The 115,343-nt window shown below is 58.6% G+C and carries 99 protein-coding genes and 1 pseudogene (2 of these 100 running past the window's edge); 40 read left to right on the plus strand and 60 right to left on the minus strand.

The window, feature by feature from the left end; translation table 11 throughout:
- From WG29040_RS00735 to WG29040_RS00775, 9 genes are all read right to left on the minus strand, one after another.
- Positions 1-2,604: the 5' portion of a hypothetical protein gene (locus WG29040_RS00735; protein WP_127195379.1), read on the minus strand. 1,017 nt of this gene lie to the left of the window's left edge; only the first 2,604 of its 3,621 coding nucleotides appear in the window; the start codon lies at positions 2,602-2,604; its stop codon lies beyond the left edge, outside the window.
- A 28-nt stretch (positions 2,605-2,632) separates the two neighbouring features.
- The gene (locus WG29040_RS00740; protein ID WP_010657011.1) at positions 2,633-3,406 is read right to left on the minus strand and encodes a hypothetical protein; all 774 of its coding nucleotides are present in this window, start codon (positions 3,404-3,406) and stop codon (positions 2,633-2,635) included.
- A gap of 265 nt (positions 3,407-3,671) precedes the next feature.
- The gene (locus WG29040_RS00745) at positions 3,672-4,055 is read right to left on the minus strand and encodes a hypothetical protein (protein WP_010657010.1); all 384 of its coding nucleotides are present in this window, start codon (positions 4,053-4,055) and stop codon (positions 3,672-3,674) included.
- Between the two features lie 1,451 nt (positions 4,056-5,506).
- Positions 5,507-6,669 (minus strand): IS3 family transposase gene (locus WG29040_RS00750; protein ID WP_127195380.1). Its coding sequence is split into 2 segments (ribosomal slippage): positions 5,507-6,417 and positions 6,417-6,669, totalling 1,164 coding nucleotides; the frame shifts between segments, so codons are not numbered across the junction.
- A 398-nt stretch (positions 6,670-7,067) separates the two neighbouring features.
- Positions 7,068-7,853: a PhzF family phenazine biosynthesis protein gene (locus WG29040_RS00755; protein ID WP_010656480.1), complete on the minus strand. Its 786-nt coding sequence runs from the start codon at positions 7,851-7,853 to the stop codon at positions 7,068-7,070.
- A 5-nt stretch (positions 7,854-7,858) separates the two neighbouring features.
- Positions 7,859-8,560 carry a transcriptional regulator gene (locus tag WG29040_RS00760; protein WP_127195381.1) on the minus strand — a complete coding sequence of 234 codons (702 nt, stop codon included), beginning with the start codon at positions 8,558-8,560 and terminating at the stop codon, positions 7,859-7,861.
- 57 nt (positions 8,561-8,617) lie between these two features.
- Positions 8,618-9,034, minus strand: a complete 417-nt coding sequence (locus tag WG29040_RS00765) for an NUDIX domain-containing protein (protein WP_127195382.1) — start codon at positions 9,032-9,034, stop codon at positions 8,618-8,620.
- A 39-nt stretch (positions 9,035-9,073) separates the two neighbouring features.
- Positions 9,074-9,673, minus strand: coding sequence for an MliC family protein (locus WG29040_RS00770; protein ID WP_127195383.1), 600 nt, complete (start codon positions 9,671-9,673; stop codon positions 9,074-9,076).
- A gap of 115 nt (positions 9,674-9,788) precedes the next feature.
- On the minus strand, positions 9,789-10,709 hold the full coding sequence (locus WG29040_RS00775) for a LysR substrate-binding domain-containing protein (protein ID WP_010656484.1): 921 nt from the start codon (positions 10,707-10,709) through the stop codon (positions 9,789-9,791).
- A gap of 229 nt (positions 10,710-10,938) precedes the next feature.
- On the opposite strand from WG29040_RS00775, the gene WG29040_RS00780 reads away from it, so the two are divergent.
- Both WG29040_RS00780 and WG29040_RS00785 read left to right on the plus strand, forming a co-directional pair.
- Positions 10,939-12,258, plus strand: coding sequence for a dicarboxylate/amino acid:cation symporter (locus WG29040_RS00780; RefSeq protein WP_127195384.1), 1,320 nt, complete (start codon positions 10,939-10,941; stop codon positions 12,256-12,258).
- The gene (locus tag WG29040_RS00785) at positions 12,255-13,754 is read left to right on the plus strand and encodes an amino acid racemase (RefSeq protein ID WP_127195385.1); all 1,500 of its coding nucleotides are present in this window, start codon (positions 12,255-12,257) and stop codon (positions 13,752-13,754) included. The genes WG29040_RS00780 and WG29040_RS00785 overlap by 4 nt, the downstream gene beginning before the upstream one ends.
- A gap of 27 nt (positions 13,755-13,781) precedes the next feature.
- On the opposite strand, the gene WG29040_RS00790 is transcribed toward WG29040_RS00785, so the two are convergent.
- The 5 genes from WG29040_RS00790 to WG29040_RS00810 all read right to left on the minus strand — a co-directional run bounded on the left by WG29040_RS00790 (position 13,782) and on the right by WG29040_RS00810 (position 18,081).
- On the minus strand, positions 13,782-14,405 hold the full coding sequence (locus WG29040_RS00790; RefSeq protein ID WP_003445590.1) for a dTMP kinase: 624 nt from the start codon (positions 14,403-14,405) through the stop codon (positions 13,782-13,784).
- 167 nt (positions 14,406-14,572) lie between these two features.
- Positions 14,573-15,583, minus strand: a complete 1,011-nt coding sequence (locus WG29040_RS00795) for an aldo/keto reductase (protein WP_127195386.1) — start codon at positions 15,581-15,583, stop codon at positions 14,573-14,575.
- A 166-nt stretch (positions 15,584-15,749) separates the two neighbouring features.
- A complete protein-coding gene (locus WG29040_RS00800; RefSeq protein WP_003445586.1) occupies positions 15,750-16,418 on the minus strand; it encodes a TetR/AcrR family transcriptional regulator in 669 nt (222 codons plus the stop codon).
- Between the two features lie 77 nt (positions 16,419-16,495).
- On the minus strand, positions 16,496-16,933 hold the full coding sequence (locus WG29040_RS00805; RefSeq protein ID WP_010656489.1) for a thioesterase family protein: 438 nt from the start codon (positions 16,931-16,933) through the stop codon (positions 16,496-16,498).
- Positions 16,930-18,081, minus strand: coding sequence for an iron-containing alcohol dehydrogenase (locus WG29040_RS00810; RefSeq protein WP_127195387.1), 1,152 nt, complete (start codon positions 18,079-18,081; stop codon positions 16,930-16,932). Before WG29040_RS00810 ends, WG29040_RS00805 begins: the two co-directional genes overlap by 4 nt.
- A gap of 331 nt (positions 18,082-18,412) precedes the next feature.
- On the opposite strand from WG29040_RS00810, the gene WG29040_RS00815 reads away from it, so the two are divergent.
- Genes WG29040_RS00815 through WG29040_RS00830 form a run of 4 tightly spaced genes read left to right on the plus strand, consistent with a single transcriptional unit; the run spans position 18,413 to position 24,561 of the window.
- Entirely contained in the window at positions 18,413-19,852 is a 1,440-nt protein-coding gene (locus WG29040_RS00815; RefSeq protein WP_127195388.1) for a hypothetical protein, read from the plus strand.
- Between the two features lie 4 nt (positions 19,853-19,856).
- On the plus strand, positions 19,857-21,314 hold the full coding sequence (locus WG29040_RS00820) for an acyl-CoA reductase (RefSeq protein ID WP_127195389.1): 1,458 nt from the start codon (positions 19,857-19,859) through the stop codon (positions 21,312-21,314).
- 59 nt (positions 21,315-21,373) lie between these two features.
- Positions 21,374-22,453 carry an NAD(P)-dependent alcohol dehydrogenase gene (locus WG29040_RS00825; protein WP_127195390.1) on the plus strand — a complete coding sequence of 360 codons (1,080 nt, stop codon included), beginning with the start codon at positions 21,374-21,376 and terminating at the stop codon, positions 22,451-22,453.
- Positions 22,450-24,561 carry a 3-hydroxyacyl-CoA dehydrogenase NAD-binding domain-containing protein gene (locus tag WG29040_RS00830; protein WP_127195391.1) on the plus strand — a complete coding sequence of 704 codons (2,112 nt, stop codon included), beginning with the start codon at positions 22,450-22,452 and terminating at the stop codon, positions 24,559-24,561. Before WG29040_RS00825 ends, WG29040_RS00830 begins: the two co-directional genes overlap by 4 nt.
- 104 nt (positions 24,562-24,665) lie before the next feature.
- Here WG29040_RS00830 and WG29040_RS00835 read toward each other — a convergent pair whose 3' ends face one another.
- From WG29040_RS00835 to WG29040_RS00865, 7 genes are all read right to left on the minus strand, one after another.
- Positions 24,666-26,309 carry a fatty acid--CoA ligase gene (locus WG29040_RS00835; RefSeq protein WP_010656494.1) on the minus strand — a complete coding sequence of 548 codons (1,644 nt, stop codon included), beginning with the start codon at positions 26,307-26,309 and terminating at the stop codon, positions 24,666-24,668.
- 34 nt (positions 26,310-26,343) lie between these two features.
- On the minus strand, positions 26,344-28,122 hold the full coding sequence (locus tag WG29040_RS00840) for an acyl-CoA dehydrogenase C-terminal domain-containing protein (protein ID WP_127195392.1): 1,779 nt from the start codon (positions 28,120-28,122) through the stop codon (positions 26,344-26,346).
- Positions 28,123-28,129: 7 nt separating this feature from the next.
- A complete protein-coding gene (locus tag WG29040_RS00845; protein WP_127195393.1) occupies positions 28,130-30,664 on the minus strand; it encodes an RND family transporter in 2,535 nt (844 codons plus the stop codon).
- Between the two features lie 31 nt (positions 30,665-30,695).
- Positions 30,696-31,769, minus strand: a complete 1,074-nt coding sequence (locus WG29040_RS00850) for a YCF48-related protein (protein ID WP_127195394.1) — start codon at positions 31,767-31,769, stop codon at positions 30,696-30,698.
- A 141-nt stretch (positions 31,770-31,910) separates the two neighbouring features.
- Complete coding sequence (locus tag WG29040_RS00855) at positions 31,911-33,269, minus strand: DUF1329 domain-containing protein (RefSeq protein ID WP_003445560.1); 1,359 nt, start codon at positions 33,267-33,269, stop codon at positions 31,911-31,913.
- A gap of 39 nt (positions 33,270-33,308) precedes the next feature.
- Positions 33,309-35,186 (minus strand): DUF1302 domain-containing protein, encoded by a 1,878-nt coding sequence (locus WG29040_RS00860; RefSeq protein ID WP_003445558.1) that lies wholly within the window; start codon positions 35,184-35,186, stop codon positions 33,309-33,311.
- A gap of 108 nt (positions 35,187-35,294) precedes the next feature.
- The gene (locus WG29040_RS00865; protein ID WP_010656499.1) at positions 35,295-35,849 is read right to left on the minus strand and encodes an alpha/beta hydrolase; all 555 of its coding nucleotides are present in this window, start codon (positions 35,847-35,849) and stop codon (positions 35,295-35,297) included.
- A gap of 254 nt (positions 35,850-36,103) precedes the next feature.
- Between WG29040_RS00865 and WG29040_RS00870 the strand changes: the two genes are divergently transcribed.
- Positions 36,104-37,123, plus strand: a complete 1,020-nt coding sequence (locus WG29040_RS00870; RefSeq protein ID WP_003445555.1) for an AraC family transcriptional regulator — start codon at positions 36,104-36,106, stop codon at positions 37,121-37,123.
- Between the two features lie 100 nt (positions 37,124-37,223).
- Here the strand turns inward: WG29040_RS00870 and WG29040_RS00875 are convergent, their stop codons facing one another.
- From WG29040_RS00875 to WG29040_RS00915, 9 genes are all read right to left on the minus strand, one after another.
- Positions 37,224-38,234, minus strand: a complete 1,011-nt coding sequence (locus WG29040_RS00875; RefSeq protein ID WP_127195395.1) for a YeiH family protein — start codon at positions 38,232-38,234, stop codon at positions 37,224-37,226.
- Entirely contained in the window at positions 38,231-38,554 is a 324-nt protein-coding gene (locus tag WG29040_RS00880) for a Rieske 2Fe-2S domain-containing protein (protein WP_003445551.1), read from the minus strand. The genes WG29040_RS00875 and WG29040_RS00880 overlap by 4 nt, the downstream gene beginning before the upstream one ends.
- On the minus strand, positions 38,551-39,213 hold the full coding sequence (locus WG29040_RS00885) for a DsbA family protein (protein ID WP_127195396.1): 663 nt from the start codon (positions 39,211-39,213) through the stop codon (positions 38,551-38,553). The genes WG29040_RS00880 and WG29040_RS00885 overlap by 4 nt, the downstream gene beginning before the upstream one ends.
- Positions 39,210-40,541 (minus strand): MFS transporter, encoded by a 1,332-nt coding sequence (locus WG29040_RS00890; protein ID WP_003445548.1) that lies wholly within the window; start codon positions 40,539-40,541, stop codon positions 39,210-39,212. Before WG29040_RS00890 ends, WG29040_RS00885 begins: the two co-directional genes overlap by 4 nt.
- A 113-nt stretch (positions 40,542-40,654) precedes the next feature.
- A complete protein-coding gene (locus tag WG29040_RS00895) occupies positions 40,655-41,707 on the minus strand; it encodes a 3-keto-5-aminohexanoate cleavage protein (protein WP_003445546.1) in 1,053 nt (350 codons plus the stop codon).
- A gap of 77 nt (positions 41,708-41,784) precedes the next feature.
- The gene (locus WG29040_RS00900; RefSeq protein ID WP_003445545.1) at positions 41,785-42,633 is read right to left on the minus strand and encodes a TauD/TfdA family dioxygenase; all 849 of its coding nucleotides are present in this window, start codon (positions 42,631-42,633) and stop codon (positions 41,785-41,787) included.
- 14 nt (positions 42,634-42,647) lie between these two features.
- Entirely contained in the window at positions 42,648-43,628 is a 981-nt protein-coding gene (locus tag WG29040_RS00905) for a quinone oxidoreductase (protein WP_127195397.1), read from the minus strand.
- Positions 43,629-43,809: 181 nt separating this feature from the next.
- On the minus strand, positions 43,810-45,174 hold the full coding sequence (locus WG29040_RS00910; protein WP_003445543.1) for an ATP-binding protein: 1,365 nt from the start codon (positions 45,172-45,174) through the stop codon (positions 43,810-43,812).
- Positions 45,174-45,884: a response regulator gene (locus tag WG29040_RS00915; RefSeq protein ID WP_003445542.1), complete on the minus strand. Its 711-nt coding sequence runs from the start codon at positions 45,882-45,884 to the stop codon at positions 45,174-45,176. The genes WG29040_RS00910 and WG29040_RS00915 overlap by 1 nt, the downstream gene beginning before the upstream one ends.
- A 164-nt stretch (positions 45,885-46,048) precedes the next feature.
- Here WG29040_RS00915 and WG29040_RS00920 point away from each other — a divergent pair, with 164 nt between their 5' ends.
- Entirely contained in the window at positions 46,049-46,333 is a 285-nt protein-coding gene (locus WG29040_RS00920; protein WP_010656504.1) for a hypothetical protein, read from the plus strand.
- Positions 46,334-46,383: 50 nt separating this feature from the next.
- Positions 46,384-47,079, plus strand: a complete 696-nt coding sequence (locus WG29040_RS00925; RefSeq protein ID WP_050949475.1) for a DUF3313 domain-containing protein — start codon at positions 46,384-46,386, stop codon at positions 47,077-47,079.
- Positions 47,080-47,255: 176 nt separating this feature from the next.
- Here WG29040_RS00925 and WG29040_RS00930 read toward each other — a convergent pair whose 3' ends face one another.
- From WG29040_RS00930 to WG29040_RS00940, 3 genes are read right to left on the minus strand one after another with little or no spacing between them, the layout of a single operon-like run.
- Positions 47,256-48,635, minus strand: a complete 1,380-nt coding sequence (locus WG29040_RS00930) for an LLM class flavin-dependent oxidoreductase (protein WP_003445535.1) — start codon at positions 48,633-48,635, stop codon at positions 47,256-47,258.
- A 38-nt stretch (positions 48,636-48,673) separates the two neighbouring features.
- A complete protein-coding gene (locus WG29040_RS00935; RefSeq protein WP_127195398.1) occupies positions 48,674-49,519 on the minus strand; it encodes an amino acid ABC transporter permease in 846 nt (281 codons plus the stop codon).
- Entirely contained in the window at positions 49,516-50,337 is an 822-nt protein-coding gene (locus WG29040_RS00940) for an ABC transporter substrate-binding protein (RefSeq protein ID WP_127195399.1), read from the minus strand. Before WG29040_RS00940 ends, WG29040_RS00935 begins: the two co-directional genes overlap by 4 nt.
- A 596-nt stretch (positions 50,338-50,933) precedes the next feature.
- On the opposite strand from WG29040_RS00940, the gene WG29040_RS00945 reads away from it, so the two are divergent.
- Complete coding sequence (locus WG29040_RS00945; protein ID WP_127195400.1) at positions 50,934-51,494, plus strand: hypothetical protein; 561 nt, start codon at positions 50,934-50,936, stop codon at positions 51,492-51,494.
- A 97-nt stretch (positions 51,495-51,591) separates the two neighbouring features.
- Here the strand turns inward: WG29040_RS00945 and WG29040_RS00950 are convergent, their stop codons facing one another.
- From WG29040_RS00950 to WG29040_RS00960, 3 genes are all read right to left on the minus strand, one after another.
- Positions 51,592-51,810: a hypothetical protein gene (locus tag WG29040_RS00950; protein WP_127195401.1), complete on the minus strand. Its 219-nt coding sequence runs from the start codon at positions 51,808-51,810 to the stop codon at positions 51,592-51,594.
- A gap of 168 nt (positions 51,811-51,978) precedes the next feature.
- A complete protein-coding gene (locus WG29040_RS00955; RefSeq protein WP_003445529.1) occupies positions 51,979-52,962 on the minus strand; it encodes a c-type cytochrome in 984 nt (327 codons plus the stop codon).
- Positions 52,959-53,624 (minus strand): c-type cytochrome, encoded by a 666-nt coding sequence (locus WG29040_RS00960; protein WP_003445527.1) that lies wholly within the window; start codon positions 53,622-53,624, stop codon positions 52,959-52,961. Before WG29040_RS00960 ends, WG29040_RS00955 begins: the two co-directional genes overlap by 4 nt.
- A gap of 384 nt (positions 53,625-54,008) precedes the next feature.
- Here WG29040_RS00960 and WG29040_RS00965 point away from each other — a divergent pair, with 384 nt between their 5' ends.
- The 4 genes from WG29040_RS00965 to WG29040_RS00980 all read left to right on the plus strand — a co-directional run bounded on the left by WG29040_RS00965 (position 54,009) and on the right by WG29040_RS00980 (position 59,179).
- Positions 54,009-55,394, plus strand: coding sequence for a GntP family permease (locus WG29040_RS00965; protein WP_003445524.1), 1,386 nt, complete (start codon positions 54,009-54,011; stop codon positions 55,392-55,394).
- 29 nt (positions 55,395-55,423) lie between these two features.
- Positions 55,424-57,061 (plus strand): AMP-binding protein, encoded by a 1,638-nt coding sequence (locus WG29040_RS00970; protein WP_010656509.1) that lies wholly within the window; start codon positions 55,424-55,426, stop codon positions 57,059-57,061.
- The gene (locus WG29040_RS00975; protein WP_003445520.1) at positions 57,058-57,513 is read left to right on the plus strand and encodes a MaoC/PaaZ C-terminal domain-containing protein; all 456 of its coding nucleotides are present in this window, start codon (positions 57,058-57,060) and stop codon (positions 57,511-57,513) included. Before WG29040_RS00970 ends, WG29040_RS00975 begins: the two co-directional genes overlap by 4 nt.
- Positions 57,514-58,309: 796 nt before the next feature.
- Positions 58,310-59,179: an oxaloacetate decarboxylase gene (locus tag WG29040_RS00980; protein WP_003445517.1), complete on the plus strand. Its 870-nt coding sequence runs from the start codon at positions 58,310-58,312 to the stop codon at positions 59,177-59,179.
- 80 nt (positions 59,180-59,259) lie between these two features.
- Here the strand turns inward: WG29040_RS00980 and WG29040_RS00985 are convergent, their stop codons facing one another.
- The 8 genes from WG29040_RS00985 to WG29040_RS01020 form a co-directional block, all read right to left on the minus strand.
- Positions 59,260-59,895, minus strand: a complete 636-nt coding sequence (locus WG29040_RS00985; protein ID WP_127195402.1) for a DUF1120 domain-containing protein — start codon at positions 59,893-59,895, stop codon at positions 59,260-59,262.
- A gap of 52 nt (positions 59,896-59,947) precedes the next feature.
- Positions 59,948-60,508, minus strand: coding sequence for a hypothetical protein (locus tag WG29040_RS00990; protein WP_010656510.1), 561 nt, complete (start codon positions 60,506-60,508; stop codon positions 59,948-59,950).
- Positions 60,509-63,079, minus strand: coding sequence for a fimbria/pilus outer membrane usher protein (locus WG29040_RS00995; RefSeq protein WP_127195403.1), 2,571 nt, complete (start codon positions 63,077-63,079; stop codon positions 60,509-60,511).
- 33 nt (positions 63,080-63,112) lie between these two features.
- On the minus strand, positions 63,113-63,793 hold the full coding sequence (locus tag WG29040_RS01000) for a fimbria/pilus chaperone family protein (RefSeq protein WP_003445510.1): 681 nt from the start codon (positions 63,791-63,793) through the stop codon (positions 63,113-63,115).
- Positions 63,794-64,094: 301 nt separating this feature from the next.
- The gene (locus tag WG29040_RS01005) at positions 64,095-64,751 is read right to left on the minus strand and encodes a DUF1120 domain-containing protein (RefSeq protein ID WP_127195404.1); all 657 of its coding nucleotides are present in this window, start codon (positions 64,749-64,751) and stop codon (positions 64,095-64,097) included.
- A 163-nt stretch (positions 64,752-64,914) separates the two neighbouring features.
- Complete coding sequence (locus tag WG29040_RS01010; protein WP_127195405.1) at positions 64,915-65,568, minus strand: DUF1120 domain-containing protein; 654 nt, start codon at positions 65,566-65,568, stop codon at positions 64,915-64,917.
- A gap of 467 nt (positions 65,569-66,035) precedes the next feature.
- Positions 66,036-66,692, minus strand: coding sequence for a DUF1120 domain-containing protein (locus WG29040_RS01015; RefSeq protein ID WP_127195406.1), 657 nt, complete (start codon positions 66,690-66,692; stop codon positions 66,036-66,038).
- Positions 66,693-67,075: 383 nt separating this feature from the next.
- Positions 67,076-67,975: a LysR family transcriptional regulator gene (locus tag WG29040_RS01020; RefSeq protein ID WP_127195407.1), complete on the minus strand. Its 900-nt coding sequence runs from the start codon at positions 67,973-67,975 to the stop codon at positions 67,076-67,078.
- A gap of 134 nt (positions 67,976-68,109) precedes the next feature.
- On the opposite strand from WG29040_RS01020, the gene WG29040_RS01025 reads away from it, so the two are divergent.
- From WG29040_RS01025 to WG29040_RS01040, 4 genes are all read left to right on the plus strand, one after another.
- Positions 68,110-68,808: a CoA transferase subunit A gene (locus WG29040_RS01025; RefSeq protein ID WP_003445501.1), complete on the plus strand. Its 699-nt coding sequence runs from the start codon at positions 68,110-68,112 to the stop codon at positions 68,806-68,808.
- Positions 68,809-68,844: 36 nt separating this feature from the next.
- Positions 68,845-69,504 (plus strand): CoA transferase subunit B, encoded by a 660-nt coding sequence (locus WG29040_RS01030; protein ID WP_003445499.1) that lies wholly within the window; start codon positions 68,845-68,847, stop codon positions 69,502-69,504.
- 25 nt (positions 69,505-69,529) lie between these two features.
- Positions 69,530-70,711, plus strand: coding sequence for an acetyl-CoA C-acetyltransferase (locus WG29040_RS01035; RefSeq protein WP_127195408.1), 1,182 nt, complete (start codon positions 69,530-69,532; stop codon positions 70,709-70,711).
- 204 nt (positions 70,712-70,915) lie between these two features.
- Entirely contained in the window at positions 70,916-71,416 is a 501-nt protein-coding gene (locus WG29040_RS01040; RefSeq protein ID WP_010656517.1) for a PaaI family thioesterase, read from the plus strand.
- 111 nt (positions 71,417-71,527) lie between these two features.
- Here WG29040_RS01040 and WG29040_RS01045 read toward each other — a convergent pair whose 3' ends face one another.
- From WG29040_RS01045 to WG29040_RS01065, 5 genes and pseudogenes are all read right to left on the minus strand, one after another.
- Positions 71,528-72,763 (minus strand): M20/M25/M40 family metallo-hydrolase, encoded by a 1,236-nt coding sequence (locus tag WG29040_RS01045; RefSeq protein WP_127195409.1) that lies wholly within the window; start codon positions 72,761-72,763, stop codon positions 71,528-71,530.
- A gap of 141 nt (positions 72,764-72,904) precedes the next feature.
- Complete coding sequence (locus tag WG29040_RS01050) at positions 72,905-73,240, minus strand: RcnB family protein (RefSeq protein WP_003445489.1); 336 nt, start codon at positions 73,238-73,240, stop codon at positions 72,905-72,907.
- A 95-nt stretch (positions 73,241-73,335) separates the two neighbouring features.
- Positions 73,336-73,914, minus strand: a pseudogene (locus tag WG29040_RS01055) (DNA polymerase ligase N-terminal domain-containing protein); the annotation flags it as partial.
- 76 nt (positions 73,915-73,990) lie between these two features.
- The gene (locus WG29040_RS01060) at positions 73,991-75,016 is read right to left on the minus strand and encodes a DNA topoisomerase IB (RefSeq protein ID WP_177412907.1); all 1,026 of its coding nucleotides are present in this window, start codon (positions 75,014-75,016) and stop codon (positions 73,991-73,993) included.
- A 116-nt stretch (positions 75,017-75,132) separates the two neighbouring features.
- Positions 75,133-76,008: a LysR family transcriptional regulator gene (locus WG29040_RS01065; RefSeq protein WP_127195412.1), complete on the minus strand. Its 876-nt coding sequence runs from the start codon at positions 76,006-76,008 to the stop codon at positions 75,133-75,135.
- 146 nt (positions 76,009-76,154) lie between these two features.
- Between WG29040_RS01065 and WG29040_RS01070 the strand changes: the two genes are divergently transcribed.
- From WG29040_RS01070 to WG29040_RS01085, 4 genes are all read left to right on the plus strand, one after another.
- Positions 76,155-76,928 (plus strand): glucose 1-dehydrogenase, encoded by a 774-nt coding sequence (locus WG29040_RS01070; RefSeq protein ID WP_003445481.1) that lies wholly within the window; start codon positions 76,155-76,157, stop codon positions 76,926-76,928.
- A 115-nt stretch (positions 76,929-77,043) separates the two neighbouring features.
- The gene (locus WG29040_RS01075; RefSeq protein WP_127195413.1) at positions 77,044-78,207 is read left to right on the plus strand and encodes a DUF1624 domain-containing protein; all 1,164 of its coding nucleotides are present in this window, start codon (positions 77,044-77,046) and stop codon (positions 78,205-78,207) included.
- A gap of 99 nt (positions 78,208-78,306) precedes the next feature.
- The gene (locus WG29040_RS01080; RefSeq protein WP_003445478.1) at positions 78,307-78,747 is read left to right on the plus strand and encodes a pseudoazurin; all 441 of its coding nucleotides are present in this window, start codon (positions 78,307-78,309) and stop codon (positions 78,745-78,747) included.
- A 23-nt stretch (positions 78,748-78,770) separates the two neighbouring features.
- Positions 78,771-80,090 carry an OprD family porin gene (locus tag WG29040_RS01085; RefSeq protein WP_127195414.1) on the plus strand — a complete coding sequence of 440 codons (1,320 nt, stop codon included), beginning with the start codon at positions 78,771-78,773 and terminating at the stop codon, positions 80,088-80,090.
- Positions 80,091-80,615: 525 nt separating this feature from the next.
- Here the strand turns inward: WG29040_RS01085 and WG29040_RS01090 are convergent.
- The 5 genes from WG29040_RS01090 to WG29040_RS01110 form a co-directional block, all read right to left on the minus strand.
- Positions 80,616-81,086: a copper chaperone PCu(A)C gene (locus WG29040_RS01090; RefSeq protein ID WP_003445475.1), complete on the minus strand. Its 471-nt coding sequence runs from the start codon at positions 81,084-81,086 to the stop codon at positions 80,616-80,618.
- A 29-nt stretch (positions 81,087-81,115) separates the two neighbouring features.
- Complete coding sequence (locus tag WG29040_RS01095) at positions 81,116-81,721, minus strand: SCO family protein (protein ID WP_003445473.1); 606 nt, start codon at positions 81,719-81,721, stop codon at positions 81,116-81,118.
- Between the two features lie 626 nt (positions 81,722-82,347).
- Positions 82,348-83,691 carry a CDP-diacylglycerol--serine O-phosphatidyltransferase gene (gene pssA, locus WG29040_RS01100; RefSeq protein ID WP_127195415.1) on the minus strand — a complete coding sequence of 448 codons (1,344 nt, stop codon included), beginning with the start codon at positions 83,689-83,691 and terminating at the stop codon, positions 82,348-82,350.
- Between the two features lie 266 nt (positions 83,692-83,957).
- Positions 83,958-85,100 carry a glycerate kinase gene (locus WG29040_RS01105; RefSeq protein WP_003445465.1) on the minus strand — a complete coding sequence of 381 codons (1,143 nt, stop codon included), beginning with the start codon at positions 85,098-85,100 and terminating at the stop codon, positions 83,958-83,960.
- Between the two features lie 118 nt (positions 85,101-85,218).
- Positions 85,219-86,319 carry a sugar diacid recognition domain-containing protein gene (locus WG29040_RS01110; protein ID WP_003445464.1) on the minus strand — a complete coding sequence of 367 codons (1,101 nt, stop codon included), beginning with the start codon at positions 86,317-86,319 and terminating at the stop codon, positions 85,219-85,221.
- Between the two features lie 158 nt (positions 86,320-86,477).
- Between WG29040_RS01110 and WG29040_RS01115 the strand changes: the two genes are divergently transcribed.
- The 3 genes from WG29040_RS01115 to rarD (WG29040_RS01125) all read left to right on the plus strand — a co-directional run bounded on the left by WG29040_RS01115 (position 86,478) and on the right by rarD (WG29040_RS01125) (position 89,971).
- Positions 86,478-87,791 carry an MFS transporter gene (locus tag WG29040_RS01115; protein ID WP_127195416.1) on the plus strand — a complete coding sequence of 438 codons (1,314 nt, stop codon included), beginning with the start codon at positions 86,478-86,480 and terminating at the stop codon, positions 87,789-87,791.
- 132 nt (positions 87,792-87,923) lie between these two features.
- Positions 87,924-88,808, plus strand: coding sequence for an EamA family transporter RarD (gene rarD, locus WG29040_RS01120; RefSeq protein WP_127195417.1), 885 nt, complete (start codon positions 87,924-87,926; stop codon positions 88,806-88,808).
- 281 nt (positions 88,809-89,089) lie between these two features.
- Positions 89,090-89,971 carry an EamA family transporter RarD gene (gene rarD, locus WG29040_RS01125; protein ID WP_003445453.1) on the plus strand — a complete coding sequence of 294 codons (882 nt, stop codon included), beginning with the start codon at positions 89,090-89,092 and terminating at the stop codon, positions 89,969-89,971.
- Positions 89,972-89,977: 6 nt separating this feature from the next.
- Here the strand turns inward: rarD (WG29040_RS01125) and WG29040_RS01130 are convergent, their stop codons facing one another.
- Together WG29040_RS01130 and WG29040_RS01135 are read right to left on the minus strand one after the other, a co-directional pair.
- Positions 89,978-91,273 carry an ATP-binding protein gene (locus WG29040_RS01130; RefSeq protein WP_003445451.1) on the minus strand — a complete coding sequence of 432 codons (1,296 nt, stop codon included), beginning with the start codon at positions 91,271-91,273 and terminating at the stop codon, positions 89,978-89,980.
- A gap of 4 nt (positions 91,274-91,277) precedes the next feature.
- A complete protein-coding gene (locus WG29040_RS01135; protein WP_003445448.1) occupies positions 91,278-91,979 on the minus strand; it encodes a response regulator transcription factor in 702 nt (233 codons plus the stop codon).
- A 178-nt stretch (positions 91,980-92,157) separates the two neighbouring features.
- Here WG29040_RS01135 and WG29040_RS01140 point away from each other — a divergent pair, with 178 nt between their 5' ends.
- From WG29040_RS01140 to WG29040_RS01150, 3 genes are read left to right on the plus strand one after another with little or no spacing between them, the layout of a single operon-like run.
- Complete coding sequence (locus tag WG29040_RS01140) at positions 92,158-93,312, plus strand: efflux RND transporter periplasmic adaptor subunit (RefSeq protein WP_003445446.1); 1,155 nt, start codon at positions 92,158-92,160, stop codon at positions 93,310-93,312.
- Between the two features lie 2 nt (positions 93,313-93,314).
- Positions 93,315-96,416 (plus strand): efflux RND transporter permease subunit, encoded by a 3,102-nt coding sequence (locus WG29040_RS01145; protein ID WP_003445445.1) that lies wholly within the window; start codon positions 93,315-93,317, stop codon positions 96,414-96,416.
- Positions 96,417-96,472: 56 nt separating this feature from the next.
- The gene (locus WG29040_RS01150; RefSeq protein ID WP_003445443.1) at positions 96,473-97,111 is read left to right on the plus strand and encodes a DUF1345 domain-containing protein; all 639 of its coding nucleotides are present in this window, start codon (positions 96,473-96,475) and stop codon (positions 97,109-97,111) included.
- A 102-nt stretch (positions 97,112-97,213) separates the two neighbouring features.
- On the opposite strand, the gene hppD is transcribed toward WG29040_RS01150, so the two are convergent.
- Positions 97,214-98,290, minus strand: coding sequence for a 4-hydroxyphenylpyruvate dioxygenase (gene hppD, locus WG29040_RS01155; protein WP_003445442.1), 1,077 nt, complete (start codon positions 98,288-98,290; stop codon positions 97,214-97,216).
- A 298-nt stretch (positions 98,291-98,588) separates the two neighbouring features.
- On the opposite strand from hppD, the gene WG29040_RS01160 reads away from it, so the two are divergent.
- The 3 genes from WG29040_RS01160 (at position 98,589) to gloA (ending at position 101,697) form a co-directional block, all read left to right on the plus strand.
- Entirely contained in the window at positions 98,589-100,139 is a 1,551-nt protein-coding gene (locus tag WG29040_RS01160) for an EAL domain-containing protein (protein ID WP_003445441.1), read from the plus strand.
- 251 nt (positions 100,140-100,390) lie between these two features.
- Positions 100,391-100,750 carry a histone-like nucleoid-structuring protein, MvaT/MvaU family gene (locus WG29040_RS01165; protein WP_003445439.1) on the plus strand — a complete coding sequence of 120 codons (360 nt, stop codon included), beginning with the start codon at positions 100,391-100,393 and terminating at the stop codon, positions 100,748-100,750.
- A gap of 425 nt (positions 100,751-101,175) precedes the next feature.
- On the plus strand, positions 101,176-101,697 hold the full coding sequence (gene gloA / locus WG29040_RS01170) for a lactoylglutathione lyase (protein WP_003445437.1): 522 nt from the start codon (positions 101,176-101,178) through the stop codon (positions 101,695-101,697).
- A 54-nt stretch (positions 101,698-101,751) separates the two neighbouring features.
- Here the strand turns inward: gloA and ahpF are convergent, their stop codons facing one another.
- The 3 genes from ahpF to WG29040_RS01185 form a co-directional block, all read right to left on the minus strand.
- The gene (gene ahpF, locus WG29040_RS01175; protein WP_127195418.1) at positions 101,752-103,305 is read right to left on the minus strand and encodes an alkyl hydroperoxide reductase subunit F; all 1,554 of its coding nucleotides are present in this window, start codon (positions 103,303-103,305) and stop codon (positions 101,752-101,754) included.
- A gap of 128 nt (positions 103,306-103,433) precedes the next feature.
- On the minus strand, positions 103,434-103,997 hold the full coding sequence (gene ahpC, locus WG29040_RS01180) for an alkyl hydroperoxide reductase subunit C (RefSeq protein WP_003445433.1): 564 nt from the start codon (positions 103,995-103,997) through the stop codon (positions 103,434-103,436).
- 167 nt (positions 103,998-104,164) lie between these two features.
- Positions 104,165-105,103: a site-specific integrase gene (locus WG29040_RS01185; RefSeq protein WP_127195419.1), complete on the minus strand. Its 939-nt coding sequence runs from the start codon at positions 105,101-105,103 to the stop codon at positions 104,165-104,167.
- A gap of 178 nt (positions 105,104-105,281) precedes the next feature.
- On the opposite strand from WG29040_RS01185, the gene WG29040_RS01190 reads away from it, so the two are divergent.
- The 9 genes from WG29040_RS01190 to arnT all read left to right on the plus strand — a co-directional run.
- On the plus strand, positions 105,282-106,280 hold the full coding sequence (locus WG29040_RS01190; RefSeq protein WP_127195420.1) for a DNA-binding protein: 999 nt from the start codon (positions 105,282-105,284) through the stop codon (positions 106,278-106,280).
- A 231-nt stretch (positions 106,281-106,511) separates the two neighbouring features.
- The gene (gene efeU / locus WG29040_RS01195; RefSeq protein WP_127195421.1) at positions 106,512-107,339 is read left to right on the plus strand and encodes an iron uptake transporter permease EfeU; all 828 of its coding nucleotides are present in this window, start codon (positions 106,512-106,514) and stop codon (positions 107,337-107,339) included.
- A gap of 22 nt (positions 107,340-107,361) precedes the next feature.
- Complete coding sequence (efeO, locus tag WG29040_RS01200; protein WP_165878338.1) at positions 107,362-108,546, plus strand: iron uptake system protein EfeO; 1,185 nt, start codon at positions 107,362-107,364, stop codon at positions 108,544-108,546.
- A 26-nt stretch (positions 108,547-108,572) separates the two neighbouring features.
- Complete coding sequence (gene efeB / locus WG29040_RS01205; RefSeq protein ID WP_127195422.1) at positions 108,573-109,892, plus strand: iron uptake transporter deferrochelatase/peroxidase subunit; 1,320 nt, start codon at positions 108,573-108,575, stop codon at positions 109,890-109,892.
- Between the two features lie 32 nt (positions 109,893-109,924).
- Positions 109,925-110,749, plus strand: coding sequence for an iron uptake system protein EfeO (efeO, locus tag WG29040_RS01210; RefSeq protein ID WP_127195423.1), 825 nt, complete (start codon positions 109,925-109,927; stop codon positions 110,747-110,749).
- Positions 110,750-111,209: 460 nt separating this feature from the next.
- A complete protein-coding gene (arnC, locus tag WG29040_RS01215; protein WP_003445413.1) occupies positions 111,210-112,223 on the plus strand; it encodes an undecaprenyl-phosphate 4-deoxy-4-formamido-L-arabinose transferase in 1,014 nt (337 codons plus the stop codon).
- A complete protein-coding gene (arnA, locus tag WG29040_RS01220; RefSeq protein ID WP_029612633.1) occupies positions 112,220-114,211 on the plus strand; it encodes a bifunctional UDP-4-amino-4-deoxy-L-arabinose formyltransferase/UDP-glucuronic acid oxidase ArnA in 1,992 nt (663 codons plus the stop codon). The genes arnC and arnA overlap by 4 nt, the downstream gene beginning before the upstream one ends.
- Positions 114,211-115,095: a 4-deoxy-4-formamido-L-arabinose-phosphoundecaprenol deformylase gene (gene arnD, locus WG29040_RS01225; RefSeq protein ID WP_003445409.1), complete on the plus strand. Its 885-nt coding sequence runs from the start codon at positions 114,211-114,213 to the stop codon at positions 115,093-115,095. The genes arnA and arnD overlap by 1 nt, the downstream gene beginning before the upstream one ends.
- On the plus strand, positions 115,092-115,343 hold the beginning of the coding sequence (arnT, locus tag WG29040_RS01230; protein WP_010656535.1) for a lipid IV(A) 4-amino-4-deoxy-L-arabinosyltransferase. The gene runs 1,398 nt beyond the window's last position; 252 of the gene's 1,650 nt are visible here — the first part of the coding sequence; the start codon lies at positions 115,092-115,094; its stop codon lies beyond the right edge, outside the window. Before arnD ends, arnT begins: the two co-directional genes overlap by 4 nt.

Raw genomic sequence — 115,343 nt, forward strand, 5'->3', positions numbered from 1 at the left:
CTGGCGCTGATAGCTGCCATTGAGCACCACCGCCGTGGCCGGCAGCTTGCCGATGGCACCATATGCCGCAATTACCGGCGACAGGAACAACTGATTGATCGACAACTGTACATGGCTGCGGAAGTCGACCATGGCGGCGTTGCGGAACAGGGTTTGCAGCTGAAGAACCTGGAAGCCGAAATCGCCATTATCGGGAAGCGGTACCGGCATGTCGGGGTTGCCGCCGGCCGCGACGTTGGCCTTGTACACCGGCAGTTCGTAATCGATCAGACCGAACAGGCTGCTGGGCGTCTGCAGCGTCACGCTCGTACCGCTGACCTGCACACGGCTGGCGGTCGCGCCAAAATGATGGGCGCGAAACTGGGTGAAGTCGATGCCTGCGATCAACCCCTTGATCTGATCGGGAAAACCGGAGGGGTCGACGTCGGCGGCCAGCACGATAAAGCCTTGCCAGTTCGGGTCCTGCACGATCCTGGCAAAATCGTCGTACAGGTCATTGCCATCAGCCGCCGCCTTGATGCCTGCAGTCAGGTAGCTCTGCAGGTAGCTCGACAACCCGGTAAGCGCCACCGAGGTGTCGGTGCTGCTACCAGCCGATACCGAGAAGCTGTCCACCTCCACCCATTTGTTCGGATTGCACACCCGCTCCAGCAGCGTACCGTCGCAATACTTCATGATCAGGATGTTGTTGTAGGACGTGCTGTTGAGCGAGTCACCAACCGCTGCGGTCATCCGCCAGTCCGCGATCACCACGTCACGCTCGAACGTGGCCACGTCGCCCGCTAGCGCCGGGCCAGGCACTCCAAGCCTGGCCGGATTGACGATCACGGCCATCAACTGATTGGTCTGGAACAGGTTCTGCAGCTCGGGCGTCAACGCGTTGAACGCGAAGTCCACGCTGCCGCTGGCCGGCAACTTGGCGATCGAGCGCGCCACGACCACTCTCTGGTAGAGGCTTTCTGGCGATGCCGCGGAAGGGGTCTCGACCTCGGCATACAAGCCTTGGGGGGTTGTCGCCTGATGCGTATCGGCCGCGCCGGCTATTGCATGCAAACGGCTTTTGCGGGTGTTCTTCAATGCCGCCAGCCGTGCTATGCCCAGGGCGCCGAGACGACCTTTGCGGGCCGCCGAGAGAATCTGGCTCTCGAAGGCTGCAAGGTTGTCGATCGGCGTCGTCCTCACCCCGGCATAGGGTACGAACGGCAGTAGTAGCAAAGCCGCGTTCGCATCGCTCTGCGGGATGGGCGACGGGGTCGGCAGCGGCCTCAGCAGCGCCAAGCTATCGTTGCCGGCCCCGGCAGCCGGCGCATACAGCGGGCTGCCTTCGGGCTGCGCCAGGTAGCAGGCACTGCCGTCAGCGCCATTGAGCACCGCGGCCCAGGCGGTGACGTAGGTGGTGTCGAGCCGTGGTTTGGGCTTGCCGATCTGCGCTTCATTCATATCGGCCGGTTTATAGGGGAATGCGGGGGCGTAGGCCGCTTGCCCGGGCACAAAACGCAAGCAGTCGAAGGTGCCTGCGGTTTGCCATGGCGCCATCGATATCCGCTCGCTGCCATACAGCCCAGGCATCAGCTCGAAGACCGAGGCGCCCTTCCCTGCCTCTGCCAAGGCGTAATCACCCGCCAGGGTCAGATAGACCGAGCGCACCGGTTGCCCGGCGGGTGTCTTGGGCTGCAGCACCAGGGCACCGCACCAGGGCAATGGCTGCTGGTTGTCGTCGAGGCCATGCAAGGAAATCAGCTCAATGGCCCGGCCCGTCGGCGTGCGATACCAACTGGCAAGCGGGTCGGTGCCGGTCAAGGCAAACTGGGTGCGCAGGATGCCTGCCGGCAATGCCGCGTCGGTGCTGTTGTACAGATTGAGCGGGTCGATGGTGCCACTGTAGGGCAGCACGGCGGCGGCTGGCCCAGAAACGATCGCCGGGTAGATCTGCCGCACCGGACTACCGGCTACCGTATGCAAGTAATGAAAGCCGGTTTGCAAACCGTCGAGGGTGCTTTGCTCACCTGAGCGCAGCAGCGTTCCGACAACGGTGAAGGCCCCTGCATAGGGGCCAACGAATGGCAATCCGGATTCGCCCACCACCGTGGGGGGGCTGGTGTCGTCGAGCATGTTGAACTGCAAACGACCGATTCCGGATCGGAAGAACACCAAGCCCTGCTCGCCGATGCCCATCAGAGTCTGGCCCGGAACCGCAAAGCCCAGCTGTCCGGCCGCCAGGTTGAAGTTATTGGCCGTGGCCACGCTTCCGCCGCCGCCCTCGAAGAAGGTGATCGCGCTCTGAGCAGGTTTACCGAAAGTGGGGCCGTTGGCATCGGGCAACCAGATGCAGGCACAACCACCGAACGGGTCATTGAAGCTTTTCGCCAACCAGTTCCCGATGGCCGCGACGAATTTTGCAATGGCTTCCTCGTCGCTCAAGGTCGGGGCCGCAGGCGCAAAAAGGTAGTGGCCCTTCTTGAAGCTCTCGGCGAACGACAGCGTTGCCGGTGGGTCACCGCCCAACCAGACGAAACCGACCCACCCCGGCGCTTGTTCCGGGTCGTTGAGCGTGTAGAGCTTACTTGCGAAATAGCGGCGGAAAAGCGGCGCGTTGGCGTTCATCGCAAGCTCCAGATTCCGGCCAGGACCGTCAGCCAGAGGGCAGCGACCAATTGGCGACGAGTGAAGAAATACGCGTTGGCGGGGTGTTGCGAGAAGAGAAATCCGCCTGCAGGAACAGGCTGCCAGGGCTGAGCTGCGTGGGGATGGACAAGGTGATCTGAGCCCCGGCCTGAATCCGGATATCGCCTGAGCTGATCAGTTCGGGGAACACCTGTATCGGTGCAAACTGCGTGGTTTCGGCAAACGCCAGCAAGGTGTCGCCGGCGTAGAAGCCAAACTGCGCGATATTCGCCACGGCGCTGCGAACCGTGGTCAACGTGCTCAGCTCGCTGGTCAGCTGCGCACGATACTCGCCAACCACCGGGTCGGCCGTTGCCGGCCAACTGTACAGCATCCCCCTCAGCGGGTAGCTGGCCTGGCCGTCGGTTGCCACCACGTCCGCGTTCACCGAGGCGTAGCCACGGGTGTCTTGCAGGTTCAGGGTGATTAGGCCTTTGGCGGTACACGCTGCCAAGGCGATATCCAACGCCAGCTTCGGCTCGGTGAGGCACAAGAGCTGCCTGGCCAATTGCGTACCCGACAATGAGGCGATTACCACTGCCTGCCCGCGGGAGGCATCGGCCTGGACGCTGAGCCGCAACGGGCCGATATCGATCGGCACAGGTGGGATATCGGCGAATTTCCCGAGTACTTCCTCGGCCCCCAGCGACTTGCCCACAACGGCCACCAGCGGCAGCGCCAACGGCGAGGCTCTGGCAACGCCAGGGCCGGGGGTATCGGGCGACGACGGAGGGGTGAGCATGCACGTGGCTCCCTGGCCTTGAAGCAGAATCCTGCATTGTGTTTCTCCCTGTCATCCTTGATTCCCTGGGGCCAACACTGCTTGCCGCGAGGAACGACGTGGATCATGTTCATGCCGCTGCGCAAGGTGCTCTCTCCGGAGCGAGTTGTGCGCAGCACATGCACCTGATGCTCCGCAGGTCCATGAGGCCGGTGCCGCGGGCGATCAGGCGGCATGCATCCGCCCAATCAGGGCCATCGAGGCGGTGATTAGGCAGTTCTGCGCATCAGGAGCTCAGTGGCCAGGAGGCTACAGTCGCGTTGAAAGGTATGCCTGCTGGGTTATTGGGGGTTACCAACGTCAGGCTTGCGGTAATGCCGCCCGGTTGTATGGTGGTCGGAATCTGCAGGTTGAATGTGCCACCTTTCTTGATGGTCAAGCTTCCCAGGATGATGTCGGACGGCAGGGTCGCAGTCGGTTCGGCTTGTGTCAGGGTTGCACTCCACACCATCCAGCTGCCGTTCCAGATTGCGACAGTCGCGTACTGGCGGGCATCTCCACTTACCGTGGTGACGATGGAAACGGTGGAAGACAGGACATAGGAGATGACCAGAGGTGCCGCAGCAAAGCTGGAGGGCGCATAGTTTTCATCCAACTTAAATAAAGTCATTGCAGTTACCTTTGCGTTCGATTGGCAAGTGGTGGGTTAAGGATGCCCCCGAGGCTTACCGCGCTGATCGACTTGCAAATGGGTGGAGAATCCGCCCTCGCCGACATCCTTATCTTACGAGGGGTGATCCTCGAATGCTGAGCCTAGCCACGGTTTGAAAATCCACAAGGGGGGGGAAACAAAATTAATTGAACCTTTTTCCGGGCCAGGCACAGGGGCCGAAAATCTCCGTTCTTGACGGGCCTGCAATGAGGAGGGAATCAGTAATGCGTGGTCGGGAAATGGCCATTCACTGGGGCGATCGCAGCGGGCCCCTGAACGCCGAGCCGAAGGTCTGAATCAGGGTACATAGCCAAACAGGCTCACCTCTGGAAAACCAGATCGCCGCATACAGTTCACTGTTTCGCCGTCCACGGCCTTCCGTGTAATTACCGGCCTTGATCTGAGGCTGGATTGACTTCCAGAGTTTCACTGCCGAGCACCGGACTTGCTCTTTTTGCAAGAGTCTGTTGCAGACATGTGATCGTCCTGTCAGGAAGTTTCAGGCAGGCCATGCCGGGAACGGACAGTATGTGTAATAGGTTCTCTATGAGGCGGGAGGGGGAAGGCGAAGGTTACTAGGGTAGCGACGGTTTCAAGCTAGGCGCTTGTTTGAGTGTGTTTGGAGGCCGGTGGGTGCTGCCTGGACTGCAGCGCCCTCGAAGACTCATCGAGCGGACGGGATTTTCTTGATGACATGAAAGCAATTTGCTATTACACCCATCTACACCAGCTAACCACGATAGGGACGTATAGATGAAACCAATATCGATAAACGCCCATCAACTAGCAGCTGCACTACCTAGGGTGCAGCCTGGCCTGGAGAAATACAATGCAATCCAAGTGTTGGTAAAGGGGGACACCACAGGATTCAAAGACCCGCTATTGAGACGATCCTACAATGGTTTCTATCGAGTACGACGTGGCCAGCCATGGCAGTCGGCGTACTTCGACCTCATGCTCCAGACTCAAATACATGGGCATGGTTTCTCTCAGATTCTCACAGCCTTGCATAACTCGACAGGCAGATATGAGGCTTCATTCTCAAGCAAGTTGTTAGCAACACTGGATACCTCTCAGCCCGTCATCGATTCAGTGGTTCTGAAAAATCTTGGCTGCAAGCTCCCAAATGTAACGTCGCCACACCGTTTGAGAGATATTGTGGCCATCCATAGCGACCTGCAGCAGAATCTTCAAAACTTCCTCTCAACGGTTGAAGGCCGCACGTTGGTTGCGCAATTCAAAGTCGCATACCCTCGTCATAGAATCTCTGAGGAAAAGATGGTAGACCTCGTGCTATGGCAGATGCGCTAGATAGATTTGAGTAGACTTTCGAGGTTAGTGCGAGATTTTCGAAATAATGGGACTAAGGTTGGCTCCTTGCGAAAGTTATGTAGCGCGTTCTGTAGTGGTCAACTAATCCCGGACACGACGTTAAGTTTTTTCTCGGCCTGAGCCGGTGGCAGCCCACCATTAAATTGGTGCGGTCGAATCCAGTTGTACCGGCACATCAAAAAATAGCTGATATCCCGCTGAGCTTGTTGGACTGTCGCGTAGCCCATGGACGGTATCCACTCAGTTTTCAGGCTCCTGAACACCCGCTCCATCGGCGCATTATCCCAACAATTTCCTCGCCGGCTCATGCTCTGACGCATGGGATATCGCCAAAGGCGCTGGCGAAAACTCCGGCTTCCATATTGCGAGCCCTGGTCGGAGTGGAACAGCAAAACCTGAGGCTTCCCTCGCTGCTCGTAAGCCATGTCCAAGGCCTTGATGACCAAGTCGGCATCCGGCTTTCCCGACAACGCCCAACCCACAACACGGCGGGCAAAAAGATCTAGCACAACCGCCAGATACTGCCATTTCCCTTGAGCCCAGATGTAAGTGATATCGCCACACCAGACGTGGTCAGGAGCGAGCACATCAAACTCTCGGTTCAAAATATTAGGGATGTCGGGCCGCTCGACCGTCGCCTTTTTGTAAGCATGCGATCCCGGTTGTTTGCTGACCAACTCCAGCTCGCGCATCAGGCTGCGTACCTTGAATCGCCCGATCTGCTCGCCGTCGTCCTGCATCATGGCCATGATGCTACGGCTACCGGGAGCACTGCGGCCTTGGGTGAACAACTCGCTCACCCGACTGCGCAATCGAAGGCGTTCTACATCCGGTGTGCGGCGCCTGAGACGCCGAGCGTAGTAGCACGAGCGGGTCACTTCAAACACCTTGCACAGCCAATCAACCGGCTCGTGGATGCTCAACTGGTCAATCAGCGCGAACGCTCGAGATCTTCCGACATCAAGAGCGCGGTGGCCTTTTTTAAGATCGATTTTTCCCGCTCAAGGCGAGTAATTCGGGCTTCCAGCTCTTGGATTTTCTGCTGCTCCGGGGTCAGCGCTTTGCTCTGCGGGGTGACGCCCGTGCGTTCTTGCTGCACCTGGTCGACCCATCGGCGCAAAGCCGACTCGCCGACACCAAGCGAGCGGCTGGCCTCAATGAAGCTGTAATCCTGCTTGAGAACGAGGTCGGCAGCCTCACGTTTGAATTCAGGGGAAAAGTTACGGCGTTGTTTGGTCATCTGACACCTCGTTCTGGCGAGCATTCTCGCCTAAATGGGTGTCCGGTTTCATTAGACCACTACATACCAGGCCTGTGCCACCTATGACTCTCCCTACTAAAACTCACTTTCACAGCCTAGTCCGCGACATGCGTGTGGTGATGCAAAAGGCGAAGCTAGAGCCGGACTTGATCCTGGGCCGCGCATTAGCAAAATGGTGCAGTAACTGTTTTCCGGGATTGCCACCCTCCCCCGGTATCAGAACCAGGTCTACGATGACCTTGAAACTGAATCAGAGTGTCTGGAAAACTCTGATTCAGTACGGCGCCCATCCATTATCTGAGTGTTCCGACGGGATGCTCGACCGTACGATTGCGGACTGCGGTTTCATTGAGCAACCCCGCCTGAGTGATCCGGCCTTAGATAAAAATAGTACCGCGCAGGTACAGCGCGCCGTGGCCACTGATAATGACTCGGTCGTTGTCCAGGACTTCACAGTGCAGTTGGCCCTTGCGCGCCCCGCCTTGCTCGGCACTCAGGCTGCACTTGCCCAGGCGCTTGGCCCAATAGGGTGCCAGAGAGGTGTGGGCCGAGCCGGTGACCGGGTCTTCATTCACGCCCACCCGAGGGCCGAACCAGCGCGAAACAAAGTCAAAGTGACGACTCGGTGCGGTAACCGCAACACCGCGCACGTCGAACGCGGCCAGCGCGGCAAAGTCGGGATTGAGGCCAGCGATGATGGCTTCATCCTCGACCACTACCACGTAATCATCTGTGCGATAAAGCGCATCGATCTGCTCCAGGCCCAAGGCTTGCAAAAGGCCTGGTGGGACCGCTACGAGTTCAGGCTGCCTGGCCGGGAAGTCCATGGCCAGGCGTGCGCCTTCACGGCGTACACGCAACTCGCCACTGCGAGTGGCAAAGCGCAGTATGTCGCGGTTTTCACCCAGCTGTTCGAACAGCACCCAGGCCGCTGCCAAGGTGGCATGGCCACACAGGTCGACTTCCACCGTGGGAGTAAACCAGCGCAACTCGAACACCTCACCGTTGCGCACAACATAGGCTGTTTCGGACAAGTTGTTTTCTGCGGCGATTTGTTGGAGCGTGGCATCAGGCAACCAAGTCTGCAGCGGACAAACCGCCGCCGGGTTACCGCCGAAAGTCTCAGAAGTAAAAGCGTCTACCTGGAAAATATCGAGTTGCATTTTTATCATTCCTGCCCGCTTGGGTTTTCTGTAGCCCGGATCTGCTCCAGGTAGTTGTAGATGGTGTATCGGGTTACGCCGAGCGCGGCGGCAGCTTTTTCAATCCCGCCTTTGACGATGAATATCCCGCGATCCTGCATCTGCCGAACAGCTTCAACCTTTTGCGGTTTTTTCATCCCTGCGACACCGCCGGGACAAGCGCCCTGAATGATCTCCGCCATCAACTGTTCCATATCTCTCGGCTCATCGACGCGGGGCTCTGGCGCGCCTTCAAGGCCCAGGATTCCAGCGAGTACAGCGTGGGCGGCGGCAATACCGCTCAAGTCGGCATTGATACACAGACTGGCGAATGGTTGCCCGCTACTGTCGCGATATACCACGGTGGAACTGCGCAGCGGGCGACCGTCAGGTGCGAGTGTCGAATAGTTCTCCACCATTATGGGATCAGAGCTTGAGTGATCTTCCATGGCGCGCCTGACGGCGATGAAGCCTGAATCCTGGCGTGGGCCGCCCAATACTGACCCGCCTACCCTTCTGCCAGTGATATGACCATTGGCGATGGCAAGGATGGATCTATCCGGATTGGCCAGATCATGTAACACGATCTCCGTATGAGGGCCTACGGCATTGCTGAGCATCTTGAGGGTGCTGTGAAGCACATTGAGTATCAGCTTGCGCTCGGCGGGTAATACTTCAGAAACCTTCATTGGTGCCTGCAGTGATTAATCGAATGGCAGGAAAAATATCAACAATAAGTTTAATTATCAATTTTTTGTTGAATCAAGGGTCGAGCGGAGAAAGCTCAAGGCATCCCTGAAAACCTGATGCCATCTATCAGAAGGGTCACTCATCAGTGGGTGCCAGAAAAATCTGAATTCATGACCTCCATCATCTTCTGCAAAATGCACCCAGGTTTCGGGAAGGTCCTGGGCAACGTCGCACTCATGAAATGCCCATGTGTGCCCCGTTACAATGGAACGCCACTCACCCAGATCTCGCCTTGCCGTGGATTGAATCCCGGCTTCTTCCATCAACTCTCGCACAGCCGCCAAGGCGGTTGATTCACCTGGTTCGACACTGCCTTTGACTAATTGCAGGCCTGCCAATGGATGCTCAAATGCCAGGATCTCCAACGTTTCGCGGGCACGGAGAACCACAGGACAAGATTTATCTGCTGCCATACCGCCACACCTTTTCAGTTAACCGGGCGTCCTGATGCTTCACCCAGTTTTTTTGCAGGTCATTTCCTTGGCGCCGTAGCCCCAGGTTACAAGCGCTTCACCCTGGTGTTCCCAAAAACTCTCATTACGGCCCTGGTAATGTGCGCCGCTGCCCGAAGGCACGGCCAACATCAATGATTGCTGATTCTTGTAGGTCGCGTTGATGGACGGCGGGTCCGTCTGGAAGAAAGTCGCTACGACACTGCCATCACTGGCGCAATCAAACTTCACCGGGCCTGTGGAGGGAACCAGGCCATAGGCTGTCTGGATTTCGACGATACGCAGGGTGTAGCTGTCGCGCAGGCAGGTCTGCTTGTCGTCGGCTTTCCAGCACTCGTCACGGTCCTTGATCCAGCCACGTTGCTCGGCTTTGAGGGTTTTGGCCGCGTTTGCGGCCTTCTTCACGGCCGTGTCATAGACACCGGCCAGCTTGCGGTCCAGGGTCGACAGCTGTTCACTCTGGCAAATCAGCGTCTCGGCAGCGCTGGACATCCCGGGGCTGCACTTGAACGAAGGTTCAGTCCTGGCCTGGGCGGCGCTGGCGAACCCTGCAGCCAGCAATGCGAGGGGCAAGAAGGCTACTGAGGGATTGAAAGACATTTTGGTGCTCCTGATGATTCAAAACTTGATAAAACCAATGCAGCCCTTCAGGCCAATGGCAGCGCCCGGCATTCGCCGGGTAATGCACTGGCGGGAGCAACCATGGGAGTTTGCCCTATTCGTCCGCTAAATTGAGTGAAGCACCTTCAAGCGTCTTCCAGAGGTTACGCATGGTGGGGTTCTGATTGCTGATTGAGCAGCAGGAACGTATTTCCAGTCGTGTACTCCATTCATCACCCCCCGCTTTCACCAACTGTCCCCGCTGCAGTTGATCGATGACCGCGCTTTGGGGCAGCCACGCTACTCCGTAACCCTCGACGGCCATGCGCATCAGCAGCATCGTCATATCCGCCTCGTAGCACCGCTCCAACCTGCATGCTGTGGGGCCATTCTTTATGACGATCTCGGCCACACGCCCGAGAAAAGTCGTGGCCGTGTAGGCGAGATGAGGAACGGGTTTGCTGGAGCTGCCCGGCAAGGGATACAGCGCATTTCCCCGGCGGTCAGGTGCGCACACCGGAATAAACGCGTCATGCCCCAGGGTCAGACTGCCGAATTTTTCCGAATCGAGAACAATGGGCGCCAGGGGGTGGTGATAGACGAGCATCAGGTCGCAACTCCCCTCCTCCAGAGCTATGACGGCGTCGTGGATGTTGGCGGCAACGACCCGCACATTGAATTGCTCGTTGTGCTGCTGAAATTGCTTCAGCCATTTGGGCAGGAATGTCATCGACAGGCTGTGGCCGGCAGTGACCTGGATGGATCGCCCCGGCATCCGCTCTACCTCGCGCAGGCTGGAGCGCAACCTCATCAGCCCCGCCAATGCCTCGCGGCTCTCTTCACTGAATGCACGCCCGGCAGGCGTGAGCTGGACCGGATAGGTGCCGCGATCCACCAACTCTGCACCCACCCATTCTTCAAGTGACTTTATACGCCGCGACAAAGCCGACTGGGTCACACAGCGAACCTCAGCCGCCCGAGAAAAGTTCTTCCACTCTGCGACCGCCAGAAGATCATCCAGCCATTTGATTTGCATAGCCTCACCCCATGCTGCGAACAGCCAGTGTATAGCGCCCCGGCAGTGCCCAGGCAGCTCCTGGAGAAACTATTCCAAAAGCGCATAGGGCCATCCTGATTACTCATCAAGACCTGCGGGGCCTGTCTCTAGAATCTCGAACCTGAGATCGCCGCCATAGCGTCACGGCAGCAACACACTTGTCTGCAGCCAAGTAGAAAAAGCACAAAAACAACTTGAGGAAAGCGCTGTGAAGAAAAATAAGCTTGGGCGTCGAATTGCGATTGGCATTGCCTTGGGCGTGCTTGTTGGTTGGGCATGTCACCATTTCGCAGGCAGCGAACAGAGAGCCGAAGAGATAGCGTCTTACTTCTCGCTGGTCACCGACATTTTCTTGCGCATGATCAAAATGATCATTGCCCCTCTGGTGTTCGCCACCCTGGTCGGCGGCATTGCCAGCATGGGCAACTCTCGTTCCGTCGGGCGCATAGGCTTGAGAGCCATGACCTGGTTCGTCACGGCGTCGGTGGTATCCCTGGCTATCGGGATGGGCCTGGTCAACCTGTTTCAACCCGGTGCCGGCCTGAACATGGAGGTGGTCCAGCATGCCGCGAGTCCGGCAATGGTCAATACCGCAGATTTCAGCCTCAAAGTGTTCATCAGCCACGTGTTCCCTCGCAGCATTGCCGAGGCGATGGCCAATAACGAGATCCTGCAAATTGTGGTGTTCTCGCTGTTCTTCGGTTTTGCCCTGGCGGGAGTCAAGCGCGCCGGTTACACCAGGATCGTCGACAGCATTGAAGAGCTGGCCAAAGTGATGTTCAAGATCACCGACTTCGTCATGGCCTTTGCACCCATCGGGGTTTTTGCAGCCATTGCGTCGGCGATTACTACCCAGGGCGTGGGGCTGCTGGTCGATTACGGTAAGCTGATTGCCGAGTTTTATCTGGCAATCCTCATCCTCTGGGCAGTGTTGTTCGGCGCCGGCTACTTTTTTCTCGGCCGCTCGGTATTTACCCTGGGCAAGCTCATTCGTGAACCCGTGCTCCTCGCGTTTTCCACCGCCAGCAGCGAATCCGCGTACCCGAAAACCATGGAGGCACTGGAGAAATTCGGCGCACCGAAGCGCGTATCCAGCTTCGTACTGCCATTGGGATACTCGTTCAACCTCGATGGTTCGATGATGTATCAAGCGTTCGCCATCATGTTCATTGCTCAGGCCTACAACATTGACTTGAGCTTCACACAGCAACTTCTCATCTTGCTGACGCTGATGGTTACCAGCAAGGGCATGGCGGGTGTAGCCCGGGCATCAGTGGTGGTGGTAGCGGCAACCTTGCCCATGTTCAATCTTCCCGAAGCCGGAATTTTGCTGATCCTTGGCATTGATCAGTTTCTGGATATGGCTCGCACCGCCACCAACGTTGTGGGCAACAGCATTGCCACCGCTGTGGTTGCGAAGTCCGAACCCTGTGATGAATCGGCAGAGGAAGCTGACGATGCACAACGCTCACCGGTAAATCCTCAATCCGTATGTCCTGTCCCGGCGGCTTATGGTGTTGCGTCATGAAGAGCAAATCAGCGCCATCCGGGGACGCAGCCACTGTTCGAAAACTTGGCATTGTGGGTGGCCTCGGCTCCCTGGCCGGGGGGGATCTGTTCTACAAGCTGGTCAAGTCCAGGGCCGTGCTTGAGGACCAGGGCCGCTATCACTTCCTGTTCGAGCAGCATCCGTTCAAGGACGTGCTACTGCCCCTGGACAAGGGCGCGAATATGACATCGCGCAAGTTTTACGTGTTCCAGGTCTGTAAAACTTTTGAAGAAAGTGGCGTAGATGCGGTGATGCTTCCGTGCTTCGCCAGCCATACATTCCGGGCTGAAATTCAGGAAGAACTGAGTATTCCCGTACTCGACATGATGGCTGCCCTGCGCAGTCACATTGACCATATCGCCAAACCTGGCGTCACCCTGGGTATCGTCGCCTCTGACTACGTGCGCCATTGCGGTTTGTTTGAGCGCTATTTTGGCACTGACTTCAAGCTGGTTTATCCCAGCGATGAAGTGCAGTCAGGGCTGATGGCAGCGATGTATGGCGTCAATGGCATCAAGGATGGCTATCTGCACGGGGTTCCTCTGGAGTCTGCTTATCAGGCTTGCCTTTCGCTACAGGAACAAGGGGCAAGCATTGTCTTGCCTGGCATGACTGAACTCTCGCTGGTCTGTGGTGATCTGCAGCGACGGGGTATTGCAGTGCTGGATATCAACGAGCTTTATGCCGGTTTCGCGACCCTGAACAAAGGTCAATCGAGTCGCCCCCCCTTCAAACTGGGGATAGTGGGGGGGGTGGGCCCGGCAGCGACGGTCGACTTCATGGCCAAGGTCGTTACACATACACCGGCAGGCCGTGATCAGGAACATATCAAAATGGTGGTCGAGCAAAACCCGCAGATTCCTGATCGCACGGCCAACCTGCTGCATGACGCAACGGATCCGACCATGGCGATGTACGCAACGTGCAAGCGCCTGGAAAGTGCAGGCGCCAATGCGATTGCGATTCCCTGCAATACCGCCCACGCCTTTGTTGAACGTATTCAGGCATACCTGCGGGTCCCCATTGTCAACATGCTGACTGAGACAGTGGACGCCATTGTCCGGCAGTACGGCGCTGGCAAAACAGTCGGCTTGCTGGCGACCTCGGGCACCATAAAAAGCCAGGTCTACCAGGACGCTGCCCGGCGCACCGGACTGCAAATAATTGTCCCCGGCGTCGACTACCAGGCGCTGGTCATGGATTCGATTTATGGCGCGCGCGGGATTAAAGCCGGGTTCACTGAGGGCATCTGTAAAGATCAGCTACTGCTCGCTGCAGAACACTTGTGTGAATCGGGTGCCGAAGTGCTCATCCTCGGCTGTACGGAGCTGCCTCTGGTGCTGGAGCACAGCAAGGCTTACATGATCAACGGCCATCAAGTGGCCTTGATAGACCCGACAACCCTCCTGGCAATCAAGTGCATTCAGCTTTCCCGGGAAAACCTGATCCAACGGCAGAGTGTTCCTGCCGGTTAGAGGCCCATGCAGTTTGCAGGGGTTGATTCAATTCATGAGGCATGGAAAGCCTCTATAAATCTCGGAAACCACCTGCATCGTTGCCTCTTCAAGGGTTCCTTCATTACGGCATAACACCCAGCCGTGATCTGCAACCCCTTGCTCGAATCCCAGGGTGCAGGCGACATGTTCTTCCAGGTCATGCAGCACGGTGCTGCCCAGCCCCCGGGAACGTGCCGCTGCCCTCGCCCATGAAATTTCAGGGGCGGTGACCACCCCTACATGCAGGTCTGGCACTCGCACGTTGCGATCAAGGTTCAACTGCACAATTTCTGCAAACGGGACTATCCGGCGAAACGCGGCATCGGACGGGTACCAGCGATCGATCAGGATGATGCTGTCCGCGGGCTGTTTAGTCAGTACGTGCCGGGAAATCCAGGCCCGGCTGTCAGCAAGGCGCTGACAAACCTGCCACTCCAGATCCCGGCCCGGATTTCTGGCGAGTGTGTTCACCAGGGCCATCGTTTCAGCCCTGAAGGGATCGCTTTTTTTCTCGCAAAGGCGGATCACCTTCTGGTTGTCGGCCCGCAACACTTTGGTAATGGCCTCCAGCAGTGTGGTTTTACCGGCCCCCTTGGGGCCATCCAGTGAAACAAACAGCGGACGATTCATTCTTCACATATCGATTGAAAGACGGTTTGTTTTTCGCCCTGAGCGCAGCTGGAGCTGCCAGCTGCCAGCTGCGAACAGGGTTGAGGGCCCGATAAACAGGCATTGATGAACACTCTAACCCGATTTGTGGCCAGCGCCCGAAGGTAAACCTGCGGCGTTGTTCAAGCTCAGCTCACTTTGCGCCCTTCAACCGGGTAGGCCGGATCGGTAAAGCCGTGGGTCGAGGCATGACCCGGCACCACCAGGTTATCCACCAGTTTCTCGTCATCCGGCCCCAGTTCCAGCCCTAGAGCCTGCATATAGCCGTCCCAGTGCGCCTCTGTCCGGGGGCCTGCAATCGCTGCGCTGATCAATGTGTTTTTCAGCACCCAGGCAATAGCAAAGGCGACTGAAGTAGTGCCGCGATCGGCCGCATGCCGGGCAATGGTCTGGGCAATTTTCAACGACTCGGGACGCCATTCAGTCTGCTGGATACGCTTGTCACCGCGCCCTGCCCTGGTATCCGCCGGTGGCGGCGCGTCCACCGGGTATTTACCGCTGAGCACGCCCCGTGCAAGGGGGCTGTAAGGCACAACCCCGATGCCGTAATTGCCTGCAACAGGCAGTTGTTCAACCTCGGCAATACGATTGACGATGTTGTACAACGGCTGGCTGACGCTCGGCCGCTGGATGCCCAACGAATCAGCGAGGCGAACCATCTCGGCGATTTTCCAGCCGTGGAAATTGGAAACCCCGTAATAGCGGATCTTGCCCTGGCGAATCAGATCGTCGATTGCGCGCAATCCCTCTTCCATCGGCGCATCACTCAAGGTGCGGTGGAAATACAGAATGTCGACATAGTCGGTGCCCAGGCGTTTGAGGCTGGCCTCGACACTCTGCATGATCCATTTGCGCGACTGCCCCTGTTGATTCGGGCCCGCGTCAGCCGACGACGGGTAACCGAACTTGGTGGCCACCACCCAGTTGTCGCGCTGCGCTGCAATGGAACGGCCGACCACTTCTTCGGAACGCCCGGCGTGATAAGCATCCGCGGTATCGATGAAGTTGATGCCTGCGGCGCCCGCCTTGTCGATGATGCGCTTGCTGGTAGCCTCATCGGTCTCGCCGCCGAACATCATGGCGCCCAGGCACAAAGGCGATACTTTCAGGGCGCTGCGGCCCAGATAACGGTAATTCATCGTCGATCCTCAAAGGCGTTTGCAAGAGCAGTTGATCCTAGACCAGTTCCTGTTACTGATTGAGGTGCAAAAAAGGGATGCGGCTGTGCCGGTGGCACAGCCCTGAGGATCGATACCTGGTCGCTGCCGGTCACTGGCTCAGAAGCCCTGAGCCAGGCGCATCGATTCAGGTCTGCCCATGGGTCAACAGAGCATGCAGCATGCTTGCAATCAATTCGGGGGAGTCTTCCTCCACCAGGTAGCCCGGTCTTTCCAGCAGCATGGCTCTGGGCAGTGCAGACAGCGTCTGATAAACCAGGAACTCAGCCTTTTGCGGGTCCTTGACCCGGATCTCGCTGGCAAACCGTTGCATCAACGCCGAACTTGCGGTGCTGGTCCACAACGGTTTGTCCTTGACCACATCCAGTCGCACCAGTTCTTCGTAATGGGTTGAGCGCACGCTGAACGCCGGGTCGAACTGGTTTTTCTTGACGTGGGCGGCCATCACGACTCGCAAGGCCAGCAAAATGCCGTCGAGCAATGTGCTTTGCGCTGGCAGCGCCATGATGTCGCTGAACAGCGCAGTGCGCGCCTCAGACCGGTAATCGTCAAAAATCGCTGCGATCAGTGCATCGATCGTCGGGAAGTACTCATAGATAGAGCTGATTGCCACGCCCGAATCCGCTGCGAGACGCATAGCACTCAAGGCTTCGCGGCCTTCGTTTTCAAGAATCTGGCGCCCGGTCTGTTTTACCGCACTCACCAGTGCAATAGAACGGGGCTGGCGCGGTTCCTTGCGTGGCTGCGCCGGTATTTCTACCTGTATGCCCTGACCGTTTCGGCTTGGTTTGATCATGCGCTGTTTCTCCGGAATGCTGCCTGGCGGGTCAGTCCCGCCAGGCAGCAAGCTGGAGTATGTACGAGCCGGCTCCTTTAGTCAGTGAGTCGTGCGAGTACTGCACGTACCGTCGGTGGAATGGTTACAGGGGTATTGCTGGCCCGATCGACGTAGACATAGACGATATGGGCTGCTGCACAGGCCAGCGGTTCGTCGTTGCGAAACAGGCCCAGTTCGTATCGCGCACTGCTGTTGCCCAGCCGCGATATTTTCATTCCGACACTGATCCGGTCGGGAAAACACAGGGATGAGAAGTACGTGCAGCCTGAATTGACAATCAGCCCGACGACGGGACTGTGGGCGATGTCCAGAGTGCCTTGCTCCACCAGATAGGCCGTGATTGCCGACTCACAGTAAGAGTAATAGACCACGTTGTTTACATGTCCATAGGAGTCATGGTCGCCCCAGCGTGTAGGCATCTGGGTAAACCGGCGAAACTCTTCGCGGTGCGCACGTTCGACCTTGTTGTTCACAGAATGCCCCTGTAAATCGCGCGTACGTCTTGCTCGCTGACGGGCCGGGGATTATTGCCCAGCAGGCGGGTCTGCTTCATGGCATCAGTCACTAGCAACTCGATATCAGACTCGGTAATGCCCAGGTCGCGCAGGCGGGTCGCCAGCCCCAACTCACCGGCCAACGCCCCCAGGTAGTCGGCCAATGCCATGGCTTTTTCCCTGTCACTGCCATTGAGGCCGGGCAGCACAATATCGGCCAGTTGCGCATACAAAGGTGCGACCGCCTCAAGGTTGAAGCGCATCACCGGCCCCAGCACCAGCGCATTGGAAAGCCCGTGGGGCACATGAAAATGTGCGCCAAGGGGATAGGCCAGGGCGTGCACTGCCGCCACCGGTGAGTTGGCGAACGCCATGCCTGCCAGGCATGCGCCGAGCAGCATATTTTCCCGCGCTTGCAGATTGCTGCCGTCCTGGCAGGCCTTGAACAGGCTGGTGGACAACAAACGCAGGGCTTCGCGAGCCAGGCAGTCGGAGATCGGGTTTTTCAGATCCTTGCTGGTGTAGGCCTCGACGGCGTGGACCATGGCATCAATGCCGGTGGCGGCAGTGACATGGGGCGGCAGGCCAAGGGTCAGTTCGGCGTCCAGTATCGCCAGGTCAGGCAGCAGCAGCGGCGAATACACCACGTTTTTCTGACCTTCGCCGGTGGTCACCACCGATACCGGGGTCACCTCCGAGCCCGTCCCTGCCGTGGTGGGCACCAGAATCAACGGCAAGCGCGGGCCTTTGGCCTGGTTAATGCCATAGACCTGGGCCAGGTGCTCACCGCTGCAGGCCAGCAGTGCCACCAGCTTGGCGACATCCAGCGAACTCCCTCCCCCCAGCCCCAGCACACAATCAGCAGCACAGGCTTTGGCCACGTCTACAGCAATCTGAATCACCGACTCCGGCGGGTCGGCCTGTACCTGGGAAAATACCCTGACGGCGACGGGGCTGTTCTCGAAGCTGGCGAGCACTGCATCCAGCAAGCGTGCCGCGATAACCCCGGCATCGGTCACCACCAGTACCGATGTGCAGCCCATGGCCTGTACATGCTCGGCGAGCCGAGTTGCGGCGCCCCGCTCGATGATCATTGATGCGGTGGTCTGAAATACCATTTTCAACATAAAGGCCTCACAAATAGGTGTGTAGCGTCCAGTTTTTGTTGTTGCTTGCAAAGCACATCACTCAGGGGCAAATGCCCTCACCCGAGCGTGGGGAAAACCCAGTGTATTGCAGCCGGGCCACTGCACAGCGGGCAAAAACAGTCTTCGCCGGGAATCCGGAATCAGTCCTGGAAAGCACCTCGATGAATAGTTTTTTCATGTTTTATATCAGCTAGTTAGGTCGATATATCGATCGCCTGTATACGGAACAAAAGCCCATCCAGTCTGCCCATACTTGAGCCACATCCTCCTCCGGCATTGCCGGTTTACGAGTCGAGTAGCGAGCCAGACCATGCCTACTTCACAGCTGTCGATAGAACAAAAAACCCGGCTATTGCTTAACAGTCCGGCAGAGTTGACCGCCTATTCCCAACAGGCCTGGGACATGCTCCCCCGCACCGAAATCGACGCGATTCAGCTGTGCGGGTTAAAGCAGCGCTTTGCAATGCTTCGCGACCGGATACCGGTCCTCAAGAAGCTCGCCGATGGCGAAGGCGTGAATCATGTCTTGCACATCAATGACGTGGTTCCTCTGTTGTTCGAGCACACCGTGTACAAGTCGTACCCGCCGTCGCTCCTGGAAAAACGTAACTTTGGCCAAATCAACAAGTGGCTGGGCAAGCTCGTCACCTCAGAGCTTGCCCAGGCCATTGCGGCGGTCAACGTCAGTGGCTGTGAGGGGCTGGACGACTGGTTCGAAGTCATGGACGAGGCCGTGCCGCAACTGCGCATCAGCCACACTTCCGGTACGTCCGGGACCCTCTCGTTCCTGCCCCACGCCGTGCGTGAATGGGAGAAATTTGCCCAGCTACGCAAAATGAATGTGCACAACATGCAGGGGCCGGATACGCCCCTGCCCGACCTGCACACCATTTACCCGTACTACCGCAAGGGCTACCTGAGCCATGTGCGGGTCCACGAAGCGATGATTCCAGCGTTGCTGGGGCACGAATCAAGGTTTCATGCGGCATACCCGGCCACCCTCAGTAGCGATGTGCTTCATCTTGGCGCCAGGCTGCGTGCAGCACAGTCCAAGGGCACCCTTGATCGTCTGGAAATCAGCCCGCAACTGCAGGCCAAGAAGCAGGCCTTTGACCAGTTGCAGGCCGAAATGCCGCAGCACCTGGCGGCTTTTTTTGATCAGATGTCCACTGAACTCCGGGGCAAGCGGGTATACATCGCTGCAACCTGGAACCTGTTGCACAGCATGGCCAAAGCAGGCCTGGAGCGTGGCCTTGAAGCTGTGTTCGACCCTGATTCATTTATCCATACCTCGGGGGGTGGCAAGGGCGTGGTGCAACCCGAAGGGTGGCGCGATGACGTGCTGCGGTTCACCGGGGCCCGGCGGATCAATGAGTCCTATGCAATGTCCGAAGTCGTCGGCGGCGCCCACCCGCGCTGTGAAGCCGGGCACTTCCACTTTGCCCCCACGGTCATCCCTTACCTGCTTGACCCGCAAACCAGCCGGCCACTGCCCCGCCATGGCCGAGTAACCGGCCGCGCGGCGTTCTTTGACCTCGGCGCGGAGATCCGCTGGGGCGGTTTTATCACCGGCGACGAGATCACCATCGAGTGGGACCAACCCTGCGCGTGCGGCCGACCCAGCTACTACGTGGTCGGGGCCATTCAGCGTTACAGCGAACTGACTGGCGGCGACGACAAGATCACCTGTGCCGCCACAGAAGACTCTCATCGCCAGGCGATGGACTTTCTCAATACCCTGGAGGGCTAACCCCATGAACAAGCCTGTTGCGCCAATGATCATTCGCGGTCAGATCATCACCGACAACCTGATCGACGTGGGTGGCCGGGGCGGTGATCTGATCTTTCGCACCCCTGATGCACACTGCTACATCGACCAGTTGCCGCTGGGCAATCCGGCCAGACTGGCCGACCTGTACAGCCTCACATTCGAAGATATCCTGGAGTACACCCAGGCCCTCGGTGAACGCCTGGAGTTCGACACCAATCCCTACCTGCAGGAAGCCTGCGAGCTGTCTTACCTGACCGCCCCGGTGACCCCGACAATGGTCAAAAGCAGCTATATGGGACTGCGCCATATGCTCACTCGAGAAGCGATCACCGAGCAGGTCGAGCTGTCCGTGGGCATCAAATACCTTGAAGGCTGGGTCAGGCAGCGCTTGATCGACGGCACCGAGCTGGAAGTACGCTGCTTCGGCGCCCGCACCCTGCATATCGTCGCGGGCAATGCGACCGGGCTATCGCTGCTGACCATCATCCGCAATATGGTGTTGCGCAGCGATGCGATCATCAAAGCGCCTTCCAATGATCCGTTCACGGCATTGGCCATCGCCCGCACCATGGTCGACATGGCGCCTGACCATCCGCTGACCCGGCACTTGAGTGTCGCGTACTGGAAAGGTGGCGATCAGGCTTTTGAGGAGCGTCTTTACCAGCCTCAGAACCTGGAAAAAATCGTCGCGTGGGGCGGTTTTGCCTCAATGAAGCATGTCACGCGCTATATCCAGCCGGGTCTTGAACTGATTTCCCTGGATCCCAAACGCAGCGCCAGCATCATCGGCAAGGCCACTTTCGACAGTGAGCAAAGCATGCGTGAGGCCGCCGTGCGCCTGGCCTGCGACATTGGCGCGCTAAACCAGAAGGCCTGTGTGTGCGCCCGCGTGGTCTATGTACAGAGCGGTACCGATGAGGCCGGCCTGGCGCAGTTGAACACCTTCGGCCGCTATGTTTACGACGCCATGCAGACCCTGCCCAATACCATCAGTACCGCGCCCAAAAGTTACGACCCGGGCCTCAAGGCCGAAGTCGATGCACTGCGCCTGAGTGATGACTGGTATCAAGTGATTGGCGGAAAGGACGGCGAAGGTTCGGTGATCTGTTCCCAGCTGGCGGAGCCGGTGTCCTTTGCTGCACGTCTGGACGATCGCACAGCCAATCTGGTGCCCGTTGACGAGCTGAGCGAAATGCTCGAAGCGGTGGATGCCTATACCCAGACAGTTGGCGTCTACCCGGAAAGTATCAAGGAGGAGCTCAAGGACATATTGCCCTTGTATGGTGCCCAGCGAATTGTCTCGCTGGGCTACGCCGCAGGGCTCAAATGGGCCGGTCCCCAGGATGCCATCGAGCCGCTGCGGCGGATGGGCAAGTGGATCGTCAACCAGATTGCTTCACCGCAAACCAGCCCGGCTCCCTGGCTACGCCCCTCGATCTAACCACCACAGCCTCCACAGTCAAGGCTGTGGGGGCCTGTCGATTTTCACAGGACATTGCCATGACTACTTGCCTGGGTTTTGCTGCTCTGGATGCACATTGCGCTCTTACCCCGTTTCGCTTCCAGCGGCGGGCCTTGCGCGATGATGACATTGCCATCGCGATCGCTTTTTGCGGTGTGTGCCACTCCGATGCTCATCAGGTTCACAACGACTGGAACAACACGGTTTATCCCTGCGTGCCGGGCCACGAAATTGTGGGTTATGTCACAGACACAGGCCTCAAGGTGAGCCGCTTCAAAGTCGGTGACCGGGTGGCTGTCGGTTGTCAGGTTGACAGTTGCCTGCAGTGCGCACCCTGCGCCGAGCATCAAGAACAACTCTGTGTCCACGGCCCTACGACCACCTATAACGGCAAAGACCGGCAGACCGGCGAGATCACCTATGGCGGCTATGCCGAACATATTGTGGTTCGTGAGCCGTTTGTGCTGCGCATGCCGGAAAATCTTGATCCGCGCTACGCAGCCCCTTTGTTGTGCGCGGGCATCACCGTCTGGAACCCTATGCGCCGCTACGGCGTGGGCAAAGGGTCGAAGGTTGCGGTGGTCGGGCTTGGCGGGCTGGGGCATATGGCCGTAAAACTGGCCACAGCCCTGGGCGCCGATGTCACCGTGATTACCACCTCGGCCGGCAAGGCGGATGACGCCCGCGCCCTGGGCGCCAGGCAGGTGCTGCTCTCCAGTGATACGCCAGGGATGGCCAAAGCGGCCAATTCATTTGAATTCATCATCGACACCATTCCTCGCCGGCACGACGTCAACCCCTACCTGATGCTGCTGGGACGCAACGGGGTGCTGGTGCTGGTGGGCGCCATAGAACCGCTGGAGCCCATTCATGGCGGCTTGCTGATACGCAATAACCGCAGTCTGGTGGGCTCGCTGATCGGCGGAATTCAGGCGATTCAGGAATTGCTGGATTTCTGCGCCGAACATCAGGTCCTGCCCGACTGCGAAATGATTGCCATGCAGGACATCAACAGCGCTTTTGAGCGCCTGCAGAGCAACGATGTGAAATACCGTTTCGTGATCGATATGAGCACCTTGCATGACGTTGCCTCTTTGTCTTCAAAGGAGGCGCCATGAGTGCCCTGATCCACTTTCAGGTAGACCGGCAACTGGCCCTGATCGGCCTGGCCCATGCCCCCGTCAATGCCCTAGGCCAGAGGCTGCGCAGCGAACTGCTGCAGGCCATCGAGCGTGCAGTGGCCGACGGGGAGGTACGGGCAATCATTGTCTACGGTCACGGCGTGCCCTTTGGTGCGGGGGCGGATATCAATGAGTCCGGTACTCTGGCGCCATTCGCCAGCCCCTCCCTGGGCGATGTACTGCTGCGCATGACGCAATTGAACAAGCCACTGATTGCCGCAATCAGTGGCATGGCGCTGGGGGGCAGCCTGGAACTGGCACTTGCCTGTGGCTATCGCATCAGTGAGCCGGGTGCCCGTTTCGCCCTGCCGCAGATCAACCTGGGGTTGATTCCCGGTGCCGGTGGTACTCAGCGTTTGCCGCGCCTGGTAGGCGCTGCGCAAGCTCTGGAAATGATCCTCTACGGGCGGCCCGTCAATGCTCGGCATGCACTGCAAGCCGGTCTGCTCGATCGCCTGGCCCAAAGCCCCGAGACCTTGCTCGCTGAGGCCAGTGAGTGGGCCCATGAACTGCTTGCGGCCCAGGCACCTGCCCAACCGTCACCGCCATGGCCCGACCCGGCCAGCGAACTGCCTGCGCATTATTTCCAGCAATACCGCAGCGCCAATAAACATCGCTGGCAAGGTCAGCCAGCCCCGCAACAGGCGCTGGCGGCCCTTGAAGCCGCCTGCAATTTACCGCTGGCCGAAGGGTTGGCGTTCGAGGCCGGGCTGTTCCGGCAGCTCGAGGGATCAAGCCAGTCCGAGGCTTTGCGCCACGTTCATGCTGCCGAGGGCGACCTCGGCACACAGCCCGGGGTAAACCTGCAGACGCCGATTCGTCCCGTTCACCGGGTAGCGATCATTGGCGCAGGTACCATGGGCGGCGGGATTGCCATGTGTTTTGCCAACGCCGGAATTCCGGTTGCTTTGCTGGAGCTCAAGGCTGAGGCGCTGGACCGCGGCTTACGGCAGATTCGCACTAATTATCAGACTGGCGTCAAACGCGGAAAACTGACCGAGGCGCAACTGGAACAGCGCATGGAACTGCTGCACGGCACCCTCGACTATGCCGAGATCAGTGATGCTGACCTGGTCATCGAAGCGGTATTCGAAAGCCTGGCCATCAAGCAGCAGGTCTTCCGCACCCTGGACGAAGTGTGCAAACCGGGGGCAATCCTGGCCAGTAACACCTCGACCCTGGACGTGGATGCCATCGCTGCGGTCACTCGACGCCCGCAAGACGTGATTGGCCTGCACTTCTTCAGCCCGGCGAATGTCATGCGTCTGCTTGAAGTGGTTCGCGGGCAAGCCACCGCAGCCGATACCCTGGCAACCACGCTAAGCATCGCCGCCCGTATCGGCAAAATCCCGGTGGTGTCCGGGGTGTGCTTTGGCTTTATTGGCAACCGCATGCTCGAGCCCTACTCCCGGGAAGCCCATCGCCTGCTGCTGGAAGGCGCAACCGTAGCCCAGATAGACAAGGTGCTGACTGATCTGGGGCTGGCCATGGGGGTGCTGGCCATGCATGACCTGGCCGGGATCGACGTCAGCTACCTGATCCGCGAGTCGCGGCGCGAGCAGATCCGGCAGGACCCGGGCTACTGCAAAATCGCCGACGCGCTGTATGACCTGGGGCACTACGGGCAAAAAACCGCCAGTGGCTTCTACCACTATCAGGGCCGAGAACCTGTGGAGAATCCGGAGTTGACTGCTCTGGCTGAAAATATCGCCTGGGGCCTGGGGATCACCCGGCGTGTCATCAGCAATCAGGAAATCCATGATCGCTGCATGTTCATGCTTATCAACGAAGGGATTGCGCTGCTGGATGAAGGTATCGCGCAACGCAGCGGTGATATCGATCTGGTATGGATCAACGGCTATGGCTTTCCGGCCTGGCGAGGCGGCCCCTTGCACTATGCACGGACCCTTGGTCTGGATGTGGTGCTTGAGGGAATCCGCCACTATCGCCAGAGCCTGGGCGCTTATGGGCAGATGTGGTTCCAGCCGGCGCCGCTGTTGGAGCGTCTGGTTGCCGCGGGTAAAACCCGGATTGAAGTGATCTGAGCCAAACTGCAACAAGGAGCCGGGGGCGGTGATTGCCGTAGATGGCGAGCATCAGCCCCCCGCCAAGGTAACGCCCCTGCGCCGTGGCACAGGGGCTTTTTGCGTCAGGTCAACAGGCTTTCGCGGATCAGCTTTTTGTTGATCTTGCCCACACTGGTCTTGGGAATTTCAACCACAAAGTCGAACTGTTTGGGTATCGCCCATTTGTTGATGCGGCCACAGGCCACGAACTGCTGCAGGTGGACCTCAAGCATGGGTTGATCGACGTACTGCCCGGGCTCGCATACCACCAGGGCCATCGGCCGTTCGCCCCACTGCTCATCCGCTACACCCACCACGGCCACCGCTATCACCGACGCGTGTTCACTGATCAGGTTCTCCAGATCCAGGGAACTGATCCACTCGCCGCCGGTTTTAATCACATCCTTGATCCGGTCTTTGATTTCCACCCGGCCCTGGGGGTCGATGGAGGCCAGGTCGCCGGTGTGCAGCCAGCCGTCCTGCCACAGTTCGGCGCCTTTTTCAGGTTCCTTCAAATAGCCCTGGGTCAGCCAGGGTGCACGCACCACTATTTCGCCCAAAGACTCTCCATTGTGGGCAACGGCATGGCCGCTGCCATCGATGATCTTCAGGTCGACCATCGGTATCGGCATTCCGGTTTTAATGCGCTGGCTGAGTCGGGTTTGCGTGGAGTGCTCAATTTCTGCTGCGTTCAGGTAGCTGGTGCAGAGCATCGGGCAGGTTTCTGACATACCGTACCCGCTGTGTACCTGAATGCCTTTGGCGCTCGCCTGGCTGGCGATTGCCAGGGTCAGGGCGCTGCCCCCCAGAAGCATTTTCCAGCTGTCAAAGCGGGTATTAACCGCCTCCTCGCAACTCAGGATCATTTGTAAAACAGTGGGTACGCAATGGGAGAACGTGACCTTTTCTTCCCGGAACAGCCTGACCAGACTGTTGGGTTCGTAACGGCCGGGGTACACCTGCTTGATACCCATCAGCGTCGCCACATAAGGCACCCCCCAGGCATGAACGTGGAACATCGGCGTGATCGGCATATAAACGTCATCGGAACGTACCAGCGGCAAGCTCTGGTAACTGCCCATGGCTCCCACGGCATTCAAGGTATGCAGCACCAACTGACGATGGGTGAAATACACACCTTTAGGGGCACCTGTGGTGCCCGTGGTGTAGAAAATCGTCGCCACCGAATTTTCGTCAAAGTCGGGGAAATCGTAATCGGTAGCCGCCTGCGCCAGCAGGCTTTCATATTCGCCCAACAGCGGCAGGTCGGTGCGCCGAGGCTGGTCGTCAGTGAGGCGGATAAAGCCTTTGACCCTGGTCAGAGCGGGTTGGATCTGCTCAATCAAGGGCAAGAAATCATCATGCACCAGCACCAGGTCGTCCTCGGCGTGATTCATGGTGTAGAGCACCTGATCCGGAGAAAGGCGAATGTTGACCGTGTGCAGCACTGCGCCAATCATGGGCACCGCAAAAAAACATTCCAGGTAGCGGTGGCTATCCCAGTCAAGCATGGCGACCGTATCCCCGGCCTTGACTCCGGCAGCGGTCAGGGCGTTGGCCAGTCGGTGGATACGCTGGTTCAGGGTCTTGTAGCTGTAACGCAGTTTGTCGGCGTAGACGATTTCATTGCCCGGCTCATAGCGAGCGCCCGACAGTAGCAGGCGCTTGATCAATAGCGGGTAGGTATAGGCGCCATCTGCTGGTGGAATTATTTTTGTTTTAAGCATTATGGAAATTCCTGATTCTTTATTTAGACGTGCCTCAGAACTGCACGGCATCCAGCAGATAGAGACTTTCGCTGCCCGACTTGACCGATGAACTCAGTGATTCAATGCGTGGCAGCAGGCGGGCAAAGTAAAAACGTGCGGTGCCCAGCTTGCTGGCGTAAAAATCATCTTCGGTGTGTTTTTCCAGGGCCACCTGGGCCATACGCGCCCACAGGTAGGCGTAGGCGGTGTAGCCGAACACTTGCAGGTATTCGACTGAAGCCGCGCCCACTTCATTCGGGTTGTTCCTGGCCCGGTCCAGTAACCAGGCGGTCAGCTCGTCGAGGTTGTCCACGGCCGCGTTGAGCGGCTTGGTGAACTCGGCCAGGTCAGCACTGGCGGTTGCGCTGAACTGGCGAATTTCATCGGCAAACAGCCGGTACAGTGCCCCGCCACTGCCGACAATCTTGCGCCCTGTCAGGTCCAGCGCCTGAATGCCATTGGTGCCTTCGTAGATCTGGGTGATCCGCACGTCACGTACAAGTTGCTCCTGGCCCCACTCGCGGATATAGCCATGGCCGCCGAAAATCATCTGCCCGTGCAGAGTGGCTTCCAGGCCCATGTCGGTGAGAAACGCCTTGGCAACCGGAGTCAGCAATGACACCAGTTGTTCTGCTCGCAGCCGGGCGGGCGGGTCCTGACTGTATTTGGCGGTGTCCAGTTGCAGGGCCACATAACTGGAGAATGCTCGTCCGCCTTCGTTCAGGGCCTTCATGGTCAGCAGCATGCGCCGCACATCCGGGTGCACGATAATTGGATCGGCGGTCTTTTCGCTATTCTGTGCGCCCGTCGGGGCGCGGCTTTGCAGGCGCTCACGGGCATAGTCGATGGCACTTTGATAAGAGCGTTCGCCCTGCGCCAGGCCTTGAATGCCGACACCCAGCCGCTCGTAATTCATCATGGTGAACATCGCTGCCAGCCCTTTGTTGGGCGCATCGACCAGCCAGCCGGTCGCCTGGTCGAAGTTCATCACGCAGGTCGCGGACGCCTTGATGCCCATCTTGTGTTCGATGGAGCCGCAAGACAGTGAGTTGCGCTCGCCCAGCGTCCCGTCGGCATTGACCAGTATCTTGGGCACCAGAAACAGTGAAATGCCTTTTGGCCCGGCGGGTGCATCCGCCAGTCTGGCCAGTACCAGGTGAATGATGTTCTCGGTCAGGTCGTGCTCACCGCCGGTGATGAAAATCTTGCTGCCGCTGATGGCATAACTGCCATCGTCCCGGGGCTCGGCTCTGGTACGCAACAGGCCCAGATCGGTGCCGGCATGGGCCTCGGTCAAGCACATGGAGCCGCTCCAGAGGCCGGCATACATGTTGGGCAGGTACTTTTCTTTCAGCGCTTCGCTGGCATGGGCATTGAGCGACAGGCAGGCGCCGGCGGTGAGCATCGGGTAGAGACCGAACGACAGGTTGGCCGCGTTGACCATTTCTTCAACCTGGGCACTGATGGCCTTGGGCATGCCCATCCCGCCGTAACGCGGGTCGCCGCCCAGACCGACCCAGCCACCTTCAGCGAAAGTCTGATAGGCCGCCTGAAACCCCTCGGGCGCCTGTACTGCGCCATTGTTCCAGGCGCAGCCTTGCTCATCCCCTTTCTGGCGCAGCGGGGCGATGATCCCGGCGCTGATCTTACCCGCCTCTTCCAGGATGGCGGCAGCGGTCTCTTCATCCACGACCCCGGACATGCCGGGCAGTCGGTCCCACAACCGGGACACCTGGAAAACCTCATTGAGCACGAAGCGCATGTCGCGCAGGGGAGCTTTGTAGTCAGACATGGTTGGCTTACTCAGTCAGTGACAGGGCACGACGCATGCCCTGTTTTTTGGGGTTGTCGGTCTCGCTGAGGTGTACCGCCGGCTCGTCGGGGGCAGTGCGACGACTCAGCGCAGGACCGCGCAACAGGAAGTACGACAGGGCAGGAATGAGAATCAGCGCGCCAAGCATGTTCCACAGGAACATGAAGGTCAGCAGGATGCCCATGTCTGCCTGGAATTTGATCGGTGACCAGACCCAGCTCACCACCCCTGCCGCCAGGGTGATGCCCACCAGTCCCACGACCCGGCCGGTGAATGACACCGCTTTACGGTAGGCATCGGACAGTGACAGGCCCTGACGCTGGTGATGCAGCTGCACGCTGAGCAAGTACAGCGCGTAATCCACGCCGATCCCCACACCCAGGGCAATCACCGGCAAGGTGGCAACCTTCACCCCGATGCCCATGACCACCATCAACGCTTCGCAGAGGATTGAGGTCAGCACCAGCGGCAGCAAGGCCACCAGCGTGGCCCGCCAACTGCGGAAGGTAATCAGGCAGAACAGGGTTACCGCGGCGTAGACATAAAGCAGCATGGTGCGGTTGGCTTCGCGCACCACGATATTGGTCGCCGCTTCTATGCCGGCAGTACCGGCTGCCAGCAGGAACTGACGCTGCGGGGTGCTGTTTTCCCTGGCGAATTTGTCGGCAATGGCCACGACGGCGTCCAGGGTCTCGGCCTTGTGGTCTTTGAGAAAAGCGATCACGGGCATCAGCGAACAATCGGTGTTGAACAACTCCGGGGAATTCACCGAAGCCTGCTGGGCGGCATAGTTGAGCACGTCCTGGTTGCGCTGGATGCTGTTGAGCTTGGGATTGCCTTCATAGGAACCGGCAGTGATCTGGCGTACCGCGTTTACCAGCGAAGAAGTGGCCTGCACCCCAGGGGACTGCTGCAGCTCCCATGCCAGACGATCGGCAAGAATCAGTGTCTGGTAGTTCAGGCAACCTTCCGGGGCGGTTTTTATCATGACCGCAAACAGATCGCTGGACAGCGCGTAATGGCGGGTGATGTAGGCGTTGTCGAGGTTGTAGCGCGAGTCTGCGCGCAGCTCCGGGGCACCGCTGTCAAGGTCGCCTATTTTCAGTTGCAGGCTGACCACAAAACCAATGCCCCCCATAAGCAGCGCCACCAGCACCGCACCGGTTGCCCACTTGCCAGTGGTGAAGCGGTCCAGCAGGTCCCACATTTTGCCGAAGCCTTTATGGCCGGTGGCCCGGGTTTCGATTTCAAGGGCCCGCTCGGCGGCTTTACGGCCCACACCGATATAAGACAGCGCGACGGGCATTAACAGCAAAGAAGTAAATATCAGGACTGCGACCCCGATACTGGCAGTGATTGCCAGGTCCTGTATCACCGGAATATCGATCAGCATCAGCACGGCGAAGCCCACTGCATCGGCCAGCAGGGCTGTAACACCGGCAATGAACAGACGGCGAAAGGTATAGCGGGCGGCAATCAATTTGTGTGTGCCGCGGGCGATGTCCTGCATGATGCCGTTCATTTTCTGTGCCGCATGGGACACGCCGATGGCGAAAATCAGGAAAGGCACCAGCACCGAGTAGGGATCAATGGCATAGCCCAGCCAGGCAATAATGCCCAGCTGCCAGACCACTGCAATCAGCGAGCAGCCCACCACCAGCAAGGTGCTGCGAACACAGCGGGTGTAGAGGTAGATGATGATCAGGGAAGTGACCACCGCCAGCCCGAAAAACATCATGACCTGAATCAAGCCGTCGATCAGATCGCCCATCAGCTTGGCGAAACCTATGACCCGCACCTTGTACTGGCCTTTGCCCTCCTCCCCGGCCTTGCGTGCAGCGCTGTCACCGGCGAATTCGATCTTGTCCCGCAGTTGTTCTTCAAGCAAACGCGAGAATTGCTGATAGTTGACGCCCTTGCCCGTGGCGGAGGTCTTGTCCAGCAGCGGTACGATCAACATGCTGGATTTGTAGTCACTGGCCACCAGACTGCCGACGATCCCGGCCCGGCTGATGTTCTGGCGCAGTTGTGCGATGTCTGCGGGCGAGCCTTGATAAGTGCCGGGCATCACCGGGCCACCCTGAAAGCCTTCCTCGGTGACTTCGGTCCAGCGTACACCGGGGCTCCATAACGACTTCATCCAGGCCCGGTCAACACCTTCAGTGATGAACAGCTGGTCGTTGACCTGTTTGAGGACTTCAAGGTAACCGGGATCGAAAATGTCGCCCCGGGTGTTCTCCACCACCACCCGTACCGAGTTCCCCAGCCCGCGTAACGACTGGCGGTTTGCCAGGTAGTTCTGGATGTACGGCTGGCTCTGAGGAATCATTTTTTCGAAACTGGGTCGCAGTTCCAGGCGCGTCAACGCCATATAACCCAGGAGCACGGTGACCAGTGCCATCAGTAGCATGAACAGTGGGCGGTAGTTGAACACCAGCCGCTCCAACAGGTTGCCGGAGTGGCGGTCGAAGTCCCGCAGATCGCGGATCACCGGCATGGTGTCTTGCTTGATATTGCCCATGTCTGGGTACTCGCTCTAATTGTTCTATGGCTTATTCGCCGGCCAGTGCCTGTGCACCACGGCTACCCACTACCACCAGCGAGCCATTGGCAGCCAGGGTGGCTCCGGCCACGGGGGCTATATCCTGCTGCGCCAACAGGCGTAACCGCGGGCTGTCGGCCTGACTGAGCAACGCGTGCCCGGCCTGGGTGAACAGTTCGTACTGCCCCTGGGGATTGACGACGGCGGCTGTAATGCTGACTTGCAGGCCACTGCTGAGCGGACTCCAGTGCGCGCCGCCATCGCTGCTGCGCAACACATTGCCCCGCAGGCCGTAGACGATGACCTCGCCGGGTTTGCCGATAACCCCGAAAAAACTGCCCTGATAGGGTGTGTGGATGGCCGCGAAACGCTGCGCGGTTTCATCCCATTTCAACACCAGCCCCTGCTCACCGGCGATGTACAGCGCGTCGCCGGTGGACGCTATGGCGTTGAGGTGAAAGCCTTGGGGGTTGTCGGTGCGGTCCTGAAAAGGGGTCCAGCTGCGGCCTCCGTCTTCGGTACGCAGGATCAGGTTGAACACGCCGACCACATAACCCAGCCTGTCGTTGGCGAACCACACATCGAGCAGCGGTTTGTCGGCGCCTTCTGCCGCCAGACGCTGACCTTCTGCAACCAGTAATGGCCATTGCTCATTGCCGGGCTCGGCTATGGCCAGCGCGGTGTAATGCTTGATCAGCAAGTCACCGATCTGGTGCCCGTCCAATTGCTTGCGCCAGGTGACCCCAGCGTCACTGCTGTGCAGCACGACACCATCGTTACCCACCGCCCAGCCCTGTGTCGCAGATGGAAAATACACCGCACTCAGATCACTGCTCAGGGGCACGCTGGCCTGGGTCCATTGCTTGCCAGCATCATCGGAATAAAGAATATGGCCACGCTGTCCCACGCTCACCAGACGCTCACCTGCACGGGTGATACCCACCAGCGGGCTGCGTACGGATAACGCGCTGGGTGCCGATGGCAGGTCCAGAACATCCACATAACTGGCGGCATGCGCGCCACCGGGCACCAGCGCCAGCAGTGGCAACAGCAGCGCCAGTTCGAACTTTTTAAGCAAACCCATACCGCACCTTCCATGAAAACAACAGCGCGAGCACCTGGGTGCCTGCGCTGTCGGAGCCGGAAACTCAAGATACACAGCGTTCTTGAAGTCACTCTGGCGGGGCACTACAGCCTTGGGCCCCGGATTTCTTTGAGCGGCTGCCTAGCGAATCCCGGCCCCGGCCAGGGCGTCCGGCGCCCACTGCACTTTCGAGAGCGGGTTGGTGTACTTGATGCCGCCGTACGGGCCGACGATACCGTTGATGTTGTAGTTGCCCCCGACCAGGTCATAAATCATGAAAGGCGAGGTATCCGGGGTCTGTTTGTCGTAGCTCTGGCTGAGGAAGGTGAAGGCACCCCGGTAGAGCTTGCCGCTGGAGTCATATTGGTCGGAGGCCAAAGCGATCCAGCTGTCTTCATCCAGGTAAAAGCGGCGTTTGTGATAGATGTGGCGGGCGCCGGGCTTGAGCGTGGCTTCCACCACCCAGACCCGGTGTTTCTCCCAGCGCACATAGTCCGGGGCAATGTGGTTGGCGGTCGTGAGCGGCCCGGCTTCCTTGGCATAGGTCAGCTTGTAGGTGTTATAGGGCACGATCAGTTCCTGCTTGCCCACCAGCTTCCAGTCGTAACGGTCCAGGGCGCCCATAAAGACGAAGGTATCGTCGTAGGTGTTGGCGCCGGCGGTGCCGGGGTTCGGCGTGTCATAGGCAAGGTCAGGGGCCAGCTTTACCCGCCGCTGACCCGGCAGGTACTGCCAGGCCTTGCGTGGCTGGGTCAACGGGTCGGCAGAATCCCTGAGCATGATGGCTTCACCCGCACGACGCGCAGGGCCGGTGTAATACAGCTTCATCTGGTAAAAAATGTCGGTACTGGCAACCGGCTTTGACATGTTTTCGTAGATCGGATAGTTCATGAATGCCAGCGCCGTGGTGGACAGTGTCGGCACCCCCGCAGCGTCAACGTTCCAGGAGTCATACTTGGTGTTCAGATTGGTACCCAGGTAGCGCAACAGGTGGTTCCACATGGCCTCGCTGCCCGAATGCGGAATCGGGAACGGTACCCCGGGCAGCACGTTATCAATGGCCAGGCCGTCGTTGAGGCTCTTGGCATCGGTGGCGTTTTTCAGGGTATTGGCCAGCACCGGCGCAGGCAGCGATACGGTACGGTGGGTCGGATACACATCGATCCGGTACGTCGGGTAGCGCCTGGCCAGCTCCACAGTGGTAGCGGTCAGCATTCCCTTGTACTGATCCACGTTTTTGCCATCGATGACCAGCAGCGGTTTCTCATCGGCAAAGGGGTCCGGGCGCATGCTGTCACCGGCTTTGAAGCTGGCAGGGGGGACGGTCAGACCGCCCTTGTAGGCCGGGATCGAACCATCGGCATTGCCTGCCATTTCGCCGCCCACTCCCGTCAGGCTGGTGCCCAGTTTTGCGGCCTCTTGCGCCGATACGCCGGCTTGAGCCTGGCCGGCAATGATGGCGGCCAGAGAAGCTGCGAGCACAGTACTTAGAAATTTCATCTGAATTCTCTCCACTTGTTTTTATAATTCGAGCGTCAGTCAGAATGTGGCTTTGAACGAGGCAGTGACCATCCCGCGATCCTTGAGCAAAGGCGACAGGCCAGCTTGAGAGGTGATCTGTCCGGGGATGCACTGGTACAGACCGTTGGCCCCCGGGGTGTTGTTATCAAACCCGCTTTCGCAGGTATCGAAAGGGCCAAAGGAATCGACGTATTTCAGGTCGAGTTTGTACTTCTGGTAGATGTCTGCCGCGACGCCGATCGAGTAGCTGCCAGCATCTTCGTTGCCACCCAACTGCACCGCAGAGTTGCCTTTGAGGCCCACGTTGTAGGAAACCGGCATGGACATATCGACACCCGGGAAGACCTGGAACCAGGTCGGGGCGAAGTTGGCCGCAATGGTGTAAGCGTTGGTGTCAACCTTGTCGACGCCCCTGTAGCTGGAGTCGCCCTTGAATGTCTGCTTGCCTTTGTCGACGCTGACCAGGTGGGTCAAGGAACCTTCAACTGCCAGTGAGGAGGCATCCCAGAGCGCTGTCTTGCCAAAAGTCACCAGGCCATTGAGTACCACGTGGAAGGTCTTGCCTCGGGCCAGCCCGGTTTCGCCATTGCCCGGCATGGCGCCGATAATGTTGGCGCCGTTGATCAGGCCCTCACCTGCCTGGGTATCCAGGGTTGAGTTGACCGTGCTGAAGTTACTCACCAGGGGCATGTTTTCGCGGTAGTTCAAGTCAAGGCCGACGCTGACCGGCCCTACACTTTTCGACAGGCTGATGCCGTAGATATCAATGTCATCGGCATAGGCTGTCATGTACTCGACGCCTTGCAGGCCCGCCAAACCCGGCTGGTGCAGGTTGGGTGCATTGATCAGCACCGCCGGCATCGGGTCCGAGGTGTTGCGGTAGTAAAAGCCCAGGGTGCCGTCCAGCCATTGCGGGCTCCACTTGGCCATCAGACCGAAGTCGCCGGAATTTCGCGGTTTTACATCATGCCCGCGTGGCGCCGCGTAATAGGCCCCGGAGCCGTCCAGCAGGGTCGGCAAGGGCAGCCAGAATACATCCGCGCCCTCCCCCAGCATGTCGTAGCCGCCCATGTAGGTGCCGCCTTCGGGCAGGCGGGAGTTCTGGAATTCGAGGAAGTATTGGGCGCCCAGGGTCAGCTCCGGGTTGACCGTAAACGACACTGACAACTGGTTGCGCGGCAGGAACAATTCTTTGGTTTCAGTGCCCGGCACGTTATACAGCTTGGCGATGTCCAGTGCCGACTGGCCGTAGTTGATGCCGTTGGCCGCGTTGAACAGGGTCTCGCCCCAGTACACGTTGTGTTTGCCAAGCTTGGCGCTGAGCATCGATTCGTCGCCGATTTCAGTGCTGTAGAACACAAAGGCATCGAGGATTTCCCCCGAGGGGCCGTTGTAATAACGATCGGTATAGTTGCTTAGCCCGTGTCTGCTGGCCGAATGTCCATTGAGCGAGTCACCCGGCTGAATCAGGCCACCGTTTGCAGCGCGGGCCGCTACCAGATTGCCTGCGTTGCCCGCTTGTCCCGGGAAAGGGTTGGAGTTTGAACCGACATGGTCGTAAGCATGGTCATACCAGCTTGCGGCGCTGACCCTAAAGCCCATTTTTCCCTGGTAGACCACATCCAGTTCACTTAGCAGATCGACTCGCTGACTCACCGCACTGCCGACGCCAAAGTTCTTGTCGCCGTCGTTGAGGTTGGAGGTGCCGGCAATCTTCGAGTTCTGACCTTCGACGCGCTGGCCATAGCTGGCTTTGAGGGTGTTGTCGAAGCGCACGGCCCAGTCTTCGCTACCATCGGTGAGTTCGAAAGCATAGGCACAAGGCATTGAGGCAAGCAGGATGGCAGTGGTCAGTACGCTGCGACTCGGGCGGCTTTGACCTGTGGTGTTGTGCATTACGTTGTCTCCGTTTTTTTTTGTTTTTGTTTTTGGTTTTAACAACGGCTCACACCCCGGTCCTGGCGGTGATGGGAGCAGACTTCAGGCGGTTTTGCGGTAACTCGATCAGCGGTCCAGCGTGCGGATAAACTCTTCGGCCTGTGGCCACAGGCCGTAACCGGAAGCTGGATTGAGATGGCCGACAGCCCCGAGATTGACCAGCTCGCTGCCCCACTGTCGGGCCATGCGGGTCACGGCCGGCAGACTTGCAAGGTGATCATTGGTGCTGCCAACAACAATCGAGGGGAACCCCAACCGGCCTTTTGGCAGAGGGTCCCAGCCATTGGCCCGCAGGCTTTGCGAGGTTGGATAGCCCAGTGGCCAGACGGCCTCAAGGTCTGGCGGTGCGGCCAGCAATGCGCCCTTGATCGGGCGCTTACTGAGGGCCGCCCAATGCGCGACCATCAGTACACCGGCGCTGTGGGCGACCAGGATCACCGGGCCGCTGATCGCCTCAAGCTCACGCTCAATCGCATCTACACGAGCCGCCAGACTGAGCTTGTTGTCTTCCAGAGGCGGTACTGAACGGACCTTGTCCAGTCGCGCAGCCAGTAACGTCTGCCAGTGCTGGGGCACGTGATCACGCAAGCCCGGAACAATCAGAATCGTGGTTTCACTCATGGTTCTTTTCACCCTTGAACAAGCCATCGGACAGTTCGCCAACGCGTCGAACCCTTGCCAGAAGCACAGTAAATTTCGCCTTCTGCCAACGCTTCACATTTGGCGTCAGTCACTTCTCTTTTGATGACAGGGCCCGGAATCAAACCCGGAGTTTTACCCGCAGGCGCTTTTCATTCCACGACCAAACCTCTATAAATGGCAGCCAGTCGTTGTAGCGAGACCTCATTTGTCAGCAAATGGAAGCCAGACACCCCATGACCGTTCTAGCCCGATCCGCAGCACTGACCAACTATCTGGAAGTGACCCGTCATCTGCGCTTGAACGTCAATGCGCTGCTGGCCCAAGCCGGATTGAGCCCTTCGATTCTCAACGATCCCAAGCAACGCATCCCGGCAAGTTCGGTGGTCAGTCTGCTGGAGCACTCAGCGCAAATGAGTGGTTGCCAAACCCTTGGCCTGCGCATGGCCGAGTTACGGCAGCTGTCGGATTTTGGTGAAGTGAGCCTGCTGCTCAATCTTCAGAACAGTCTGCGCGACGCCTTGAAAGTGATTGTGCAGTACCGGCACCTGCTCAATGACTCACTGGCAATTTTCATTGAGGAAAGCGGCAAGACGGTGATCATTCGCGAGGAACTGATCACCGAGGTGGCTGCCGGTAACCGTCAGTCCATCGAACTGGCCATCGCTGTGATGTATCGTTTTTGCGCGGCCCTGCTTGGCGCGCACTGGCACCCGATAAATGTCTGCTTCACCCATGAAGCCCCCGAAGATCTGACCGTGCACCGGCGTATCTTCGGCTGCAAAGTGGAGTTCGGTTGTGAGTTCAACGGCATCATTTGCCCCGCCACCGACCTTGACACTGCCAACCCTCTGGCCAATGAGGCCATGGCTCGCCACGCGCAGCGCTACCTGGACTCGCTACAGGGCAAAAGCAATCACTCGCTGGCATTTGACGTCCGCAAATCCATCTACCTGCTGCTGCCCATGGGCCGCGCCACCATTGAGCAAATTGCTCAAAGCCAGGGTATGAACGTACGCACCCTGCAACGCCGCCTGGAAGAAGACGGCGCCAGTTTCAGCGAGCTGATCAATATCGTGCGTCGCGACCTGGTGATTCGCTACCTGGAGAACCCCGGCTATTCCCTGGGACGCATTACCGACATGCTCGGTTACTCCATGCCCAGTTCATTCACCCGCTGGTTCATTTCGCAGTTCGGCCAGCCGCCGGCCGTCTGGCGCAGTGAACGCATGATTGCGCCGCGCAAAGATCACTGAGGGCCCGCCAGCGACGGGTTTGCTGCCAACACCGCCATGCAATAAAAAAACGGCCGCCGGTAATTAGCCGCGACCGTAAAAGGAGCAATTGCGTAACGGTTTACATGCCCCAGTGCATCAGTACCAGCACCAGGATGACGAGGAATATGGTTTCCCCCAGCATAAGTAAAATGGGTTTGATCCCCACTGCGGCCAGTTCCTTGAGTTGAGTTTTCATACCCAGGGCACTGATGGCCACCACCAGACACCAACGGGACAACTCGTTGGTGAAGTTCTGCACTGCGGGGACCACCCAGCCGGTACTGTTGATACAGGCCAGTATCAGGAAGCCCACGGCAAACCAGGGCAGCAGTGGCGGCCGTTTGCCGGTGGGATCGGCTCCCTGCATGCGGGTAATCATGGCTGCGCACACAATCACCGGCAGCAGCATGGCTACGCGCATCAGCTTGACCACGGTGGCGGTATCGCCGGTCTCGGTCGACATGCTGTAGCCGGCACCCACCACTTGAGCCACATCGTGAATGGTGGCGCCAAGGAAAACACCGGCCATCTGGGGCGACAGTTCAAGCCAGTTGGCAATCATCGGATAGACGATCATGGCCATGGTCGACAGGGCTGACACACCAATTACAGTGAACAGCGTTGCCCGCTCCTTCTGCGGATGGTTAGGCAAAGCCGCGGCCAGCGCCAGTGCTGCCGAAGCCCCGCAAATCGCAGTGGCCCCGCCGGTGAGCATGCCGAACAAGCGTTGAAAGCCCATGGCTTTGGCGGCGACTACCGACACCAGGATGGTCACCACCACCAGGGTCACCACCAGCGCCACCGGTTTCCAGCCCATGGCGACGATCTGCTCCAGCGTAATGCGCATCCCTAACAGCGCTACGCCTATGCGCAACACCGTCCGCGCGGTGAACTCGATACCAGGCTTGCAGATGCTGTCCGCCGCTAGAAAATTCAACGCCATACCCAGCAACAGTGCGAACAGCATCACCGGGGCACCGTAGTGTTCGGAGAGAAAACTTGCTGCTGCAGCCACAATCAGGCTGACGATAAAACCGGGGGCCAGTTCACGCACGCGGCTGTGCGCCGCAGTGAGGGCAACCACACTCATGCTGCGCCCTCCCCGGCCACCAACACATATACCTGGCCGTTAACCACTTCCACCGGGTAGTTGGGGACTTTCAGGCCGGTGGTATTGAGCAGGTAGCCGCTGCTCAGATCAAAGCGCAGGCCATGGGCACAACACTGAATGACTCGGCCCTCCAGGCGGCCGGCACACAGAGATGCCCCCTGGTGCGGACAACTGTCGTCTATGGCATAGAGCTGGCCCGCGACATTGAACAACGCCAGGCTGTTGCCTTCGGCCTCGAACAGCGCCCGCTTATCAAGTGCCGGGACCTTTTGCGCAGGTACCGCTATGCGCCGGCTCATAGGCTTGAGCTCCTGTTTGTGTCCTGCTCAAGGGCTTGCTCCATGGCCTGCAACAATAGCTGCGGCGGCTGCGCACCACTGACCTCGATGCGCCGGTTGAAGATGAAGTACGGCACACCTCTGGCAGGCATGCCGTTATCGTCCAGGGGCGTCGCATCAGCGCTCAGGCAGTCGGCCAAAGCGTCTTGCGGATAGCCACACTCCTGCGCCATGGCCAGCAGGACGGCCGGGTCTGCGAGGTTTTTGCCGTCATGGAAATAGGCATCGAAGAGTTTTTCCAGCAAGGCATTGCGCCGGGCAGCTCCGCCCAGTGCCGAGGCGTGCTGCAACAGGCGATGGGCAGTGGCTGTATTGGGCATGACGTCGATGCCGCTCAGATCAAGGCTCAGCCCGGCATCGGCCGCAGCCTGTTGTACCTGTGCCTGACGCATGCGTACAGCTTCGGCGCTGCCCAGGCGCTGGCGGTAAAACTCGGCAAATGGCACGCCCTGTGGCGGCAGGTGCGGCAATAACTGCACGCCATGCCAGGCAAGCTCCTGCTGCACATCCGGATGCCTGATTCGCAGCAGGTCAAGGGCGCGCTCCAGATGACGCTTGCCAATCAGGCACCAGGGGCAAATAAAGTCGAAGAACACATCGATACGCAAAGTGGCGCTCACGATAAGACCTCACACGGGGATTTGCCGGGCGCTTGAGCGACCTGCTCCTCCTTTGAACGGGCGACATCATTGAGATAGTGATGGCGGGTGTAGAAGAAGACTGCCGCTGCCGCAACACTCATCAGTGGTACCCACTGCAAGGCTGCATGCAGGCCGATAATGTCCGAGACCCGGCCGGTGATCAGTGGCCCCGGGGCCAGGCCCAGCAGGTTGTTGACCAGCGTCAGAGTGGCGAATGCGGTGCCGTGTACCGAGTAATGGGTCAGGTTCGCCACCATGGCTGCGGCTGTACCGTTGGTACCCGCAACCACCAGCATGCCCATACCGATCAACAGTAATTGCACGGGGCCTGGAGGTAGCAACAATGCCACCGAGAGCAACAGGCAACTGCTCAGGCAGTAAACAATGGATATTTCGATTTTGCGCAGCGGTGACTGACGGCACAGGCGATCACTGAGCATCCCGCACATGACGGCTCCGGCTCCGCAACACAGCACCATGATCGCTGCCACACTGCCTGCCCGGGCCTCGCCCATTGCGTAATAACGGTTGAGGTAGCTGGGCATCCACACGATCAGGGTGCCGGAAACAAAAATCTGCAAGCCACTGCCAATGTAAGCGCCAATCACAGAGCGGGTGCTGTACAAGGTGCGTAACGAATTTTTGAGCGCCGTCGGGGTCTTGCTGCGTGTGCGGTTCAGACGTTGCGGGGAAATCCGCGACTCCTTGACGATGAGCGGATATAGCGCCGCCAGTATCAGGCCAAATAACGCCATGCTGGCGAATGACCAGCGCCAGCCCAGTTTCGCGGCAATCGCCCCGCCCAGGGCAATGCCCAGTACGGATCCAAACAGCCCGCCTGCCATAAAGGCGCTGGCCAGGGTTGCACGCATGGTTTTGGGAAACACCGATACCACCACGGCGATACCGACGCTGCCGTAGGCCGCCTCCCCGACACCCACCATGAAGCGCGCAATCAGCATGTGCTGATAGTTTTCTGCCAGGGCGCAACCCAGGGTGGCGAGGCTCCACAGCAAGGCCATCAGCGCCAGACTTCTAACGCGACCGAAGCGGTCGGCCATCAATGACAGGGGGAACGTCAGCAGACCGACCATCAAGGCGACAATGCCACTGAGCAGACCCAGTTGCCCGTCACTCAATGCCCACTCCTGTTTCAAGGTCGGGAATACCGCGTTGAGTACCTGGCGTGACATGTAATCGGAAATCAACAAGCCAAACGTCAGAGCAAACACTATCCAGGCGTACCGGCGTGGAATACCGGCGGACGTATCTTCTTCATCGCCCACAGCACTGTGGTGATAGGCCATGCTGCCTCCTCGGTGTCTTGCACCTGTTTTGTTATTATTTTTTGGTATTGCGTAACGCTTGAAACTGAGCGGGGGCAAGACCCAAAGTGGTCCTGCCCCCCGTTTTCTGACAATTAACCGCGTTGAGGTACACCTTTTTGCCCGGGCTTGCGGTTCGGTGCCATACCGTTGGCCAGCAGGGTCTGTTCAATGCTGTCGTACTGCACACCGATGCGATAAATCTCGCGCGCTTGCTTCCCGGTGGCAATTTCACGCCCCAGCTCGTGGGCGATACGCACGGTTTGCTGGATCTGCTGCACCGAGGTAAAGCGCTTTCCATGCTGGTCAATGATGGTGTCTTCAGTGCCCACTCGCGCATGCAAACCCATGGCCAGAGCCATGGTGTTGAGGGGCAGCATATTCTTCATCAGCGACTCGGACGTCAAGGTGCAGCCATCAGGTACGCGATTGATAAAGTTGAACATATTGAACGGGTTGGGACCGTCGAAGCCGCCACCGATACCGATCCACGTCAGGTTCAGCGGGCCTTTATACAGACCTTTGCGCACCATTCGCTCAAGGGTTTCGTAAGAGTGAATTCCGGTCAGCTGGAAGTGCGGTTGAATGTTGTTGGCTTGTAGACGCTTGAGGTGCTCGGTCACCCAGGCCGGACCTGCCGGCACGGTCATTTCACTGTAGGCCGCTTCGATGATGGGGTCGGCCAGTGAGGTGCCTTCCCGATATTCGGGGTACAGCAACTCCATGATATTCATCTGAATGGTATTGATTGCCACGGTGACCTGGTCGGGCTTGGGCGACAGCTCCGCGAGCATGTGCCGGGTATCGTCGGACAGCCACAGGGCCGCCTCGCCATCGCTTTCCGGCGCAAAGGAAATCGAGCCCCCAACCTGAATGATCATGTCCGGAACAGCTTCGCGCACCCCGCCAATCAGTTCATTGAACTTGGACAAGCGCTTGGAACCTTTCCCGTCCAGCTCACGGACATGCAAGTGCAGCACGGTGGCGCCTGCTTCATAGCAGTCCACGGCTATTTGTACCTGCTCATCCATGGTCACCGGGATGTCCTGGGGGAAGTCTTCGGGCATCCATTCCGGGGCATAAGGGGCGACGGTAATGACCACCTTTTCCATGTTTTCCGGATGCAGGGAATCGTCGAAAAATTGCATGTTCGTCTCCTTGTTTTTATTTTTGCCTGCCCAACGGACGGTGCTGGTACGGGCGTTTACCTGATTACAGGGGGGGCTCAGTAGGTCTTTTCGCCGATGATGCCGGCGCGTTCCATTTTTCGATGGCAGGCGGGGTAGTCCATCACTGCATAGTGCTGGGTACTGCGGTTATCCCAGATCGCGATGCTGTTGGGCTTCCAGCGCCAGCGCACCTGGTACTCGGGAATACTGGCCTGGCTTATCAGGTAGCGCAGGAGTTCGGGTGCGCCCTGGCTGAAGTCCTGGCCATAACGCACACGCGCAGCGGTGTGATAGTTGCTGAAGTGGGTCGTGAAACCATTGACGAACAACACCTTCTCACCGGTCTCTGGATGTGTACGCACCACTGGATGTTCTGCGTCCGGGTACTGGGCCTTGAGTGCCAGGCGTTTTTCGATGGGCATGGCGGCGCCGAAGGTCGCTTCGATGCTATGCCGTGCACGCAGGCCTTCAAGCTTGGCTTTGACATCGTCCGGCAGGCGCTCGTAAGCCACCACCATGTTGGCCCACATGGTGTCGCCCCCTACTGGAGGACACTCCACACAGCGCAGCACGCAGCCCATCGGCGGCGCCTCGCGCCAGGTGGCATCGGTGTGCCAGGAGTTCTCGTAACGGTCAACCGGGCTGTCGGGGTTTTTGTAGACTTGCACGAGCCCCGGGTGGTCCGGATGACTGCCAATCACGGGGTGGTCTTCCAGCTCGCCGAAGCGTCGGGCAAAGGCCACATGCTCGGCGCGGCTGATGTCCTGGTCCCTCAGGAACAGCACCCGATGCTTGAGCAGCTGGGCACGGATCTCTGCGAACAGACCCGCGTCATGTATGGCCTCGGCCAGGTTTACACCAAAGAGTTCTGCGCCGATATTGCAGCTAAGTTGCTCAACTTGCATGACTGACGCCCCCCTTAGATCACGAAGATTGAAGAGCCCGTGGTCTTGCGCGATTCCAGATCCCGGTGTGCCTGCACCGCGTCCTGCAAACTGTAATGCTGATTGATCTCGATCTTGATTTGACCGCTTCCAACCAGATCAAACAGTTCGCCGGCCAGATCGGCCTTTTCTGCCGGGTCGGCAATGTAATCGGCAAGTGCCGGGCGAGTCAGGTGCAGCGAGCCTTTGATTGCCAGCAATACCGGGTCCAAAGGCGGGATAGGGCCGGATGCAGTGCCAACACAGACCATCAAGCCACGGCGCTTGAGGGAGTCCAGCGAGCCCGCGAAGGTTTTTTTGCCGACACTGTCAAACACCACGTTTACGCCAACGCCGCCGGTCAACTCACGTACCCGTTTGGCGACGTCTTCGTGGCTGTAATTGATCACATGGTCGCAACCATGGGCACGGGCTACCTCGCCTTTGGCATCGCTGGACACAGTGCCTATGACTTTGAGCCCCAGCAGTTTTGCCCACTGCGAAACAATCAGGCCGACGCCTCCGGCTGCGGCGTGCAGCAAGATACTGTCGCCAGCCTTGAAGTCATAGATACGGCGCATCAAATAGGCAGAAGTGAGCCCGCGCATGGTCATTGCGGCGGCGGTCTCAAATGAAATGCTTTCGGGCAGTTTGATCAGGGGCGCTGCCGAGATCAGGCGTTCTGTACTGTAGGCACCCAGGGTGTTGAGAAAGCCGGTGTAGGTGACACGATCGCCTACAGCTACATTGCTCACGCCCTCACCCACTGCCACTACGATGCCGGCAGCTTCCACGCCCATGCCATTGGGCATCGGGATCGGGTAAGTGCCGTTGCGAAAATAGGTATCGGCATAGTTCAGACCGACAGCGACCTGGCGCAGCCGAACTTCACCCGGACCCGGGTCGCCCACTTCGGCCTCTTCAAGGCGAAGAACCTCGGGACCTCCGGTTTCATAAAAACGTACTACTTGGGCCATGCTTATTTTTCTCCAATCAACGTTCTGGATGCGCTACGGCGATTTACGTTGATTGGAATGTAAGCTGCGGGTTGTCGGCGTGCTTCTCATCAGACGACAGCCTCTTTTCATTTCATGACAGGGATCCAAACCTGTCAGCTGTCTTGCTCCGGCTTTTAAGCGGCCCTGCAGTGATTTGGCTTCATGCTCCCTCAGCCGAACCGGTGCGTTTGATGGCGCCATGGGGCAACTCAACCTGCGCGATGAGTCCACCGCCCATACGGTTTCGCAACAGTAGCTCGCCACCGTGCTGGCGCGCCATTGCCCGGGCCGAGGACAGACCAAGCCCTACGCCACCGGAGTCGCGATTGCGCGAGGGCTCAAGCCGGAAGAACGGAACGAATACGTTCTCCAGTTCCGAATCGGCAATCCCCGGTCCTTCATCGCTTACCTCGATACACACCGAAGTCTGGCCATTGATCAGTTCGATGCGTGGATGCCGGGCATACTTCACGGCGTTTTCCAGCAAGTTGGCGGTCATTCGCTTGATGCCCACCGGGCGGCCGAAATACACCAGGTGGGCAGGCCCTGAAAAAACCACGTCGATACCCTGATCGCTGTAGTCATCGATGACCGTCTGCAGCAGTTCGGAGAGGTCAAAACTGGTGGCTTGCTCGCGCAGGGTCTCGTCGCGGAAAAAGCCCAGGGCGGAGTTGATCATCGATTGCATTTCATCGGTGTCGCGGATCAATTTGCGTTGCTGGTCAATATCTTCAATGAACTCACAACGCAGCCGTATGCGGGTCAATGGCGCACGCAAGTCGTGGGAAATTGACGCCAGCATGAGGGTGCGCTCGGCAATGAATTGCTGGATTTTCGCCTGCATGGTGTTGTAGGCCATGATCGCCTGGCGTATTTCACGGGGGCCTTCGATGTCAATGGCGGGGGCATCAAGGTCGGTACCGAAGCGTTGTACGGCACTGGTAAAACGCTGCAGCGGGTCAGCCAGCTGGCGTGTGGCGAACCGCGCTACCAGCCAGGCGGCAAGAAGCCCCAGGGCAATAACCACGGCAAAACGCAACGCTGCACTCATTCCCCAACTGCGTTGCGGCGGGGTAAACGACAACCAGCTGCCGTCGTTCAATTGCACCAGCATGGCATAACGCGCTTGCGGGCTTTCGCTAGGCCAGTTGGCGGGCTGGAAGACTTCTATCCTGTGTTCGGTATTGTCCAGCAATCGATGCAGAACCGGCGACTGGTTCTGGTCGATGGCGGTGCCGGTTGCCGGAAGTCCGAAGCTGCTCCGGTGTTCGCTCCATAGCACCCCGAGTGATGGATTGCTCGCCGCAGCCGACAGCTGCTCCCGCAGTTGTGGCGGAGCCGCCTGGATGATGCGGGTAGTGGTCGCGACCTGATCCAGCAAGCCGATTTGATCCACTGGCGGTTTGGCCCAGACCCCGGCGACCTGCACAAACAGGGCATAGAGCACCAGCGAAGCGAGCATCGCCGCGACAATGGTCAGGGCAATCCGGCGTCTGAGGGTGTCAGCGTGGGCAATCAGACTCATCACGTGCGCGTCACCTTTGCGTTGAACAGGTAGCCGCCGTTACGCACGGTACGAATCAGGTCAGGACGCTTGCTGTCCGGTTCTATTTTGCGTCTCAGGCGGCTTACCTGCACGTCAATGCTGCGGTCAAAGGCTTCGTGATTATTGCCCCGCGTCAGGTCGATCAATTGTTCGCGGGAGAGGATGCGTTCAGGGTGTTCGAGAAAGACCACCAGTAAATCGAACTCACCGCCCGAGAGCGGAATCATGACATCGGCAGACGAACGCAACTCGCGGCGTGTTACGTCCAGGTGCCAGCCCGCAAAGCTGATCACCAGCCGTGTGTCTTCATTACGGGCTCTTACCGGATCACTGGCGCGACGTAGAACTGCCCGCAGGCGGGCCAGCAACTCGCGAGGATCAAAAGGCTTGGTCAGGTAATCATCGGCACCCAGTTCCAGGCCAACAATGCGGTCACTCAGCTCGCCCATGGCAGTCAGCATCACAATTGGAATGCCGGTGTTCAGGCGTAATTTTTGACAGAGGCTGAGCCCGCCTTCACCGGGAAGCATCAGATCGAGAATGATGAGGTCCGGCCGCTGGCGCCCGATGGCCGCCCACATGGCTTCTCCGTGGGTGACCAGTTCCACTTCATAAGCATGCAAGAGAAAGAACTTCTCCAGCAGTAATAGGATTTCCACATCGTCGTCGACGATCAGCAGCCTGCTCACATTAGCGATCCATGGGTAAATAAGGGGGGGCTATCTAAAACCATTCTGGCGTCAGGGTCATATATTTCAATCGTGAAACATTGCGCCTGTATGCGCATAAACCAGACATCTCCCGGCAAAACCCCTCAGGCAAACTGCGGGCAATTCATTCCGGGATGCCCTCGATGCCGACCTTGAGCAGCAAGGCCCAAAGCGCCAACGCTTTGATTCTGAACCAGCGCACCAGCAAAGTCTGGCGCACCGATCCAGTGCTTTTCCAGGAGTCTCGCCTGACGCTGTCCAGCGACCAGAAATCCATCGTTCTGGTCCGCTATATCGAGACTTACAGCCCGCAGTGCAGCCAGTGGGTGGAGTACTGCCACTCAATACCTGTTGCCGAGCTTACCCAATGGGTCATGGCCCATGGCGAACTGCATATAAATGGTTGCGAAAGCGGCACAGACGCTTGAGCACGACGTACATCCTTCATGAAAACACTCGCCCCGGGAACACCGATCCAATGCCAAGAAGTCTCTCGCTGCCGTTACTGGTAGCCCTGTGCATGTCACTCGCCGCTTGCGCCGGCAAAACCGTCTCTCCTGACGAATATTCTGGGTTTTTACAGGACTACAGCCAACTCACGGAAAAAAAATTGCCCTCTGGCCAACGGGTATTGTCCTGGGTAAACCCGCAGCGTGATCTCAAACATTACACCCGGGTGTATATCGAGCCTAGCCAGTACTACCTACCGCTGGTGCCGACCGACCGACGTTCACAGGCAATGCTCTCGGACCTGAGCCATTACTACGATGCTGCTCTGAAACAGGAGCTGGGCAAGGTCATGACCGTTGTCACGACTCCGGGCCCGGACACACTGATCGTCAGGCCCGCCATCATCACCGTGTCGGCCTCAACCCAGGGTTTGCGCTTTTATGAGTGGCTCCCCGTGACGCTGCTTGCCGCCGGCGTGAGTACGGCTATGGGCATCCGTGACCAGGACACACAAATCACCACTGAAGTCGCAGTTCTGGATGCCTGGGATCATGAGGTTGTGGCGCAGGTGGTCAGCAAAGGGGCCGGGCTGACGCTGAAGAATGACAAGCAGGCAATGAGCGTCGATGATTTCAAACCGGCACTCGATGGATCGGCCCTGGATATGCGCCAGGCCTATTTAGCCCACGCGCCCGATCTTGAGCCCTCGCCTTTATCGAAGTAGATGAACCATTGAAGCCAGGCTCCCACAGGTGTTGCTGCGCCGGGAGTCGTGTGGAGCTCCTGTGGGAGCTGGCTTGCCTGCGATGGCCGCTCCAGGTTTTACCTGATACACCGCGGTGCGTGCATCGCAAGCCAGCTCGCTCCTGCAGGGGGCGTGGATGACAATGGATCCGTTGCCTAACCCCGGTCGAAACGAAACGACGCGCCATATGCACTGGCCGGCAAATGACTGGCGCCGTCTGCCCGCAGTCGCGAACGCAAGGTACCCCGCTGGGGTTCGGTGCGATACAGGCCGCGCTTTTGCAACTCGGGAATAATCAGCTCGACAAAGTCTTCAAGGCTGCCGGGGCTGATCAGCGGGTTGAGCATGTAGCCCGTGGTCCCGCTGATCCGTGCGTGCTCTTCAATCTGCTCTGCAACCTGTTGCGGTGTACCCACCAGAATCAAGTCACTGCCCCGGGTGACGTTGGCAAAGCGCTGTTTGACGTCACCCGCAGTCAAGGGCTTGGCGCTGCCATCCGCTCGCATCACATAGGAGGTCATGCCTTCGGTGTGGGTGGACAGCGCATCACTGTCGGCGTAGCGACTGATGTCGATACCGGTATCACCGGCATAACTGACCAGTTGTGCCTGCAAGTGGTAATTGCTCTGCAGCTGGTCGTATTTGCGCCGGGCTTCAATTTCAGTTTTGGCGGTGACAATGCGCAACACGGTCAGTGACTTGACGTCCTGTGCCGGGCGGCCGAGGGCCAGGGCCTGGGCCCGGATTTCTTCCAGCCCCTGGCGGATCTCGTGGGGGTTGGACTTGGCCACGAAGATCAGTTCGGCGTGCTTGGCCGCGAAGGCCCTGCCCCGCCCTGACCAGCCGGCCTGGATCAGCAGCGGTGTACGTTGCGGCGATGGCGAGGTCAGATGCGGCCCGGCTACCCGATAGTGTTCGCCGGCATGGTTGATAGGGCGCACGCGATCACCCCGGGCATACAGTTGGCGTGCCTTGTCGGCAACCACGGCATCATCGGCCCAGCTGCCTTCCCAAAGCTTGTAGGCCACGTCCATGAATTCTTCGGCACGCTCATAGCGATCATCGTGTTTGATCATCTGCTCCAGACCGAAATTGCGTGCGGCACTGGACAGGTACGAGGTCACGATGTTCCAGCCGATCCGGCCATTGGTCATGTGATCCAGGGTGCTGAAGCGCCGGGCATGGGTAAACGGATGCTCGTAACTGGTGGTCACGGTCACACCGAAAGCCAGATTTTCGGTGATGGCTGCCAGTGCCGGAATGATCATCAGCGGATCATTGGCCGGGGCTTCCACGGCCCATTTCATGGCGGCATCGGCATTGCCGGCAAACACATCGTAGAAGCCCAGCACATCGCCGAAAAACAGCATGTCCAGGTGAGCCTGATCGGCGATCCGGGCCAGGTTCGACCAATAGCCCAGAGAGTTGATGCTCAGTCGCTCGTCTGCCGGGTGGGTCCACAGGCTTGGCGCACCACCACAGCCGACACTCGCTTGCTCGTAGAGGGCAAACAACAGAGGTTTGGGATCGGACATCATGATTCCTGAAAAAATGGATTAAACAAGGGACTGCCTCAGCGCTGATTTTTGAAACCTTTGCCGTAGTGGCGCTCCAGGCGGTGCTGGAGCAGTTCGAGTCCGATCGACAGCAGCCAGTAGATAACGGCTGCGGTGGTGAGCATTTCGATATAGCGATAAGTGGAGCGGCCGTAGGACTGCGCCAGGAACATCACTTCCCAGACCCCCATCACCGAAATCAGCGATGAATCCTTGAGCATGGAAATGAACTGGCTGGTGGTCGGCGGGATAATCGTGCGCATGGCCTGGGGCAGGATGATGTGCACGAATGTCGCCGTCGGCGAAAGCCCCAGGGCCATGGCCGCTTCGCGCTGGCCGGGCGCCACAGTCATGATGCCGGCGCGAAAGATCTCGCTCAGGTAGGCCCCGTAGTTGAGCGACAGGGCAATGATCCCGGCGCTGATTGCACCTGGAACCACGCCGATCTGGGGCAAGCCCAGATAGATCAGCAGGATCTGGATCAGCAGCGGCGTGCCGCGGAAAAAAGAGGCATAGAAGCTGGCGATACCGAAGGCCACAGCGCTGCGTGACAGGCGCGCGAGGGCGGTGACAAAACCCAGCAGCAACGACAGCCAGATCGAACACAAACACAGAAACAAGGTGAGCGCGGCGCCTTGCAGGAAACCGTTGGGCCCCAGATGCAGGCCCAACAGGTTGGGCAATTTATCAACAATGATCGAGAACTTCAGATCGAAGCTCATGAAGAACATCACGCACAAACCGAGCAAGGCCGCCCAGGTCAGATACAGCCGGGTGCGAAAGCCAAACAGCTGGCTCAGGCGCGACGCTGCGGTTTCGGGTAGTACCCCGGTCTTGGCGGGGTGTGGGTTGTGGGCTGTCATTGGCTGATATCGGCACCGATCCACTTCTGCGAAATTTTGCTCAGTGTGCCGTCGGCTTTCAGTTCACTAATGACTTCAGTGACCTTGGCACTCCACTGAGGATCGCCCTTTTCAATCGCCACCACATTGGGCTCTGCATACAGCGGGTCGCCGGCAATTTTGAAGCGAGGGTCATGGGCAATGCGTTCACGGGCGGTGATGAGGTTGGTGACCATCGCATCCAGGCGTACTCCGCTGCCCAGTGCCAGGTCCTGGAATGCCACTGTTTCATTATCGTACGGGGCGATCTGCACATTCTCGAACGGGTATTGCAGCGGTTTGTCCGTTGCCCCCTCGATCACCAGATCCTTGTTCAAATAGGCTTCATAGGTGGACGCGCTGCCCACGCCGACCTTCTTTGCGGACAAATCCTTGCCTGAAGCGATAGTGGTGTCCTGGGCATTGACCACGATCACCGCGGGCGACTGGTAGTACTCCACCGGAAAATCGAACACTTCGGCGCGAGCCTTGCTCGGCGTCATGGAGCACACGCAGATGTCGTAGCGCCCGCTCCAGCGGCCGGCTGCGATCACATCCCAGGAAGGCGTTTGCAGCTTGAGTTTCACCCCGAGCCGTTGCGCTACGGCCTTGGCGACATCAACATCAAAGCCGTCCAGCTGGTTCTGCTCGTTGAGAAAAGAGAACGGCGGATAGCTCTCCATCAATACCCCTCTAAGCTCACCTTTTTCGGTGACGCGATCCAGAGTGGAGCCGGCAAAAGCGGTGGTGCAGGTTGCGAGCAAAGCGAGGCTAAAAGGTAAGAGCGCTGCGGTTTTCAAAGACAAATACTCCAATCTGTTCAGAATGACCTGGATAGATTAAAACGCACTATAAATCGCGCTTGTACTTGTTTTATGGAATAAAAAGCTCGCTTCCAGCTATATCGCGTGACGGCTCGAAGCAGGCTTTGACCGGCCATACGACTAAACTCTCGCTCAAAGGCAGCGGCCAGTCACTGCAACTTCGGGCACATCTCCACACAACGCAATGCCTGGCGAATTAGTTGAAACTTCACAACCGCTTAAACCGCTGCCTCCTTGTTAAGTGGGTGCCGATATTTAGTCTTCACAGGATCAAGCACCTGTTGCCCACAGACTTACCCGTGCTTTCGAGTCCAGCAAAGATAGCCGCCCCGCCTTAAAAAGTTGTAATTGTGCAGCAGAAACATTTTATTATCTTTCATAACTTGTTCGTTTTGCGCGACAAAAAGTAACATTGTCCCGGACAAATAAATGTCCTGTATTGGCAGCATTTTTCTTGCTGTCAGGCATTTGTTTAACATTTGGAAATTATTATGAATGGCCACAATCTGACTTTTAGGAGTGATCCGATATGGTATATCACTCAGCGCGCAATAAACAATGTGTCGTGGTTCATGAAAGATCAGGCAAACAACATCAACCAACAGCGAAACAGAATCCTTAACGGCTCCAAAACCGGCGCGTTTGACCTGCTGGGTGAAGGGCAGGCGAAACAAGTCGCGCTGGCCCCGACCGGCAACCCGCAGCATAGTGATCCACTGATTACGGCCTACTGGTGCCCCTTCGTTCAAGGTAATGTATTGCCTGGCTTTGTCGATATACCCATGCATAATCCTGAGCATCAATTTGTATTTACAGCGGCAATGAATGGCTGTGCTCTGGTCACTACCACCTCTCCGCTGGGCAGCAACATGCTCAGGGTCTACCACCACCAACATCCAGACAGCCCCCATATCAATAACCTTATCAAGGCTCAGGGACAGACTATTATTTCCAGCATTAATGCCAATGACTATTGCCACCGCGACCAGAAGATTCCGGCACCTAATGCGTTCAACTTTTTACTTTATAAAGAAGGCAGGTGGAAATATGCCGTGCAACCGCAAACTTTCAACATGCTGACCCATGACGTGACCTTGAATCCAAGTATGCCCTCCAAGATCCTGGACATCTAAATATCACGCATTGACCCAACTCGTTACCCGTTATCGGGATATGTGCGGCCCTACGCTATTTTGCCGAAGCTCTAAAGTGCCAGGCGCACGAACCTCTTTATTGCAAAAATTGTGCGCCTGTTTTTACCTGATCCTGGAGCGTCGTAACTGCGGCCTTTCGTATGCCCGCCCTAAACAGTGTGTAGTTCTCTGGCGTGACCAGTCGATACGAAATCATGATGTTGCCGGCAGGTTGCTTGCCGATCATCTTGAGGGCCACCTCTGGTGACTTTTCCGCCTGCGCCCGTACATTCTGGAACACCGTGACCGAGATCATTGGCCGTTTCATTGCGCTGGGTGCGTCGACTGTCCAGGGCGCACCGCCGAGTCCCGCAGCCGATAACCGGTCTGCGGCTCAACAATTTTTATTCCCGGATAGCTGGGCAACACCTGTTTGATGCGCGACGCCGCGCTGATGCTTGGCGTCGCTAGGGGATTGAGCCGCTTACTTGATACCCTGGCCCAGGATCACGCCATTGACCGACTCGCCGTACAGGTTAACGCCGTCGCCCTCATGGTATTTCTTGCGGGTTTTTTCAACCGAGTTGTCCACCAGACGCGGATCCTGAGGCCGCTCCTGGCTATTGATGTAGGCGGCTACATCCCAGGCTTGAGCATCGGTCAGCGAACCGCCCTTGCCCAGCGGCATGTTTTGTTTGATAAACCCGGCGGCCGTATTGATACGGTGCATCCCCGCACCCCAGTTGTAAGAATCCTTACCCCACAGTGGTGGAAACACGTAGGTATCAGCAGACTTTTGCCCCTGCCCTTCTGCGCCATGGCAGATAGCACATTGATCGGCATAAATCTGTTTGCCTTTGACCAGGTCATAGCCTTTTTCCGGTGCAGGAATGACCGGGTACAGGCGCCCGGGCAGATCCACGCCCACAGGCGCCGTGGTCGCCAGCCAGTAGGCATAGGTGCTCAAGGCCTTGATCACATGACTGTCACTGGCGGGTGCCTTGCCATTCATGCTGAATTCAAAGCAACCCTGCATGCGCTCGGCAAAGGTATTGACCTTGTTGTTCTTTTTTCGATACGCCGGGTACATGCCATAAGCTCCCCAAAGCGGAGCGGACCCTGCCTTGCGACCTTGATCCAGGTGGCAATTGGTGCAGTTGAGGCCGTTGCCGACATAGTCAGCGGCATTTTTCTGGGTATTGACGAAAATATCTCGCCCTTCGCGCACCAGCACGCCAAAGGCGTTATCCGGCAACTCCGACTCCTGGGGCGGGGTAAATACCAGTGGGCCGGAAGGCTTGGCCGGCGCAGCCGCCACGCCAGCGTCAGGGTGCGCATCAGCCACCCCGGCAGCGGCGCTCGGGGCCTTGGCCACGGGTGTCATGCCGCGCTCTTCGTACCAGGTTTTGGCAGCCAGAAGCGGTACGGCGACGACAACGGCGATCAGTACTTTGGCAGGAAAGTTCATTGTTTGGCTCCCCCGCTCAGGCTGGCGAAATAGGTGGACAGATCTTTGATTTCGGCATCGGTCAGGGAGCGCGCGATATGGCCCATCAGGTCATTGGGGTCATTCTTGCGGGTACCACTGCGCCACGCGTTCAACTGGGCTGCGATGTAAGTCGCGGACTGCCCCAGCAGCGGAGGGAAACTCTGGCCAACGCCAGTGTCACTCACGCCGTGACACGCGACACAGGCCGGAATATTGCGACTCCAGTCGCCCTGCTTGACCAGTTTTTCCGCTGCCCCGCCAACACTGCCGGTGGCGGCTAAATCAACCGCCGGGGCCGGGACAGCCATGGTGCTCAGGTAGCTGGCAACTGCCTGTTCTTCGCTTTCGCTGAGGGCTGATGCGATGGGTTGCATCACCGCGTTGGCCCGTTTGCCGGAGCCAAAGTCCTCAAGCTGCTTGACCAGATAACCCTGGGGCAGCCCCGCCAGACGCGGGAAACCTGCGCTATCGGTACCCAGGCCATTGGCGCCATGACAGGTGGTGCAGGCCATGGCTAGCGGGGACTCGCCCCCCTGGGTGTAGATTTTTTGTCCTTGTGGATCGGCATTTGCCGCGGTCGCCAGCATAAAAACACAGGCGCTTACGCTGGTCTTGAGGCGGACTCTCGTTGCAAGACTCATGGTTCTGGACTCCTTCTTATTGGCTAATTCACGGCGTCAACCCACCTCGTGCAAGGTGTGTGAATTGAAAGCGACTGATTGCGCCGTAATATTTTTTAGGAATATCTTTATACCTAAAAGTAATACTGTCAATTTGCCCTGCTCTCCAGACCACGTGTTCAGCTGCTCTCACTCCACAGAACCTGCCGCCCATGGGTCAAATAAACCCCTACTGAGTAGGTATATACGACTCTGGGCGCCGCACATTTGCAGTCGTCGTTTATGAGTGAACACGACCCGGGGGCCCGGGCCGGTTGACAGGCCATTGCCCCTGCACTAGGTTGACGCAAACGTAAACGTCAGGCAGCAACGCACGCCAAAACAATAATTATAAGAGAGCCACCCATGAGCACGATGGCGATACTGATATCCCTTCTGTTGTTGATGTTTCTCGCCTACCGGGGCGTGACCGTACTGATCCTGGCACCGCTGATGGCAGCTCTGGCGGTACTGCTCAGCGGTGGCGCGACGCACATCATGCCCACTTACACCCAGCTGTTCATGAAAGAGCTGGGCCTGTACCTGATCAAGTTCTTCCCTCTGTTCATCCTCGGCTCGCTGTTTGGCAAGCTGGTGGCTGACTCAGGGGCCGCGCATACCATTGCCGACTGGTTCATGCGGCGCCTGGGCCGGCGCCATGTGATTCTCACGGTAGTGCTGGCCTGCGCTCTGCTGACATACGGAGGCGTGTCGCTGTTTGTGGTTGCTTTCGCCGTGTATCCGATCGGAGCGGTGATTTTTCGCGAGTCCGGCACTCCCAAACGCTACATGCCTGCCGCCATCGCCCTGGGTGCCTTCACTTTCACCATGACCGCCCTGCCCGGCGCGCCGTCGATCCAGAACGCCATTCCCACGGCCTACCTCGGCACCACCACCTTTGCCGCACCGGGCCTGGGCATCATCGCTTCGGTAGTGATGTTGTGGCTGGGCACCTGGATCTTGCAGTCACGGGCGCGCAAGGCGATGGCCAACGGTGAAGGCTACGGTGACCATGACATTGAAATCCCGTCGAACGACGCAGTACCCAGGCCCGGACTGCTGGTAGCGCTGCTGCCCATCATTGTGGTGATCGGCCTGAATGCGGCCTTCAGCTACTGGATTTTGCCTTCGCTGGACCTCAGTGTTCTGCGCGAGGAGCGCTTTGGCAGCATCGATCCTGCCAGCGTGGTGGGACTCTGGTCGGTATTGTTGGCACTGATGTGCGCCATCGTGTTCGTGATCGTGCTCAACTGGAAGCGCTGGGACAACCTGACGACCACCATCAACAAGGGCAGCCTTGGCGCAATGCTGCCCATCTTCAACACCGCCTCGGAAGTGGCCTATGGCGCGGTGATCGCCGGCCTGGCCGGTTTTGCGGTGATCAAGGCTGCCATTCTCAATTTTTCGCCGGAGCACCCGCTGATATCCACCGTCCTCAGCATGAACGTGCTGGCGGGAATCACCGGTTCCTCATCCGGCGGCCTGAGCATCGCCTTCCGCACCCTGGGCAGTGATTATCTGCGCATGATCGAGGCCGCCGGTATCAGCCCGGAACTGTTTCACCGGGTGGCCACCATTGCTGCCGGCGGCCTGGATACCCTGCCCCACTCGGGAGCAGTAATCACCCTGCTGGCAATCTGCGGCCTCAGCCACCGCCAGTCATACCCGCAAATTTTCATGATGACGACCGTGGTACCACTCACTGCCTTGCTGGTGGTGCTGGTACTGGGCTCGACGTTCGGCAGTTTCTGATCCAGGCCTACCACCAGAAGGATTTGACCATGACTACCCCGCACGCCGCTGTCAGACACCCGCAGTGGGAGACGGCCCCGCGTTTCAACATCGCCCGGGCCTGTTGCGACCGCTGGGCCGCCGAACCCGGGCGCATTGCGATTATTCAGAAAAACGCCGATGGCTCGGTACAGCAGCACAGTTTCCTGACCTTGCAACAGCAAGCCAACCGCCTGGCCAACAGCTTGCGCGAACAAGGTGTGCAGCCCGGCGACCGGGTCGGGATCATGCTGCCCCAGGGGCTGGAGGCCGGAACCGCACACATTGCCCTGTACAAGCTGGGGGCAATTGCGGTTCCGCTGTTCAAGCTGTTCGGCAGCGATGCCATCGAGCATCGCGCCTCGAACTGTTCAATGGGTGTGCTTATCACTGATAACAGCGGCCTGCAAAAGATTGAAAAGGTATGGGCCCGTCTCCCCGATTTGAAGCTGTGCTATGTCATCGACCCGGTCACGCAGCGGGCCGGGGTGCTGGATTATCATGCCCGGCTCAAGGACCAGAGTGACCAGTTCGAGACCCTCGACACCGGCGCTGAAGACCCGGCCCTGATCATCTATACCTCCGGCACTACCGGTCACCCCAAAGGTGCACTGCATGCCCATCGCGTATTGCTCGGCCACTTGCCGGGGGTCCGCAGCTCCCACGACGACTTCCCCCAGCCCGGCGACCGGATGTGGACCCCGGCTGACTGGGCATGGATTGGCGGCCTGCTGGACGTACTGTTGCCTGCCTGGTACCACGGCGTACCGGTGGTGGCCTACCGTGCCGAAAAGTTCGTCGCTGAAGAGGTGTTCGAGCTGATTGAAGAACTGCAGATCAAAAATGTCTTTTTCCCGCCGACCGCACTCAAGCTATTACGTCCTGTAGAAAACCCGCAGCAACGCTGGCAGCTGGCACTGCGCTCGGTTGCCAGCGGCGGCGAGTCGCTGGGCGACGAATTGCTGGCCTGGGGCGATCAGGCACTGGGGGTGCGGATCAACGAATTCTATGGCCAGACCGAATGCAACCTGGTGGTGTCCTCCTGCGCCTCCCTGGGTGTCTGCCGGCCACATGCAATAGGTCGGGCCGTCGAAGGTTTCAACGTTGCCATCATCGACGACTACGGGGTGGTCGTACCGACCGGGGACTCGGGGCATATTGCCGTGGCGACGCCCAACGGCAGCCAGATGCTGCGCTATTGGCAGAACACTGCGGCCACTGAAGAGAAATACCTCAACGGCTGGCTGGTGACCGGCGACAAAGGCTCGATGGATGAAGACGGCTATATCTTCTTTCTCGGGCGCAACGATGACGTCATCACCAGCGCCGGCTATCGCATCGGCCCGACGCCGATCGAAGACTGCCTGATCAAGCATCCGGCGGTAAAAATGGCTGCGGCTATCGGCAAGAAAGACCCGATTCGCACTGAAGTGGTGAAGGCATTTGTGGTCCTCAATGCCGGCTATGCCGCCAGCGCCGAGACCGTAGGGCAACTGCAGGCCCATGTCCGGGCCCAGCTGGCTGCCCACGAATACCCCCGGGAAATCGAGTTCCTCGACGAACTGCCGATGACCACCACCGGCAAAATCATTCGCAAGGCCCTGCGCGAACGCGAAGAGCACCGAACAGCCATGGAGCTTGATGTATGAACTTTGTAGGAAAAGCATTCGACGAAATCACCGAGGGTGAGACCTTTGGCCAGTCGCTGACCATCGACGCCTCCCATATCAGTCGTGCCTGCGGCATGTTTGGCGACTTCAACCCGTTGCACAGCGATGCCGAATTCTGCGCCGCCAGCCGTTTCGGCCGGCCAATCCTGCACGGGCCCATGACCGGCGCCTTTATGTCGGCCTCCATCGGCATGTACTTCTACGGCACAGCCGTGGCTTACCTTGAACATAATTGCCGGTTCGTCGCCCCGGTGTTTGCCGGGGACACTCTGAGGGTGCAATGGACCATCACCGAAACCCTGAACAAACCCAGGAGCAACGGCGGCATTGCCGTACTCACCGGCCTGTGCAGCAACCAGCGCGGCGAGCAGATCGCCGAGGCCAGCGGCAAGATCCTGCTCAGTAACCGGGCAGTGATGGATGCACGCTGACACTACAGATCAATGGCCGATATGCCGCTTAAACCCTGTGGGAGCTGGCTTGCCAGCGATGGCGGTGTGTCAGTCATACATCCGGCGAGGACATTGCACCATCGCGAGGCAAGCTCGCCCCCACAAATGCCGCTTACACCCTGTGGGAGCTGGCTTGCCAGCGATGGCGGTGTGTCAGTCATTACATCCGGCAATGACATTGCGCCATCGCGAGGGAAGCTCGCTCCCACAAATGCCGCTATCACCCTGTGGGAGCTGGCTTGCCAGCGATGGCGGTGTGTCAGTCATTACATCCGGCAAGGACATTGCGCCATCGCGAGGCAAGCTCGCTCCTACAAATGCCGCTACACCCTGTGGGAGCTGGCTTGCCAGCGATGGCGGTGTGTCATTTATTTCATCCGGCAAGGACATTGCGCCATCGCGAGGCAAGCTCGCTCCTACAAATGCCGCTTACACCCTGTGGGAGCTGGCTTGCCAGCGATGGCGGTGTGTCATTTATTTCATCCGGCAAGGACATTGCGCCATCGCGAGGCAAGCTCGCTCCTACAAATGCCGCTTACACCCTGTGGGAGCTGGCTTGCCAGCGATGGCGGTGAGTCAGTCCTTACATCCGACAAGGACATTGCGCCATCGCGAGGCAAGCTCGCTCCTACACTTGCCAGGAGCAAAGCCAGCGCCTGGCGCATACCCCATGCTTAAACGTCATGATCCCCGGTTTTCTTGCGTGATAGTCTTGCCGCACTATGAACAGCGGGCATTGATCGTATTTTGACGATGGCCAGAACCAGGAAAGAACATGTCCAAAATTTCCCACTCAGATCTTCGTCGCAATTTTCGTGAACTGCTGGCCACGCCAATGTGCGTCGAAACTGCTTCTGTTTTCGACCCCATGTCCGCCCGCATCGCTGCCGATCTTGGCTTTGAGGTCGGCATCCTGGGCGGCTCGGTAGCGTCGCTGCAGGTACTGGCAGCCCCCGATTTTGCGTTGATCACCCTGAGTGAGTTCGTTGAACAGGCCACCCGCATCGGCCGCGTGGCCCAGCTGCCCTTCATAGCCGATGCCGACCACGGCTATGGCAATGCCCTGAATGTGATGCGCACCGTCGAAGAACTGGAGCGCGCCGGGGTTGCGGCACTGACCATTGAAGACACCCTGCTGCCCGCCCAGTTCGCGCGCAAATCCACTGACCTGATTTCCATCGAGGAAGGCATTGGCAAGGTCAAGGCCGCCCTGGAAGCCCGTGTCGATCCCGGTCTCTCAATCATTGCCCGGACCAATGCCGGGGTGTTGCCAACCAGTGCCATCATCGAACGCACCCTGGCCTACGAGAAAGCCGGTGCCGATGGTATCTGCATCGTCGGCATCAAGGACTTCGAGCACCTTGAGCAGATCTCGGAAAAACTCAGCGTGCCCTTGATGCTGGTGACTTACGGCAACCCCGAACTCAATGACAGCCAGCGCCTGGCAAGTCTGGGCGTGCGCGTGGTGGTGGCCGGACATGCAGCCTACTTTGCCGCCATCAAGGCCACCTACGACAGCCTGCGGGCCCAGCGCCAGCTGACCCACAGCACCTCCAATCTGAGCGCCACAGAATTGACCCACACCTATACGCTGCCGGAAAACTATGTGGCCTGGGCCAAGGAGTTCATGGATGTACAAGAGTGATCAGTGCTCGCCTCGCTACGCCAACCAGTAACCACCCGCACACGCTTCGGCCGGTCTTGTACTGCTGACCGGCCAATGGCCTACAGGTAGATGATCTCCACCGTTGCGCTGGCGTCCAGCTGGATCACCCGGGTCTGGTCCAGAGTATCGAGCGGCGCAATGCGCGTGCTCAGCAGCAACTGTCCGGAGTAACTGGCAAATGCCCCGAGGGTGCCGGTTCCGGGAGCGGCAAATGCCAGTACGAAACGGTTGTCGACGATACCGGTGAGGTTGGGTATCCAGGTGGCACTTCCTGTCTGCCTGGAGATGGCTGCTACGGTTTGCCCGTCAGCGACAGTGGCATCCCCGTAGAGGATCTCCAGGCTGCCAATCGGCGCACCCCGGCCATCCTTGCCCATGCTGAAATACTGCGTGCCCACAGGCAGGCTGCCATAGGCGGCATGGTTGTCGGTCCATTGCAGGCCAACCGGCACCGCATACCCGCAACTGATCGACCAGCCCAGGTTCCTGGCCGGCAACAGGGTTTCACGGCTGCTATCGGCGTTCAGGTCACTGCGCTGCAGCACCCCGTAGTCAACGTGACCGCCATTCTCCAGACGGATATCACAGGCCGCCGGGTGAGTGGTGGCGCTAATACTCAGGTCTACGCTGGAGGCACTCTGTGCAGTGCCCGCAACAACCAACAACAGCAGGAGCAAGCTAGTTAAGGGACGCATAAAATCACCTGTTGCAAAATTTGATGAGGCCAAGGGGCATAAGCATGGCGGCTCATGTTGCGCTGACGTCGATGCGCAACTGCCCCTCGTGGGTTTTGGCATCCCGCGAGCGCATGTCACTCAACGGCAGCTCCGGCACAATTTCCAGGCTCAGCACCAGGCTCTTGCCGCGTGCCGGAAGGCCGCCTTCGACCGGAACGATGATATCGCCCGGTGCGCTCGCCAGACTCTCCAGACCGACCCCCGTAGCCCCCAGATCACTCAGCCTGGCCAGGCCGACCGGGCGGCCATCCAGTTGCGCCCGGCTCATTTGAATGCTGACCTGGCCTTGATCACTGAACTTCATCCGGTTCGATTGCACGGGCCCGTGCAGGCTCAACTCGATGGCCGAATCTGCCAGGCAATTGGCGTTCAGGCGCACCTCGCGCCGGTCCAGAAGGTGCCTGGCCTGCGGTGTTACGGCACCGGACGGGTGTTGCTGAGGGCCGTAATCGAGATGCTGGCTGCTCAAGGTGATTTCGCAATCGCTGGCCAGCAAGTGCGGGCTGCACCCCAACAGGAGCAACAGTAATGAGACCGGGAGCAGCTTGCGGCGAGGGTCCGGAATAGTCATTTACAGGGTTCTCCCATTGGCGGCCAGCATGGCTTTTGGCTCAGAGGTACAGCTGGCATTGAGGGTTTCGAAATAGCTTTCCAGGTCTTGCTCCTCGGGGACCTCGAAGCTCAACTCGCAGGACTGATCGTCGCTGTGCTCAATGCGCAGCGGTGTGGCATGTTCCAGGTGGTTCAGGTACACCTGGCCGTCATCGATGACGCTGGTGACAAAGCCGCCATTGGCATCCACGACACTGGCGCCCTTGGCCGGAACACCGCCCTTGGCATCCATTACCGTCAACAGCACCCGCCGGCTCTTGAGCACTTCAAAATCCATCCGGTGTACCGAACCACGGGCCGCAGAGAGCATCTGGTGGCCATTGCGGATATCGATGTTGCGTGGCAGATCCTTGGTTTCCACTTCCACCCTGGTCGAGCTGTACGGGTTAAGGCTGGCGATCACCGCACGCCCCGCGCCATCGGTCCACACCGGACCGCTCGGGGTCTGCAACTTGATCCCCGCAACATCCCCTACCGAGGCAATGGCAAAGCTGTCGCGCACCGGATACGGCGACAGCGTCACACCCTGCTCATGCACCACTACCCCGCCGCTGGCCCGCAAGTTGTAGCTGCGGCTGTCGTCGCTGGTGGAAACCCCGGCTGAGGTCTGGGCATAAGGGGTCAGCAGGCTGGCGTTGGCAGATAACTGCTGGCTGACGTTTTCCACTTCGCGCTCCACTGCCAGGTTGTAATTGAACCGTTCAAAACTGCTGTCATTGAAGCTGGCACCGTAGCGGGTGCGATCCGAACGCTGGCTGGCGTAGGCCCGGGTGCTGCGGCCGCTGCCCAGGGGCACGCTGACCGACAAGTAGAGTGCCGTTTGTGGCCCTTCATTGCGTGAGCGCCGGGTCTGCTCCTTGCGGTTCAGGTTGCGGGTGGTCTTTTCCACACTGGCGTTAACGCTGAAACGCGGGAATGACTTGCTCCAGCTGGCGCTCAGGTACTCGGAGCTGTGCCCGGCAAACGTGCGGGAGGTCGACCAGGTGCTGCTGAAACTGCCCAGCACCGGATCGCTCCAGGCGGCCGATACGCCGTACTGGGAGCGGGCCAGCCCGCTGGAGTCGTACTCGTTATACCGGTTAGTGGTGTCCAGCAGGTCACGGTAGCCCTGGCTTTGCTGGGTGGTGTTGAGGTTGACGCTGATTTTTTCGCTGACACGGGTACTGAGGCTGGCACTGACCTGCCCGCCTGCGCCCTTGACCTTCGGCGCCTTGGACGCCACGGTGCGCACCGTCAGTGCCGTGGTGGGGCTGAGCACTGAATCCAGCTCCAGTGCCAGGGCCTGATAATTGTTGTCAGCCAACATGGCGCCGGCAGAAATTTTGTTGCTGGAACCCAGCAGCCAGCCGTCGCTGGCCGTGGCAATCAGGGGTTTGGCCCCGCCGCTGCTGCTGTCGAAGGTACGCAGCTTGCCCACGGCAAGGGACATTCCCGGGGTCGACAACGAGGTGCGAATCAGCGATGCGGCGGCCACCGTAAAGCGCTGCTCCTGACCATCGGCTTCGATCACCCGCACATCAAGATCCGTGTTGCTGTTGAGCAAACGGATATCCGACAGCCTGAACGGCCCGGCCGGCACTACCGTGGTGTAGAGCAATGCACCGGCCTGGCGCACTTCGACCCGGGCCTGGCTTTGCGCGATGCCGTCAACCGTGGCGCCCTGGCTACCGCTTTTCAGGGCCGACTCGGGCACCAGTTGCAAGCCGGTGATGGGCGCACCGGCCACCACCGAATCACTGATATTGATCTCCCCCACTTGCAGAGTGCGGGCCTGTTCGACAAAGGTGGTCTGGCCGTAGGTGTAGAGGGTCTGGAAGTCATTGCCGTTATCATTGGCGGTAAACGACTGGCTGCTGCGCACTATCCAGTCACCCAGGTTAAAACCCAGCTCGGTATTGGCCGAATGATAATTGCTGGAGTAACTGCCGGACTGCGAGGTAAAGGTCTGCAGTTCGTAATTGATCAGTGCCCCGGCACCGCCGCTCTGGTAGATGCCACGGTCCACCGCCTCCGGGCGCAGGGCATCGTGACTCACCACCAGCCGCACTTGCTGGCTGTTGGGTAACAATTCGACTTCGGTTTGCGGCCAGGCGCCGGCAAAGTCGTAGCAAATAGCCTGGATATCCGGACTTTGCCCCGGGTTTAGCTGCCATTGCGCCTTGGGGATTTTCAATCCCGCCTGATCCAGCAACCCACGGTTGAAGCACAACTGGCCTTCATCATCGAAACGGGCTTCGACCTGGCCGCGGGGGTTACCGTTGACCCATAACTCTACCCGTCGATTGCCAGAGCCGAATCGCGGTGCGGCGGCAAAATACTGTGCCACAGCCGGGTCGATGCCCCGGTGCTTGAGCATTTGCACATCAAATTGCGCCAGCAGCTCGGCAGGCTCAAGACGGGTATGGGCACTGTCGGTTTGCTTGGCAAGTGCCTCAACACTCAGCAAGGCCAAAGGGGCCAGCAGGCTCGAAGGTCTCAGGTGGCGAAACAGCGCGCCACAGACACGCGCTGCCATGGGCTTCAAAATCATCCAGGACATCCTTGACATACTAAAAACAGAGGATCAGTTCAGGGGGGCGGTAAATGCGTTGACGGCAAATCCGTAAATACTGGCCGGGGTGAATTGCACCGAAGTCAGCGATTCAGGGCTCTGGTCGGGGAGTTTCACGCTGAGGGTCTGGCCCGGCAAAATGTAGTTATTGGGCAGTTCAGCCGCGGTCTTGCCTGGCAGCAGGGTCAGTTGCTTGGTCAGGCGCACCACGTACGGGCTGTCGTTATTCACCGTCAGGGTATTGCCGGAGCGGGTCCACTTGAGCAGTACCCAGGGATCGTTTTTCATGGGCAGACCTTCGGGATGGATAATCACCGGCAGGTTCTGGCGTACGTTCATGGTGACCGTGGATTTGGCGTCGGTTTTCTTTTGCGGGATGCCTTCGAATATCACGCGCTTCAGACGCTGGGTGGTGACCGGCGTGCGCGCCTGCAGGATAAAACGCACCAGCTGTTTTTGCCCCGGTTCGACGCGGGTCAGGGGCGGCGTTACCACCAGCAGGGTTTCCTTGTCTTCGGCAATGTTTTGCAGAGAGCTATGCAGCAGTGCGGCCTGGGCATCGGTATTGGTGACATTGATCCGGCCTTCGCCGTCAGCCACCTGGACAATCACGACGGTGGTGTCGGGGACCATGCCGGCGGCCTGGACTGGCGGCAACCAACTGGCCAGGGCCAGGATAAAAAAGCTGAGCAAGCATCTGGGGCTCTGTAGGCGAAATAAAAACATGGGCACGACCTTTGGCGAACTGCAAGGAGTCCGGGAAATGTTTAAGGGTTCAGTCACTCGCGCTCTTGCGCCGTTGGGCCCGGGATAAAGATCCGCAGAAAAGCGTGAGGACGACTATTGGCGATTCGGCAACAATGAAAAGGTGCCCCGCCCGGAGGCACCTTGTTGAGCGCTGTTACACGGCAATGAGCTCAGGTGGCCTGCATGGCCTACGCCGAACGTACATTGCGTCTGCCTGCACCGGGGCGAATCCGGTGCGGGGCAACAGTTACAGGTAGTTCAGCTCCATGGTGGCGTTGGCATTGATGTTCAGCGAAGTACTCAGGTCCAGCGTGTCGACAGGGGCAATTTGCGGCTTGAGTGTGAAGGTGCCGCTATAGGTGGTGTAGGCCGCGGGCGTTGTTGCCCCCGCTGGAGCAAAGGAGTTCATGTGGATTTTGCTGGCCTGACCGTACTGTGAGTCAACCCAGGTAATACCGTCGGGACTGGCAAGGACATTGGCATGGGTTTCCGTACCATTACCCGTCACTACAACGCTTGCGCCACCACCGTGCTGGATCCAAAGGTGGCCAATAGGGGCGTCAGCCGCATCTTTGCCCAGGCTGAACAGGTTGTTGCCAGCCGCAGGGTAGGTACCGTCGGCTTCCTGGTTATCAACCCAGCTGGTGCTGATGGCGACCGGTCCGGTACAGGTGATGTTGTATGGAAGAGTAGCGTTGGGCATTGGGGTTGGCTTGGTAGGGTCGCTTTCGAGTGCGCTGACCTGAATGTCACCCAGATCCAGGGGGGCTCCGGTGCCGATGGTCACGTCGCAGCTGGCAGGCACCACCTTACCGGTAACTTTCAGGTCGGCAGTGGTCGCGGCCAATGCATTGGCAGAGGCAGCCAGAAGACAGGTTGCAAGCAAAGTTTGTTTAATATTCATAATGGTTCCTCTATGTCTTGATGGGTAAAACTGCTCGATTCAATGGTTTCAGCACCACTGCCGGTTACCGCTACGCTTGCGCCACCGCCGTGCTGTATCCACAAGTAACCGAACGAGCATTGCGTCTGTATGCACCGGAGTGGATCCGGTGCACGGTCAACCATTACAGGTAGCTGAGTTCCATGGTGGCGTTGGCATTGATGTTCAGCGAGGTACTCAGGTCCAGATCGTTCACGGGGGCTATCGTCGGCTTGAGTGTGAAGCGGCCGCTATAGGTGGTGTAGGCCTCGGGCGTAGATGCCCCCACTGGAGCAAAGGAGTTCATTTGGGTTTTGCTGGCCTGACCGTAGGATGAGTTAGTCCAGGTAGTGCCGTTGGTACTGGTAATGACATTGGCATGGGTCTCTGTGCCATTACCCGTCACTGCAACGCTTGCGCCACCACCGTGCTGGATCCAAAGGTAGCCAATAGGGGTGTCAGACGCATCTTTGCCCAGGCTGAAATAGTTGGCACTCGGTGCTGAGGTACCGTCGGCTTCCTGGTTATCAACCCAGATGGTGCTGATGGCGACCGGTCCGGTACAGGTGATGTTGTAAGGAACCGAAGGTTGGGGCAGTGCGGTTGGCTTGTCATGGTCGCTTTCGAGTGCGCTGACCTGAATGTCACCCAGATCCAGGGGGGCTCCGGTGCCGATGGTCACGTCGCAGCTGGCAGGTACCACCTTACCGGTAACTTTCAGGTCGGCAGTGGTCGCGGCCAATGCATTTGCCGAAGCAGCCAGAAGACAGGTTGCAAGCAAAGTTTTTTTAATATTCATAATGGTTTGTCTATGTCTTGATGAATAAAACTGCTCGAATCAATGCTTCAGAGCAGGCCAATTACGGCGGCCAGCATTCTGACGACCTGCAGTAAAACTTAAATAGGAATACTCCTAGGGCGCAAGCAATTAGGAGTATTCCTATTTTCAGCTCATATTCAGTTGTAGGTGTGGATTTAAACTCACCTTGTTTATCAGGCGTTTTCTCTGGCAGAAAATCGGGGGGGGCGAAGCAATACATAGTTCACGGCAGTGCCAGCCTTTAGATAGTGGATTTTTATGTGGCGCATACTTGCGGCGTTATAAGTCAATCATGGGTTCGGCAGTTATGAATAGGCCCACCCCTTTCTAAAAAGTACCACCCTGAGTTTGGTCACTACTGTTCCCCGGCGCTCATGCATATTGCCCGCAGTATAATCGTACTGTCACGCCGAATAATATTCGGCGTGACAGAGGCAAAACTACAGTTACAGGTAAGTCACTTCCATGGTGGCACTGGCATCAATGGTCAGCGCATTGTTAAGGTCCAGGGTACTGGTCGGCGCAATTTGCGGCTTGAGTGTGAATCTTCCGCTATAGGTGGTGTAGGCCGCGGGTGTCATTTCCCCCACTGGCGCAAAGGAGTTGACCTGACGTTTGCTGGCCTGACCGTAGGTCGCATCATTCCAGACAATACCGTCGACGCTGGTGATGACATTGGCACGGGTCTCAGCGCCATTACCGGTTACCGCGACGCTTGCGCCACCACCGTGCTGGATCCAAAGGTTGCCAATAGGGGCGTCAGACGCATCTTTGCCCAGACTGAAGAGGTTATGGCTCACTGGGACGGTGCCGTGGGCTTCATTGTTGTCGAGCCAGCTGGTGCTGATGGCCACCGGGCCGGTGCAGGTGAGGCTATAAGGAACGCTGCGGTTGGCCAGTGAAGTTGGTTTATCAGGATCGGGGTTCAGATCGGCGACATGGATATCGCCCAGGTCCAGAGGTGCACCCGTGCCGATGGTTACGTTACAGCCGGCGGGAACGATCTTGCCGATCACAAGCAGGTCGGCCTTGTTGGCGGCCAGTGCACTTCCAGAAACTGCCAACAGGCAAGTAACGAGCAAGGTTTTTTTCAAAGACAACATATAAGTAACTTCCATAGTAAGCGCCGCGGGAGCGCAGTTTATTGAGTGCAGCGGCGGCATCTTACTCAATCACTTTATTAAATAATACAGGCGGTACGTTCGGCGGCCGACTCAAACAAGGCATATGGGTATTCGATGTGTCACAAGTTAGGACTGTTCTTAATAATGGTCCGAGGTATCTGTAGGAGTCCTAGGGTCAAGTTGCGCGCAATGCGTTAGTTGTCAGATGCGACAGGTTAAGTTTTTTGCCACTATCACTGAGGCATTCAAGTTCATGCGCTGAATCAGAGCTGCAAGATGTTTAGGAATGGCTGGCAATGACTAAGAGTATCTTAATGATGTAACCAAAGATTACACGGCCGCTGCCAGGGGCCATCCGGACCTTAGTCGCAAAACCGTTCGCCAAGTTTCTCTGCGAGCAAACTGTCAAACATCGCCTGGGCCGCTGCCGACAACTCATGGCCGGGTTTGGTCAGGATGCCCATGGCCCGTTCTATCACGGGTTCATGCAAGGTGATGCAACGGGCGCCGAGCTCGCGCATCTGTTCGGCGCACAGTGCCGGAACTGCGCTGACTCCCAGCCCGCTGGCGACCATGCGTCCGACCGTAGCCAGTTGATGACTTTCAAATTCCACCGGCAATTTCATCTGCCGGGCCTGCAAATGCTCTTCGAGCATCACCCGTACGGCAGAGGGTCGCTGCAGTGTGATGAAGGGTTGTTCCAGCAGGGTTTGCCAATCAATCAGCAAACGCCCGGCCCACTGCGAGTCACTGGGCACTATTGCGACAAACCGGTCCATATACAGCGGGGTAAAGGTCAGCGCTGACCCCGGGCCCGGCTTGAAAGCCACCCCCAGCTCCACCTGACGGTCACGCACCATCTCCAGCACCTGTTCGTTGATCACGTCGTTGACCGTGACGTTGAGCCGGGGGTGGCGGGTACGAAAGTTCTTGAGGATACGCGGCAGCAGATTGCCCGAAAACGAAGGTATCGCTGCCAGGGTTACCCGCCCCCGCTGCAGGGTGAAGCGCTGGCGCATCTCGTCCTCGGCATTGTCCCACTCGGCAATCAGCCGTCGGGCCAGCGGCAACAGCGACTCACCTTCGGGGGTCAGGGCCACATGCCGTGTGGTACGGCTGAACAGGCGCCCTCCCAGCCCTTCCTCCAGCGCCTTGATGGTCAGGCTCAGCGCCGACTGCGACAAATGCAGGCGTTCACAGGCCACGGCGAAGCTCAGGCTCTGGGCCACGGCGAGGAAGGCACGCATCTGTTTTACGGTCATGGGCTGCACTCCGGAGTCATTGATTTACTTTGCCAATTAATAAACCTTAAAAAACAATTTAACAAATCAATTGCCCGGAGTGACACTCGCTGCCATTGGCTAACCACCCACCACTAACAATAAAAGAGGTGTCTATGGCAGGTTTCGACAAACGTGTGGCGTCCTACGAGGAAGCCCTGGCCGGGCTCGAAGATGGCATGACCGTGATCGCCGGGGGCTTTGGCCTGTGCGGTATTCCGGAAAACCTGATCAACGAGATCAAGCGCAAGGGCACTCGCGACCTGACGGTGGTCTCGAACAACTGCGGGGTTGACGGGTTTGGTCTGGGGGTATTGCTGCAAGACCGCCAGGTGAGCAAAGTGATCGCCTCCTACGTGGGGGAAAACGCCCTGTTCGAGAAGCAGCTGCTGGACGGCGAAATCGAAGTGGTACTGACCCCCCAGGGCACTCTTGCCGAGAAGATGCGTGCCGGTGGCGCCGGTATTCCTGCGTTCTTTACCGCTACCGGTGTAGGCACGCCAGTGGCTGACGGCAAGGAAATCCGCGAATTCAAGGGTCGCGCCTACCTGATGGAAGAGTCGATCACCGGCGACTTCGCCATTGTCAAAGGCTGGAAGGCTGACCATTTTGGCAACGTGATCTACCGCCACACCGCGCAAAACTTCAATCCGCTGGCCGCCACCGCGGGCAAGATCACCGTGGTCGAAGTTGAAGAGATCGTCGAGCCCGGCGAGCTGGACCCGACACAGATCCATACCCCTGGCATCTACGTCGACCGGATCATTTGCGGCACGTTCGAGAAACGCATCGAGCAACTCACCGAACGTTCCTGATCCCCTGCCCTCAGCCCTGCTCCACGGAGAACAATAATGGCTCTTACCCGCGAACAAATGGCCCAGCGCGTCGCCCGCGAAATGCAGGACGGCTTCTATGTGAACCTCGGCATCGGCATTCCGACCCTGGTGGCCAACTACATCCCCGAAGGCATGGAAGTCATGCTGCAATCAGAAAACGGCCTGCTCGGCATGGGTGCATTCCCGCAAAAAGGGCAAGCTGACGCCGACATGATCAATGCCGGCAAACAGACAGTTACTGCCCGCACCGGGGCTTCGATTTTCTCTTCGGCAGAATCCTTCGCCATGATTCGCGGCGGTCACATCGACCTGACCGTGCTCGGCGCCTTTGAAGTGGACGTGCAGGGCAATATCGCCTCCTGGATGATCCCCGGCAAAATGGTCAAGGGCATGGGCGGCGCGATGGACCTGGTGGCGGGGGCCGACAATATCATTGTCACCATGACCCATGCGTCCAAGGACGGCGAGTCGAAACTGCTGTCCCGTTGCAGCCTGCCGTTGACCGGTGCCGGCTGCATCAAGCGGGTTCTGACCGACCTCGCCTACCTGGAAATCGCTGACGGTGCGTTCATCCTCAAGGAGCGTGCCCCCGGGGTCAGCGTGGAAGAAATTGTGCGCAAGACCGCCGGCAAGTTGATCGTGCCCGAGCATGTACCAGAAATGCAGTTCGCCTGACCTGGCTTTTTCAAGGAGCAATGTGATGCAAGAAGTCGTCATTGTCGCGGCCACGCGCACAGCCATAGGCAGTTTTCAGGGGGCCCTGGCCACTATTCCGGCAGTCGAACTGGGCGCTGCGGTAATTCGCCAGTTGCTGGTCAAAACCGGTCTGGACGCTGATCAGGTGGATGAAGTGATTCTCGGCCAGGTGCTGAGCGCCGGTTGCGGGCAAAACCCCGCACGTCAGGCGTCGATATTCGCCGGCCTGCCCCACAGCGTTCCCGCCATGACCCTGAACAAGCTCTGCGGCTCCGGTCTCAAGGCGGTCCAGCTGGCGGCCCAGGCGATCCGCTGCGGCGATGCAGAGGTCATTATTGCCGGTGGCATGGAGAACATGAGCCTGGCCCCCTACGTGCTGCCTGCTGCCCGCACCGGCTTGCGCATGGGCCATGCCAGGATGATCGACAGCCTGCTCCACGACGGCTTGATGGACGCTTTTAACGACTACCACATGGGCATCACTGCCGAGAATCTGGTGGACAAGTACCAGCTCGGCCGTGAACAGCAGGATGCCTTTGCTGTCGCGTCCCAGCAAAAGGCTTGTGCGGCCATCGAGTGCGGCCGTTTCGCCGACGAGATCACGCCGATCCTGATCCCCCAGCGCAAGGGCGACCCGCTGTCGTTTGCGGTGGACGAGCAACCCCGTCAAGGCATCACTCTGCAGTCCCTTGGCCTGCTCAAGCCGGCGTTCAAGAAAGACGGCAGCGTCACCGCCGGCAACTCTTCGACCATCAATGACGGGGCCGCCGCCGTGATGTTGATGAGTGCCGACAAAGCCAGGGCGCTGGGCCTGCCGGTACTGGCGCGGATCTCGGGTTACGCCGGTGCCGGGGTTGATCCGGCCATCATGGGTATCGGCCCGGTAGCGGCCACCCGGCGCTGCCTGGCCAAGGCTGGCTGGAGCCTCGACCAGCTGGATCTGATCGAAGCCAACGAAGCCTTCGCAGCCCAGGCATTGGCGGTGGGTAAAGAGCTGGAATGGGACATGGACAAGGTCAATGTCAACGGCGGAGCCATTGCTCTGGGCCATCCGATCGGCGCCTCGGGCTGCCGGGTGCTGGTGACCTTGTTGCACGAGATGATCAGGCGCGACGCCAAAAAAGGCCTCGCCACCCTGTGCATCGGTGGTGGTCAGGGAGTGGCCGTGGCCATCGAGCGCGGCTGAAGCGCTACAGGTTCAAACAGTCAGGGCAAGGACCCACGATATCCGCGCACTGACTGGCAACACCCCGGCGTGACTTCGGTCACGCCGTTTTTTTTGTCTGGATGTCGGGTGCTCTCGAGGCTATCGCGAGGCAAGCTCGCTCCTACGGGGGGGTTACGTTAACGTAAGGGCATCTGGCAGACACATATCAAGGAGCAATGCCCAATGACTACTCAGCTCGGTTGTTCCCTGCAAGACAGCGCGGCCCCTGAAGGGGTTTGTTTCGGCTGCGGCACCAGCAATGTCCACGGCCTGCACGTAAAGAGTTTCTGGCATGAGGACGGGGTGCATGTAATCGCCGAGCACCTGCCGGATGCCAAATATTGCGGCTGGCCGGACCTGGTCTATGGCGGCTTGATTGCGATGCTGGTTGATTGCCATTCGAACTGGACCGCGATGGCTTTTCACTACCGTGCGCAGCAGCGTGAGGTCGACAGCCTGCCGCGGATCAATTGCGTCACCGGCAATCTGGGGATCAAGTTCATCAAACCGACCCCGATGGGTGTGCCCCTGACCTTGCGGGCGAGAGTCGAAGGTGAGGTGGGACGCAAAAGCCGTGTGATCTGCGAGGTCTATGCGGGGGATGTGCTGACGGCGGTCGGTGATTCAATCTTTGTGCGCGTGGATACCGCAGAACTGGCTTCCCAGGCCCATGGCCGCGTGTAGAAGCTCTTCGCTGAAAGGCTCGCGAGCAAGCTCGCTCCTACAACAAGCTCGCTCCTACAACAAGCGAGCTCCTACAGCAAGCTCGCTCCTGCAGGTGGACGGGGGGCGGGTTTATCTGGAGAGCTCCCTGATCATTGCCACGGTCAGGTACAGCCGCGGCGCAATGCTGCTCAGTTCGATGTATTCGTCCTCTGCGTGTAAACCTGCACCGACCACGCCCATGGTTTCCAGCACTGCCGGCTTGGCACTGCCCGGCACATAGGCATAACCCGCATCCGTGCCGAAACGCATGGCGATAGGTTCAACCTTCAGACCAATTTCGCCATAGAGCTGTTGCGCCGTTCTGGCCAGGGATTCGGAGCCGGCATTCTTCGCCAACGGCGGCCGGCCCTGGTGCAGGGTGATCGCAGTTTCGGTGTCCGGGATCAATGTGTTCTGCGCAATGCGCTTGGCATCGGCCAGAACCCGGTCGCTCTCGCCCACATCCGAGTAGCGCATGTCGGCCTGGGCGCTCGCCAGGTCGGGGATGATATTGGCCTTGTCGCCGGCCCGGGCCATGGTCCAGTTAACCGTGGTGCCTTTGGCCGGATCGCCCAGGTCCTTGAGCTGCACGATCTGATGCGCCAGTTCGGTCAGGGCATTGCGACCCTTTTCCGGCGCGGAGCCCGCATGGGAGGACTTGCCCTTGACCTCCATACTGAGCTGGTTGATGCCATTGGTGGCCACGGTCACGGCATCTGTGTCCGGTGGCTCGTAGGAGAATACGTAGTCATGTTTGCGGGCAAGTTCGGCAATGATTTTTTTCGACCCGGCAGAGCCCATTTCTTCGTCGGGGTTAAACAGTATGGTCAGGGTGCCGTAGTCCTTGAACTGTTGATCCTGCAACACCTTGACCGCGTGCAGGATCATCGCCACTCCGCCCTTGGCATCGGCGACACCCGGGCCATAGGCACGCTCACCTTCGGTGCGAAACGGCCTTTTGGCCACGGTTCCGGGGCCGAATACGGTGTCGTAATGCACCATCAGCAGGAAGTCTTTATTACCTGTGCCCTTGAAGGTGCCGACGATATTGTCACCTGCCGAAGGACTGGCCGGACTGGTCTCGACCTTGGCCCCCAGAGCCTCCAGGCGCTTGACCAGCAGCGCGCTGACCTGGTCCAGACCCGGCTTGGTCCCGGTCCCGGTATCCACTGCGACCAGGGTTTTCAAGGTGTCCAGATAAGCAGGCTGTTCGGCCCGGGCTTTGGCCAGCAAGGCTTGCGGATCCGTCTCGGCGGCGTTGACGGCGGCACTGACAAGCAGCGCCAGAACGGTGGCTGCGGTGAAGGAAAAGCGGGACAACTGCATAGGTAAGGCCTCGATCCATCATGGGTAATTATTTTTATCAAGTGCACTTTGTAACCCATATGACGCTACAGATGTCAGGTGCTCGCCGACTTTTCCAGTGGGGTCGGGTGGGTCATCGGGAGCACCTTGCGCGTGGGGAAGCTACTGCGCCAGGACTTTGGCGTCCTTGCTGCGTATCTCTTTGATCACCGAATTGACCCGATTGACCAGGACGTAATGCCCGCTGATTTCAACCCACTGCTCGGTATCCGAGGGTTGCGGCAGCCCCTTGGCTTTCCAGTTTTTTATCGCGGCCGTGTCGCGGGTGTATTGGTCCGGTGCCTTGTCGCCGTTGCCATAGCAACTGCTCAGATCCATGGACTGCGCCAGGATTTGCCCCGGTTTGCAGTCACTGGGCTTTTCATCGCCAGCCTGGGCTGCGAAGGGTACTGCGCACATAAGACCGGCCAGTATTGATGCAGAAATGATGCTGCGCATGTTCACCTCGTTGTGGTTACCGGCCAGACGCCGGTTTGGGGTTATAGCAACGGTGGACAAGTGCAGGACCGCTAACGTTCCCTTTATCAGGCCTGCCGTGGCTTGTGCTTTGCCGACCCAGGCCCGAGGGTGCGACCGCTGATTACGGATTCCGGGCGCTGGGTGAGCACATCAAAATCGGCCTGCGCTCTGGCGGCATCGTCCTTGTGCTTGATCAAAAACCAGAGCTTTTTCTTGCCCTCTTGCTGTGAACGCACCAGGTTCCAGATGCCTTGCAGCTTGTGGCCTTCGAGCTGGAACTGCAGCTTGCCTTTTTTGAATGACTCGACCGGGTCGCCTATGGGCTTCCACACCCCGTTATCCCAGACAATCACATCCCCTGCCCCATAGTTGCCTTCAGGGATATGCCCCTCGAACGTGGCGTAATCCAGTGGATGGTCCTCCACTTGCACCGCCAGACGCTTGACCCGGGGGTCCAGGCTTGGACCTTTAGGCACGGCCCAGCTCTTGAGCGTGCCCTCCAGCTCAAGGCGAAAATCGTAGTGCAGGTGGCTTGCGTCATGCTTCTGGATGCAGAACCCATGGCGTTGCGAAGCCTTTTGATCTGCACCGCCGGGCTCCGGCGTGGCTGCAAAATCGCGTTTTTTCTGGTACTTATCCAGCTTGTCGTTCATGACGGATCCTCTTTTTTCGCTGCCAAAAACCTGGTGCGTAATCGGTGGTCGAGCCACGGCCCCGCACGGGTTACTTCTATTGCTCGGCCGGGGCCGCTTCGAGCATCTTTTCAAGGAACATCGCCAGACCGACTTCTTCTGCCTTGAGCCCCTTGCGCACTCGGGGACGGGGCAGTTCGGCCAGGGCGCCCGCTACATACCCTTCAAGTACGGCCGGATGGATGTAGCACTTGCGGCAGACTGCCGGAGTGTTGCCCAAATGCCTGGCAACGCTCTTGACCATGTCCACCACATGCCGCCTGGCATCGGCCTGCGGTTGCCATTGCAGTTCGCGCAACACCGATAACGCCATGGCGCTGCCGGCCCAGGTGCGGTAGTCCTTGGCCGTGAAGTCCGCGCCGGTGAGGCTGTGCAGCCAGGCATTGATGTCGGAAGAACTGACAGTGTGGCGCTCGCCATTTTCGTCCAGGTACTGGAACAGGTTTTGCCCCGGAATCTCCAGGCAACGCTTGATGATCAGCGCCACACGCCGGTCCTTCACGGAGATGTTGTGCTCTACCCCGCTTTTGCCGCGGAACCGGAAATTGATGGTACTGCCGCTCACCTCCACATGCCGGCTGCGCAAGGTGGTCAGGCCGTAGGAACGGTTGTCCCTGGCATATTGGCTGTTGCCGACCCGGATCAGGGTCGCATCGAGCAAAGTCAGTACCGTGGCCATGACTTTTTCGCGGCTGAAGCCGGGGGCCGCCAGCAGGCTGTCCAGTTGCCGGCGCAGTTTCGGCAAGGCCAGGCCAAAGTCCCGCAGCCGGGAGTATTTATCGGCATCGCGCACTTCCCGCCAGCGAACGTGATAGCGGTATTGTTTGCGGCCCCGGGCATCACGGCCGGTGGCCTGCATATGGCCGCGCGGGTCAGCGCAGATCCAGACATCGGTATAGGCCGGCGGAACGGCCAGGGCGTTGATCCGCTGAACTTCCCCGGGATCGCTGATGCGCTGCCCGTGCGGGTCAAAGTAGGCAAACTTGCCGCGCAGTTTCTTGCGCGTGATACCTGGCTGCGTGTCATCGACATAGTGCAGGTCTGGGGGCAACAGGTCGGACATGGCGCTCATCCTGTACGGGGATTCATGGCCCCTTCAAACCATTGACCGCAGCGGTTGACGTACGTGCCGAGGATTTGCCCGGAGTTTTTTTCAGGGTGCGGTGGACGCACCCGGCCTTACAGGATCTCGTTCAGCAGGTTGAACACCGTGAGTTTTACCGCACTGTCCAGGTCCACCCAGGCCAGGCCGGTGGTTGCCCGATAGCTGCCCAGCTCCAGTGGCCTGGCGATGACATTGGCCGGTAATGCTCGTCCGGCATTGGCCGGTAGCAGGCCAATGCCGAGCCCGGCGCAGACCAGTGCCAGCATGGTGGTGAACTCCCCGAGTTCCGAGGCTATTTGCAACTGCAGGCCATGACTGTTGAGCGATTGCATCAATTCATCGTAGAACCCCGGCGCGTAGCGTCTGGCCAGGACCAATACCGGTACACCGGCAAGTGCGGCCGCCGGTACCTTGTCGTACGCGGCCAGCGGGTGATCGGCGGGCAGTGCCAGGATAAAGCTCTCCTGCAACACCTCGCGGGTGTGGATCCCGGGGATCGCGGCGGGCAAGCGCATCAGCCCGAAATCCAGCTGGCCGTTTTTCAATGCAGTGGCCTGATCCGGCCCCGGCATGTCCTTGAGTTCAAGTTCAACCCGCGGCAACCGTGCATGCAGTGCCCGCACCAGTGCTGGCAACAGTTGCGGCAGCACCGAGGACACAAAACCAAAGCGCACCCGGCCGATCTCGCCGCGCCCCGAAGCCCTGGCCACATCCGCCGCATGGGCGGCCTGATGCAGCGTGGCCCGGGCCTCGGGCAAAAACACCGCCCCCACCTGGGTGAGCGTGACCGAATGCCGGTTGCGCTCGAACAGGCGCACACCCAGTTCCTCTTCAAGCATCTTGATTTGCATGCTCAGGGCCGGTTGCACGATGGATAGACGCTGCGCCGCACGGCCGAAATGCAGCTCTTCGGCCAGGGTCACAAATGATCTGAGATGTTTGATTTCCAATTGGGTGCTCCGCTGAAAAGGGTTTCTGGGGGCACTGATCAAAATAGCTGATCACCAGATCATCAATGACGATTGGACGCTACCCCCGGCCTGGGGTGAAGTAGCAACCGGGCCCTCGAACATAATAAACGGCCCGGGAGAACAGCATGTCATTCAATCTCGCGAGCTTTGGGCTCAACGGCCGCAGGGCCCTGATCACCGGTTCCGGCAAAGGCATCGGCCTGGCGCTGGCCCGGGGCTTGGGCGCTGCCGGTGCAACGGTGGTGATCAATGATCGCAATATGGACAAAGCCCGCCGGGTTGCCAGTCAATTAATCGACGAAGGTCTCAACGCCGAGTTCGCGGTATTCGACGTCACCGATCGGGCGCAACTGTTCGAGGCAATCAACACCTTTGAGGCCGAGACCGGGCCCATCGATATTCTGCTCAACAACGCCGGTGTGCAGCGCCGTGCGCCACTGGAAGACTTTACTGCCCAGGACTGGCATGAGCTGATGCGGGTCAATCTGGACGGTGTGTTCCATGTGTCCCAGGCGGTTGCACGGCACATGATTGGCCGTGGTCGCGGCAAGATCATCAATATCTGTTCGGTGCAAAGCGAACTGGCCCGGCCGACTATCGCGCCCTATGCCGCGTCCAAAGGAGCCGTGAAAATGCTCACCAAAGGCATGTGCGCCGAGTGGGCACGCCACGGGATTCAGGCCAATGGCCTGGCCCCCGGGTACTTTGCCACCGAGATGAACCGGGCGCTGGTGGATGACCAGCAATTCTCCGAGTGGCTGTGCAAACGCACGCCCGCAGGGCGCTGGGGCCAGGTCGAGGAGTTGTGCGGTGCCGCGGTATTTCTGGCTTCGCCGGCTGCGGATTTCATCAACGGACAAACCCTGTTTGTGGATGGTGGCCTGACCAGCGTCGTGTAAACCAATGCCGTCGCAGCCGGGGTTATTGGGAATCTTTCCCATAGGGATGACATCACAACTAGAAATGTTATAAGGTAACCATCCCTTATGACCTCCCCTTGTCTGTGATCCCTTGATGACCACCCCAGTCCAAGCTCCACCCTCAAGTCAGCGCCTGTTGTCCATCGATGCCCTCAGGGGGCTGGTGATTCTGTTGATGCTGCTGGACCACGTGCGCGAAACGTTTTTCTTGCACCGCCAGGTAGCCGACCCGATGAACATCGACAGCACCGAGCCGGTGCTGTTTCTCAGCCGTACCCTTGCCCACCTGTGTGCCCCGGTGTTTGTCTTGCTCACCGGCCTTTCGGCGTATCTGTATGGCGAGAAATATCAGGGCAAGCGCGACGTTTCGGTCTTTCTGTTTAAACGCGGGCTGTTTCTGGTGCTACTGGAGTTGACCCTGGTGAACTTCGCCTGGACCTTCCAGTTCCCGCCTTCGGTGATATACCTGCAGGTGATCTGGGCCATCGGCCTGAGCATGCTCGCCCTGGCGGCGCTGGTGTGGTTGCCGCGGCCCGTCCTGCTGTTGCTGGCCCTTGGCATTATCGGCGGGCACAACCTGCTGGACAGCCTGCACTTCGCTGCCGATTCGACGTTGCATGTGCCGTGGGCGATTTTGCATGACCGTGGCTGGATAGAGTTTTCCGACACCTTGCGCCTGCGCACGTCCTATCCGGTGTTGCCATGGATCGGGGTGATTGCCCTGGGCTATTGCGTGGGGCCCTGGTTCGCCCGCTCTGCTTCGGCTGCCGAGCGCCAGCGCTACCTGTTGCTGGCAGGTGCGGGGGCGCTGCTGGGTTTTGTCGCACTGCGCCTGTTCAACGGTTACGGTGAGGCGCACTGGGTGGCCCATGGCACTCACCTGCAGACTCTGATGAGCTTTTTCAACATCACCAAGTACCCGCCTTCGCTGCTGTTCCTGACCCTGACCCTGGGCGTCGGACTGTTGCTGTTACTGGCCTTCGAGCGGGTTCAACAGAGCAAATGGATCGCCATGCTGGCGGTGTTTGGCGCGGCGCCGATGTTTTTCTATCTGCTGCATCTGTATGTGCTCAAAGCGCTCTATCTGCTCAGTGCAGGCCTGCTCGGCCTGAATCAGGGCAACTACTTCGGTTTCGACGGCATGGGCTCGGTGTGGCTGACGGCGATGTTGCTGGCAATTGCGCTTTACCTGCCGGTGCGCTGGTTTGCCGGGTTAAAGGCCCGTCGTCGCGACATTAGCCTGCTGAAGTATTTCTGAATCCTTTTCGAGCAGACAGCGCAGCGCCCGCAGGCTACTTTAGCGGGCTTCTGACCCTGCGACTGCGTTACTCCTCAAAGCCTATATGGATAGCCCGACATGCGTATTTCATCCCTGAGCCTGTTGCTCAGTGCGGCCCTGCTCTGCTCATCGGCACTGGCGCAAACCCATGAAGTGAAGATGCTTACCCGCAGTGCTACTGCGGGCATGGTGTTCGAGCCGGATTATTTGCACATAGCTCCCGGCGATACGGTTAAATTCGTTGCCACCCAAACCGGTCATAACGCCGCCACTTTGCCCGGACTGTTGCCCGAAGGCGCGCAACCCTTCGCTGGCAAGATCAATCAGCAAATCGAGCAAACCTTCACTGTGCCTGGGCTCTACGGTATTCAATGCGTTCCCCACCTGGCCATGGGCATGGTGATGCTGATTCAGGTCGGTGAGGCCGGGCCGCAGCCTGCGGTACTGCCTGCAACGCTACCGGCCAGGGCCCTTGAGCGTTTACATGTGGCCCTGCAAAAACTGCAGGCCGGGCAGTGAGCAAAGTCCACTGGCGATCTGCGATGCTGCTGGCCCTCGCCAGCCCCATGGCGCTCGCCGACCCGGGCGCCCAGGATCGGTCCGCGGGCCTGGTCGAAGACAGCACCTGGAGCCTGGTCAACCGCACGGTTTACGACAGCCGCGAGTATCGCCACGGCGCACGCAACAGCGGAGCGCGCAATGCCTATAAACCGCGCGCCGAACGCAATGGTTATGCCGAGGAATGGGCCTACGGGTTGATGGGCACGTTGCAATCAGGGTTCACCCAGGGCCTGATCGGGGTCGGGGTGGATGCCCACGCCTATCTGGGGGTCAAACTGGACAGCGGTGGTGGCCGCGCTGGCAAGGCGCGCCTGTTGGGGCTGGATAACGACGGCTACCCCAAGGACAACTTCGGCCGGGGCGGCGCGGCGATAAAGCTGCGCATGTCGGACACCGTGCTGTCCTGGGGCGAACAACGGGTCAAAACCCCGGTGTTCAGTTCCTCCGACAGCCGCCTGCTGCCGGAAACCGCCACCGGGGTGTTTCTCACCAGCAATGAATTCACTGCCCTGAAGATGGTCGGCGGGCATTTCACCGGGAGCACCGACCGTAACGCCAGCAGTCACGATCAAGGCTTTGTGGTCAATTACTCCAACGGGCCCAAAGGCGATGCCTTCGACCTGGCCGGGGTGGTCTATACGCCGAGTAAAAACCTCAGTGCCAGCATTTACAGCTCGCGCTACGAGGACACCTGGAACCAGCAGTACCTGGGCGCCCTGTACAGCCAGGCGATTGATGACAACCGCTCGCTGACCTACAACTTCAACCTGTATCGCACCACCGATGAAGGCAAGGCACTGTCGGGCAATATCGACAACACCACCTGGAGCCTGATGGGCACCTACGCTCAAGGCCCCCACAGTTTCAGCCTGGGTTATCAGAAGGTGCATGGCGATACGCCGTTCGACTATGTGACGCGGGGTGCGATTTTTCTCACCAACGCCGTACAACTGTCTGACTTCAACGCGCCGAATGAACAATCGTGGCAGGCCCGCTACGACCTGGGGATGACGCCGTGGGGCATGCCCGGCCTGGTGTTCAGCGCGGCGTATGTGCGTGGCAGCCAGATCGACGGCAGTCATGCCGACCCCCGTGGCGGTTATGCGTATCTGGGTTACGGCAAGGGCGGCAAGCACTGGGAGCGGGATCTGGAAGCGCGTTATGTGATCCAGAGCGGTACCGCCAAGGGCACCATCCTGTCACTGCGCCATAACGTGCATCGGGGCAATACGGCCCAGGCCGAACTGGATACCGATCAAGTCCGGCTGGCCGTTGAATACCCCCTGAGCGGGCGTTTTTAACGGCCGGGCGGCACTGACGACGGGCGACTGGATGTAGGAGCGAGCTTGTCTCGCGAGCCCTTCAACGCAGCAATGAAGAGCTCGCGAGACAAGCTCGCTCCTACAGAGTGCGGGGTTTCGCTTGCATCCTGTGGGAGCTGGCTTGCCAGCGATGGTGGTGAGTCAGCGAATACATGCGGAGCCATCGCGAGGCAAGCTCGCTCCTACAGAGTCCGGGGTGTCGGTGCAGATCCTGTGGGAGCTGGCTTGCCAGCGATGGCGGTGAGTCAGTCAATACGTGCGGCGCCATCGCGAGGCAAGCTCGCTCCTACAGAGTCCGGGGTGTCGGTGCAGATCCTGTGGGAGCTGGCTTGCCAGCGATGGCGGTGAGTCAGTCAATACGTGCGGCGCCATCGCGAGGCGAGCTCGCTCCTACAGAGTGCGGGGTGTCGCTGCAGATTCTGTGGGAGCTGGCTTGCCAGCGATGGCGGTGAGTCAGTCAATACGTGCGGCGCCATCGCGAGGCGAGCTCGCTCCTACAGGGGGTTAGTGTTGCATGGCGCCGTGGTCATGCATGTCCATCTGCATGCTGTTCAGGGCGCGGGCCTTGGCCGTGACTTCAATGGCTTCCTTGACCCCTTTGCTGTCTTCGACGATCAGGGTCAGCGGCACGTTGTCGCCTTCTTTGATCTGGCCCTTCAGGTCCATCAGCATCACGTGATAGCCCTCTGGATCAATGGCGACGGTCTTGCCGGCCGGCAATGCCACCGATGGCACTTGCTGCATGCTCATCACGTCATTTTTCATCGTCGACTCATGGATCTGCACCGTTTTGGCAACCGGGGATTTGACTTCGACCAGCTTGCTGTCGGTACTCGCGGTGATGTGCATGAAGGCACCGCTCGAGGGCTGGCCGGCAACGGTCGCGCGGACCCAGGCATCATCGACCACGGTTTGCGCGGAAACATGCAGGCTCATGCCCAGCAGGGACAGCAACAGATACTTGACGGGTTTCATATAAGTGGCTCGTTCAAAGGTGCGTGAAATCAGCAGACTGACATGACGGTGAGCAGGTCTTCGGTACACTGCTTGGCCGACAGCGAAGGTGACAGGCCCATGCGCAGCACGCCACGGGAGTCGAAGACGAAACTGGTGCCGGTGTGCGAAATGGTATAGGAGTCGCCGGTAGGGATTTTCTCGTAAAAAACCTTGAATTCCTTAGCCGTGGCCGCTGTTTCTTCCAGCGTCCCGGACAGCGCGATAAACGTCGGATCGAAGGCTTTGACATAGGCATCGAGCATGGCGGGCTTGTCGCGCTCCGGATCGAGGGTGATAAACACCACCTGCAACCGGTCACCGTCCGGGCCCATCAGCTTCTTGGCCTGGGCAGCACGGGCCAGCGCGGTCGGGCACACGGCCGGGCACTGGGTGAAACCGAAGAAAATCATCGGCATCATGCCGCGGAAACTGCCCAGCATCATTTCGTTGCCTTCGGCATCACGCAACTTGAACTTGCGCCCCATGATTTCATTGCTCAGGTCTTTTGCGTACTTGTATGACAAACCGCTGCCCATGTCGCAGCCGGCAAGCAAACCGAGACTGAGCACGCCAAGTCCTGCAACGACATGGCGGCGAGTCAGTAATTCGTTCATGTATGAGGTTCCTTTAAGCGGCTTTTACTACAAACAAAAGCCTTCACCCTGCGCAGTACGCAACAGGGGTGTACGTCGCCCGGGCCATTGGCTCAAGTACGCACGATTGCTGTGGGGTAGACGCGTTTCATGGGTGCGCAATTTAACACTCTCACCTGCTGCCCGCACGGCCGGACAGCCCCCCGGTAGTGGCCCTGTCTGCTTGCAGGCAGCCAAACCGGGCGGTAACGGCGCAGGCCTGCGACAAATCGCCTCAGGCCCGATTTGTCGGGCCCTGGAGCACATTTGCGCTTGATTAAATACGTGATTGCGATTAACCGCAGAGGTCAACCGTAATTGGTAGCGAATAGGTTTCAGCGTGTAAGCAAATTGCCGCCCTCAAACAGCAGGTACGGCATTTTTTTCACATTGGCTTCACCTCGCCGCTACCCGCCAGCCCTTAGCCTGTTCCGGTTTGAATCAGCCGGTTGAACTGCGCGTCAGGCAGCTATTATCAGGCGGTTATCAGTCAGCCTGATAACGGTGAGCGTTTGCTGCATCGGCGCGCCGAAGGCAGCATCGCCTATATCCCGGGCCTGCCTTGAGGGCGACTGGCGGGCAGCAATGCTCCGCCAGCAATTGACGATCTACAGGATCCTGTAGAGCAGGCGTTCAATCCGGACCCGGCTGACCCGGCGCAGAAACTTGGCCACGGCCGGCGGGTACTCGGCCATGGATTCCAGGATCTTGTAGCTCTCTATGCGTCGGGTGTTGGCAAAAATCGCTGCCAGCTCCTTGCTTCGCGGCTCCAGCAGTTCGCGGCGCGGGTCATCGATCAACAGGCCGTTTTCCAGGTCCAGACGGAAGGCTCGGGGGTTCAGATTGTTGCCGGTGAGCAAGGTATAGCGGTCATCGACCCACAGCCCCTTGAGGTGAAAGCTGTTGTCGCCATCACGCCACAGGTGCAGGTTGAGCAAGCCGCTATCGATCATGGACTGATGTTTTTTGGCAAACCGGCGCAGGCTCATCTCATATAAATAAGGCAATGCCGCGATGACCTTGAACGGCTCGCTCGGCGGGATGTAGAAGTCGTTGGCGGTCTTGTCGCCGACCACGATATCAATTTTCACCCCTCGTTCGAGGGCCCGATTGATCTCCCGGGTCACCGGTAGCGGCAGGTTGAAATAGGGCGTGCAAATAGTCAGTTGCTGCTGACTGCTGGCAATCAGCTCACAGATCACCCGGCTCAGGGGATTGTTCTTGCCGACCCCCAGCAGCGGACTGACCGACAGGCCAAAGTGACCGCTGACCCCGGCGCTGGTGTCGTAGCTGGCTTTTTTCAGGTGGCTGCGAAAATCGCCGATGGCACTGCGCAGGCTGCGGGTTGAAGGCAATGATGGCAGGTCCAGGCGATGCACGGCCCTGGTCTGAATCAGGTCCTGTTCAATGAAGTGCTGCATGGAGTCTGCCAGCTGCTTGTTGTGCAGCAGGTGATAGCGGTCGAACCGGTACTTGTCGAACTTGTGCAGGTAGACATTGTTCAGACTGGCGCCGCTGTAAATCACACAGTCGTCAACGATAAAGCCCTTGAGGTGCAGTACCCCGAACAGCTCCCGGGTTTGCACCGGCACCCCGTAAATCGGCACGTGGCTGGCATGGGCAGCGGTTTGCGCCTGATACCAGGCGGCATTGCCGGGCTGCTTGCCGGCGCCGATCAGTCCGCGCTGGGCGCGCAGCCAGTCCACCAGCACCACGATTTCAAGCTCGGGACGGGCGGCTTTGGCTGCGTGCAGGGCATCGAGAATTTCCTGTCCGGCCTCGTCCTGTTGCAGGTACAAAGCCACCAGCGTGATGCGCTGGCGTGCACCCGCGATCTGCTCCAGCAGGCACCGACGAAAGTCAGCCGCGCCGGGCAAGATGCTCAAGGCATCGGCGGATATCGGGAAGCTGCGTAGCTTGGGCAGCAAAGAGCGTTTGAAGAGCGACGGCATAGGGCTCGCTAAGGGTCGAATGCGAAGAGCCACGAAGCTTACACGATCGTGCCCCGAAGCCATACCGGCCATGGCAAACCGCCAGGTTGCCGGTGGTCGCTGACGAGGCTCGAAGGCTGCGATTAGGTCCGCCGGACCTTGCTTGACGGCCACACAGAAAACCTGTGGCGGTATCAAAAAGCACCTGCGCTGTCACAACCAGAAAGCTCGCAGCCTTCGAATCTCGTCAGCGACTACGCGGATCGGTCAATCAAGACGGGGGCGGGTTAATACGGGCCCGGTTTCAGGCTCAACAGGCGGGCAATGTCCCGCGCCCGGTCGGTGAGCAATTGCTCGGCCCGGGCACAGGCGTCTTCCAGGCTCATCGGGCCGCTGGTGATGGCAAATGCGGCATTGACCCCGTGCTCGTACATGGCCTGGTAGCCCTCGCCCAGAGTGCCGGCCAGTACCACCACCGGTACACCCTGAGCCCGGGCGATGCGCGCGACCCCGAAAGGGGTTTTGCCGCGCAGGGTTTGCGCATCAAAACGGCCTTCGCCGGTGATCACCAGATCAGCGCCCTGCACCGCTTCGGCCAGGCCCACCAGTTCGGCCACCACTTCAACTCCGGCGCGAAACTGCGCGGCGAAAAACGCCTTGGCGGCAAAGCCGAGACCGCCTGCAGCCCCCGAACCGGGCTCCTGACGAACATCCCTGGGCAAGACCCGGGCGCAGTGATCGGCAAAATGCCCCAGGGCCTTGTCCAGTAGCTGGACCTGTTCAGGGGACGCGCCTTTTTGCGGGCCGAATACGGCCGATGCCCCGTGTTCGCCACACAGGGGGTTATTGACGTCTGCGGCAATCTCGAAGCGCACCTGAGCCAGGCGCGGATCAAGGCCTGCAAGGTCGATACGGGCGAGTCCGGCCAGGGCCAGGCCGCCGTGTGCCAGGGGCTGGCCCTGCTCGTCGAACAGCCCCAGGCCCAAGGCTTGCAACGCACCGGCGCCGGCATCGTTGGTGGCGCTGCCGCCGATGGCGAGGATGATGCGCCGGGCGCCCGCATCCAGGGCCGCCCCGATCAGTTGGCCGGTGCCGAAGGTGCTGCTGACACACGCATCGCGCTGTCCCGGTGTCAGCAGTTGCAAGCCGCTGGCTTCGGCCATTTCAATGATTGCCGTGTGGCTGTCCGGCAGCCAGCCCCAGTGGGCCTCGACCGCTGCGCCCAACGGGCCTTGCACCTGGTTGCGGCGCAACTGGCCATTGCCTGCGGCCACGATCGCCTCCACGGTGCCTTCTCCGCCATCGGCCATCGGACACTGGATCAACTGTGCCTGTGGCAATACCTGGGCGAAACCGGCAGCAATGGCAGCAGCGACTTTTTCAGCGCTCAGGCTGTCTTTGAACGAGTCGGGGGCAATCACGATTTTCATGGGGCGCATCTCCAGTTCTTATGGCATCCATGCTGCCAGCAACTGACTGCAAACACGCCAGTCTGGTGCACAAGCAATAACGGCCTTTGTTGTTCATTTTTACAAGACGCGGCTGACCCTAGAGATTCTGGGGCAGCAGTTGCACGCCCAGGTACAGGGCCAGCATGCCGTTCAGACTCAGCGGGTCGACACCGCTCAGTTCGGCGATGCGCTCCATGCGATAGCGCAGGCTGTTGCGGTGAATGCCAAGGGCATCGGCGCACGCCTGGCTCTGGCCATCGTGCTCACACCAGCTGCGCAAGGTCGCGATCAACTGGCCGTTGCCGTCTTTGGCCACCACTTTGTGCAGCGGGCCAAGCAATTCTTCAAGGGCATCGTCATTGCGGTGACGCCACAACATGACCGGCAGGCGATAGCGATTGAGGCTAAGCAGTCGCGTCTGCGGCAATACATCACGACCGTAGGCCAGCAGGTCGCCGACCCGCCGATAACAACGGCGCAAGCCATTGAGAGCATCGGCCTGCCCTCCAGCGGCAATGCGCAAAACCTTCCAGCCCTGTGCGTCGAGCTTTTCCAGCAGGCGCAGGTCATCCAGCGCCGCCGTTGCCGGGCGGCACCACAACAGTGAGCCGGTGGCCGGGCTCACGCACCAGCTGTCGGGGAAGCGCGATTGCAACCAGGCACTCAAGGCCTCGGCGCTTTGCCCGCTGCCCAGTTCAAACAGGTACGGAATGCGCGATAACTGTGGCTTTAGCCCCAATTGCCGGGCCTCATCGATCAAGCGCGCGGAATCGCCGCCTTCACTGAGCAGCAAGGCCACCAGATCATCACAGCGCTGGCGTCGCCATTGTTGTTCGGCTTGCTGAAAGCGCTGGCCCACCAGCATCTCGGCGGTCATGCGCACCAGCTCGGCGTAGGTGCGTAGCAATTGCGGATCGCCGGTGAGGCCCAGTACGCCGATCAGGCGCTGATCGAGCAACAGCGGCAGGTTGATCCCCGGTTGTACCCCCTTGAGGCACTTGGCGGTTTGCTCGTCGATCTCCACCACCCGTCCATTGGCCAGCACCAACTGCGCCCCTTCGTGCCGGGTATTGATACGCTCAGGCTCGCCACTGCCAAGGATCAGGCCCTGGCTGTCCATGACATTTACGTTGTACGGCAAGATGGCCATCGCGCGATCCACGATGTCCTGTGCCAAATCATGATCCAGTTCGAACATAGGGTGAAAATCCTTGTAGGCATTTGTTCACGGGCACAGGTGGTGTGGATAAAACCTGTGCAGGGGCACAAAGACAGCAGCGTTGGGGTGGCCGAGACTCAACACGCGATCAACGTTAACCTCGGATCGTGAAAAATCATAATAAAGAGAGACATAAGATGTCACAGAGCGCCGCCGCATCGCTGATCAGCGATGACGATAAAAACGCCATCTACAAACGCATCACCCTGCGTTTGATCCCCTTCATCTTCATTTGCTACCTGTTTAACTACCTGGACCGGGTAAACGTTGGCTTCGCCAAATTACAGATGCTCGACGCGCTGAAGTTCAGCGAGACGGTATACGGCCTTGGCGCCGGGATTTTCTTTATCGGCTACGTGCTGTGCGGCGTGCCGAGCAACCTGGCCCTCAGCAGATTCGGGCCACGGCGCTGGATCGCCGTAATGATGATCGGTTGGGGCCTGCTGTCGACCTGCCTGATGTTTGTCACCACCCCTGCCGGGTTTTATACCCTGCGTTTTTTCACCGGCGCGGCTGAAGCGGGGTTCTTTCCCGGGGTGGTGCTGTATCTCTCGCAGTGGTTCCCGACCTTCCGCCGCGGCCGGATCATGGCGTTGTTCATGTGTGCCATTCCGGTTTCGGGCCTGATTGGCGGCCCTTTCTCCGGCTGGATCCTTAGCCACTTTGCCGCGGGCCAGGGCGGTCTCGCCGGCTGGCAGTGGATGTTCCTGCTGCAAGGGGTGCCGACGGTTGTGCTGGGCGCACTGGCGATTTTCTTGCTCAGTGACAGTTTTGCCAACGCCAGATGGCTCGGTGCAAAAGAGCGCGCAGTGCTGGAAGCGGACCACGCCCTGGACGCCCAGAACAAACCCGCAACCACCTCCGACTCATTGCTCGCAGTATTCAAGAACCCGGCCATCTGGGCGTTCGGTCTGATTTACTTCTGCATCCAGAGCGGCGTATACGCGATCAACTTCTGGCTGCCGTCGATCATCAAGAACATGGGCTTCAGCGATACCCTGGTGATCGGCTGGATCAGCGCTATCCCCTACTTGCTGGCGGCTGTGTTCATGTTGCTGGTGGGCCGTTCTGCGGACTTGCGCAAAGAGCGCCGCTGGCATCTGGTGGTGCCTATGTTGATGGGTGCACTGGGCCTGGTGATTGCCGTCAATTTTGCAGCCCAGCCGGTGATCGCCATTCTGGGGCTGACCATCGCCACCATGGGTGCCCTGACCGGTTTGCCAATGTTCTGGCCGGTGCCGACCGCCATGCTCAGTGCCGGTGCGGCAGCGGGCGGCCTGGCGCTGATCAACTCGATGGGGCAGATGGCCGGGTTTCTCAGCCCGTACCTGGTGGGCTTTGTCAAAGACGCCACGGGCTCCACCGACGTAGCCCTGTACCTGTTGGCGGCAGTCATTGTGGGCGGCAGCCTGTTGGCGCTGCGCATGACCCGCGGCATGACTCAGGCATAAACCCCCTTGGCCTCTGCAGGAGCGAGTTCGCTCCTGCAGAGGCCAATGTGAGCAAGCCATTTGCCCTTCGGCCCGCTGAGCCTCAAGCTATGCACCTCCAATAATCAGAATGTGCGTTTCAACGAGGCTGTTGTGTCCAAAGGTATTGTCTTATCAGTTCTGGCATCGAGCCTGTTCGGTGTCATGTATTACTTCACGTCCCTGCTCTGGCCCTTGAGCGGCGCCGAAATCTTCGGCTGGCGAATGCTCCTGACCCTGCCCTGCATGACTCTGTTCATGTGCTTTTCCGGTGACTGGCGGCTGGTTCCGGTGATCGTCTCGCGGCTGCGTCAGCAACCCCGGCTGTGGGCAGTGCTGGTGGCGTCCAGCGCACTGGTGGGGGTGCAGTTGTGGCTGTTTCTGTGGGCACCGCTTAACGGCCATAGCCTCGACGTCTCGCTGGGCTACTTCCTGTTGCCTCTAACCATGCTTCTTACCGGGCGCCTGGTCTATGGCGAGCAGTTATCGCATTTGCAGAAAATCGCTGCGGCTCTGGCCACCCTCGGGGTCGCCAACGAGGTGTACCGGGTCGGCGGATTTTCCTGGACCACCCTGGTGGTTGCTATCGGTTACCCGCTGTACTTCGTATTGCGCAAACGCGCAGCCACGGACAACCTCGGCGGCCTGTGGGTCGATATGCTGTTGTTGGTGCCGGTGGCCTGGTGGTTTGTGCAGAGCGGTGAGCAAGGATTCGCTGTGGCCAGCCATCGCCCGGCGCTGTATGCGCTTATTCCGCTGCTGGGGGGCATCAGCGCCCTGGCATTGATCAGCTACATTCTGGCCAGTCGCATGCTGGCATTCAGCTTGTTTGGCTTGCTCAGCTATGTAGAGCCGGTATTGCTGGTGATTGTCGCGCTGCTGCTGGGGGAAAGTATCAGCGCCGGACAATGGCTGACCTATTTGCCAATCTGGCTGGCGGTTGTGGTTCTGATGTTTGAAGGCTTCAAGCATCTGGTGCGCCAACGTCGCTCGGTGTGAGGTCCGGGGGCCAGGTATGCGGGGCCTGAAAGACCTCGCAGCCTCGTGCCCCGGCAGCGACTGCCCGGTGGCGGCAGACCGTTTATCTTTTTTTTCAGAAACACGAACGCTCGTTTAAAACGACTTTGGCCCAGTATTTGCTTGGCGTTTTGTCTCTTGAGCGCACTCAACAAGAATCAGTCCCAAGTAGTTGGTTTAAAAGACATTTGCCAACGACCCTGAACAGCCTCAAGCTATGTTCCCACTCAAACGAGTAACGTTGTAGATCCATTGAGGTTGTTGTGTCTAAAGGCATTTTTCTATCGATTTTGGCTTCCTGCTTGTTCGGCGTCCTGTACTACTTCACTTCTCTTCTTTGGCCCCTTGATGGTCAGGAAATCTTCGGCTGGCGAATACTCATATCGCTGCCATTCATGACACTCTTTATCTGCCTCTCCGGCGACTGGAAATGGGTTCCCATCATTTTCAAGCGCTTAAGCGATAAACCTCTACTGATTCCTTGCGTATTGCTCACCAGCTTCCTGGTCGGCCTACAGCTGTGGATGTTCATGTGGGGGCCGCTGAACGGGCATGGTCTGGATGTGTCACTGGGATATTTCCTGCTGCCCCTGACGATGATCCTCACCGGTCGCATCGTCTACGGTGAACACCTGTCGCACCTGCAGAAAATAGCCACGGCCCTGGCCGTTATCGGCGTTGCCAACGAGTTGTACCGCACCGGCGGTTTCTCCTGGACGACCCTGGTGGTCGCCATCGGTTACCCGATGTACTTCGTACTGCGCAAAAAAATCGGTATCGACAACCTCGGCGGTCTGTGGCTGGACATGCTGTTGATGGTCCCGGTTTCGCTATGGTTCGTGATGGCAGGCCCCCATGTAGATCTGGGCGCCCAGCGCGAGGCCCTGTATGCACTGGTGCCGCTGATGGGGATTATCAGTGCCGCCGCAGGCTTTGCTTACATTCTGGCCAGTCGCCTGTTGCCGTTCAGCCTGTTTGGCCTGCTCAGCTATGTCGAGCCGGTGCTGCTGGTAGCCGTGGCCCTGTTGCTCGGTGACAGTCTTGAAGAGGGTCAGTGGCTGACCTATGGTCCGATCTGGCTCGCGGTGGTGGTGCTGATCATCGAAGGCCTCAAGCATGTGAGCCGCCAGCGCCGCTCTATCTGAGCCGCGCTAACCGGGCAACCATAATTTGAAGCGGGCACCACCCAAGGGTGATTGCTCCACGCTCAAACTGCCGCCCTGGGCTTCCAGGGCGCGTCGACTGATTGCCAGCCCCAGACCAAAACCTCCCGTTGCCCGATCCCGACTGCGGTCCAGACGATAGAACGGCTCGAAAATCCGTTCGCGTTCGGGCTCCGGTATGCCGATGCCATCGTCGTCGACCCATAGTTCGCAGCCCTGTGGCGTTACGTTTACGCCCACCTGAATTCGGCGATCACAGTAGCGCATGGCATTGCGCAACAGGTTTTGCAGGGCCCGGGCCGTGAGGCGCGGGTCAAGGGCAAAGCGCTGTTGAGTCCCGTGCAGGCGCACATCCAGCACTATGTCGGGGGTCTCCAGTTCTTCATCAAAACTGCCGAGGATGCTATCGATAAATTCGTCCAGCGATACCTCGACCCGCTCCGGAGCCAGCCGGGGATTCTGCAGGCGACTGAAAGACAACAGCTCCAGTACCAGCTCATCCAGTTCACGAATATGTCCGACCAGTAATTGCAGGCGTTCGCGGCTGGCCTCGGGCAGGTCGTCGCACAGCACCAGGGCCAGACCGAAGTCCAGTCGCGTCAGGGGTGTACGCAACTCATGGGAAACAGCGTTCAGCAGGTCGCGCTGCTGATTGAGCAGGCTTTCAACGTCCTGGGCCATGGTGTCAAACACCGTGGCCAGGGCATAAATGTTTGAACGCGGTGAAATTTGCGTGCGCTCGCTCAACTGTCCCTGGCCAATGCGCGCCGCGGTGTGTTTCAGACGCTCCAGGTCGCGCCAGTGGGGGCGCATCCAGAGCAGCAAGCCGCCGAGCAAGGCAGCGCCGATCAAGACATTGATACCCCAGTACAACAGATTCATTTCCAGCGGATCAGGGGGCATCACCCACTCGATGGCCTGCTCCCGGTTCAGTGGCGAGACCACCAGGGTGCGCCAGCCCCAGTCGCCGATGCGTATCACGCCCTGCCCTTGCTGCAGCTGGTGTTGCTCCTTGGGGGTGAACTTGGGGTCGTTGATGGGCAGCAAGTTGACGCGTATGGGTTTGAACTGGGCGTCCAGATCCCGGGCAAGGTCCGGCCACTGCCCGACGGGGAGTTGCTGAAACTGTTTGACCAGCAGGGTCTGCATGCCCCGCGACATATCGGCGTTGTAGCTGACGAAACGCTCATGGAACAGCGTCACCACCAGTTCAGGCACGGCATAGATGGCAGCAGCAAAGGTAACCGTCGTTACCAGATACAAACGAAGCAGGAGCTTGAACATGGGCTCAACATTCCCACTCGGAGCGGCTGAACAGGTAGCCCTTGCCCCATACGGTCTTGATCTTGCGCGCTTCGCCGGCGCAGTCGTCGAACTTGCGCCGCAACTTGGAGATGGCCACGTCCACCGAGCGGTCGGTGCCATTGAACTCGATACCGCGCAAACGCTGGAGGATTTGATCGCGACTCAACACTTCTCCCGCATGCCGGGCCAGCACCACCAGCAGGTTGTATTCGCCGCTGGACAATTCAATGCCCTGTTCGCGCCAGGTCACGGTACGTTCCGACAGGTCGATGCATAGGTTGCCGATAATGATCCGGTCACTGGCCACGTGGGGTTCGACCAGGCTGCTGCGACGCAACAAAGTACGAACCCGGGCCAGCAGCACACGGGGGTCGCAAGGTTTTGTCACATAATCGTCGGCACCCATCTCTAGCCCCAGCACCTGATCATGGCTATCGTCGCGCGCTGTCAACATCAGGATCGGCAAACTTGCCGAGTCGGCTCGCAACAAACGGCAGACTTGCAGGCCATCAAGACCCGGTAACATCAGGTCAAGAATAACCAGATCAGGTGGATTGCTTTTTGCGCGCTCACGGACTTGATCGCCTCGGGCAATCACGCTGACCTGGTAACCGTTGCGCTCCAGATAGCTGGCAATCAGCTCCGAGAGGGCAGCGTCGTCTTCGACCAGCAAAATAGTGGGCATAATAAATGCTTACAACCAGGGGAAAACCCGAAGGATATACAACCTCACATGGATAGGCGCACAACCTTCACACTTTTTCACATACCACCTACACAGCTTCACAACGCCCCTTGCGTGCTGCCCTTAGCATGCAGGAGCACTTACAGAAATATCCCGCATATATAAGAAGGCACGATCGTTGAAAAAGCTCTTCGCCCCCCTCTGCCTCTCGGCACTGGCTCTGACCCTCAGTGCCTGTGATAAAAGCCCGGTCGCCGAGACCAAGGCTCCTTTGGCCAAAGTTCGCACCGAAGTCATTGCCACCGCGCCCCTGTCGATCAATAACGAACTCAGTGGCCGGGTGGTTGCCCCGCGCGTGGCGCAAGTCAGTGCCCGGGTCGCCGGAGTGGTATTGAAGCGGATGTATACCGAAGGCAGTGAAGTCAAACAGGGTGAGGTGCTGTTCCTGATTGATCCCGCTCCGTTCAAGGCAGATCTGGACAGCGCCCAGGCAGCCCTGAGCAAATCCAGAGCACTTGCCATGCAGGCCAAACTTCAGGATCAGCGTTACAGCGAGCTGGTTGAAAGTAACGCCATCAGTCGTCAGGACTATGACAATGCCCGGGCCCAGGCCCAGCAGGCCGATGCCGATGTGGCTGCCAATCAGGCCGCCGTGCGCCGCGCCCAGTTGAACCTGGGGTATGCCACTGTTACGGCGCCGATCTCCGGGCGCATTGGCCGGGCACTGGTAACTGAAGGCGCCCTGGTGGGCCAGGGCGAAGTCACCCCGCTGGCCCGTATTCAGCAACTGAACCCGATCCATGTTGACCTTACTCAGTCCACCCGCGACCTCGACAATCTGCGCGAGTCTTTCCGCGCCGGCGAGTTGCAGCAGGTGGGCAAGAACCAGGCCCGGGCCACGCTGATCCGTGATAACGGCAGCCTTTATCCGCTGCCCGGCAAGTTGCTGTTCACCGACGTGAGTGTTGATCCAAGTACCGGACAGATCATTTTGCGCAGCGAGTTCCCGAATCCGGATTACGATTTGCTGCCCGGCAGCTTTGTCCGTGTGCGCCTGGAGCAGGCGGTCAATAAAGAAGCCATCAGCGTGCCCCAGCGGGCGATTTTGCGAGACAGTGCCGGGGTTGCCCAAGTGTTGTTGCTGGATGCGGATAACCGCGTCAAACAGCAGCCGGTACAACTGGGCAGCGTTCAGAACGATCGCTGGATCGTCAATGCCGGCCTCAAGGCTGGTGACCGTATTGTGATTGAAGGTTTGCAGCATGCCCGTGCGGGTGAGCAAGTGCAGATCGACGATCCGAAACTCCCTCTCGCACACTCCACGGATCAGTGAGCATGCCGCAGTTCTTTATCGACCGCCCGGTCTTTGCCTGGGTCGTTGCGTTGTTTATCGTGCTGGCCGGGGCTTTGGCCATTCCGCAATTGCCGGTTGCCAAATACCCGGTGGTCGCCCCGCCACAGGTTGAGGTCTATGCCGTGTACCCCGGCGCATCGGCACAAACCCTGGACGAAAGCGTGGTCAGCCTGATCGAGCAGGAGCTCAACGGTACTGACGGCCTGCTGTATTTCGAATCCCAGAGCAGCCTGGGCAGCGCCAGTATCACCGCGACGTTCAAGCCCGGTACCGATCCGGAGATGGCGCAGGTCGATGTCCAGAACCGTCTCAAGACCGTTGAGTCGCGCCTGCCCCAGGCAGTGATTCAACAAGGCTTGCAGGTGGAGAAAATTTCCTCGGGCTTCCTGATGCTGGTGACCCTGACAGCCAGCAAGGACAGCAACCTCGACGAAGTTGCGCTCAGCGATTATCTGGCGCGCAACGTGATGAACGAAATCAAGCGCGTGGAGGGTGTCGGCAAGGCCCAGCTATATGGCGCCGAACGGGCGATGCGGATCTGGATCAACCCGCAGAAGCTGATCGGTTTCAACCTCACGACCACTGACGTGAACAACGCCATTGCCAGTCAGAATGCCCAGGTTGCCGCCGGCAGCATCGGCGACTTGCCAGGCAGCAAGACCCAGGAAATCACTGCCACGGTGCTGGTCAAGGGTCAGCTGTCAAGCCCGCAGGAGTTTGCCGATATTGTCCTGCGCGCCAATCCGGACGGCTCTACCGTGCGTATTGGCGATGTTGCACGGGTCGAGATCGGTAGCCAGGAGTATCAATACGGCACCCGCCTCAACGGCAAGTCGGCCAGTGCTTTCAGCGTGAAACTGGCGCCCGAGGCCAACGCCTTGAGTACCGGCAACCTGATCCGCGCCAAGATGGATGAACTGAGCCGCTATTTCCCGGCAGGCGTTGAATACTCCATTCCCTATGACACCACACCCTTCGTCAAGGTCTCGATCACCAAAGTGATCTACACCCTGGTCGAGGCCATGATCCTGGTGTTTGCGGTGATGTATCTGTTCCTGCAGAACATGCGCTACACCCTGATCCCGACTCTGGTGGTGCCGGTGGCCTTGATGGGCACCTTTGCCACCATGCTGGTGATGGGGTTCTCGATCAACGTGCTGACCATGTTCGGCATGGTGCTGGCCATCGGCATTCTGGTGGACGATGCGATTGTCGTGGTGGAAAACGTCGAGCGGATCATGGTCAGCGAGGGGCTGTCGCCGCGCGACGCCACCCGCAAGGCCATGACCCAGATCAGCGGTGCCATTATCGGCATCACCCTGGTGCTGGTGGCGGTGTTTATCCCCATGGCGTTCATGCCGGGCTCGGTGGGCATCATTTACCAGCAGTTCTCGGTGTCGATGGCCACTTCGATTCTGTTCTCGGCATTTTTGGCCCTGTCACTGACCCCGGCCCTGTGCGCGACCCTGCTCAAGCCGATCGCCAAGGGCGAGCACCATGCCAAGGGCGGGTTCTTTGGCTGGTTCAACCGCAAGTTCGAACACCTGTCACAGGGATACGAGCACTGGGTTGTGCACCTGATCAAGCGCAGTGGCCGCTATCTGTTGCTGTACGGCGCGCTGCTGGTGGTGCTGGTGGTGCTCTTTGCCCGCCTGCCCTCCTCGTTTTTGCCGGTTGAAGACCAGGGCTACATCATCACTGATATCCAGTTGCCGCCGGGTGCCAGCCAGAACCGCACGATCAAGGTGGCCGAGCAGATCGAGGCGCACAACGCCAGCGAGCCCGGCATAGGCAACACCACGATGATTCTGGGCTTCAGCTTTTCCGGTAACGGGCAGAACGCGGCGCTGGCCTTTACCACCCTTGAAGACTGGTCTGAACGCGGCGCCAAGGACTCGGCTTCGGCCATCGCCGAACGGGCCAACGCCGTGTTTGGCGAACTCAAGGATGCAATAGCCTTCGCTATCCTGCCGCCGCCAGTCAGTGGTCTGGGGACCTCCAGCGGTTTTGAGTTCCGCCTGCAGGACCGTGGCAGCGTCGGCTATGACGCACTGATGCAGGCCCGTAGCGAATTTCTGGCTCTGGCCGAGAAGAGTCCGGTACTGGCCAACGTGCGCGAAAGCGCGCTGGCTGAAAGCCCGCAAGTGCAACTTGAAGTCGACCGCAAACGCGCCAATGCCCTGGGGGTCTCGTTCGCTGACATTGGCGACGTACTGTCGACGGCCGTGGGCTCGGCCTACGTCAATGATTTCCCGAACCAGGGGCGCATGCAGCGGGTTGTGGTGCAGGCAGAGGGTGATCAGCGCAGTCAGGTTGAAGACTTGCTGAAGATCAATGTGCGCAACAACCTGGGGAAAATGGTGCCGCTCTCGGCCTTTGTCGAAGCCCGCTGGATTCAGGGGCCGGCGCAACTGACGCGCTATAACGGCTACCCGGCCATCAGTATTTCCGGTGAGTCAGCCCCCGGGCGCAGTACCGGCGAGGCAATGATCGAGGTTCAGCGTCTGGTGGATCAGTTGCCTGCCGGGCTGGGCCTGGAGTGGACCGGTTTGTCCCTGCAGGAAAAGCTGTCCGGAGCCCAGGCCCCGATTTTGCTGGGCTTGTCGTTGCTGTTCGTGTTCCTGTGCCTGGCCGCCTTGTATGAAAGCTGGTCGATTCCGACTGCGGTCTTGCTGGTCGTACCCCTGGGTGTACTCGGGGCCGTATTGGCCGTGACGTTGCGCGGGATGCCCAATGACGTGTTCTTCAAGGTTGGCTTGATCACCATCATTGGCCTGTCGGCGAAAAACGCCATTCTGATCATCGAGTTTGCCAAGACCCTGTATGACGAAGGGCATGATCTGGTAGATGCCACGGTGCAAGCCGCACGCCTGCGCTTGCGGCCGATTGTGATGACCTCACTGGCCTTCGTTCTCGGGGTGGTGCCTCTGGCGATTGCCACCGGGGCCAGTTCGGCCAGTCAACAGGCCATCGGTACCGGGGTAATTGGCGGCATGATCGTCGCCACCCTGGCCGTGGTGTTTGTACCGGTGTTCTTTGTGGTGGTGATGAAACTGGTGAGAAGCAAGCCGCGCCAGCTGTAACAGGTTCTGCCCGTGGTAAGGTGCTGCATCAATTAGTAACAGGGATTGTCTTGTCGATGTCGCACCTTGCCCGCACTCATCCTCGCCTGACCGTTGCCACCTTGCTTGGGGTCGCGGTCGGCATCTTTGCTCCCGCTGCAACCCTGACGACCAAGTTCTTGCTGGGCTGGAATGTCTGTGTCTGGTTGTATCTGGGATTGACCCTGTGGCTGGTGATTCGCTCCGCAGCCAGCGACGTGAAAAGCACCGCCGAAGTCGAAGATGAAAATGCCAGCATGGTGTTGTTCACCGTTTGCATCGCCGCCATTGCCAGTCTGGCGGCCATCACCCTCGAGCTGTCAGGCAACAGCAAACTCGATCAATCCGAGCAACTGATGCACTACGGGTTTACCGGGCTGACGGTGGTGGGGTCGTGGCTGATGATCGGGGTGATTTTCAGCCTGCACTATGCGCGGCTGTTTTATAACAATGAGGGGCCGGAGCCGGCCTTGCGTTTTCCGGAGGGGGAGCTGAACCCGGATTACTGGGATTTTCTGTACTTCTCTTTCACCCTCAGCGTTGCGGTACAGACGTCCGACGTGTGCATCGCTACCCGTGAGATGCGCAAAGCCGTGCTGGTGCATTCGCTGTTAGGCTTTTTGTTCAACACTGCGGTACTGGGCTTCTCGATCAATATTGCGGCGGGATTGTTTTAAGTAACCGAACTGTTGGAGCCGGCCTGCGATGCAGTCCATGCGGTGTTACTGGTGAACCGCAGACTGCCATCGCTGGCAAGCCAGCCCCTACAGGATGGATGTTTAATCGGTGCTCAACACGCCACGGCGCACCTGGTCGCGTTCGATGGACTCAAACAACGCCTTGAAGTTGCCTTCGCCGAATCCGTCATCACCCTTGCGCTGGATGAACTCGAAGAACACCGGCCCCATCAGGGTTTCCGAGAAGATTTGCAGCAACAAGCGCTTGTCACCCGGCTCGGAAGAGCCATCCAGCAAAATGCCCCGCGACTGCAGCTGATCTACCGGTTCGCCGTGATCAGGCAGACGGCCTTCGAGCATTTCATAGTAGGTGTCGGGCGGCGCGGTCATGAAGCGCATGCCTATGCCCTTCAGTGCGTCCCAGGTCTTGATCAGGTCGTCACACAGGAAGGCCACATGCTGGATGCCTTCACCGTTGAACTGCATCAGGAACTCTTCGATCTGCCCTGCGCCTTTGGATGATTCTTCATTCAAAGGAATGCGGATCATGCCGTCCGGTGCGGTCATTGCCTTGGAGGTCAGGCCGGTGTATTCACCCTTGATATCGAAGTAGCGGATTTCACGGAAATTGAACAGCTTCTCGTAGAAGTTGGCCCAATAGGCCATGCGCCCGCGATAAACGTTGTGGGTCAGGTGGTCGATGATTTTCAGGCCGGCTCCCACCGGATGACGATCAACACCTTCAATGAACACAAAATCGATGTCGTAGATCGAGCTGCCTTCGCCGTAGCGATCAATCAAGTACAGTGGCGCGCCACCGATACCCTTGATTGCCGGCAGGTTCAGCTCCATGGGGCCGGTGGGAATTTCGATGGGTTGCGCACCCAGTTCCAGCGCCCGGGAAAATGCCTGTTGCGCATTGCGCACGCGGAAGGCCATACCGCACACCGAAGGACCGTGCTCTGCGGCAAAATAAGAAGCTACGCTATGGGGCTCATTGTTGAGGATCAGATTGATCTCGCCCTGGCGATACAGGTGCACGTCTTTGGAACGGTGGCTGGCCACCTTGGTGAAGCCCATAATTTGAAAAATGGGTTCGAGGGTGTTGGGTACCGGGGACGCGAATTCGATGAATTCAAAGCCCATCAGGCCCATTGGGTTTTCGTATAGATCGGCCATTTTGGCGCCTCATCATGGTCATTTTTAGAATTAACAGAAGGTTATTTGCTAAGAATGCTGAGGCTGACGGGAGGCGCGCACGAGATCCCGCGTACACTGCGAGCCAGGAAATCGCCGTAGATCAATTGGAACCCGAATATCTTCATTTCGACCCATCTCTTACGCGGAGGGGCTTCTGCTGGCAGAAGTCATTATTCTTGTATGCGTAAGCCGATTCTACATGGCGTAATCCGGTTTGTCTTACATCATGTTAACCAGCTGTCTTTAATCAGCCTTTACCCCTAGCCCAGGATATGCAATGCCATTAACGCTGAAGTCGACCCGCAAATGGACTGATCGCTATGCGTTGGTTCTGCTCAGTGGATTGCTGCCCGTGGTACTCGGCATGTGTATTATTTTTTGGCAGGCCAATCGAGCCCTGGAGTTTGAGGCCACCCACACCGCGCAAGAAGCCATTCGCCAGTTTGACTTGATGCTCGACAATGCCGCACAGGCAGCCGATGTGATGCTGCCGATGGCGGGGCGCGATTGCGCCCAGGTGGAGCTGGCGTTGCGTGACCAGGTGACGCGCCGGCCTTTCGTGCGCGCGGTGAACATGGTGTGGGACAACCTGATTTATTGCACCTCCCTGTTCGGCCCCTTCAAAGAAATCGTAAACCCGGATGAATATGCCAAAGGCGAGCTCAAGCTGATGGCCGGCAATCCGGTAACGCCCAACGACCCGTTGCTGGTCTACAGGCGCGAGGAAGGCAAAGCAGGGGTGCTGGTCAGCCTGTATGGCGCACATCTGGTCAATGTTTTGGGCTTGATCAATCAGTACACGCAATTACTGATTCAAGTGGGCAGTGATTCGATCGATAAGTATGGCCAGGTGCGTGATGCTCCGGCCGAGCCTTTTCCGGTGGCACAAGTCAGTGTCGCCTCCACCCAGTACCCCTACCAGGTTGTTGCGGGATTCGGCCCCGGAACGGTCGGGCGTTTTGTATGGGCGCGATACACCGGACTGATGGGCTTGTTTGTATTTTTGGGGCTGGTGTCTGCTTTAACGGTGCACTGGTTAAATAAGCGCTCGTCTTCACCCACCCATGAATTGCAGCGGGGTCTGGACGCGGCAGAGTTTATTCCTTACTTCCAGCCGGTCGTACGCAGCGATACTAAGCAATGGGCCGGAGCCGAAGTGTTGATGCGCTGGCAGCATCCCAGAGAAGGACTGGTACGTCCTGACTTGTTTATTCCGTTTGCCGAACACTCGAGCCTGATAGTGCCAATGACCCGCTCGCTGATGCAGCAAACTGCCCGGCTACTGGCGCCCCATGCCTCCAGCATGGAGCCCGGCTTCCATATAGGCTTCAATATCGCGGCCAGCCATTGTCAAAACCTTGAACTAATTGATGATTGCCGCGAGTTCCTGGACGCTTTCCCGGCAGGGCAAATCACCCTGGTTCTGGAACTGACCGAACGCGAGTTGATTGTGCCCACTGCAATCACCCATCAATTATTCTCGGCACTCCATAGCCTGGGCGTGATGATTGCCCTTGATGATTTTGGCACCGGCCATTCGAGCCTGAGTTACTTGCATGAGTTCAACATTGATTACTTGAAAATCGATCAAAGTTTTGTCGCAATGATCGGCGTGGACGCCCTGTCCAGACACATTCTCGACAGTATTATCGAGCTCAGTGCAAAACTGGACCTGGGAATAGTCGCCGAAGGGATTGAAACACAAGAACAAAGCGACTATCTGGCGTCTAAAGGGGTGGTGTTTTTACAAGGTTATCTGTTCGCCCGCCCCTTGCCCGCCCCTGACTTCATCAAATCTTTAGTGGCGCGCCCTGCACCGACGCAATAAATACTTGCCTCTATGAACCTGCCCCCTTCGGGGCAAAGTCTTTTGTTAATTGTGCAGGTTCATGGCTTGGCAGTGTGACAATTAACAACTACAATTTTTTCGATTGTTTAAAGGTTGTCACGTTATTTAAAAAGGTCATGGACGGTGTTCAGGTGTTCAAGGTACTGGACCCGGCCCCTGCCCCATGCACTTCAATCATCATTAAAACACTCCGGCTCTCCAAGGCCGGACCAGTGAATGGAGTAATGACTTTGTCCAGACTCGCTGAATTTCGCGCTGCTGAGAAAGCACTTAAAGAGCAGATCGCCCAGCTCGAAGCATTGAAAAATAACGCCGGACTTAAAAGAGAAATTGAGTTCGAGCAAAAACTCAAAGACTTGATGAAGTTCTATGGCAAGAACCTTCGGGACATTATTGCCATTCTTGACCCCGGCACGGTTGCCCCCAGGTCCGGTGCCGCCCCCAAACAACGCAAGGCCCGCGTACTTAAGGTTTATCAAAACCCGCATACCGGTGAACTTATCGAAACTAAAGGCGGCAACCACCATGGCTTGAAGGCATGGAAAGAACAATACGGTGCCAGCACCGTGGATTCATGGTTGCGTCATTAAAGTCTGCGCCCAATAAAAAGCCCTGCCCATGCAGGGCTTTTTATTGGGCGGCAATATCACGGGAGCCAGATGTACGGAATGATACAAGTCAATAATTCAAGACAGTCCCGTGCCCATCTCTGGCGCCGACCGCCGCTTTACCAGGCATGGCAGCCATGAAAGCTCCGGGGCGGACAGACAGTCTTCAAATAACAGGTCCTTTCACAGATTTTTCACACCAATGGTCACAGGATGGGGGCTGCTAAAGGACTAGCGCCCCATGCCCGCTTCGGCGGGCTTCTTTTTGCCCGGAATTTGCCAAGACCCGCCGCGCTGATGCCTGCCCTGGCTGAAAACGGGTTTGGCGCAAGCCACCGGATTCCGTATCATTCGCCCATCACGCTCACCGTAGCGACCGATCACCACGTATCACTTTCGGAGGGTTCATGAGCCTGCAAGACCTGAACAACATCCCTGGCGTCACTGGCGAACCAGACAGCGCTACCCAGAACTTTGTCTTCAACCACACCATGCTCCGCGTCAAGGACATCCATAAGTCCCTGGATTTCTATACCCGGGTGCTGGGCTTCTCGCTGGTTGAAAAGCGCGACTTCCCGGAAGCCGAATTCAGCCTGTATTTCCTGGCGCTGGTTGATAAGGCACAGATCCCGGCTGACGATGCCGCCCGTACCCTGTGGATGAAGTCGATTCCCGGCATTCTGGAACTGACCCACAACCACGGTTCGGAAACCGACGACAGCGTTGTCTACCACAACGGCAACACTGACCCGCGCGGCTTTGGCCACATTTGCATCTCGGTGCCGGACATCGTTGCCGCCTGCGAACGCTTCGAGGCGCTGGGTGTGGACTTCCAGAAGCGCCTGACTGACGGGCGCATGAAGTCGCTGGCATTTATCAAAGACCCGGACGGCTACTGGGTCGAGATTATCCAGCCGCAACCGATGTAAACCGGATGCAAAAAAAAACCCATGATCGCTCATGGGTTTTTTTGTTTCAGCCGGTTATTCCGAGCGGATCAGGTGATCAAAAGCACTCAGCGAAGCTTTGGCGCCCTCGCCCACCGCAATCACGATCTGCTTGTATGGCACGGTAGTGACGTCGCCGGCGGCAAAGATGCCGGGGATGCTGGTTTCACCACGGGCATCAACCACGATCTCGCCGCGAGGTGAAAGCTCGATCGTACCTTTAAGCCAGTCAGTGTTCGGCAGCAAGCCGATCTGGACAAAAATCCCTTCCAGCTCGACGTGGTGCAACTCGTCTGTGGCCCGATCCTTGTAACGCAGACCATTGACCTTCTGACCGTCGCCTGTGACTTCGGTGGTCAGGGCATTGGTAATCACGGTTACGTTCGGCAAGCTGTTGAGCTTGCGCTGCAACACCGCATCGGCCCGCAGTTTGGTATCGAACTCAAGCAGGGTCACGTGAGAAACGATACCCGCCAGGTCGATTGCCGCTTCAACACCCGAGTTGCCACCGCCGATAACTGCAACGCGCTTGCCTTTGAACAGCGGGCCGTCACAGTGCGGGCAGTAAGCGACGCCACGGCTGCGGTATTCCTGCTCGCCGGGTACATTCATCTCTCTCCAGCGGGCACCGGTTGCCAGAATCACGGTCTTGGCTTTCAGCGAGGCACCACTGGCAAATTTCACCTCATGCAACTCGCCCGCCTTGCCCGGCAGCAGCTTGTCGGCACGCTGCAGGTTCATGATGTCGACGTCGTATTGCTTGACGTGTTCTTCAAGGGCGGTGGCCAGCTTTGGCCCTTCAGTTTCCTGCACCGAGATAAAGTTCTCGATGGCCATGGTATCCAGCACCTGGCCGCCAAAGCGTTCAGCGGCGACGCCGGTACGAATGCCTTTACGTGCCGCATAAATGGCAGCCGCTGCGCCGGCCGGACCACCGCCTATGACCAGCACATCAAACGCCTCTTTGGCGCTGATTTTTTCGGCCTGACGCTCGATGGCGCCGGTGTCCAGCTTGCCGAGAATTTCTTCCAGACCCATACGGCCCTGGCCGAAGTTCACGCCGTTCAAGTAAACACTGGGAACGGCCATCACCTGACGTTCGGTGACTTCGTCCTGGAACAGCGCACCGTCAATCGCCACGTGGCGAATGTTCGGGTTCAATACAGCCATCAGGTTCAGCGCCTGCACTACATCCGGACAGTTCTGGCATGACAGCGAGAAATAAGTCTCGAAGTTGAACTCGCCCTTGAGGGAGCGGATCTGTTCAATCACTTCAGGACTGGCTTTCGATGGGTGGCCGCCGACTTGCAGCAAGGCCAGCACCAGCGAAGTAAATTCGTGGCCCATTGGGATGCCTGCGAAACGCAGGCTGATATCGCCGCCCGGGCGGTTCAACGAAAACGAAGGCTTGCGCGCATCGGTACCGTTGTCCAGCAAGGTAATCATGCTGGAAAGGCTGGCGATTTCTTTCAACAAGTCATGCATTTCACGGGATTTCGCACCGTCGTCGAGGGAAGCAACGATCTCGATCGGCTGGGTAACCCGCTCCAGGTATGACTTCAACTGTGCTTTTAGATTGGCGTCCAACATACGGGCGATCTCCTTTGACCTTTAATACTGTGTAAAAAAAACGCCCGAGCGAATGTCGCCCGGGCGTTTTGAGGGCGATGCTGCGTGCAACTCAGGTGCGGGTCACCGCCCTTGGCTGGCTCACAGGCTTAGATCTTGCCGACCAGGTCGAGCGATGGAGCGAGGGTGGATTCACCTTCTTTCCATTTAGCCGGGCAAACTTCACCCGGGTGAGCAGCAACGTACTGGGCTGCCTTGATTTTGCGCAGCAGCTCGGAAGCGTCACGACCAACGCCGCCATCGTTCAGCTCGACGATTTTGATCTGACCTTCAGGGTTGATCACGAAAGTACCGCGGTCAGCCAGGCCTGCTTCTTCGATCAGTACGTCGAAGTTGCGGGAGATGGTCAGCGTAGGGTCGCCGATCATGGTGTACTGGATTTTGCCGATGGCTGGCGAAGTGTTGTGCCAGGCAGCGTGAGCAAAGTGGGTGTCAGTGGACACGCTGTAGATTTCCACGCCGAGTTTTTTGAACTCTTCGTAGTTGTCAGCCAGGTCTTCCAGTTCGGTCGGGCAAACAAAAGTGAAGTCGGCCGGGTAGAAGAAAACGACAGACCACTTGCCTTTCAGGTCAGCGTCCGACACTTCCACGAAGCTGCCGTTTTTGTATGCAGTAGCTTTGAACGGTTTTACATGGCTGTTGATGATAGGCATCGTTGTCTCTCCGTCAGGGTTGAAAAGTTGATGGGATGAATCCTAACAACTCATTTCGTATCTGGCTCATTGGCAAAGCTGATGCTGACGATTGGTTTTAGCTATCAGGTGAGCCTATAGATAGTAGAAAACCAAATAGGGGCCACCTTGCGCCATTTCAACCCTCGTCACACATCGATAACTTTTTGCGCGGTAATGCTCATCCCCGTAAACGGGGTCGCTTCAACATAGCGCATGGCAGACTTTACGTCCTTCCAGCCGACGTAATTCATCAGCGACTTCAAATCCCAGCCACTTTGATGGGCCCATGTTGCAAAACCGCGACGCAGCGAGTGGCTGGTGTATTGCTCTGCAGCAATACCCGCGCGTTCCAGGGCCTGGCGCAGCAGCGCAATTACGCTGTTGGCGTGCAACCCCTCCTCCCCCAGGTTGCCCCAGCGGTCTATGCCACGAAACACCGGGCCGCGGACCAGCGCCGAGGTATTGAGCCACTCAATGTAGGCCCGCACCGGGCATAACCGCAGCAAGGCCGGGGTCTGAAAGGTCTTGCCCCGATTGTCGCGGTCACTTTTGCTGCGCGGCAGGTACAGGGTGATACCGGAACCTGGCACCGCTTGCACATGCTCGATCTGCAAGCGGCACAGCTCGTCACTGCGAAACCCGCGCCAGAAACCCAGCAGAATCAGGGCCGCATCCCGTCGTGCTCGCAGCAGTGCAGGCTGATCGGCATTGGCTTGCGCCGCCCGGGCCTCACTTTCGAGCCAGTCGACCACCTGCTCCAGGTGCTGCAATTGCAACGGCTCAGCCTGCTTCTCCTGTACCGGGTGCAAGGCCCTGATGCCCTTGAACACTTTGCGCACCACCGGCGCCTTGGTCGGGTCGGCAAACCCCTGGCTGTTATGCCACTGGGCAATGGCCGACAGGCGCAACTTGAGCGTGTTGATTGAGAGCTGGCCGGCGTGAGCCACCAGGTAGCGGGCCACGCTGTCACTGGTGGCAGGCAGGAACCCGCCCCAGGTGACTTCGAAGTGTTCGATGGCTGCCCGATAACTGCGGCGGGTGTTATCGCGGGTCGCGGCGTTTAAGTAGCGATCCAGCTCGCTCATGGGCAGTTCTCTTGATTGGCGTACTGAAAACGGGCCTTAAAAGCAGTTCCAAGGCTCTAACACGGGATAATACCAGTATATCCCGCCTCTTTAATCTTAAATAAAGACAAAAAATAATTGATAATATAGTATGTAATTACATGATACATACCACAGTACATAATCGTAGGAGAAGACCATGGCCCGTGGCGGCGTAAACAAGGCGGTGGTGCAAATTGCACGCACGGCAATCCTGGCCCGTGGCGAACACCCGAGCATTGATGCAGTACGTATCGAGATGGGAAATACCGGGTCGAAAACCACTATCCACCGCTATCTGAAAGAGCTGGAGGAGGTCGATTCACGCCGGGGCGCGCCACAGGAACAGCTCGGAGACGAGCTGGCGGAGCTGGTCGCCCGCCTCGCCCAGCGCCTGCAAGAGCAAGCCCAGGAGCCGATCGATCGGGCCCGGGCACACTACGAACAACTCCAGGCAACGCTGCAAGAGCAGCTCGACCAGGCACAACAGACGCAAACCCGGCTCCAGCAGCAACTTGAGATCCAGGGCAATGCACTGAGCCAGGAAACGGCAAATCTTGAGTCCACACGCTCCATGCTGCAGACCGAGCAAACCCGCAACGCTGCGCTGAATCAGGCTTGCAGCGACTTTGAGCTGCGCCTCAAAGACCGCGACGAGCAAATTCGCTCGCTGGAAGACAAACACCTGCATGCCCGCGAAGCACTTGAGCACTACCGCAGCGCCGTCAAAGAGCAGCGCGAGCAGGATCAGCGCCGCCACGAAGGACAGGTTCAGCAGATTCAGATGGAACTGCGCCAGGCACAACAAAGTGCACTGGTACGCCAGGATGAGATCACCCAGCTGCATCGCGACAACGAGCGCGTATTGAGCGAAAGCCGCGCACTGGGCAAGGAACTGAATCAGTCCAACGACCAGCAACACAAATTGAGCAACCTCAATGGCCAGCTCAGCAGCCAGTTAACTCAGCTGGAAAACGAGCGCACCCTGCTCCAGGAACGCTTGCGGGTTGCACTTGAGGACAGCGAAGGCTTGCAACAAGCGCAAAGCAAGGCGCAGGAAGCCAGCACGGCATTGACCCTGCGGGCACTAAAAGCCGAAGCAGCACTTGAAAGCCTGAAAGCGCAGAAAGACGACACACCCGAACAAACAGCCGACTAGAAACCCGTACTCGCTGACGAGGAACGAGGCTGCGATAAGGTGCGAAGGACCGTGCGCGACGTCCGAGAGCCGTGCACAAGGCCTTCGCGGCCTTGGGCCTCGCCAGCGATTACCCGGGTCAAGTCTTTGTTCAGCTAGCGTTCAGCAAATGCAATCGATTCCTGTTTGTAAATGAGTATCAAAATGTTACAAATTGCCACCCTGGCCAATTCGTGACGCGGTACTCATCCCATGCTGGTTCCATTTCTGATCATGCTGCGCGAAGGAATCGAGGCCGCTCTTATAGTCGGCATCATTGCCAGTTACCTCAAACAAACGGGGCGCGGACAGTGGATGCCCGCCGTGTGGACCGGAGTCTTCCTTGCTGTCGCTCTGTCCCTGCTGGTGGGCGGCGGCCTGGAGCTGATGAGTGCAGAGTTCCCGCAGAAACAGCAGGAGCTCTTCGAAGGGATTGTCGGTCTGATCGCCGTCGGCATTCTCAGTTCGATGGTGTTCTGGATGCGCAAAGTGGCGCGCTCCATCAAGCACTCTCTTCACACCTCCCTGGATCACGCCCTCGCGGGGTCAAAACATCAAGTCACGGCACTGATTGCCATGGTGTTCTTTGCAGTTGCCCGCGAAGGACTCGAAACCGTGTTCTTTCTGCTCGCCGTGTTTCAGCAGAGCGAAGGCCCCGCAGCACCGCTGGGCGCCCTGCTCGGTCTGGTCCTCGCCATTTTCGTCGGTTTCGCCATTTATAGCGGCAGCATGCGCTTGAATCTGGGCCTGTTCTTCCGCTGGACCGGACTGTTCATTCTGCTGGTTGCCGCAGGCATTCTGGCCAACTCGGTACAGGCCCTGCACGAAGCCGGCTTGTGGAACCACCTGCAAGGTGTGGTGTTTGATATCAGTGCCGCACTACCAATGGATGGACCGGCGGGTTCTGTGCTGGCCGGCATGTTCGGGTATCAGGATGCGCCCACAGTGAGCGTGCTTGGCGCCTATGTGATTTACCTGCTGCTGACGCTGGCGATGTTCTTTCGCCCTGCCGCCAGCCCCAAAAACGCCCCTGCTTCTTAGTGACAAACCCATAAGGTCCTGCATGCCTACCCCTGCAAGCGGTACACCCCCTCGCGCCATGCGCTGGGCGGTGGCCGGCTCGGTGATCGTGATGATCGCGGCCGGCGCTTTGTTCTATTACGCCTCCCAAGTGGCTGCGGCCAAACGCAAGGCTCACAGCTCTGAAATCACCGTGACCATTCACCCCCACAGTTGCGAGCCCGACTCGCTGTCGGTACCCGCAGGCTTCAATAGCTTTCGCATAGTCAACGCCTCCGAGCGGGCTGTGGAGTGGGAAATTCTGGATGGCGTACTGGTGGTCGAGGAGCGTGAAAACATCGCTCCCGGCCTTAGTCAGGTGATCAATGCCACACTGGCACCCGGGGATTACGCCATCACCTGCGGCTTGCTCAGCAACCCGCGCGGCACCTTGCACGTTACGCCTACTGCCCAATCCCAGGCCAGCGCCAAAGCGCTACCGTCCCTGGTGGCATATATCGGTCCGCTGTCTGAGTTCCGGGTCTATCTGAACAGCCAGGGCAACGCTTTGATCACGGCGGTGGATGCCTTGTCGCAAGCCATTGCCACGGGCGACCTCGCACAGGCCCGGGCGCTTTACCTGCCCGCCCGCGAGGCTTATCAGCGACTGGCCCCGGCAGCGCAACGCCTGGCCGAACTGGACAACGCCATCAACGCCCGCGCGGACTACTTCGAAAAACGTGAACAGGACCCCGGCTTCGGCGGCTTCCACCGCATCGAGTACGGGCTGTTTTCCCAGAGCAGCACCCAGGGCCTGGGTGTCTTTGCCCAGCAACTGCATGCCAATGCGGTGTTGCTCAAGCAGCAGTTGCTGGCCCAGTCACTGCCTCCCGGGCAATTAGTCAGCATTGTCGCCCGGACCCTGCATAACCTGGCCGATACCCGCGCCGGTAGCGGCGAAGAAGAGCGTTACAGTCATATCGACCTCAGTGGTTTTGCCGCCAACCTGCAGACCACACGCAAGGTCGTTGATCTGTTGCGTCCTTTACTGGCCAAGAACAATGCCGAGCTCCTGCAGCGTATCGATACTGCCAGTACCGCGCTCGAGGCTGAGCTCAACAGCCTCAAAACACCCCAGGGTTACATCACTTACGACACCGTGAGCGACCTGCGGCGTCAAGCTATCAGTAACAAGGCCAAGGCTCTGGCCGATGCACTCGATGGAATCGATCCCGCCCTTGGCCTTTGAGGCCTGTAATTGCAGACGAGATGCACATGAGCGACTCAGAAAACAGTCTTGATCCATTCAATCTGCAGCGCCGTCGTGTGCTGCTGGGCATGGGAGTCGCCGGGGCGGCACTGGCAGGCGGCGCTTTGAGCTGCCCGGCCATGGCCGCCAGTGGCGGGCAAAACGTTCAGGTGACCCAGGCCCCGAGCAGCGATAAAACCCGGGACCGCCATGATTATTACGGCCAGCATCAAAACGGTATTCTCACCCCGCGCCCCGCAGCGGGCATGCTGGTGGCTTTTGATGTGCTGGCCAGCGATCGGCAAGACCTGGAACGCCTGTTTCGCACCCTCAATCAACGCATTGCGTTCCTGGTCAAGGGCGGCCCGGCCCCTCAGGCCGACCCAAGGCTGCCGCCTCCTGACTCAGGGATTCTCGGCCCGCAGGTGACACCGGACAACCTGACGGTGACGGTCTCGGTGGGGGCGTCGCTGTTCGATGAGCGCTTTGGCCTGGCGACCGCCAAGCCCAAGCGCTTGAGCCGCATGCAAGGTTTCCCCAACGATGCACTCGAGCCTGCACAGTGCCATGGCGATCTGAGCCTGCAGTTTTGCGCCAACACTGCGGACACCAATATTCACGCCCTGCGCGACATTGTGAAAAACCTGCCGGATTTGTTGCTGGTGCGCTGGAAGCAGGAAGGTACAGTGCCGCCACAAGCGCCGACCAAGCCCGGCGAGCCGGCGCAAAGCGCGCGCAACTTTCTGGGCTTTCGCGATGGCTCGGCCAACCCGGACTCCACCGACAACAGCCTGATGAACAGCATTGTCTGGGTCGGGTCCGAAACTGACGAACCGCACTGGGCGGTCAACGGCAGTTACCAGGCGGTACGCATCATCCGCAACTTCGTGGAACGCTGGGACCGCACACCGCTGCAAGAGCAGCAAAGTATTTTCGGCCGCAACAAAGCCAGTGGCGCCCCCATGGATGGCGCCCATGAAACCGATGTCCCGGACTACAGCAACGATCCCGATGGCAAAGTGACCAGGCTTGATGCACACATCCGCCTGGCCAACCCGCGCACGGCACAAACCCGCAACAGCCTGATACTGCGTCGACCGTTCAACTACTCCAACGGGGTTAACAAAAACGGCCAGCTGGACATGGGACTGCTGTTCATCTGCTACCAGAGCGATCTGGAACAAGGCTTTATCGCGGTGCAAACCAGACTCAATGGCGAACCCCTGGAGGAATACCTCAAGCCGGTCGGCGGCGGTTACTTCTTCACGCTGCCCGGGGTGCGCGACGAACAGGATTTCATTGGGCGTTCCTTGCTCAATGCCGCCGCACCTGTTGCCAACGCCTGACCCAATCATCTGAACCCAACCGGAAAAGTCCCATGAAGAAGACGCCATTCGCACTGCTCATCACACTTGGCTTGCTCCATACCCCGCTCTCGGCCCTGGCAGCGACTGCACCGCTGGATCTGGTGGGCCCGGTCTCGGACTACAAGATTTACGTCACCGAACAGCTGGATGTACTGGCCGACAATACGCAGCAATTTACCGATGCGGTAAAAAAGGGTGATTTGGCCGCAGCCAAACAGCTCTACGCTCCGACTCGCGTCCATTACGAGTCCATTGAGCCTATTGCCGAACTGTTCAGCGACCTCGACGCGTCGATCGACTCCCGGGTCGACGATCATGAACAAGGGGTAAAAGCCCCGGACTTCACCGGTTTTCACCGCATCGAATACAGCCTGTTTTCCGAGAACAGCACCCAGGGCCTGAATGAACTGGCAGACGGGCTGAACAAAGACGTCCAGGATCTGCAAAAGCGTGTCGCCGGGCTGACGTTCCCGCCTGAGAAAGTTGTCGGTGGCGCCGCTTCGCTGATGGAAGAAGTGGCTGCTACCAAGATTTCCGGCGAAGAAGACCGCTACAGCCACACCGATCTGTACGACTTCCAGGGGAACGTTGACGGCGCGAAAAAAATCTTCGACCTGTTTCGCAGCCAGATCCAGCAGAGCGACCAGGCGTTTGCAGCCAAGGTGGACAAGAACTTCGCCACTGTTGACAGGATTCTGGCCAAATACCGTACCCAGGACGGCGGCTTTGAAACCTATGACAAGGTCAAGGACAACGACCGCAAGGCGTTGATTGGCCCCGTCAACACCCTGGCCGAAGACTTGTCGACCTTGCGTGGCAAGCTCGGCCTGAACTAATAGCCTGTTTGTATGCGCCAACCGATGTGACTCCCATCACATGCCCGCAGGTTGGCGCATTAATTACTGAATATTTATATGTGCCCTATCCCGACCTGCATCACTGTTTTATTAGCACAACATGCGCTAAAAGATAATGCGTTATTGAAAAGCCTCTAAACGCTGGATGTTTGGACGCGAGAAATGCTTTCCTGAATAACAGCTGTCTAGCCCTTAAAAGCATGGGACCTTGATCGAACTTTCATAGGTTTTTCACAACTCTGCGTTTAACGTATGCTCATTCCTGCGACGGAAGTACGCAAAAGTCTGCAACAAAATCATGCAGATAACGTAGTCCGATGACTTTACCTTTAGACGTAATAGTCTTTACTCCACGTGCACGCGAGCCTTGGCCTGCGCGCAAGTAGATCGACTTTTACCGAGTCGTCTTGTGCCATTGAAACTGACTGGAACGAATAATTTGAAACCCTACCCTATCCAGTGCGTGTCGATCGTCATACCGGTCTACAACGAAGAGCAGAGTCTTCCTGAGCTATTGCGCCGTACTGAAGCAGCCTGTGCACAGTTGACGCAGGCCTATGAAATCGTTCTGGTCGATGACGGCAGCCGGGATCAATCGGCGCAAATCCTCGAGGACGCGGCTGCACGCGAAGGCAGCCCGGTAGTTGCGGTAATTCTCAATCGTAACTATGGGCAACATGCTGCGATCATGGCGGGCTTCGAGCATTCCAAAGGCGATGTTGTCATCACTCTGGACGCCGACCTGCAAAATCCGCCGGAAGAAATCCCGCGCCTGGTCGCCCAGGCAGCCCTGGGCTACGACGTGGTCGGCACAGTGCGCAACAATCGTCAGGACTCCGCCTGGCGCCGCTGGCCGTCACGGCTGATCAACCTGGCCGTGCAACGCTCGACAGGTGTTGCCATGAGCGATTACGGCTGCATGCTGCGCTGCTATCGCCGCTCCATCGTTGAGGCCATGCTCGCCTGTCGCGAACGCAGTACGTTTATCCCGATTCTCGCCAACAGTTTTGCCCGGCACACCACTGAAGTGCTGGTCGAACATGCCGAGCGCGAACACGGTGATTCCAAGTACAGCCCCATGCGCCTGATCAACCTGATGTTCGACCTGATCACCTGCATGACCACCACACCTTTGCGTCTGCTGAGCATCATCGGTTTCAGCATGGCGGTACTGGGCGTGCTGTTCGCCATTGCCTTGATCATGCTGCGTCTGATCTTCGGCGCCTCGTGGGCCGGACACGGCACCTTCGTACTGTTTGCAGTGCTGTTCGTGTTTACCGGCGGCCAATTTATCGGCATGGGGCTACTGGGCGAATACCTGGGCCGCATGTACAGCGATGTGCGGGCCCGGCCACGGTTTTTCATTGAAAAAATCGTTCGCGCCGAACCTGCAACTTCTACCGTTTCAACTTGCACCCCGACTTCTTCAACTTCGACACAGGTTCAATCATGAGTTTGAAAGCCGTTGTTTTCGCCTATCACGATATTGGCTGCACAGGCATTGAAGCCTTGCTCAATGCAGGCTACGAAATTGCTGCGGTGTTTACCCATGCCGATGACCCGAAAGAAAATAACTTTTATGGTTCGGTCGCCCAGCTGTGTGCCCGCAAAGGCATTCCGGTACATGCACCGGAAGACGCCAACCATCCGCTGTGGATCGAACGTATCCGCAAGCTGAACGCCGACTACATTTTCTCGTTTTACTACCGCAACCTGTTGGGCGAAGAGTTGCTGGCCAGCGTCAGCCAGGGTGCTTTCAACCTGCACGGCTCGTTGCTGCCGCGCTACCGCGGCCGCGCTCCGGCGAACTGGGTACTGGTCAAGGGCGAAACCGAAACCGGCGTGACCCTGCACCGTATGGTCAAACGAGCCGACGCAGGCGACATTCTGGCGCAACAACGGATCAGCATCGAACGCACCGACACCGCACTGACCCTGCACGGCAAATTGCGCGAAACCGCTGCCCAGTTGCTGGCCGAAGCCCTGCCGCTGCTGCCCCAGGGCAAGCTCAAGGAAACCCCGCAAGACGAATCCAAAGCCACCTACTTTGGTCGTCGCACGCCAGCTGATGGCCTGCTGCAGTGGGCACGCCCTGCAGAAGAGCTGTTCAATCTGGTTCGGGCTGTTACTCAACCTTATCCGGGGGCCTTCTGTGCAGTGGGCGAGCACAAACTGATCGTCTGGGGCGCCGAAGTGGTTGCCGGTAACCAGGGCCACGCACCGGGCCAGGTCATCAGTTGCGATCCGCTGCGCATCGCATGTGGTCAGGACTCGCTGGTAGTGACTGCCGGTCAGCGCAATGAAAACGGCCTGTACCTGAGCGGCCCGCAACTGGCCCGGGAACTGGGTCTGGTAGAAGGTTCGCGTCTGCGCGGTAGCGAGTCGGGTCGCAAGGCCCGCCGTACCCGCGTCCTGATCCTGGGGGTTAACGGCTTTATCGGTAACCACCTGTCCGAGCGCCTGCTGCAGGACGACCAGTACGAAGTTTACGGTCTGGATATCGGTTCTGACGCCATTGAGCGTCTGCGCAGCCACCCGAACTTCCACTTTGTGGAAGGTGATATCAGCATCCACACCGAGTGGATCGAGTACCACATCAAAAAATGCGACGTGGTTCTGCCGCTGGTGGCCATCGCCACGCCAATCGAATACACCCGCAACCCGTTGCGTGTATTCGAACTGGACTTCGAGGAAAACCTCAAGCTGGTGCGCTACTGCGTCAAATACAACAAGCGTGTGATCTTCCCGTCCACGTCCGAAGTGTATGGCATGTGCCAGGACAAGAACTTCGACGAAGACACGTCCAACCTGATTGTTGGCCCGATCAACAAACAGCGCTGGATCTACTCGGTCTCCAAGCAACTGCTGGACCGCGTGATCTGGGCCTACGGCCAGAAAGGCCTGAAGTTCACCCTGTTCCGTCCATTTAACTGGATGGGCCCGCGTCTCGACCGTCTGGACTCGGCACGGGTTGGCAGCTCGCGCGCCATCACTCAGCTGATCCTGCACCTCGTGGAAGGCACCCCGATTCGTCTGGTAGACGGCGGCGAACAAAAACGCTGCTTCACCGACGTGGCCGATGGTATCGAAGCTCTGGCGCGCATCATCGACAACAAAGGCGGCAAGTGCGACGGCCAGATCATCAACATTGGCAACCCGGAAAACGAAGCCAGTATCCGTGAACTGGGTGAAGAGTTGCTGCGTCAGTTCGAAGCGCATCCGCTGCGTGACAACTTCCCGCCATTTGCCGGTTTCCGCGATGTTGAAAGCCAGTCGTTCTACGGCACCGGCTATCAGGACGTGAGCCACCGCAAGCCAAGCGTCGAGAACGCCCGTCGCCTGATCGACTGGACCCCGACGACCGAACTCAGCGAAACCATTGGCAAGACCCTGGATTTCTTCCTGCGTGAAGCCATGGTTGAAATCGCGGAAAAACGCTAATGCAAGCTGGACTGCGCATAGATGTCGATACCTACCGTGGAACCCGAGAAGGGGTTCCGCGGTTGCTCGAACTGCTCGATGAAGCCCAGATCAAGGCCACGTTTTTTTTCAGCGTGGGGCCTGACAATATGGGCCGCCATTTATGGCGGCTGATCAAGCCCCAGTTTTTCTGGAAGATGATGCGTTCCAAGGCCGCCAGCCTCTATGGCTGGGATATTTTGCTGGCCGGCACTGCCTGGCCAGGAAAGCCCATCGGCAAGGATCTGGGGCATTTAATGCGCCAGACCCTGGCTGCGGGCCATGAGGTCGGCTTGCATGCCTGGGATCACCATGGCTGGCAAGCCAACACCGGGCGCTGGAGCGAGGCGCAACTGATCGAGCAGATCCGGCGCGGCGTCGACACCTTGAGCGACATTACCGGCCAGGCGGTCGAATGTTCGGCCGCCGCCGGCTGGCGTGCAGACGAGCGCGTAGTCCAGGCCAAGGAAACCTTTGGCTTTCGTTACAACAGTGATTGCCGCGGGCACAGTCTGTTTCGGCCAAGGTTGGCCGACGGCAGCCTGGGCGCGCCGCAAATCCCTGTGGATCTACCCACTTTCGATGAAGTGGTCGGGCCAGAGCTGAGTGCCGCCGACTTCAATTCATACATTCTTGATCGCTTCAGCCCACAAAAGCTGAATGCGTACACTATCCACGCTGAAGTAGAAGGGATTCTGATGGCTAACGACTTCCGTCAATTACTGGCGCAGGCCCGTACCCGTGACATTCATTTCCAGCCCTTGCGGGATTTGCTGCCCGCCGATCCCGACAGTATTGCAGCCGGACAATTGAGCCGGGGCGTACTGGACGGGCGTGAAGGCTGGCTGGGAGTGCAGAAACCATGACTCAGCGCTGGACGATACCGCTTCTGGTTCTGGCTTTTATCGCGTTTTATCTGTTGCCGCTGGGCACCCACGGTTTGTGGATCCCGGACGAAACACGCTACGCGCAAATCGGCCAGCAAATTCTGGTCGACGGCAACTGGATCACCCCGCACTTCATGGACTTGCGTTACTTCGAGAAGCCGATTGCGGGCTACTGGATGATCGCCATAGGCCAGGCCATTTTTGGCGAAAACCTGTTCGGCGTGCGC

Source organism: Pseudomonas sp. PAMC 29040 (assembly GCF_003994535.1).
Taxonomy (GTDB): domain Bacteria; phylum Pseudomonadota; class Gammaproteobacteria; order Pseudomonadales; family Pseudomonadaceae; genus Aquipseudomonas; species Aquipseudomonas paraversuta.

What these genes read in the sequence shown, in the direction of transcription:
- WG29040_RS00740 (WP_010657011.1), bottom strand. Translation starts at nt 3,406, where the DNA reads ATGCTCACCCCTCCGTCGTCGCCCGATACCCCCGGCCCTGGCGTTGCC.
- WG29040_RS00745 (WP_010657010.1), bottom strand. Translation starts at nt 4,055, where the DNA reads ATGACTTTATTTAAGTTGGATGAAAACTATGCGCCCTCCAGCTTTGCT.
- WG29040_RS00755 (WP_010656480.1), bottom strand. Translation starts at nt 7,853, where the DNA reads ATGCAACTCGATATTTTCCAGGTAGACGCTTTTACTTCTGAGACTTTC.
- WG29040_RS00760 (WP_127195381.1), bottom strand. Translation starts at nt 8,560, where the DNA reads ATGAAGGTTTCTGAAGTATTACCCGCCGAGCGCAAGCTGATACTCAAT.
- WG29040_RS00765 (WP_127195382.1), bottom strand. Translation starts at nt 9,034, where the DNA reads ATGGCAGCAGATAAATCTTGTCCTGTGGTTCTCCGTGCCCGCGAAACG.
- WG29040_RS00770 (WP_127195383.1), bottom strand. Translation starts at nt 9,673, where the DNA reads ATGTCTTTCAATCCCTCAGTAGCCTTCTTGCCCCTCGCATTGCTGGCT.
- WG29040_RS00775 (WP_010656484.1), bottom strand. Translation starts at nt 10,709, where the DNA reads ATGCAAATCAAATGGCTGGATGATCTTCTGGCGGTCGCAGAGTGGAAG.
- WG29040_RS00785 (WP_127195385.1), top strand. Translation starts at nt 12,255, where the DNA reads ATGAAGAGCAAATCAGCGCCATCCGGGGACGCAGCCACTGTTCGAAAA.
- WG29040_RS00790 (WP_003445590.1), bottom strand. Translation starts at nt 14,405, where the DNA reads ATGAATCGTCCGCTGTTTGTTTCACTGGATGGCCCCAAGGGGGCCGGT.
- WG29040_RS00795 (WP_127195386.1), bottom strand. Translation starts at nt 15,583, where the DNA reads ATGAATTACCGTTATCTGGGCCGCAGCGCCCTGAAAGTATCGCCTTTG.
- WG29040_RS00800 (WP_003445586.1), bottom strand. Translation starts at nt 16,418, where the DNA reads ATGATCAAACCAAGCCGAAACGGTCAGGGCATACAGGTAGAAATACCG.
- WG29040_RS00810 (WP_127195387.1), bottom strand. Translation starts at nt 18,081, where the DNA reads ATGTTGAAAATGGTATTTCAGACCACCGCATCAATGATCATCGAGCGG.
- WG29040_RS00815 (WP_127195388.1), top strand. Translation starts at nt 18,413, where the DNA reads ATGCCTACTTCACAGCTGTCGATAGAACAAAAAACCCGGCTATTGCTT.
- WG29040_RS00820 (WP_127195389.1), top strand. Translation starts at nt 19,857, where the DNA reads ATGAACAAGCCTGTTGCGCCAATGATCATTCGCGGTCAGATCATCACC.
- WG29040_RS00825 (WP_127195390.1), top strand. Translation starts at nt 21,374, where the DNA reads ATGACTACTTGCCTGGGTTTTGCTGCTCTGGATGCACATTGCGCTCTT.
- WG29040_RS00830 (WP_127195391.1), top strand. Translation starts at nt 22,450, where the DNA reads ATGAGTGCCCTGATCCACTTTCAGGTAGACCGGCAACTGGCCCTGATC.
- WG29040_RS00835 (WP_010656494.1), bottom strand. Translation starts at nt 26,309, where the DNA reads ATGCTTAAAACAAAAATAATTCCACCAGCAGATGGCGCCTATACCTAC.
- WG29040_RS00840 (WP_127195392.1), bottom strand. Translation starts at nt 28,122, where the DNA reads ATGTCTGACTACAAAGCTCCCCTGCGCGACATGCGCTTCGTGCTCAAT.
- WG29040_RS00845 (WP_127195393.1), bottom strand. Translation starts at nt 30,664, where the DNA reads ATGGGCAATATCAAGCAAGACACCATGCCGGTGATCCGCGATCTGCGG.
- WG29040_RS00850 (WP_127195394.1), bottom strand. Translation starts at nt 31,769, where the DNA reads ATGGGTTTGCTTAAAAAGTTCGAACTGGCGCTGCTGTTGCCACTGCTG.
- WG29040_RS00855 (WP_003445560.1), bottom strand. Translation starts at nt 33,269, where the DNA reads ATGAAATTTCTAAGTACTGTGCTCGCAGCTTCTCTGGCCGCCATCATT.
- WG29040_RS00860 (WP_003445558.1), bottom strand. Translation starts at nt 35,186, where the DNA reads ATGCACAACACCACAGGTCAAAGCCGCCCGAGTCGCAGCGTACTGACC.
- WG29040_RS00865 (WP_010656499.1), bottom strand. Translation starts at nt 35,849, where the DNA reads ATGAGTGAAACCACGATTCTGATTGTTCCGGGCTTGCGTGATCACGTG.
- WG29040_RS00870 (WP_003445555.1), top strand. Translation starts at nt 36,104, where the DNA reads ATGACCGTTCTAGCCCGATCCGCAGCACTGACCAACTATCTGGAAGTG.
- WG29040_RS00875 (WP_127195395.1), bottom strand. Translation starts at nt 38,234, where the DNA reads ATGAGTGTGGTTGCCCTCACTGCGGCGCACAGCCGCGTGCGTGAACTG.
- WG29040_RS00880 (WP_003445551.1), bottom strand. Translation starts at nt 38,554, where the DNA reads ATGAGCCGGCGCATAGCGGTACCTGCGCAAAAGGTCCCGGCACTTGAT.
- WG29040_RS00890 (WP_003445548.1), bottom strand. Translation starts at nt 40,541, where the DNA reads ATGGCCTATCACCACAGTGCTGTGGGCGATGAAGAAGATACGTCCGCC.
- WG29040_RS00895 (WP_003445546.1), bottom strand. Translation starts at nt 41,707, where the DNA reads ATGCAATTTTTCGACGATTCCCTGCATCCGGAAAACATGGAAAAGGTG.
- WG29040_RS00900 (WP_003445545.1), bottom strand. Translation starts at nt 42,633, where the DNA reads ATGCAAGTTGAGCAACTTAGCTGCAATATCGGCGCAGAACTCTTTGGT.
- WG29040_RS00905 (WP_127195397.1), bottom strand. Translation starts at nt 43,628, where the DNA reads ATGGCCCAAGTAGTACGTTTTTATGAAACCGGAGGTCCCGAGGTTCTT.
- WG29040_RS00910 (WP_003445543.1), bottom strand. Translation starts at nt 45,174, where the DNA reads ATGAGTCTGATTGCCCACGCTGACACCCTCAGACGCCGGATTGCCCTG.
- WG29040_RS00920 (WP_010656504.1), top strand. Translation starts at nt 46,049, where the DNA reads ATGCCGACCTTGAGCAGCAAGGCCCAAAGCGCCAACGCTTTGATTCTG.
- WG29040_RS00925 (WP_050949475.1), top strand. Translation starts at nt 46,384, where the DNA reads ATGCCAAGAAGTCTCTCGCTGCCGTTACTGGTAGCCCTGTGCATGTCA.
- WG29040_RS00930 (WP_003445535.1), bottom strand. Translation starts at nt 48,635, where the DNA reads ATGTCCGATCCCAAACCTCTGTTGTTTGCCCTCTACGAGCAAGCGAGT.
- WG29040_RS00935 (WP_127195398.1), bottom strand. Translation starts at nt 49,519, where the DNA reads ATGACAGCCCACAACCCACACCCCGCCAAGACCGGGGTACTACCCGAA.
- WG29040_RS00945 (WP_127195400.1), top strand. Translation starts at nt 50,934, where the DNA reads ATGAAAGATCAGGCAAACAACATCAACCAACAGCGAAACAGAATCCTT.
- WG29040_RS00950 (WP_127195401.1), bottom strand. Translation starts at nt 51,810, where the DNA reads ATGATCTCGGTCACGGTGTTCCAGAATGTACGGGCGCAGGCGGAAAAG.
- WG29040_RS00955 (WP_003445529.1), bottom strand. Translation starts at nt 52,962, where the DNA reads ATGAACTTTCCTGCCAAAGTACTGATCGCCGTTGTCGTCGCCGTACCG.
- WG29040_RS00960 (WP_003445527.1), bottom strand. Translation starts at nt 53,624, where the DNA reads ATGAGTCTTGCAACGAGAGTCCGCCTCAAGACCAGCGTAAGCGCCTGT.
- WG29040_RS00965 (WP_003445524.1), top strand. Translation starts at nt 54,009, where the DNA reads ATGAGCACGATGGCGATACTGATATCCCTTCTGTTGTTGATGTTTCTC.
- WG29040_RS00970 (WP_010656509.1), top strand. Translation starts at nt 55,424, where the DNA reads ATGACTACCCCGCACGCCGCTGTCAGACACCCGCAGTGGGAGACGGCC.
- WG29040_RS00975 (WP_003445520.1), top strand. Translation starts at nt 57,058, where the DNA reads ATGAACTTTGTAGGAAAAGCATTCGACGAAATCACCGAGGGTGAGACC.
- WG29040_RS00980 (WP_003445517.1), top strand. Translation starts at nt 58,310, where the DNA reads ATGTCCAAAATTTCCCACTCAGATCTTCGTCGCAATTTTCGTGAACTG.
- WG29040_RS00985 (WP_127195402.1), bottom strand. Translation starts at nt 59,895, where the DNA reads ATGCGTCCCTTAACTAGCTTGCTCCTGCTGTTGTTGGTTGTTGCGGGC.
- WG29040_RS00990 (WP_010656510.1), bottom strand. Translation starts at nt 60,508, where the DNA reads ATGACTATTCCGGACCCTCGCCGCAAGCTGCTCCCGGTCTCATTACTG.
- WG29040_RS00995 (WP_127195403.1), bottom strand. Translation starts at nt 63,079, where the DNA reads ATGATTTTGAAGCCCATGGCAGCGCGTGTCTGTGGCGCGCTGTTTCGC.
- WG29040_RS01005 (WP_127195404.1), bottom strand. Translation starts at nt 64,751, where the DNA reads ATGAATATTAAACAAACTTTGCTTGCAACCTGTCTTCTGGCTGCCTCT.
- WG29040_RS01010 (WP_127195405.1), bottom strand. Translation starts at nt 65,568, where the DNA reads ATGAATATTAAAAAAACTTTGCTTGCAACCTGTCTTCTGGCTGCTTCG.
- WG29040_RS01015 (WP_127195406.1), bottom strand. Translation starts at nt 66,692, where the DNA reads ATGTTGTCTTTGAAAAAAACCTTGCTCGTTACTTGCCTGTTGGCAGTT.
- WG29040_RS01020 (WP_127195407.1), bottom strand. Translation starts at nt 67,975, where the DNA reads ATGACCGTAAAACAGATGCGTGCCTTCCTCGCCGTGGCCCAGAGCCTG.
- WG29040_RS01025 (WP_003445501.1), top strand. Translation starts at nt 68,110, where the DNA reads ATGGCAGGTTTCGACAAACGTGTGGCGTCCTACGAGGAAGCCCTGGCC.
- WG29040_RS01030 (WP_003445499.1), top strand. Translation starts at nt 68,845, where the DNA reads ATGGCTCTTACCCGCGAACAAATGGCCCAGCGCGTCGCCCGCGAAATG.
- WG29040_RS01035 (WP_127195408.1), top strand. Translation starts at nt 69,530, where the DNA reads ATGCAAGAAGTCGTCATTGTCGCGGCCACGCGCACAGCCATAGGCAGT.
- WG29040_RS01040 (WP_010656517.1), top strand. Translation starts at nt 70,916, where the DNA reads ATGACTACTCAGCTCGGTTGTTCCCTGCAAGACAGCGCGGCCCCTGAA.
- WG29040_RS01045 (WP_127195409.1), bottom strand. Translation starts at nt 72,763, where the DNA reads ATGCAGTTGTCCCGCTTTTCCTTCACCGCAGCCACCGTTCTGGCGCTG.
- WG29040_RS01050 (WP_003445489.1), bottom strand. Translation starts at nt 73,240, where the DNA reads ATGCGCAGCATCATTTCTGCATCAATACTGGCCGGTCTTATGTGCGCA.
- WG29040_RS01060 (WP_177412907.1), bottom strand. Translation starts at nt 75,016, where the DNA reads ATGTCCGACCTGTTGCCCCCAGACCTGCACTATGTCGATGACACGCAG.
- WG29040_RS01070 (WP_003445481.1), top strand. Translation starts at nt 76,155, where the DNA reads ATGTCATTCAATCTCGCGAGCTTTGGGCTCAACGGCCGCAGGGCCCTG.
- WG29040_RS01075 (WP_127195413.1), top strand. Translation starts at nt 77,044, where the DNA reads ATGACCACCCCAGTCCAAGCTCCACCCTCAAGTCAGCGCCTGTTGTCC.
- WG29040_RS01080 (WP_003445478.1), top strand. Translation starts at nt 78,307, where the DNA reads ATGCGTATTTCATCCCTGAGCCTGTTGCTCAGTGCGGCCCTGCTCTGC.
- WG29040_RS01085 (WP_127195414.1), top strand. Translation starts at nt 78,771, where the DNA reads ATGCTGCTGGCCCTCGCCAGCCCCATGGCGCTCGCCGACCCGGGCGCC.
- WG29040_RS01090 (WP_003445475.1), bottom strand. Translation starts at nt 81,086, where the DNA reads ATGAAACCCGTCAAGTATCTGTTGCTGTCCCTGCTGGGCATGAGCCTG.
- WG29040_RS01095 (WP_003445473.1), bottom strand. Translation starts at nt 81,721, where the DNA reads ATGAACGAATTACTGACTCGCCGCCATGTCGTTGCAGGACTTGGCGTG.
- pssA (WP_127195415.1), bottom strand. Translation starts at nt 83,691, where the DNA reads ATGCCGTCGCTCTTCAAACGCTCTTTGCTGCCCAAGCTACGCAGCTTC.
- WG29040_RS01105 (WP_003445465.1), bottom strand. Translation starts at nt 85,100, where the DNA reads ATGAAAATCGTGATTGCCCCCGACTCGTTCAAAGACAGCCTGAGCGCT.
- WG29040_RS01110 (WP_003445464.1), bottom strand. Translation starts at nt 86,319, where the DNA reads ATGTTCGAACTGGATCATGATTTGGCACAGGACATCGTGGATCGCGCG.
- WG29040_RS01115 (WP_127195416.1), top strand. Translation starts at nt 86,478, where the DNA reads ATGTCACAGAGCGCCGCCGCATCGCTGATCAGCGATGACGATAAAAAC.
- WG29040_RS01130 (WP_003445451.1), bottom strand. Translation starts at nt 91,273, where the DNA reads ATGTTCAAGCTCCTGCTTCGTTTGTATCTGGTAACGACGGTTACCTTT.
- WG29040_RS01135 (WP_003445448.1), bottom strand. Translation starts at nt 91,979, where the DNA reads ATGCCCACTATTTTGCTGGTCGAAGACGACGCTGCCCTCTCGGAGCTG.
- WG29040_RS01145 (WP_003445445.1), top strand. Translation starts at nt 93,315, where the DNA reads ATGCCGCAGTTCTTTATCGACCGCCCGGTCTTTGCCTGGGTCGTTGCG.
- WG29040_RS01150 (WP_003445443.1), top strand. Translation starts at nt 96,473, where the DNA reads ATGTCGCACCTTGCCCGCACTCATCCTCGCCTGACCGTTGCCACCTTG.
- hppD (WP_003445442.1), bottom strand. Translation starts at nt 98,290, where the DNA reads ATGGCCGATCTATACGAAAACCCAATGGGCCTGATGGGCTTTGAATTC.
- WG29040_RS01160 (WP_003445441.1), top strand. Translation starts at nt 98,589, where the DNA reads ATGCCATTAACGCTGAAGTCGACCCGCAAATGGACTGATCGCTATGCG.
- gloA (WP_003445437.1), top strand. Translation starts at nt 101,176, where the DNA reads ATGAGCCTGCAAGACCTGAACAACATCCCTGGCGTCACTGGCGAACCA.
- ahpF (WP_127195418.1), bottom strand. Translation starts at nt 103,305, where the DNA reads ATGTTGGACGCCAATCTAAAAGCACAGTTGAAGTCATACCTGGAGCGG.
- ahpC (WP_003445433.1), bottom strand. Translation starts at nt 103,997, where the DNA reads ATGCCTATCATCAACAGCCATGTAAAACCGTTCAAAGCTACTGCATAC.
- WG29040_RS01185 (WP_127195419.1), bottom strand. Translation starts at nt 105,103, where the DNA reads ATGAGCGAGCTGGATCGCTACTTAAACGCCGCGACCCGCGATAACACC.
- WG29040_RS01190 (WP_127195420.1), top strand. Translation starts at nt 105,282, where the DNA reads ATGGCCCGTGGCGGCGTAAACAAGGCGGTGGTGCAAATTGCACGCACG.
- efeU (WP_127195421.1), top strand. Translation starts at nt 106,512, where the DNA reads ATGCTGGTTCCATTTCTGATCATGCTGCGCGAAGGAATCGAGGCCGCT.
- efeO (WP_165878338.1), top strand. Translation starts at nt 107,362, where the DNA reads ATGCCTACCCCTGCAAGCGGTACACCCCCTCGCGCCATGCGCTGGGCG.
- efeB (WP_127195422.1), top strand. Translation starts at nt 108,573, where the DNA reads ATGAGCGACTCAGAAAACAGTCTTGATCCATTCAATCTGCAGCGCCGT.
- efeO (WP_127195423.1), top strand. Translation starts at nt 109,925, where the DNA reads ATGAAGAAGACGCCATTCGCACTGCTCATCACACTTGGCTTGCTCCAT.
- arnA (WP_029612633.1), top strand. Translation starts at nt 112,220, where the DNA reads ATGAGTTTGAAAGCCGTTGTTTTCGCCTATCACGATATTGGCTGCACA.
- arnD (WP_003445409.1), top strand. Translation starts at nt 114,211, where the DNA reads ATGCAAGCTGGACTGCGCATAGATGTCGATACCTACCGTGGAACCCGA.